The 115,343-nt window shown below is 45.0% G+C and carries 100 protein-coding genes (1 of these 100 running past the window's edge); 44 read left to right on the top strand and 56 right to left on the bottom strand.

Going from position 1 to position 115,343, the window contains the following annotated elements; translation table 11 throughout:
• Window positions 1–256: 256 nt before the first annotated feature.
• The 8 genes from DKT73_RS14515 to DKT73_RS14550 form a co-directional block, all read right to left on the bottom strand.
• Window positions 257–571, bottom strand: a complete 315-nt coding sequence (locus tag DKT73_RS14515) for an NIPSNAP family protein (protein WP_111639275.1) — start codon at window positions 569–571, stop codon at window positions 257–259.
• A gap of 117 nt (window positions 572–688) precedes the next feature.
• Window positions 689–1,378: a hypothetical protein gene (locus DKT73_RS14520; RefSeq protein ID WP_111639276.1), complete on the bottom strand. Its 690-nt coding sequence runs from the start codon at window positions 1,376–1,378 to the stop codon at window positions 689–691.
• Window positions 1,379–1,600: 222 nt separating this feature from the next.
• Entirely contained in the window at window positions 1,601–2,233 is a 633-nt protein-coding gene (gene catB / locus DKT73_RS14525) for a type B chloramphenicol O-acetyltransferase (protein WP_111639277.1), read from the bottom strand.
• A 418-nt stretch (window positions 2,234–2,651) separates the two neighbouring features.
• Window positions 2,652–3,032 (bottom strand): VOC family protein, encoded by a 381-nt coding sequence (locus DKT73_RS14530; protein ID WP_111639278.1) that lies wholly within the window; start codon window positions 3,030–3,032, stop codon window positions 2,652–2,654.
• Between the two features lie 139 nt (window positions 3,033–3,171).
• The gene (locus DKT73_RS14535; RefSeq protein WP_111639279.1) at window positions 3,172–3,909 is read right to left on the bottom strand and encodes an SDR family NAD(P)-dependent oxidoreductase; all 738 of its coding nucleotides are present in this window, start codon (window positions 3,907–3,909) and stop codon (window positions 3,172–3,174) included.
• Between the two features lie 100 nt (window positions 3,910–4,009).
• A complete protein-coding gene (locus tag DKT73_RS14540; protein WP_111639280.1) occupies window positions 4,010–4,612 on the bottom strand; it encodes a hypothetical protein in 603 nt (200 codons plus the stop codon).
• Between the two features lie 711 nt (window positions 4,613–5,323).
• Window positions 5,324–5,740 (bottom strand): hypothetical protein, encoded by a 417-nt coding sequence (locus tag DKT73_RS14545; protein WP_111639281.1) that lies wholly within the window; start codon window positions 5,738–5,740, stop codon window positions 5,324–5,326.
• A 393-nt stretch (window positions 5,741–6,133) separates the two neighbouring features.
• On the bottom strand, window positions 6,134–7,771 hold the full coding sequence (locus DKT73_RS14550; protein ID WP_111639282.1) for an NAD+ synthase: 1,638 nt from the start codon (window positions 7,769–7,771) through the stop codon (window positions 6,134–6,136).
• 73 nt (window positions 7,772–7,844) lie between these two features.
• Here DKT73_RS14550 and DKT73_RS14555 point away from each other — a divergent pair, with 73 nt between their 5' ends.
• Complete coding sequence (locus DKT73_RS14555) at window positions 7,845–8,105, top strand: PP0621 family protein (RefSeq protein ID WP_111639283.1); 261 nt, start codon at window positions 7,845–7,847, stop codon at window positions 8,103–8,105.
• Here DKT73_RS14555 and DKT73_RS14560 read toward each other — a convergent pair.
• The 5 genes from DKT73_RS14560 to DKT73_RS14580 form a co-directional block, all read right to left on the bottom strand.
• Window positions 8,089–8,541 (bottom strand): hypothetical protein, encoded by a 453-nt coding sequence (locus DKT73_RS14560; protein WP_111639284.1) that lies wholly within the window; start codon window positions 8,539–8,541, stop codon window positions 8,089–8,091. The genes DKT73_RS14555 and DKT73_RS14560 overlap by 17 nt on opposite strands.
• Window positions 8,542–8,546: 5 nt before the next feature.
• Window positions 8,547–9,449: a hypothetical protein gene (locus DKT73_RS14565; RefSeq protein WP_111639285.1), complete on the bottom strand. Its 903-nt coding sequence runs from the start codon at window positions 9,447–9,449 to the stop codon at window positions 8,547–8,549.
• Window positions 9,442–9,807, bottom strand: coding sequence for a hypothetical protein (locus DKT73_RS14570; protein WP_111639286.1), 366 nt, complete (start codon window positions 9,805–9,807; stop codon window positions 9,442–9,444). The genes DKT73_RS14565 and DKT73_RS14570 overlap by 8 nt, the downstream gene beginning before the upstream one ends.
• Window positions 9,804–10,316 (bottom strand): GspH/FimT family pseudopilin, encoded by a 513-nt coding sequence (locus DKT73_RS14575; protein ID WP_111639287.1) that lies wholly within the window; start codon window positions 10,314–10,316, stop codon window positions 9,804–9,806. The genes DKT73_RS14570 and DKT73_RS14575 overlap by 4 nt, the downstream gene beginning before the upstream one ends.
• Window positions 10,317–10,392: 76 nt before the next feature.
• Window positions 10,393–11,259, bottom strand: coding sequence for an alpha/beta fold hydrolase (locus DKT73_RS14580; RefSeq protein WP_111639288.1), 867 nt, complete (start codon window positions 11,257–11,259; stop codon window positions 10,393–10,395).
• A gap of 151 nt (window positions 11,260–11,410) precedes the next feature.
• Here DKT73_RS14580 and pabB point away from each other — a divergent pair, with 151 nt between their 5' ends.
• The 3 genes from pabB to DKT73_RS14595 all read left to right on the top strand — a co-directional run bounded on the left by pabB (window position 11,411) and on the right by DKT73_RS14595 (window position 14,355).
• Window positions 11,411–12,835 carry an aminodeoxychorismate synthase component I gene (pabB, locus tag DKT73_RS14585; RefSeq protein ID WP_111639289.1) on the top strand — a complete coding sequence of 475 codons (1,425 nt, stop codon included), beginning with the start codon at window positions 11,411–11,413 and terminating at the stop codon, window positions 12,833–12,835.
• Between the two features lie 8 nt (window positions 12,836–12,843).
• Window positions 12,844–13,494 (top strand): NUDIX hydrolase, encoded by a 651-nt coding sequence (locus DKT73_RS14590; RefSeq protein ID WP_111639290.1) that lies wholly within the window; start codon window positions 12,844–12,846, stop codon window positions 13,492–13,494.
• Window positions 13,495–13,620: 126 nt separating this feature from the next.
• Window positions 13,621–14,355, top strand: a complete 735-nt coding sequence (locus DKT73_RS14595) for a phosphoadenylyl-sulfate reductase (protein WP_111639291.1) — start codon at window positions 13,621–13,623, stop codon at window positions 14,353–14,355.
• A 32-nt stretch (window positions 14,356–14,387) separates the two neighbouring features.
• On the opposite strand, the gene DKT73_RS14600 is transcribed toward DKT73_RS14595, so the two are convergent.
• A complete protein-coding gene (locus tag DKT73_RS14600; protein WP_111639292.1) occupies window positions 14,388–14,693 on the bottom strand; it encodes a LysR family transcriptional regulator in 306 nt (101 codons plus the stop codon).
• Window positions 14,694–14,803: 110 nt separating this feature from the next.
• Here DKT73_RS14600 and DKT73_RS14605 point away from each other — a divergent pair, with 110 nt between their 5' ends.
• Window positions 14,804–16,150, top strand: a complete 1,347-nt coding sequence (locus tag DKT73_RS14605) for an anti-phage deoxyguanosine triphosphatase (RefSeq protein WP_111639293.1) — start codon at window positions 14,804–14,806, stop codon at window positions 16,148–16,150.
• Window positions 16,151–16,468: 318 nt separating this feature from the next.
• Here the strand turns inward: DKT73_RS14605 and DKT73_RS14610 are convergent, their stop codons facing one another.
• From DKT73_RS14610 to DKT73_RS14645, 7 genes are all read right to left on the bottom strand, one after another.
• Complete coding sequence (locus tag DKT73_RS14610) at window positions 16,469–16,843, bottom strand: VOC family protein (RefSeq protein ID WP_111639294.1); 375 nt, start codon at window positions 16,841–16,843, stop codon at window positions 16,469–16,471.
• Between the two features lie 59 nt (window positions 16,844–16,902).
• A complete protein-coding gene (locus DKT73_RS14615; protein ID WP_111639295.1) occupies window positions 16,903–17,379 on the bottom strand; it encodes a GNAT family N-acetyltransferase in 477 nt (158 codons plus the stop codon).
• Between the two features lie 346 nt (window positions 17,380–17,725).
• Window positions 17,726–17,947 carry a hypothetical protein gene (locus DKT73_RS14620; RefSeq protein WP_198666634.1) on the bottom strand — a complete coding sequence of 74 codons (222 nt, stop codon included), beginning with the start codon at window positions 17,945–17,947 and terminating at the stop codon, window positions 17,726–17,728.
• Between the two features lie 400 nt (window positions 17,948–18,347).
• The gene (locus DKT73_RS14630) at window positions 18,348–19,844 is read right to left on the bottom strand and encodes a TIR domain-containing protein (protein WP_111639296.1); all 1,497 of its coding nucleotides are present in this window, start codon (window positions 19,842–19,844) and stop codon (window positions 18,348–18,350) included.
• Between the two features lie 191 nt (window positions 19,845–20,035).
• The gene (locus DKT73_RS14635) at window positions 20,036–20,491 is read right to left on the bottom strand and encodes a hypothetical protein (protein WP_111639297.1); all 456 of its coding nucleotides are present in this window, start codon (window positions 20,489–20,491) and stop codon (window positions 20,036–20,038) included.
• Complete coding sequence (locus tag DKT73_RS14640) at window positions 20,484–21,161, bottom strand: S1 family peptidase (protein ID WP_111639298.1); 678 nt, start codon at window positions 21,159–21,161, stop codon at window positions 20,484–20,486. Before DKT73_RS14640 ends, DKT73_RS14635 begins: the two co-directional genes overlap by 8 nt.
• Before the next feature lie 489 nt (window positions 21,162–21,650).
• Window positions 21,651–23,030: an MATE family efflux transporter gene (locus DKT73_RS14645; RefSeq protein WP_111639299.1), complete on the bottom strand. Its 1,380-nt coding sequence runs from the start codon at window positions 23,028–23,030 to the stop codon at window positions 21,651–21,653.
• A gap of 134 nt (window positions 23,031–23,164) precedes the next feature.
• On the opposite strand from DKT73_RS14645, the gene DKT73_RS14650 reads away from it, so the two are divergent.
• A complete protein-coding gene (locus DKT73_RS14650; RefSeq protein ID WP_111639300.1) occupies window positions 23,165–24,049 on the top strand; it encodes a LysR family transcriptional regulator in 885 nt (294 codons plus the stop codon).
• 24 nt (window positions 24,050–24,073) lie between these two features.
• On the opposite strand, the gene DKT73_RS14655 is transcribed toward DKT73_RS14650, so the two are convergent.
• Genes DKT73_RS14655 through DKT73_RS14665 form a run of 3 tightly spaced genes read right to left on the bottom strand, consistent with a single transcriptional unit; the run spans window position 24,074 to window position 26,413 of the window.
• A complete protein-coding gene (locus DKT73_RS14655; protein WP_111639301.1) occupies window positions 24,074–24,577 on the bottom strand; it encodes a GNAT family N-acetyltransferase in 504 nt (167 codons plus the stop codon).
• A 9-nt stretch (window positions 24,578–24,586) separates the two neighbouring features.
• On the bottom strand, window positions 24,587–25,603 hold the full coding sequence (locus tag DKT73_RS14660) for a DUF2333 family protein (protein WP_111639367.1): 1,017 nt from the start codon (window positions 25,601–25,603) through the stop codon (window positions 24,587–24,589).
• A 12-nt stretch (window positions 25,604–25,615) separates the two neighbouring features.
• Window positions 25,616–26,413 carry an SPOR domain-containing protein gene (locus tag DKT73_RS14665; RefSeq protein WP_111639302.1) on the bottom strand — a complete coding sequence of 266 codons (798 nt, stop codon included), beginning with the start codon at window positions 26,411–26,413 and terminating at the stop codon, window positions 25,616–25,618.
• Window positions 26,414–26,523: 110 nt separating this feature from the next.
• Between DKT73_RS14665 and dsbD the strand changes: the two genes are divergently transcribed.
• From dsbD to purD, 9 genes are all read left to right on the top strand, one after another.
• The gene (gene dsbD, locus DKT73_RS14670; protein WP_111639303.1) at window positions 26,524–28,350 is read left to right on the top strand and encodes a protein-disulfide reductase DsbD; all 1,827 of its coding nucleotides are present in this window, start codon (window positions 26,524–26,526) and stop codon (window positions 28,348–28,350) included.
• A 393-nt stretch (window positions 28,351–28,743) separates the two neighbouring features.
• On the top strand, window positions 28,744–29,190 hold the full coding sequence (accB, locus tag DKT73_RS14675) for an acetyl-CoA carboxylase biotin carboxyl carrier protein (RefSeq protein WP_111639304.1): 447 nt from the start codon (window positions 28,744–28,746) through the stop codon (window positions 29,188–29,190).
• A gap of 19 nt (window positions 29,191–29,209) precedes the next feature.
• Window positions 29,210–30,550, top strand: coding sequence for an acetyl-CoA carboxylase biotin carboxylase subunit (gene accC, locus DKT73_RS14680; RefSeq protein ID WP_111639368.1), 1,341 nt, complete (start codon window positions 29,210–29,212; stop codon window positions 30,548–30,550).
• A gap of 119 nt (window positions 30,551–30,669) precedes the next feature.
• Window positions 30,670–31,560: a 50S ribosomal protein L11 methyltransferase gene (gene prmA / locus DKT73_RS14685; protein ID WP_111639305.1), complete on the top strand. Its 891-nt coding sequence runs from the start codon at window positions 30,670–30,672 to the stop codon at window positions 31,558–31,560.
• A 45-nt stretch (window positions 31,561–31,605) separates the two neighbouring features.
• On the top strand, window positions 31,606–32,943 hold the full coding sequence (locus DKT73_RS14690) for a zinc-ribbon and DUF3426 domain-containing protein (protein ID WP_111639306.1): 1,338 nt from the start codon (window positions 31,606–31,608) through the stop codon (window positions 32,941–32,943).
• Window positions 32,944–33,099: 156 nt separating this feature from the next.
• Window positions 33,100–34,068: a tRNA dihydrouridine synthase DusB gene (gene dusB / locus DKT73_RS14695; RefSeq protein ID WP_111639307.1), complete on the top strand. Its 969-nt coding sequence runs from the start codon at window positions 33,100–33,102 to the stop codon at window positions 34,066–34,068.
• A 118-nt stretch (window positions 34,069–34,186) separates the two neighbouring features.
• A complete protein-coding gene (gene fis, locus DKT73_RS14700; protein ID WP_012070668.1) occupies window positions 34,187–34,465 on the top strand; it encodes a DNA-binding transcriptional regulator Fis in 279 nt (92 codons plus the stop codon).
• A gap of 88 nt (window positions 34,466–34,553) precedes the next feature.
• Window positions 34,554–36,131, top strand: coding sequence for a bifunctional phosphoribosylaminoimidazolecarboxamide formyltransferase/IMP cyclohydrolase (gene purH / locus DKT73_RS14705; protein WP_111639369.1), 1,578 nt, complete (start codon window positions 34,554–34,556; stop codon window positions 36,129–36,131).
• Window positions 36,132–36,213: 82 nt separating this feature from the next.
• The gene (gene purD / locus DKT73_RS14710; RefSeq protein ID WP_111639308.1) at window positions 36,214–37,500 is read left to right on the top strand and encodes a phosphoribosylamine--glycine ligase; all 1,287 of its coding nucleotides are present in this window, start codon (window positions 36,214–36,216) and stop codon (window positions 37,498–37,500) included.
• A gap of 89 nt (window positions 37,501–37,589) precedes the next feature.
• Here the strand turns inward: purD and DKT73_RS14715 are convergent, their stop codons facing one another.
• Window positions 37,590–37,841 (bottom strand): hypothetical protein, encoded by a 252-nt coding sequence (locus tag DKT73_RS14715; protein WP_111639309.1) that lies wholly within the window; start codon window positions 37,839–37,841, stop codon window positions 37,590–37,592.
• A gap of 58 nt (window positions 37,842–37,899) precedes the next feature.
• Between DKT73_RS14715 and DKT73_RS14720 the strand changes: the two genes are divergently transcribed.
• Genes DKT73_RS14720 through pdxH form a run of 4 tightly spaced genes read left to right on the top strand, consistent with a single transcriptional unit; the run spans window position 37,900 to window position 41,875 of the window.
• The gene (locus DKT73_RS14720; RefSeq protein WP_111639370.1) at window positions 37,900–40,197 is read left to right on the top strand and encodes a 7TMR-DISM family protein; all 2,298 of its coding nucleotides are present in this window, start codon (window positions 37,900–37,902) and stop codon (window positions 40,195–40,197) included.
• A 44-nt stretch (window positions 40,198–40,241) separates the two neighbouring features.
• A complete protein-coding gene (locus DKT73_RS14725) occupies window positions 40,242–40,583 on the top strand; it encodes a histidine triad nucleotide-binding protein (protein ID WP_111639310.1) in 342 nt (113 codons plus the stop codon).
• A gap of 15 nt (window positions 40,584–40,598) precedes the next feature.
• Window positions 40,599–41,231, top strand: a complete 633-nt coding sequence (gene coq7 / locus DKT73_RS14730) for a 2-polyprenyl-3-methyl-6-methoxy-1,4-benzoquinone monooxygenase (RefSeq protein WP_111639311.1) — start codon at window positions 40,599–40,601, stop codon at window positions 41,229–41,231.
• Between the two features lie 2 nt (window positions 41,232–41,233).
• The gene (gene pdxH / locus DKT73_RS14735) at window positions 41,234–41,875 is read left to right on the top strand and encodes a pyridoxamine 5'-phosphate oxidase (protein ID WP_111639312.1); all 642 of its coding nucleotides are present in this window, start codon (window positions 41,234–41,236) and stop codon (window positions 41,873–41,875) included.
• 37 nt (window positions 41,876–41,912) lie between these two features.
• Here the strand turns inward: pdxH and DKT73_RS14740 are convergent, their stop codons facing one another.
• Window positions 41,913–42,470 (bottom strand): alpha-ketoglutarate-dependent dioxygenase AlkB family protein, encoded by a 558-nt coding sequence (locus tag DKT73_RS14740; RefSeq protein WP_111639313.1) that lies wholly within the window; start codon window positions 42,468–42,470, stop codon window positions 41,913–41,915.
• Between DKT73_RS14740 and DKT73_RS14745 the strand changes: the two genes are divergently transcribed.
• From DKT73_RS14745 to yfaE, 4 genes are all read left to right on the top strand, one after another.
• Window positions 42,452–43,219: a heparan-alpha-glucosaminide N-acetyltransferase gene (locus DKT73_RS14745; protein ID WP_232827892.1), complete on the top strand. Its 768-nt coding sequence runs from the start codon at window positions 42,452–42,454 to the stop codon at window positions 43,217–43,219. The two genes, DKT73_RS14740 and DKT73_RS14745, sit on opposite strands and share 19 nt — an antisense overlap.
• Before the next feature lie 301 nt (window positions 43,220–43,520).
• Window positions 43,521–45,785, top strand: coding sequence for a class 1a ribonucleoside-diphosphate reductase subunit alpha (gene nrdA, locus DKT73_RS14750; RefSeq protein WP_111639314.1), 2,265 nt, complete (start codon window positions 43,521–43,523; stop codon window positions 45,783–45,785).
• A 163-nt stretch (window positions 45,786–45,948) separates the two neighbouring features.
• On the top strand, window positions 45,949–47,082 hold the full coding sequence (gene nrdB / locus DKT73_RS14755; RefSeq protein ID WP_111639315.1) for a class Ia ribonucleoside-diphosphate reductase subunit beta: 1,134 nt from the start codon (window positions 45,949–45,951) through the stop codon (window positions 47,080–47,082).
• On the top strand, window positions 47,066–47,362 hold the full coding sequence (gene yfaE / locus DKT73_RS14760) for a class I ribonucleotide reductase maintenance protein YfaE (protein ID WP_111639316.1): 297 nt from the start codon (window positions 47,066–47,068) through the stop codon (window positions 47,360–47,362). Before nrdB ends, yfaE begins: the two co-directional genes overlap by 17 nt.
• 21 nt (window positions 47,363–47,383) lie before the next feature.
• Here yfaE and DKT73_RS14765 read toward each other — a convergent pair whose 3' ends face one another.
• A complete protein-coding gene (locus DKT73_RS14765) occupies window positions 47,384–47,989 on the bottom strand; it encodes a CDP-alcohol phosphatidyltransferase family protein (RefSeq protein WP_111639317.1) in 606 nt (201 codons plus the stop codon).
• A gap of 116 nt (window positions 47,990–48,105) precedes the next feature.
• Between DKT73_RS14765 and DKT73_RS14770 the strand changes: the two genes are divergently transcribed.
• On the top strand, window positions 48,106–48,867 hold the full coding sequence (locus tag DKT73_RS14770) for an alpha/beta fold hydrolase (protein WP_111639318.1): 762 nt from the start codon (window positions 48,106–48,108) through the stop codon (window positions 48,865–48,867).
• Here DKT73_RS14770 and DKT73_RS14775 read toward each other — a convergent pair whose 3' ends face one another.
• From DKT73_RS14775 to DKT73_RS14785, 3 genes are read right to left on the bottom strand one after another with little or no spacing between them, the layout of a single operon-like run.
• Window positions 48,868–49,773, bottom strand: a complete 906-nt coding sequence (locus tag DKT73_RS14775; protein WP_232827893.1) for a hypothetical protein — start codon at window positions 49,771–49,773, stop codon at window positions 48,868–48,870. It lies immediately after the preceding gene.
• A 17-nt stretch (window positions 49,774–49,790) separates the two neighbouring features.
• Window positions 49,791–51,803 carry a TonB-dependent receptor plug domain-containing protein gene (locus DKT73_RS14780; RefSeq protein ID WP_111639319.1) on the bottom strand — a complete coding sequence of 671 codons (2,013 nt, stop codon included), beginning with the start codon at window positions 51,801–51,803 and terminating at the stop codon, window positions 49,791–49,793.
• A 5-nt stretch (window positions 51,804–51,808) separates the two neighbouring features.
• On the bottom strand, window positions 51,809–52,675 hold the full coding sequence (locus DKT73_RS14785; RefSeq protein WP_111639320.1) for a prephenate dehydratase: 867 nt from the start codon (window positions 52,673–52,675) through the stop codon (window positions 51,809–51,811).
• Between the two features lie 119 nt (window positions 52,676–52,794).
• Here DKT73_RS14785 and yidD point away from each other — a divergent pair, with 119 nt between their 5' ends.
• Window positions 52,795–53,052 (top strand): membrane protein insertion efficiency factor YidD, encoded by a 258-nt coding sequence (gene yidD, locus DKT73_RS14790; protein WP_111639373.1) that lies wholly within the window; start codon window positions 52,795–52,797, stop codon window positions 53,050–53,052.
• On the opposite strand, the gene DKT73_RS14795 is transcribed toward yidD, so the two are convergent.
• From DKT73_RS14795 to DKT73_RS14810, 4 genes are all read right to left on the bottom strand, one after another.
• Window positions 53,049–53,702 carry a LuxR C-terminal-related transcriptional regulator gene (locus DKT73_RS14795; RefSeq protein ID WP_111639321.1) on the bottom strand — a complete coding sequence of 218 codons (654 nt, stop codon included), beginning with the start codon at window positions 53,700–53,702 and terminating at the stop codon, window positions 53,049–53,051. The genes yidD and DKT73_RS14795 overlap by 4 nt on opposite strands.
• A gap of 28 nt (window positions 53,703–53,730) precedes the next feature.
• Window positions 53,731–55,689, bottom strand: a complete 1,959-nt coding sequence (acs, locus tag DKT73_RS14800; RefSeq protein WP_111639322.1) for an acetate--CoA ligase — start codon at window positions 55,687–55,689, stop codon at window positions 53,731–53,733.
• A 99-nt stretch (window positions 55,690–55,788) separates the two neighbouring features.
• Window positions 55,789–56,553, bottom strand: coding sequence for a class I SAM-dependent methyltransferase (locus DKT73_RS14805; RefSeq protein WP_232827894.1), 765 nt, complete (start codon window positions 56,551–56,553; stop codon window positions 55,789–55,791).
• Between the two features lie 60 nt (window positions 56,554–56,613).
• Window positions 56,614–57,228, bottom strand: a complete 615-nt coding sequence (locus DKT73_RS14810; RefSeq protein WP_111639323.1) for an HAD family hydrolase — start codon at window positions 57,226–57,228, stop codon at window positions 56,614–56,616.
• Between the two features lie 280 nt (window positions 57,229–57,508).
• Between DKT73_RS14810 and DKT73_RS14815 the strand changes: the two genes are divergently transcribed.
• Window positions 57,509–58,537 carry a TAXI family TRAP transporter solute-binding subunit gene (locus DKT73_RS14815; RefSeq protein ID WP_111639324.1) on the top strand — a complete coding sequence of 343 codons (1,029 nt, stop codon included), beginning with the start codon at window positions 57,509–57,511 and terminating at the stop codon, window positions 58,535–58,537.
• A gap of 96 nt (window positions 58,538–58,633) precedes the next feature.
• A complete protein-coding gene (locus DKT73_RS14820) occupies window positions 58,634–60,757 on the top strand; it encodes a TRAP transporter permease (protein WP_111639325.1) in 2,124 nt (707 codons plus the stop codon).
• A gap of 89 nt (window positions 60,758–60,846) precedes the next feature.
• Here DKT73_RS14820 and DKT73_RS14825 read toward each other — a convergent pair whose 3' ends face one another.
• Window positions 60,847–62,226, bottom strand: a complete 1,380-nt coding sequence (locus tag DKT73_RS14825) for a peptidoglycan DD-metalloendopeptidase family protein (RefSeq protein ID WP_111639326.1) — start codon at window positions 62,224–62,226, stop codon at window positions 60,847–60,849.
• A 436-nt stretch (window positions 62,227–62,662) separates the two neighbouring features.
• Between DKT73_RS14825 and fdhD the strand changes: the two genes are divergently transcribed.
• Window positions 62,663–63,502, top strand: a complete 840-nt coding sequence (fdhD, locus tag DKT73_RS14830) for a formate dehydrogenase accessory sulfurtransferase FdhD (protein WP_111639327.1) — start codon at window positions 62,663–62,665, stop codon at window positions 63,500–63,502.
• Window positions 63,495–65,822, top strand: a complete 2,328-nt coding sequence (locus tag DKT73_RS14835; protein ID WP_111639328.1) for an FdhF/YdeP family oxidoreductase — start codon at window positions 63,495–63,497, stop codon at window positions 65,820–65,822. The genes fdhD and DKT73_RS14835 overlap by 8 nt, the downstream gene beginning before the upstream one ends.
• 228 nt (window positions 65,823–66,050) lie before the next feature.
• On the opposite strand, the gene DKT73_RS14840 is transcribed toward DKT73_RS14835, so the two are convergent.
• The gene (locus DKT73_RS14840; RefSeq protein WP_111639329.1) at window positions 66,051–67,505 is read right to left on the bottom strand and encodes a TrkH family potassium uptake protein; all 1,455 of its coding nucleotides are present in this window, start codon (window positions 67,503–67,505) and stop codon (window positions 66,051–66,053) included.
• Between the two features lie 251 nt (window positions 67,506–67,756).
• Between DKT73_RS14840 and DKT73_RS20415 the strand changes: the two genes are divergently transcribed.
• Window positions 67,757–67,879, top strand: coding sequence for a hypothetical protein (locus DKT73_RS20415; protein WP_269814506.1), 123 nt, complete (start codon window positions 67,757–67,759; stop codon window positions 67,877–67,879).
• Between the two features lie 91 nt (window positions 67,880–67,970).
• Here the strand turns inward: DKT73_RS20415 and DKT73_RS14845 are convergent, their stop codons facing one another.
• The 9 genes from DKT73_RS14845 to DKT73_RS14885 form a co-directional block, all read right to left on the bottom strand.
• Entirely contained in the window at window positions 67,971–68,903 is a 933-nt protein-coding gene (locus tag DKT73_RS14845; RefSeq protein ID WP_111639330.1) for an electron transfer flavoprotein subunit alpha/FixB family protein, read from the bottom strand.
• Complete coding sequence (locus DKT73_RS14850; RefSeq protein WP_111639331.1) at window positions 68,903–69,652, bottom strand: electron transfer flavoprotein subunit beta/FixA family protein; 750 nt, start codon at window positions 69,650–69,652, stop codon at window positions 68,903–68,905. The genes DKT73_RS14845 and DKT73_RS14850 overlap by 1 nt, the downstream gene beginning before the upstream one ends.
• A 35-nt stretch (window positions 69,653–69,687) precedes the next feature.
• Window positions 69,688–70,098: an acyl-CoA thioesterase gene (locus DKT73_RS14855; protein ID WP_111639332.1), complete on the bottom strand. Its 411-nt coding sequence runs from the start codon at window positions 70,096–70,098 to the stop codon at window positions 69,688–69,690.
• Window positions 70,099–70,109: 11 nt separating this feature from the next.
• Window positions 70,110–71,975 (bottom strand): feruloyl-CoA synthase, encoded by a 1,866-nt coding sequence (locus tag DKT73_RS14860; RefSeq protein ID WP_111639333.1) that lies wholly within the window; start codon window positions 71,973–71,975, stop codon window positions 70,110–70,112.
• Window positions 71,976–72,111: 136 nt separating this feature from the next.
• The gene (locus DKT73_RS14865; RefSeq protein WP_111639334.1) at window positions 72,112–73,875 is read right to left on the bottom strand and encodes an acyl-CoA dehydrogenase family protein; all 1,764 of its coding nucleotides are present in this window, start codon (window positions 73,873–73,875) and stop codon (window positions 72,112–72,114) included.
• A gap of 27 nt (window positions 73,876–73,902) precedes the next feature.
• On the bottom strand, window positions 73,903–74,670 hold the full coding sequence (locus tag DKT73_RS14870; protein ID WP_111639335.1) for a 3-hydroxyacyl-CoA dehydrogenase: 768 nt from the start codon (window positions 74,668–74,670) through the stop codon (window positions 73,903–73,905).
• A 49-nt stretch (window positions 74,671–74,719) separates the two neighbouring features.
• The gene (locus tag DKT73_RS14875; protein ID WP_111639336.1) at window positions 74,720–75,478 is read right to left on the bottom strand and encodes a crotonase/enoyl-CoA hydratase family protein; all 759 of its coding nucleotides are present in this window, start codon (window positions 75,476–75,478) and stop codon (window positions 74,720–74,722) included.
• Window positions 75,479–75,567: 89 nt separating this feature from the next.
• A complete protein-coding gene (locus tag DKT73_RS14880) occupies window positions 75,568–76,770 on the bottom strand; it encodes a thiolase family protein (protein ID WP_111639337.1) in 1,203 nt (400 codons plus the stop codon).
• A gap of 26 nt (window positions 76,771–76,796) precedes the next feature.
• Complete coding sequence (locus DKT73_RS14885; RefSeq protein WP_111639338.1) at window positions 76,797–78,368, bottom strand: acyl CoA:acetate/3-ketoacid CoA transferase; 1,572 nt, start codon at window positions 78,366–78,368, stop codon at window positions 76,797–76,799.
• Between the two features lie 286 nt (window positions 78,369–78,654).
• On the opposite strand from DKT73_RS14885, the gene DKT73_RS14890 reads away from it, so the two are divergent.
• The 8 genes from DKT73_RS14890 to DKT73_RS14925 all read left to right on the top strand — a co-directional run bounded on the left by DKT73_RS14890 (window position 78,655) and on the right by DKT73_RS14925 (window position 84,995).
• Complete coding sequence (locus DKT73_RS14890) at window positions 78,655–79,692, top strand: TRAP transporter substrate-binding protein (protein ID WP_111639339.1); 1,038 nt, start codon at window positions 78,655–78,657, stop codon at window positions 79,690–79,692.
• A 23-nt stretch (window positions 79,693–79,715) separates the two neighbouring features.
• A complete protein-coding gene (locus DKT73_RS14895) occupies window positions 79,716–80,219 on the top strand; it encodes a TRAP transporter small permease (protein ID WP_111639340.1) in 504 nt (167 codons plus the stop codon).
• A complete protein-coding gene (locus DKT73_RS14900) occupies window positions 80,212–81,531 on the top strand; it encodes a TRAP transporter large permease (RefSeq protein ID WP_111639341.1) in 1,320 nt (439 codons plus the stop codon). Before DKT73_RS14895 ends, DKT73_RS14900 begins: the two co-directional genes overlap by 8 nt.
• A 135-nt stretch (window positions 81,532–81,666) precedes the next feature.
• Window positions 81,667–82,122 carry a MarR family winged helix-turn-helix transcriptional regulator gene (locus DKT73_RS14905; protein ID WP_111639342.1) on the top strand — a complete coding sequence of 152 codons (456 nt, stop codon included), beginning with the start codon at window positions 81,667–81,669 and terminating at the stop codon, window positions 82,120–82,122.
• 198 nt (window positions 82,123–82,320) lie between these two features.
• Window positions 82,321–83,310 (top strand): 2-hydroxyacid dehydrogenase, encoded by a 990-nt coding sequence (locus DKT73_RS14910; RefSeq protein WP_111639343.1) that lies wholly within the window; start codon window positions 82,321–82,323, stop codon window positions 83,308–83,310.
• Between the two features lie 131 nt (window positions 83,311–83,441).
• Window positions 83,442–84,323, top strand: a complete 882-nt coding sequence (locus DKT73_RS14915) for an inositol monophosphatase family protein (protein WP_111639344.1) — start codon at window positions 83,442–83,444, stop codon at window positions 84,321–84,323.
• A 32-nt stretch (window positions 84,324–84,355) separates the two neighbouring features.
• Window positions 84,356–84,646, top strand: coding sequence for a nucleotidyltransferase family protein (locus DKT73_RS14920; protein ID WP_111639345.1), 291 nt, complete (start codon window positions 84,356–84,358; stop codon window positions 84,644–84,646).
• On the top strand, window positions 84,639–84,995 hold the full coding sequence (locus DKT73_RS14925) for a HepT-like ribonuclease domain-containing protein (protein WP_111639346.1): 357 nt from the start codon (window positions 84,639–84,641) through the stop codon (window positions 84,993–84,995). The genes DKT73_RS14920 and DKT73_RS14925 overlap by 8 nt, the downstream gene beginning before the upstream one ends.
• Before the next feature lie 266 nt (window positions 84,996–85,261).
• On the opposite strand, the gene DKT73_RS14930 is transcribed toward DKT73_RS14925, so the two are convergent.
• Window positions 85,262–86,161 (bottom strand): LysR family transcriptional regulator, encoded by a 900-nt coding sequence (locus tag DKT73_RS14930; RefSeq protein WP_111639347.1) that lies wholly within the window; start codon window positions 86,159–86,161, stop codon window positions 85,262–85,264.
• Window positions 86,162–86,281: 120 nt separating this feature from the next.
• Here DKT73_RS14930 and DKT73_RS14935 point away from each other — a divergent pair, with 120 nt between their 5' ends.
• Window positions 86,282–87,148 (top strand): MBL fold metallo-hydrolase, encoded by an 867-nt coding sequence (locus DKT73_RS14935; RefSeq protein ID WP_111639348.1) that lies wholly within the window; start codon window positions 86,282–86,284, stop codon window positions 87,146–87,148.
• Entirely contained in the window at window positions 87,142–87,762 is a 621-nt protein-coding gene (locus DKT73_RS14940) for a DsbA family protein (RefSeq protein WP_111639349.1), read from the top strand. The genes DKT73_RS14935 and DKT73_RS14940 overlap by 7 nt, the downstream gene beginning before the upstream one ends.
• A gap of 67 nt (window positions 87,763–87,829) precedes the next feature.
• Here DKT73_RS14940 and DKT73_RS14945 read toward each other — a convergent pair whose 3' ends face one another.
• The 5 genes from DKT73_RS14945 to DKT73_RS14965 all read right to left on the bottom strand — a co-directional run bounded on the left by DKT73_RS14945 (window position 87,830) and on the right by DKT73_RS14965 (window position 93,196).
• Window positions 87,830–88,858: a lipid A deacylase LpxR family protein gene (locus DKT73_RS14945; RefSeq protein ID WP_111639350.1), complete on the bottom strand. Its 1,029-nt coding sequence runs from the start codon at window positions 88,856–88,858 to the stop codon at window positions 87,830–87,832.
• 228 nt (window positions 88,859–89,086) lie between these two features.
• Window positions 89,087–90,463 carry a short-chain fatty acid transporter gene (locus tag DKT73_RS14950; RefSeq protein ID WP_111639351.1) on the bottom strand — a complete coding sequence of 459 codons (1,377 nt, stop codon included), beginning with the start codon at window positions 90,461–90,463 and terminating at the stop codon, window positions 89,087–89,089.
• A 131-nt stretch (window positions 90,464–90,594) separates the two neighbouring features.
• The gene (locus DKT73_RS14955) at window positions 90,595–91,770 is read right to left on the bottom strand and encodes an acetyl-CoA C-acetyltransferase (RefSeq protein ID WP_111639352.1); all 1,176 of its coding nucleotides are present in this window, start codon (window positions 91,768–91,770) and stop codon (window positions 90,595–90,597) included.
• A 20-nt stretch (window positions 91,771–91,790) separates the two neighbouring features.
• Entirely contained in the window at window positions 91,791–92,450 is a 660-nt protein-coding gene (locus tag DKT73_RS14960) for a CoA transferase subunit B (protein WP_111639353.1), read from the bottom strand.
• A 41-nt stretch (window positions 92,451–92,491) separates the two neighbouring features.
• Window positions 92,492–93,196 carry a CoA transferase subunit A gene (locus tag DKT73_RS14965; protein ID WP_111639354.1) on the bottom strand — a complete coding sequence of 235 codons (705 nt, stop codon included), beginning with the start codon at window positions 93,194–93,196 and terminating at the stop codon, window positions 92,492–92,494.
• 126 nt (window positions 93,197–93,322) lie between these two features.
• Between DKT73_RS14965 and DKT73_RS14970 the strand changes: the two genes are divergently transcribed.
• The gene (locus tag DKT73_RS14970) at window positions 93,323–94,204 is read left to right on the top strand and encodes a LysR family transcriptional regulator (RefSeq protein WP_111639355.1); all 882 of its coding nucleotides are present in this window, start codon (window positions 93,323–93,325) and stop codon (window positions 94,202–94,204) included.
• Between the two features lie 67 nt (window positions 94,205–94,271).
• Here the strand turns inward: DKT73_RS14970 and DKT73_RS14975 are convergent, their stop codons facing one another.
• On the bottom strand, window positions 94,272–94,535 hold the full coding sequence (locus DKT73_RS14975) for a type II toxin-antitoxin system RelE/ParE family toxin (protein ID WP_111639356.1): 264 nt from the start codon (window positions 94,533–94,535) through the stop codon (window positions 94,272–94,274).
• Window positions 94,532–94,795 carry a type II toxin-antitoxin system Phd/YefM family antitoxin gene (locus DKT73_RS14980; protein WP_198666635.1) on the bottom strand — a complete coding sequence of 88 codons (264 nt, stop codon included), beginning with the start codon at window positions 94,793–94,795 and terminating at the stop codon, window positions 94,532–94,534. The genes DKT73_RS14975 and DKT73_RS14980 overlap by 4 nt, the downstream gene beginning before the upstream one ends.
• 383 nt (window positions 94,796–95,178) lie before the next feature.
• Between DKT73_RS14980 and fdhA the strand changes: the two genes are divergently transcribed.
• Window positions 95,179–96,372 (top strand): formaldehyde dehydrogenase, glutathione-independent, encoded by a 1,194-nt coding sequence (fdhA, locus tag DKT73_RS14985; protein ID WP_111639357.1) that lies wholly within the window; start codon window positions 95,179–95,181, stop codon window positions 96,370–96,372.
• 82 nt (window positions 96,373–96,454) lie between these two features.
• Here the strand turns inward: fdhA and DKT73_RS14990 are convergent, their stop codons facing one another.
• The 3 genes from DKT73_RS14990 to DKT73_RS15000 all read right to left on the bottom strand — a co-directional run bounded on the left by DKT73_RS14990 (window position 96,455) and on the right by DKT73_RS15000 (window position 111,016).
• Window positions 96,455–98,191 (bottom strand): ShlB/FhaC/HecB family hemolysin secretion/activation protein, encoded by a 1,737-nt coding sequence (locus tag DKT73_RS14990; protein ID WP_111639358.1) that lies wholly within the window; start codon window positions 98,189–98,191, stop codon window positions 96,455–96,457.
• A gap of 35 nt (window positions 98,192–98,226) precedes the next feature.
• Entirely contained in the window at window positions 98,227–109,167 is a 10,941-nt protein-coding gene (locus tag DKT73_RS14995; RefSeq protein ID WP_111639359.1) for a two-partner secretion domain-containing protein, read from the bottom strand.
• 322 nt (window positions 109,168–109,489) lie between these two features.
• The gene (locus DKT73_RS15000; protein ID WP_111639360.1) at window positions 109,490–111,016 is read right to left on the bottom strand and encodes an NAD(P)H-hydrate dehydratase; all 1,527 of its coding nucleotides are present in this window, start codon (window positions 111,014–111,016) and stop codon (window positions 109,490–109,492) included.
• Window positions 111,017–111,349: 333 nt separating this feature from the next.
• Here DKT73_RS15000 and DKT73_RS15005 point away from each other — a divergent pair, with 333 nt between their 5' ends.
• Together DKT73_RS15005 and DKT73_RS15010 are read left to right on the top strand one after the other, a co-directional pair.
• Window positions 111,350–112,384, top strand: a complete 1,035-nt coding sequence (locus DKT73_RS15005) for an FHA domain-containing protein (RefSeq protein WP_157959193.1) — start codon at window positions 111,350–111,352, stop codon at window positions 112,382–112,384.
• Between the two features lie 2 nt (window positions 112,385–112,386).
• On the top strand, window positions 112,387–115,343 hold the 5' portion of the coding sequence (locus tag DKT73_RS15010; protein WP_111639362.1) for a protein kinase domain-containing protein. Its footprint extends 1,198 nt past the window's final position; the window shows 2,957 of its 4,155 coding nt (coding positions 1–2,957); the start codon lies at window positions 112,387–112,389; its stop codon lies beyond the right edge, outside the window.

Here is a 115,343-nt window from a genome sequence, read left to right on the forward strand (position 1 = left end):
TCTTGGGAACCCAAAAACGTAGGTCTGATGAGACAAGGAACGAGGCGTAATCTGACGCTGAAAGCAACGCTTTCATTTTGGACATCACATTATTTTGGCAACCCAAAAACGTAGGTCTGATAAGACGAGGAACGAGGCGTAATCTGACGCTGAAAGCAACGCTTTCATTTTGTACATTACATTATCTTGGGAACCCAAAAACGTAGGTCTGATGAACCGAGGAACGAGGCGTAATCTGACACTGAAAGCAACGCTTTCATTTCCTTTCAGCCAGTACAGGTCTAAAAAAACTACGCTCATAACTGATAATGCAATCCACTTTATCAGCAAATTCGAAAGCTTTAATACACTCCGCGTCATTTTGAGACTTAATACGATAATCCTCGTAAGCAGACAAACTTTCAAATGTAAAAAGAGCCAAAGCAATATTGTTTGCGCCTTCAGATGGCAGAAAATAGCCATTGTGTTGACCACCAAATTTCTCAACGAGCGGAATCCACATTTTCGCGTATTCTTCGAACTCCCTAACCTTCTTGGGATCTATCACATACCTGACATAGCAAGTAATCATAAACACTAATTCCTTCTAATTTCTTGAATTTGTGGGCTAGGCAACGCCGCATTCAGCGGCTTGTCCGCTGTAATGCTTTGTTAAAAGATATTTCACCCACTAGCTCTTCATATGCCACTAATTATTCATACCAGGTATTGATTTGCATTCTTTTGGTAACGAAAGGGCTTTGGCATCGAACGAGGTAGGCTGACCATTAAAAACCACTTCAAGAGCACTAAAACTAGACTTATTTGCAGACTTTCGCGCCTGATTTACTAAAGGAAGCAACATGTTACTCAAGGATACCTTGGAATCACTCCATAAATTCTCATCCGCTCTTAGGCGAAAATTCCCAGTGTACTCGACCCATTCTTTCGCAACCTTAAGTGCATCGTAATACATACGCTCCCAGCGATCACCACTGGCTTCATTGATCTCATCAAAATCTCTGAATTCAACTTTTGCTGGTCTTAATTGCTGTAAACTCGGCGCTAATACTTGACCAACACCATTACCAAGATCTTTTACTTCCCAATCATAATTGGGTGGCACAATAATTCCGTAGGCATACTCAAAATCCCAAAAATAGCGAATAATCCCTTTAAAACTAGGAAAACCACCATCTTGCAGTTTGCAACTAAATGGACTGCTTGCCTTTTCTAATTCTACTCTGTTGACTCTTGATAGAATTCCATAAGCAGGAACTTGTCCAGTGATAAGCGCATCAATTCTCTCTTCTAGCTGCTTAATTTTGCTATCTTGGAAAAAGTAAGCGCCACCAGCCCCAATTAAAAGTGCCACTACTCCGGAAATAATTTCTTTCATCTTAGATCTCTCCTTTATTATCCCTAACACCTATGTTGGTAGTTAGTTCAGAACGCAACGGAAAAACCATCCGACAACATGCATTTGTTATACGTTTATCCTAGTAGCTTGAAAAGAAACTTGCTCACTTTTCAAATAATCCTTCATTCGTGCCACTCTTATCTTCAGGCGTTTAAAAGAATCGTCAGTTAAGATGACATACGGCAAAATGCATCACCTAGCTTATATCTTTGAACGCTGCCATACACGATAGAGCTCCGCAATGTCGGACGAACACAAAAGAGGCATGGCTTCTTTAATCTGCTCCAATGGCCAATCCCACCACTGCATTTCTAGTAACATTGAAATTTGCTGCTCTGAGAACCGCTTTCTTATCTCTTTTGACGGATTGCCACCAACAATCGAATAAGGCTCTACATCTTTGGTCACCAAAGCCCTACTACCAATAACCGCGCCATGACCAACCTTTATACCCGGCATGATCATAGCTTCCGAACCGATCCATACATCGCTTCCTATAACGGTATCACCTGCACTCTGAAAAGCATCAATGGCCCCTGAAAACGCAGGCTCTTCATTCATGTAAAAAAAAGGAAATGACGTAGCCCAATCATATCGATGCCCTTGATTACCAGCCATGATAAAAGAAGCGCCCGAGCCTATGGAACAAAAGCTCCCTATAATCAGTTTATCAACGTCATCACGATCAGGCAGAAGGTAGCGAGCACAATCATCAAATGAATGCCCATGATAATAGCCTGAGTAATAGCTATAGCGCCCCACCTGAATATTCGGATTCTTAACCTGTTCAGTGAGAAGTTTTCCTTTAAACGGACTCTCGAAATAGTTATTCATATAATTTCACACCAAAAATTTGCAACAACATTTTTGCTTAAGCAACAATAAACCGCGCAAGCGAGCGTTGGACGACCGAAGGGAGCAAATTTAATTGCTTTGTTACGTAACATCACTTCAATCAGGAAAGGGGTGATTCTTAACCAATCCCCATTTTCCATCAGCATCCTTCTGCGTACATTACCGCACCTATTTGCGATGCATTTCGATCAAAAAATTCGCAAAATACTCTCATCCACTCGGTTAACATGTAGTCTCCTCAAAACTGGCCGTCATATATTTCAATCTTGTACACACTGACCCGAGACTCACCCGATCCCTTAACACTCACATAAAAGCGATAACACGTGGGCTCAAATTAGGAACGGGTAAACGCAGCTCATGTGTTAGCGCACCAGCGAGCGATTGAATACGTTTGTTATATGCGCTTCTCGACTTTCCAAGGAGGGTTTAAACGATTCTCACCTGCCCAGTAAAGTTTGATTTTATTACCAGACGGATCTTTAAGAATGGCCTCTTTCCACAGATATCTTTGTTCTGTCGGTAATTGTTCAAATTGAAAACCTCTTTGAGACAAATCAGCACACAGTTCATCAAGTTTCTCATGCTCGAAGTAGATTACAGAACTATTTTCGAACTCATCGGATTCGAGAGATAAGGAGAAAGTAGCGTTCCCTTCTGGGCAAGAAAATCTAGAGTAATGCGGCGTATCGACAATTTGAGTGAAACCAAGTTTTAGATAAAAGTTAACAGCATCATCCATATCTTTTACTGGCAAAGTAATCTGGTTCAATTCCATTTAAACTCCTAGCGTATAATGCCTAATTAAGAAGGGAACAACTCTACCATAACCCGAGATCAGCATCATAATCACAGAACTAAACCCAAGCCCAAAATGCCAAGCGTGCTGAATCACTCTTAAATGCTTTGTTAGCCGCTCATGCCAACGATAGCCCACCATCAACTACCAACGTGTGGCCGACGATATAGCTGGCTTTATCTGATAATAAAAATTCAATTGCATTGACGATTTCGTCGATTTCTCCAAAGCGATTGATTGGTACTACATCAGAAACATCAGCGCGGATATTAGAGTTTTCAAGTTGCCTTTCCTCCCACCGGGGAGTCCACGTTACACCGGGAGCAACCGCATTGATTCGAACGCCAGATTTGATGCTTTCTAGGGCAACAGATCTAGTCAGCCCCTCAAGGGCATGTTTAGCAGCACTATACATTGATGCATTAGGTGTTGGTCTAAGACCATTTACAGAGCTTACATTTACTATGGATGCGCCTGCTTCCATTAGTGTCAGTTCGGACCTTAAACACAAAGCTTGACACAAAAAATCCACATGAAGTGTTTCTTTGAGAAGTGATACATCAACTTGTGGCAGATAGCCTCTAGAAGCAAGAGCCGGAGAAGCGCTGTTGACCGCTACATCCAACTTCCCGTAGCGGTCTGCAATATGAGCAAATAAACCTTCTAGCTGTTGCTCGTCGGCTATATCAACCGACTGGTAATCGACAGGTTTTAATTCTGGATATTTTTGCATGGCATTTAGCCAAACCTCCTTCGAGCGAGAGCACGTAACAACTTGATACCCCTGCTTCACGAGCCGAAGAACTGAATACAAACCGATTCCTTTTGAACCACCAGTGACTAGTGCGATTTTCAATTTAAGACTCCTTTCCTATTCGTGTACTTTGACGGCTAACGCCGTGCTCTGCGGAAATTTAGGAGCGCCAGCGAGTAATTTATCCGTGTGTAGCGCTTTGTTATGCACCTAAAGGCTTCACTTTTTTGTCCTGAATATCTTTTTCACTCAATTCTGAAAGCTCTTTTTTAAGCTCTTGCTTTCTCTTCTCATCTGATATTTTTTCTAAACGCGGATACCAAATTAAGAACAGTGACATAATATGTTTACATTCATCTTTAAACATACTCATCATAAGCACAGGAATAAGTCTTTCAACCAGCTTACAATAGGTACTTCCCAAAGCGTAATAAGCAAATTCTTCATTTGCGATTCTACCAGTGAAGTACATTGAAAAAAGCTCAAGCCTATTAAAAAGCGCCACAAAACTATCAAGCTCATCAACTAACTTTTGTAGGGACTCTTCATTTTTATACGGCTTAAATTTTATTCTGTCTTTTTCTATGTGAACTTCACAATTCTCTAGAAAATCAATCTCTTTCTCTTTAAGGCAACCAAAAAACTTCTTTATTTCCGGCTCAACCTCCTTGTGGAAAAACTCGCACCGTTCAGCTGCCAATCTAATAGAATCCCTTTGGCTTTGAATTTTTGTTGCGTTTTTCCCTACTTTTATTTGTTCTAAAGCTTTAAAAGCAAAATAGGCAAGAAGTGGTGCACTAAGCAAGTACACAATTTCTATATATGGTTTAACCGCAGTGATAAATTCTTACATGTGTACTCCTGTAGTGCATAACAATTAAGGGTTATACGGCAGCGTAGCTGCGGCTACCCACTGTTGAACGGCTGCTTTGTCTATATAGGGAATTGGCTTTTTTCATGGTAGGACTTCCCTGTTAGATAACTCGCTAGATACCAAAATCTGTTTGGACGAAGCCGCTGCAGATCGTCTTTGATCGCCGCTATGTTGGTTCTTTGATTGCCCTCTTGTAGCGCGATTTGACCCGCAAGGCAAGTGATTACCTCAGGCCTTATGATCTAATAGTGTCTATCAGCTGATATAAACGGCTCAGCGTCCATTCCGCATTACAAAATACATTTTCATTATTAACTCAACAACAGTTGATTTTCGGCCTAGAGGCGACCTCCTGAACAATGAAAGCGTCGCTTTCAGCGTCAGATTACGCCTCGTACCTCGTCTCATCTGACCTACGTTCTTTGGTGCCTATTATTGAATTCGCTATCGATCCTTTTAAAAGAGATCCTTTTAAAAGACATCCACACTAAAAGTTCGTATAAAAAAATCGTCAAGTTATGATGGGTATCTTGTTAAGTTTTTTTATCATTAAGTTTCTATGGGTGTCTCATTAAGTCACAACCAGCGCAGCTTTGCTGCGTCCGACGCAGCAGGCGCGTAGTTGATTGACTTGTTAGCTTTTCACGTGATGGTAAACTCAAAAATGAAAGGCTTACCAGCAACACATGAATTTGATGAGCTAAGTGGTGGTAATGAGCCTAAGTTTAGGATTGTTTTAACTAAAAGTGAGTTTTTGTCTGTATTCTCAGCCACTTGGTAGCCTATGATATCTGAGTTTTCATCGATAACTAGTGCCAATTTATATTTGCCTGAATGTTCTTTTCTGAGCAGGCCTGCTTTGCCAAACTCTGCTGAGAAAAATACTGGAAGCTCTGAAAGAAGATAAACCTTGCCAGCGGCTTTTGCGCAGTTAAACCCTTCTTGGCTTGTAGCAGTTACTGAAGTACCTACAGTGCCAGAATGCTCATACGTAATATCATTCTCAGCCATTACATGGGTTGCAACCAGAATAAAAATACAAAAAATCGTGAATCTCAAATTACACTCCTGTGAAAGCTAAAGTCCATTGAAATGGGTGTCTTGTTAGTCCATTATAAACAGCTCAGAGTCCATTCCGCATTACAAAATACATTTTCATTATTAACTCAACAACAGCTGATTTTCGGCCTAGAGGCGACCTACATGTAAAAGCGTCGCTTTCAGCGTCAGATTACGCCTCGTGCCTCGTCTCATCTGACCTACGTTCTTTGGTGCCTATTGTTGAATTCACTATGAAGCCAGTTCGACGCGACGAAGTTGCGCGACCCTATGGCGTTTCAGGGAAGAATAAAGGTCGGGAATACAAGGCCTTTGAATGGAACCCAAAGAAAACGCCTTCCCTTTTTTCAAAGGGAAGGCGCAGAACAAGTTTTGAACGCTTTTTTAAAAGCCCTACTCGCCGATGTGCCAGCCATTGGTTATCGGGTAACGACGATCTCGTCCAAAGCCACGGGCGGTGATGCGAACGCCGGTTGGGGATTGGCGACGTTTATATTCGTTGACGTCGACAAGACGAAGCACACGGTAGACAGTTTCTCGGTCGAATTTCTGGGTCGCGAGTATGGCTTCGGCGCTTTGGTCTTCTTCGATGTACATGCGTAAGATTTCATCGAGGATGTCGTAGCTTGGCAAAGAATCTTCGTCTTTTTGGTCTGGCGCCAGTTCCGCAGAAGGTGGACGTGTGATGACACGTTCCGGAATAACGTAGCCTAAAGTATTGCGGTAGCGGCAAAGCTTGAAGACTAAGGTTTTGAAGACGTCTTTTAGGACGGAGTAACCACCCACCATATCGCCATAAAGCGTCGCATAACCAACAGCCATTTCGCTCTTGTTGCCTGTGGTTAGTACCATGTAGCCTTTTTTGTTGGAAATCGCCATTAGGGTGACGCCACGGGTACGGGCTTGTAGGTTTTCTTCTGTGGTGTCTTTGCCATAGCCTTCAAATTCTGGCGCGAGCACGTCGGTAAAGGCGGATACCATGGCTTCAATGGGTAAGACGCTGTATTTCACGCCCAGCAAGTTGGCTTCTTCTTCGGCGTCGTGCAAGCTGATGGAAGAAGTGTATGTGTACGGCATCATCACCGCTTGAACGCGATCTGCGCCGATGGCATCTACCGCGACCGCCAAAGACAAGGCCGAGTCAATACCGCCACTCAAGCCCAGCACAATGCCTTTAAAACGATTCTTGGTGATGTAGTCACGTAAGCCAAGCACCATAGCTTGATACACGCTGGCTTCGACGCCTAATGCTGGCGCAATGACTCCCGCCACCGGTTCCACCTTGTTGGGTTGGCTGTCGTCAACGATCATATCGATGCTGTACAAACCCGCTTCAAACCAAGGCGCTTGCATGATTTTCTCGCCTTTGGCGTTGACCACAAAAGAGCCACCTTCGTATACCAATTCATCCTGCGCGCCCATGTAGTTGACATAGACAATCGGCAAGGTGACTTCGGTGGCACGCTGGTGAAGCAGTGCTTCGCGCTCGCCCATTTTTTCGATGTGGTAAGGCGAGGCGTTTAGGTTAAGAATCAATTCTGCGCCTGCTGCTTTGGCTTGTGCGATAGGCTCTGGATGCCAAATGTCTTCGCAGATGCTTAAGCCAACTTTGACACCTTTAATATCAACCAGACCCGCCTCGCGGCCTTCACTGAAGTAACGCTTGTCGTCAAACACAAGGAAGTTTGGCAACTCCTGCTTGGCGTATTCCACCAACAGCTGTCCTTGGTAAATCACCCCAGCACAGTTAAACAGTTCGCCATCAATACGTCGTGGATAGCCGACCACTACATGGATATCGCGGATCTCGGCCAGTAACTTAGCCAGTGCAGATTCAATACGGGTATCTAAGCTAGAACGTAACAGTAGATCTTCTGGCGGATAGCCAGTTAAGGTTAATTCAGGAAACACCACCACGTCCGCGTGTTCTTCATCACGGGCTTTACATGCCGCATCAATCACGGATTGGGTGTTTTTTGTGATGTCGCCGACCAGCATATCCAGCTGGGCCATTGCAATTCGTAATGTCATACAGTTGCTATCTCGTGAACTCTGTTAGAATATGCCCGTTATTGTCTGGAATTACCCAAGCTAGGTAAAGTATATGATCGTACGTTTGATCGTTTTTGTTGCTATTTTCTTTATTGGTTGGTGGTTGTATCGCCAATTTGTCGCTTTTAAACGCAGTCAGTCGCCAGAAGAAGTGAAAAAGAAGGCGTCTGGCAAAAAAGAGGAAGCACAAGAAAGCATGGTTCGCTGTACCGAATGCAAAACCTTCACGCCGCGCTCCCATGCGATTCATGACCAAGAAGCCCGTCCATTTTGCAGCGCGGAACATTTAAAAATCTTCAACCAGAAGCACTGACCCAGCCGCTGGCAAGCAAGCGACTTTCTTGCCACCACCAGCAACGGTATTGTTGCTGGTTTTGTGTGGCACAAAGTCGATAGGATAAATGTGTGTTTTCCGATTCGTCAGGCACGGAGACATAACGTTCCCAACGGTAATACACCCATTGGTCATTACTTTGCCAAATACGCTCTAAGGCCGAGTCTTGTAAATCACAAAACCCCACGCAGGCACTCGCCTTCGCGCTAGAAAAATCGGCATCCACCACCCACGCTTGATAAAAATCCGTCCAGATTTGTTGCTCCTCTGTCACATCATTCAGCTGACCGCGCCACTTAAAACCCGCTTCTAGTCCTTGCTGATAATGCATGGATACACTGGACAAGGCGAATAACAAAGCAATGATTGGCAAGGACACCCAACCTCGTTGACCGCTGAGATCGATATGGGTCATCTTGACTACATTCCTTTCAAAACAATGATGTGATTCCCTACCCCCTGGCAAGGAGAAAAATAACGCCACGTTTCTCCGCGCATAGAGCGATAATCTTGGGCAAAAGGCGTCTCCCGTTCTGACTTACAGTCATGAAGTCGATATTGGTACTCCACCCAAAGGCCGCGAACGTTTGCGAGGGAAAATTGCCCATAACCCGTGTCCAAGACATCAACTTTTCCATCTAGGTTGCCATCTAATAGTGGAAACACAGACAAACGCTCAATGCCACTCCATAACTCCAATGAATTGCCACTTTCTTTGGGTGTACGCCAAAAAGCATTTTGTCCGCCCTTACCTTCGGAAATATACCAATAAAACTCATCTTGGCTTTCCACCACGCCAGATTGCCCAATGGCCTGCTCAGCGAATTCGCCGCCCTCCAGCTCAATACGGCTTTTGTGCGCAGAAACATTGAGTATTTGGCCTTGGTACTGAGAGTCACAAGAGGAAAATCGTACATGGTCGCCGGCTTTCCAGTGACAAGATAAAGAGGTTTCTAAAGGATTGCTGTGCACGGTCACCGTGCCACGACACAGACCATAATCCACCGCTCTTAACCAATCTGATTCTTTATCAATCGTTCTTGTTGCTAAACGAAGTGGTGGCGACATACCCGATTCAATGGTCAAGAACAACGACTCGTCCACCAGACAGCTTGTCGGAACCAGACGCGACCACTGTGCTTGAAAATGCGCCTCAATCGCCGCTTTAATGACCTGCTGGTCTTGATAGGTTTGAACCAATAAATGACGCTCCTGCAAGCGGACCAAAGCGACGACCAAAAAAGGCAAAAACAAAGCAACCAAGGTACAGACGAGCAATAATTCAATTAATAAACTGCCGCGTAGATGACGCCGTTTAATCATTATTCTGCTCCTCAAGCGGCGCACTAGCGCTTGACGATGGTAACGTCTGAAACCACTGTGCCAATTGATCTCCGGTGCATTTTTGACAATCAGGATAGCCTTGTTTTATAGACTCTTGCGGATGATTCAACCACGCTGCCGAACCGACCAGCTGGGTCATCGCGGCGCGTTTTTTCTCGTAATCGCCTTGTTGGCGATCTTGTTCAGTTTGCTGAAATAAATGCCACTGTGTCTCTGTCTGGCGCTGCACAACATGCAACACCACGGCAAACAAGCTCAAGCACAAAATAACCTCTAACAGGATCCAACCACGTTGTCGTGGCGCGGCTAAGCGATGGTGAATAGACGATTTTTTCATCCGCACACCCCATCATTAACACTTTGCGGATCTGTAAAGTAAAAACGCCCACTTTGGTTCAATACTATGTCGGCTTGCCATGCTCCCAAGCAAAATTCAAACGTCCCATTTTGATAGCTCGATAAACCATTGGATTGAAATTCGATTTGTTGCTTTTTGACCGGAAACCCCCGCCAAGAAACCTCTAATGAGCGATCAAAATGAATTTGCCGATAGGTTTTTTGCCCTCCGCTTGCCAATACCATTTGATAAAGCTTAAAGCCATCAGACCAGTGTCCGTCGCAGTCGACGCCACCGCACACATAACTGGTACGCCCACTCATCACAGCCAGTTGACGTGCTTGTGTCAGCGCCTGCGCTAAGCGCTTCATTTCATTTTTCAGGGTGTTTTTATCGTGGGAGTTTTGACTAACGCTAAGAAACTGCGCTGAACCGGCATGGGCTAAAATGCTGAGTATGGCGAGCACACACAGCAATTCTAATAATGAAAAACCACGTTGATGATGCATAAAAACCTCCTTGTTTTGCTCAATCAGTGACTAGACCTCCTGTCTAGCACCTTGTTGTCCTCGAATAGTCCTAAGACTAAACTGTCTTGAACCATTTGTTAATATGATTTGCAATTTGTCTTGGTTTTTGAAAAGGCAAAGAATGATCGCACGCGCTCAGGGTCTTATGATGCCACGCTGAATTTCGCTCACTTAATAAATCGTAATGCTGACGCAGAGCCTCATGACTTAATTCGCCTGAAAACAAAAATACATGTTCTGAGGCGTCTATCATCGCCTGACGCAAAGACGGTTCCTTTGCCATTAATGCCACATGATCCGTCACGGCATCCAGCGCATAAGCAAAGCCAAACGGCCGATGAGCAAGACGAGATTGCGTGGTAGCTTCTGCCACAGGATGCTTACGTCGATTCGGCGAAACGCCATCCATAAAACTCGCCACCCCAAGTTCGACATCGCCCGTATCACGAATCAGCTTCGAGGCATGGCGATATTTTTGACGAACATCCATCAAGGTTGATAAATCTTCACGGTCCAACGACGCGGGTTCCAACAACGCCATTTTTATTTTCTTTTTGCCTTGCAAGCTACGCTGATAATTGAGATTTAACGCCACCAAACCGCCCAAGGAATACGCCACCACATCAAAATCGTCCCATTGCACATGAGCCAATAAAGCCTCAACGTCGTCAGTTAACTCAGCAATCGACACTGCCGCCTCTTCACCATGATGATGAAAAGAGTCTCCCATGCCTTTTAAATCCGGCACCAACATCCAACGCCACTGAGTAAAATACGGCAACATGGGAGAATACGTAATCTCACCCGCCACCCCCGCACCGTGTAATAGCAAGCAAACACGATCACTTTCGGACTGTGGATTTTCGTAAAGACGGTACGCTATACGCGCATTGGGTAAAGAAAGAAAAAAAATGTCAGACACTTGTAATTAACCTGTGAGGACCCTTATTAAAAGCATACAATGTTTGCTCGTGGTGACAGCCACCAAACCAAGGTGCGTTTATCTTTTCCCTCTATTGGGTATAAACATGGCTTGGTGAGCGCAGACTTCATATTACTAGGTATTAAAATAAATGTCAGAAATCAAACACGTAAATCTCCCTTATCAGGCGTCATTACTGTCTTTCTTTTCTGCTGTACGAGACTTACCTTACCCTGCGTTACTCGACAGTAATCACCAACACTTTCCAGATACCAATTTTGATATTTTAGTCGCCAACCCACTGGCTCGCATTCACCCTGCTGACCATGGACAACCCATTAGTTGGTATACCAAACCGCTTTATCAACTGGATACAACGCTTAATCCAATGACGCTGATGAATGCATTAATGCATCTTATTTGCCAAGAACCTTGGGCGAAATCTGCCCCAAAAAACCTACCATTCGTTGGCGGTTTATTAGGCTATTATGGCTACGAAAGCGGCCATTTTGTTGAGCAATTACCCGATACAGTAGAGCATGACATTCAGTTGGACACGTTGAATGTTGGACTCTATGGCTGGGCCGTGATTACTTGTCATCAGAAAAAAACCACTCAATTGATTAGTTCGCCTTGGTGTTCTCACGAAGAAGTGGCTGATTTGATTAATCGCTTCACCAGCGCTTGTGATGATGTACTGGTAAAACATGACTTAAACGAAGCAAGACCTTTCCGCCTAGAAACGCCTTTTACGTCAAACATGACAGAAGCGGAATACGCGCAAAAGTTTTCAAAAGTGCAAGACTATATTCGGTCTGGGGATTGCTATCAGGTCAACTTAGCTCAGCGTTTTTCCACCCGTTATCAAGGCGATACCTTCACTGCCTATCACAGACTAAGAGACGCTTGCCCCACTCCGTTTTCAGCTTATATGGAGTTTTCTTCAGGGCAAAGTATATTAAGCCATTCACCAGAACGCTTTCTCTTATGTGATCAAGGTCGAGTGGAATCCAAACCCATAAAAGGCACAGTAGCGCGAGGCAACACACCGGAAGAAGACAAAGCCAATGCCGACTGGTTGCTGGCCTCCGAAAAAGACCGCGCGGAAAACCTCATGATTGTCGATCTGCTGCGCAATGATCTAGGACGCACTTGTTTGACCGGCAGCATCAAGGTGCCTAAGCTGTTTGCCTTAGAGACCTATGCCAACGTCCATCATTTGGTTTCCACCGTAGAGGGCCGAATTGATCGAGCCGATCAAGCCATTCAAGTGTTCCACCAAAGTTTCCCCGGTGGTTCCATTACAGGTGCGCCCAAAATTCGCGCCATGGAAATTATCGACGAATTAGAGCCTCATGAACGTTCAGCCTATTGCGGCTCTATTGTTTATTTCAGTGCAAACGGTCAGATGGATTCCAGCATCACGATTCGCACACTGGTTGCAGACCACGGCAACTTACATTGCTGGGCTGGCGGCGGTTTAGTGGCAGATTCAAAATGCCAGCAAGAATACCAAGAAACCTTTACCAAAGTGGGCAAACTGACCCATACTCTAGAACAAGACTTTTTGAAATAGGCCGTATCATGTCTGACATAGAGCAGTTTTTAAATGCTCCTCCGATTGAGCTAAGCTTGGATGATATTCGTGCAGCATTAGACAATGAACCCTATGCGCAACAAATCCATAACCCAGATGAGGAAATGTTTCCCAGTGGCTATGACTTGAATTACCGATCCGCTGCGGTGCTTATTCCTATCTGGAAAGAGCCAGAAAGTGGCGAATTGTTCGTTCTATTGACACAGCGCGCATTGCACATGCGCAATCATCCAGGACAAATTGCGTTTCCGGGCGGAAAACACGACCCAAACGACGCCAGTATCCAATACACCGCACTGCGCGAGACACTGGAAGAAGTTGGGCTTTCACCAGATTGCTTCGATCTCTTGGGCGAACTGGGGGAATATTGCACCATTTCAGGTTATTGCATTAAACCTATCGTGGCTGAAATGACGCGCCGAAGCGAGCTGAGCCTCTGCGAAGAAGAAGTAAAGTCGGTTCATTGGGTGCCATTGCGCTACCTTTTAACACCACAAAATTATCGCTTTAAAAAGAAAGCGCTCGACACCATTTCGCGGGGCTACTTCGAAATTGACTACGAAGACATTCGTATTTGGGGCGTTACGGCTGGTATTTTGTATGGCCTTTACCAAACCTTAGCTAGGCACATACGCTAAACGTTTTGTGCCTTGGTTGAGCGGTTTTCTTTCGTATTATAAGGTTAGTGTTCTTTCGTCTTTTCTTTCGGCGCCGCAAATTGTTATGGTACAGCTAACGTAACTTAGAACATGGTAGACCTTCCTATGTCAGCATTTGATTTAGCGTCTTTTATTGCCAATAACAAAGAAGACGAAGCACAAAAAATCATTCACAACGCGATGAAAGCATTCGACAACATCGCCATTTCTTTTAGCGGTGCAGAAGACGTTATACTCATCGACATGGCCGTCAAAGCCAAAAAAGACATTAAGGTGTTTTCCTTGGATACGGGCCGTCTGCACGCTGAAACCTATCGTTTTATCGAGCAGGTCCGTAAACACTACAAAATCAACATAGACATTCTCTCTCCAGACCGTGAGGCTCTGGAAACCTTCACGCGCGAAAAAGGTCTCTTTAGCTTTTTTGACGATGGTCACAAAGAATGCTGCGGCATTCGCAAAGTGCAGCCACTTAAACGCAAGCTGGCCACGCTGGATGCTTGGATCACCGGACAACGCAAAGACCAAAGTCCAGGCACGCGTAACGTTTTGGCGTTTGCGGAAAAAGACAGTGCATTTAGCACAGAGGAAAAAGATCTATTTAAATTCAACCCATTGGCAAATTGGTCTTCAGAAGACGTTTGGAACTACATCAAAATGTTTGACGTGCCTTACAATGAATTGCATTTGAAAGGATTTACCAGCATAGGTTGCGAGCCTTGCACACGTCCTATTTTACCCAATCAGCACGAACGTGAAGGTCGCTGGTGGTGGGAAGAATCGGAGCATAAAGAATGTGGTTTACACATCGGCAACCTCATCCCGACAGCGCAACAATAAGAACTCTACTCGCGACTAAGTGCCTGTGACAATCAGGCACTTTTTGTTGCGGTGACGACATCCTGTAATCGACTGTCGAGATGATGCTTCCAAGACGCCATAAAATGATCGTAACACGCTTCCAATTCATGTATGTGCTGCAACAACACCTCTCCAGCAGGCGTCATATTCGTTGTTCGACCATGCCTAATCAGCAAAGCTTCGCCCATTTCACGTTCTAGTTTTTGAATGTGCTGGCTGACCGCTGGCTGAGTCAAACCCAACTGCTTAGCGGTTTTCGTAAAACTCCCCGTTTCAACCAACGCCTTAAAAGTGATGAGATGTTGTGTATTCAGCATAAAGATTCCTTATAGTTACGCCCATTATGCCCAATGCCAATGTTATGAACATTGACCTATATCGTGTTTTCGTGAAAGACTGAGAATTATTGACCCTATGGATTCACAACATGATAAATGCACAAGATGCGATGTTACCTTGGCACGAAAGACAATCTGGTCATCAAGAATCACGCGATAACGACTATCGCACGCCTTACCAACGAGACCGAGCTAGAATCATCCACAGCGCGGCGTTTCGTCGCTTACAGTCCAAAACCCAAATCCTCGCCATTCGACAAAACGACTACAGCCGCACCCGCTTAACGCACTCTTTAGAAGTGGCCCAAATTGGCAATGGCATTGTGCATCAACTCAAATATAGCTCTCCTTCGGAAGCGGCTTTTCAGCCTTGGTTAGCCGATGACGCCTTGATAGAAACCGTTTGCCTAAGCCACGACATCGGCCACCCACCCTTTGGACACGGTGGCGAAGTCGCGCTGAATTACATGATGCAAACCTACGGCGGTTTTGAGGGCAACGCCCAGTCACTCAGAATCCTTGGAAAACGTGGCTCCTACTCACCGACCTTCGGTATGGACGTCACGCGTCGTACCTTATTAGGCATATTGAAGTACCCTGTTCTGCACGCCAGCGTAGTTGGCAAATACCCAGAAAAACCGGCTAACTTCCGTCAATTTAAAGCGTCTAATTGGGCACCACCAAAGTGCGTCTATCAAGAAGAACAAGACTTACTCGATTGGATCATTGAACCCTTTAGCCAAGCCGACAAAAGCTTATTACAAGAAGTCCACCAGGCCGATAATGACAACCACGCCAAAGCAAAACACGCCAGCTTCGACACCAGTATCATGGACCTCGCTGACGACATCGCCTACGGCGTTCACGACCTAGAAGACGCTATCGTGCTTGGTATGGTCACCAAAGACATGTGGTTGGAACACCTCGAACCCAAACTCGCCGCCTTGGCTTCTCCCTTTTTAGCGGAACACCTCAATGACATTCGCACGCAACTCTTCAGCCGCCAAAGCCACCTTCGCAAAGAAGCCATTGGCAGCCTAGTCAGCTGGTTTATTACCTCTTGTCGAGTCATCGAGAAAACACAATTTGAACACCCATTACTGCGCTTCCAAGTCGGCTTACCAGAAGGCCAGCGCCAAGCCTTAAATTTGTTAAAACAATTTGAAATGCAACACATCATCCAGCGACCAGAAGTGCAAATGCTCGTCTACAAAGGCCAGCAAATGTTATTGGAAATGTTCGAAGCCTACTCCGCCGACCCCGCCCGCTTGCTGCCCAGAGAAATCGCCAAAGAATGGCAAAAAAGCCAAGAACGCGGAGAAAACGGACTGCGCATCATCTGCGACTACATGGCCTCCATGACCGACGACTACGCCAGCCGCATGTACAATAAATTATTTGTTCCGAGCTTAGGCTCAGTGTTTGAACCAATGTAATTTGATCCCCTCCCCTTTTGTCTTCCAAGGGGAGGGTTAGGGAGGGGTTAACTTTGCCATAATCAGGCGTGTGGCGATTTTTAGACTGCAATTGCCTAATTGACAGGTTTTTGTAGGTCGGCCTTTAGGCCGTCAAAAGCCGAAGGAGGTACGACAATGATCAGGCATGTGACGATTTTTAGACTACAACTGTTTGATTGACAGGTTTTTGTAGGTCGGCCTTTAGGCCGTCAAAAGCCGGATCTCACCAACCCAAAAACCATGACGCACTAAACAAAACCAACGGAAATTGCTTAGCGCCCCCTCGAACACTACTTATCATCCGCCCCTAATCCCCACTCTCAGCTGAAAGATATTCCCTTCACAATCATGAGCATCGCAAACTTGGCGACCACCAAACGTCCAATTTTTAGGAGGGAATACAGCACCGCCTTTTTCTTTGATTCTTTCACTGATCACTTCGAATGGGACATCAACAAAAAATGTTGGCTTTAACGCGGTGTTCTCTCGCGCTTCAAACACATTCAACCCCTTTTTAGACACTTCTGTTTCAAGCAACACCAACTCAAAGTCACCACCGACCAATAGAGCATAAGAGTGGTCACCTTCTATCATCTGCAGGTCAAAAACATGAGCATAAAATATTGCCAACTTTTCAATCGATGATGCATAAATCACCAAACCTGTTTTCATGCATTCTCCCTCTTAAATTATTGAATAATAAACATTATTAAACCAATAACGAGCGCTATCTATTCATCAATGCTCTCTATTTTTTCCATGACAAAATTGGTTAGCGTCTGACCTCGAACCTCAACCTGCTGCGTGGTCACCACCTTAAAACCAAAACGTTCGAAAAAAGGACGAGCCGTAATACTGACATGGGAATAATAGCGCCTTACCCCTTGCGAACGCCCTACCGCAAAAATATGTGCCATCAAAGCACGCCCTATTCCTTGACCCTGGTACTGATGATGACAGAAGAAATGATCAATCAAACCGCTCAACTGCAAATCAGCGTAACCCACTATCTGATCGTCTATTTCAGCCACAAACGGCGATATTTCTGACATCTTCTGCCGCCAGACAGCAAGATCGAATGATTGTGGCGCCCATGCTTCTACCTGAGCCTGAGAATAATCACGGATATTAATATGACGAACGGTATGAAAATAAATAGCCCACAGCGCGCTGGCGTCAGATTCTTTATAAGGTCGAATAGTACACAAAGCTTGTTTCTCTTTATTCAATGGATAGAGAAAAATGGGTGCCCTGCCTAGCCTTGCTATGACTGGCTTCCGAGAGTGGGTGGCTTGCTTATTTCTATGTCTCTTTTTACGTCGACTTCGCGCCATTGGCAAGCCTGATCTTTAAGACTCTTGACCCTGATTCACCAATTGCCTATCAGCGGCATTATCCGCTCCCTTGAAAGCCAATCCCTTGATATGATTGGCTTTCAAGGGTGGGTGGCTTGTTAAATTCTCTCTGGGTTTTGTAGGTCGGCCTTTAGGCCGTCAAAAACTGGATCTCACCAAACTATTCAATGGATAGAGCGATTTAAAGCATTTTCTATACTTACCGCTTTGGACGACGCCCTCCGCTTTCTAAACACGCTTCCATGGTTTGATATGCAGTAAAGTTCTTAGTTTTAGAGTAATAGGTGCTTCCTTTCGCATGACAAATCCCACTCTTACTCTTCTTAACTGGCGGTTCATCAGCGAATGCAATTTGCGTAGAAAAACTAAAGCATAGAGCGAAGATCGCAAACCATAACTTTCTGTTAAAAGCGACTTTCATGAACGATATCTCCGTAGATATAAGACCTTTAGCAAATGAACATGTGCAGAACAGCAAAGCACAACGAAAAATAGAGTGCTACTAACAAGCAAAAAAGTCTTTGAAACAGTGTCGGATGGAATCATCACTAAGAGATTTCACTTTAAGTAGACGCAACTTTACTCGTAAGAAGATTGATTGCTCAGCAAATAATCGTTAATTGTGCAGAAACATGTTGTATATTGCCATTGATAGGTACTTTATCTCATTAGATATAACGCCCTGTTAAGGTGTGAGCAACGCGATATCGATGCTTCCGCAAACCACCTTAAACACTAAACGCAACGCATAGCAAAAAATGCCAAGCGTTGCGAATCACTCTTAAACAGATTGTTAGCTATCTCGGACGGTACAGGGATTTCTACTGAGTTTCTTCTAACCGAATCTGATGAATTTTATCAATCAGTAAATCAGCAAAATCATCAATACTTTTCAGAGCGGCGTCTTCGGATTCATAATTGACCATAAATCCACCCTTGCCATTTGATTCATCAAACATTCCTGGTGGGTTATCAGACATCCACAGTGGAATAACAGAGTTTTCTCCAAATCGTTGTTTAAAATGGTCTGCTTCAAACTTGCACCAAACACGAGTCGGATATTCTTTGCTAAGGAAAGGAACAACAAACCTAGATTCAGAGCGATAAATGGGAGCTAAATACTCCTCAACATCAGCTGACAAAATTCTAGACTGTTCATTATTATCATAAAAGACAGAAATTTCATTATCTGCCAGTATAGAGTAAAGACGCTCTGCTAAACATCTCTGCGCACCAGCAAACGATAATGCAAAATCATATTTTGACTTAAAATCAACCCCATAGAAACCTATTTTCCGAGCGACCGCTGACCATGGTAGGTTTTTGATGTAATAGAAATATTTAGGATCTTCAACAGATAACTCTGTTGTTTCATCGTTATAGTAAATCACATTTGAATATTCATCATTGCTATGATAGTGCTCTTTTAGGTGGCCTTTTAGTGTAATTTGACCAACACTGTTTTTATGATTTGGGTGATCTATAAGATGTGATGTTATGTTTATACTCATATTATCAGATTCTGCGAGCCAATACAGAACATGTAAATACGGAGCTCTGCTTCCTTTTTTCACCCTCTGGCCTTTGCAGAAATTGATAGTAATAGCATAAAAACTATACACTAAATCGTCTAGGATAATTTGTTTGACAGCCTCAAAGCTAACGGTTGTTTTTCGAAATTCACCTTCATCAAACAGTTTGCTTTTTAAACAGGCATGGTGTGCTAGCATCTGAGCTAAATGAAAGCTGCCATGAGAATCCTGAACTATAGATGACTTAATAGCTATTTCAACATTTAGTGCTTTTTCACCTTTCTCTAATAATTCTTGTATTTTTGTATCAGAGTTAGATTCAAATCGAATAATATCTATTCTATTTCTAAGATCTGATGCATAGTTAATTAAAGAGTTGCCTGTCTTGTTGATTCCGACAAGGATTAACTTTGACTCATCGCTACCTTCATCAGCAAGGATTTTTAATAGGTCCGAAAATTCTTTCTTTAAGGTGTCATCTAACTTGTGAAAGTCATCGATAACAACTGTTCCAAAAGCATCTTTGTTTAGAAGATCACGTATTGAAGAGATATCGTTCCTTCTTCTTGCAGATAAAACACGTACGCCCTCTCCCAAATTAAGGCTATTAAGCGCCTTGAGAACACTTGTGGTTTTTCCAATTCCAGAGGGTCCTTCAATTACTACTCCTCGCCCCGGAGTCCTCAATGCGATGTACAATCGATCATACTCTTCAGGCTCTACAAACGTATGATCTGGTACACCTGATAGCTTGAATACTTCTTCTAATCTTTTAGGTGTGTTCATTTATCAATCCCGAAATTCTTTGAATATCCTATCATCTTATTTATTATATTCATTAGCTTAACAAGTGTACTTGACTCTGATAGGTCACAAAATTTAGCTTACGCTGAACCTGTTTATAACTAACGCCGCGCTCACAAGTAAATTAGGAGCGCAGCGAGTAATTTATCCTTGTGCAGCGCTTTGTTAAGGCTTTACTTGCCATATGTTTCGCACCAAGCATTACGCCCAATTTTGCAAACACTTAAGACTGCCACTGATACTGCACCAGCAATCAAACCATACGCGATGCTGAATTGAGCTGCGATTGCAGTGGCAAGTATTGTCACTATCTCTTTGAACGTTATTTCCGCACGTTTTCTTTCTTGAGTGTACTTACGAGACTGTGTGCAGAAATAATCATGCACTTCCTTTTTGATATTATTCCAGAATCCACTTTGTGATTTAGTACTACTGGCACCAACAGGTGAAATAAACGACATCTGCCTACGCTCTCCTGTAAGTTGCATGCCTATATTATCGAAGTCAGCTTGTTCCGCCTTACTCAGAGCAAAGGCACCTAATACACTTTCCCGCTGATAGGATGGTATTTCTGTGCGGATAAACTCCTCTGCTCCGGATATATCAATGATAAGTTCGGCCTCAGACATTTAGCCCTTCCTCTTTCATCAGGTTTATCCCGTACTCAATAGAAGTGGCATATGAAATGCTGCTCTCTGAGCCTAGGGCATAATTACCGATCATTATTCCACCTGAATTTCCTGAAGGATTGAACTTACCGCTAATCATGCCAATTATCTGCCCTGTGTGGACATCTACTAGAGGACCGCCGCTATTGCCGTCATGCACCATGCTATCTAATTGGAAGTGCTTTGTTCTGTTACTATTTATGGCCTTGGAACTAATTATTGATGAAGATGCTTTTAACGTATGAAGCCCCTTATCACCAAATGGGTAGCCGAAGTACAAAACACTTGCGCCTACAGGTGATTTGTTAGGATCGCCAAACATATTTGGCATTACGTTTGCCGTAACATCTCCTTTTAGCTTCAGAAGCGCACAATCATGAACGGTATCAAATTGAGCAACCTCTACATCGATCGTGTTAACTCTTTCATGAGTCATATTATTCCATTCATTGATAGGCTGAGTTGGAACTATTGCCAGCTGCATATCAAGTTGAATGGTGTGGGCACAGGTAAGCAGATAACCTTTTCCATCTACTAGGAAAGCTGTACCAAGAAACTCGACGCCATCGCCATTCCTTCTTAATAACATACAGCAACCATTGGCATGAGCAGCAACTAATTTTCGATACACCTAAATTCTCCTTGGTTTGTAGCCTTAACATTTTAATAGTGCGCATGCGCATCTACACTGTTTTTAAATTCCATATAAATCCCTATAAAAAACTGATTCAATGGCACTTTTTAACTGTTCCAACAGGCTGGTTAGTTGAAAATCCGAGCATGCGGGTTTGCACATTTATTCACAGCCTGTTGTTTCGTCTACCAATATTCTTATCCATTGATACTAAAGGTCTTTCTTACTTTCTACCAGTACAAAATTCTCTATCATTTTTTTGTCGCCCTAAAGGACGACCTACATGTGAAAGCTTCGCTTTCAACGGCATTTTTTTGTGATTAAAGAGTCGCTTCATGATGCCCTACGTTTTGGTTTTATAAGCTAGCTACGCAAAAGTCTGTTCGACACAACGAAGTTGCGCGACTTTATGGCGTTTCAGGGTCATTAACAGAAAGATTTGAAGAACACTTTGAACAAAGTGTTCTTCATTGAGATGTTAAGACGTTACTGGCAAACAGCCACTCTCCCATCTGTATTGTTCTGTTGTCTGTGCATGTTCATCAATCCTTTTAGGTTGATCAAGAGCATCGGCAGTACGATCAATGTGAAGGCGATGTTGGATAAAGGAACAGCCAACCAAACCCCATCAATGCCTAGGTATTTTGGTAAGATGAGTAGAAATGGCAGCTGTATCAACATGTTTCCGACGGAGACAAACAGGGCTTGTCCGCTTTTACCAATGGCGACGAAGTAGATAGATGACATGAATAAGAAGCCATCTAAAAACAATGCCATTAGGTGTAAATGAACACCATTTTTGCTTGCTTCAAGCAGTGCGTCGTTACCTGAAGTAAAAATGCCAATAAAGATTTCTGGAAAAAGGTTAAGCAGTATCACCAAAGCGATACCAGACCCAACAGTGACAGAAAACGCCAATTTTACGGTTTCGGTGATGCGTTTGTATTGCTTAGCCCCTAAGTAATAACTCACCGGTGGCTGCAAGCCACTTACTAAACCTTCGGCGAAGAAGTAGTAACAACTTGCTAAGTAACCCACAATGGCGAAAGCGGCTAGCTGTGTGGTGTCTCCGTAGGCCATAAATTGCATGTTATGGAACGCCATGACGAAGCTGAAGTAGATAAACATCACTAAGTTTGACGATCCCAACTGCACGATACGGATGGCGATGGCTTTATCAAGTTGCTTGACGGCCAGCTTGGTTTTGGCTTTTGCCGACGTAAAGTAATGTAGACACAATACACAGGTCGTCAGTTGGGCAATTAGGGTGGCAATGGCTGCGCCTTTTAATCCCATGCCGAGGAGGCCTAAAAAAACATAGTCCAGAACGATGTTGGTTAAGGCACCAGCGATGATAAATACCGTCGCAAAGTTCGGGCTGTCGTCATTTCGGACCAGCATCGGCATGGCGCTCGCACCAATCGAAATAAGTGCACCGAACGACATTATTTGTACATAGCTCCAGCTCATTTCCAGAATGACGCCTGTTGCGCCTTGAATATTGAGCAGACTTTTGCCAAACGCAATAAACACGACAGACGCCAACAAGCCGATCAAAATGATCAAAAAAAGCGCTGTGACGAGTGTTGCTTGAGTAGCGGCAAGGTTTTTCTCGCCGCGATATTGGGACAATACGCTGCCACCGCCCATGCCCACCAGCAAACCAAAGCCCATTATTAAACCAAGCAGGGGAATAGCCATATTGATGCCTGCGAGCCCTTCTGCGCCAACAAAGTGGCCCACGAAAAAGCCATCAATAATCTGATACAGACCACTGACTAACATGGCGACGATGGAAGGAATCGCAAAACGCCAAAATGCGCCTGCAACAGATTGTGACGGTTGAACCGGTGTAGCGGCTTGCATAACTTAAATATCCAGAAGGTTAGATTGCAGGCATAATATATTTAATTGAGATATAAGAAAGTTAGTTACCATCCGATTAAAGGATGGGTTGGAAGGGTTAGCGAGCGGCGAAATACCCGTTTTAGGAGTTTGTTATGAATTGGACATTGGATCAGTTACTGGCGTTTGTTACCGCTGCGGAGCTGGGTTCTTTTTCGGCCGCAGCCAGACAATTGAAAAAGGCACAATCGCGCATCAGCAGCGCCATCGCTAATTTAGAATTGGATTTAGGGTTTGAGTTATTTGATCGCCGTTCTAAATTCCCCGTATTAACGCCTCTGGGTAAAGAAATGCTTCCCGAAGCGAGAGCGGTACTTAACCAGTGCTTACGCCTAGACTCACGTGCGTTATCAGCGGCAAACAAAGAACCTATTTCGTTACGCATCGCGCTAGATGAAGCCTTGCCACTGGAAACCATCCACTCTATTTTCTCTCACGTTGGCGATTTATTTCCCAACACACATTTGGTGATCACTAACGGATCACAAGACGATATTGCCATTGCCATTGCGAATCAAAAAGCGGACATTGGTTTTATGATCAGCAACAGTGCCTTGCCACCAAAATTAATCATGCAATCTTTGGGATATTTTAAAAAAATCCTGATTGTCGGTAAAAAACACCCTCTTGCTCAAGAAAATGTTTTAAGCCTTGCGCAACTACAACAACACCGTCAGTTCGTACTGTGCAACCGTTCAGGAGAGAATCGCGAAAATGCCTTAAGCCCAAATCATTGGGATTTAGACAGTTATTATTTGATTTGTGAATTGGTAACACAGAATCAAGGCTGGGCCATCGTGCCTGAGCATATAGCCAAAGCACATTGGTTTGTTGAGCAGATCAAAATTGCCAAAAGTGACTTCTTAACAGAACAGTTAATTGAAATAGGCATAGTAAAACGACTCGACAGCCCAAGCAGCAAACTGACAGATTGGATTACTGAGCAAATGCGCCATTTAATGGACAATCGCGCTATTTAGATAATAGCGTTTCAAATAAGAGGGTTAAAACTCTCTACCAAGAAGCAAGACGTCGTCTTTGATCTGTTCATTTTGGGCAATATTAGGCAGTAGTCCCCATTGCTCAAACCCTTGGCGTTTGAAGAAGTGCTGGCTTGTGAGGTTACTCGCGTAGATATAAGCGATAAGGTGAGTAAAACCTATGTAGTGACGTTCTTTTTCTAAGTAGTTAAACAATTGTGTGCCAATGCCTTTTCTATGCGAAGTGGGCAAAACATACAGGCTAATTTCGCTAGCAGAGTCGAAAGCAGGCAGTCCGTAGAAGGGTTCAATGGAGCACCACGCCATCACGTCACCCTGCTCTTCAAATACGAGCATAGGGTGTTTGTCTGTCGCATTTTCCAGCCAATCCATGACCTCGAGCAAACCGATGTTCAATTGTCGATGACCGATATGATCGAATAAATCACATTGCTGAAATATGCTCAAGATAGCAGGGGCATCGTCTAATATAGCGCGACGAATACCCTTGCTTACAGAAAACGACATACGTGACCACTACCCCTGTTGGAGCAAACGACGTAGGTCAATAACGGCGGTGTTGGCACGGGCAATATAAGAAGCCATCACCAAAGAGTGATTTGCCAAGACACCAAAACCACTGCCATTTAAGATAAACGGCGACCAGATGCTGGCTTGTGTTGCTTCTAGCTCACGGATGATTTGGCGCAAACTAACCAATGCGTTTTTGTCTTGCAAGGTGAACACAAAGTCCACTTCTACCGCACGTAACATGTGGATCAGCGCCCAGCTTGTGCCTCTTGCTTCGTAGAATACGTCATCGACTTTAGACCAAGGGGTCCTGACATAACGTGTATTTTCATCCGACTCTAATTGCGGTTTATCCTCTATAACACTGGCCGATAAACGCTGCGACAAGCTCCCGAGGCGAGTACTGACATCTGACAGCCAGTCCGCAAGGTTGTCAGCACGGGCATAAAACTGCGCTTTATTGTTGGACTCGCCTGATAAACGATCCAAGTATTCCATTAACTCTTTGTTACCACGGCGGTATTCACTTTCACTGGATGGCAAGGCCCAGCTTTTATTGTCAAAATTGAATTGTGGTTCAGCAATTTTTAAATTGACGTCTTCGGTAGACTGGGATTGCGAACGACTAAACTCTTTACGAAATGCCCTCGCTAAGTCACGAGACTGCACCAACACACCAAACTCCCAAGCAGGCATGTTATCCATGAAGACGCCAGGCGGCGTAATATCGTTAGAGATAAAACCACCCGGTTTTTCCAGTAACGTATCCACTATGGAATGCAATGTACTGGCCGTGGTGTAGCCAACAGCCAGTTTCTTACTGTTGTCTAAATAACCGCGCTGGGCCGCTTTTTCTTTTGCCACCGCCACAACATCAAATTGATCTGGTTCACGGCTCCAGTACATGCCTAAAAAGCTGAGTAACACAGCCATTATCAGTATGGCAAAAAAAGCCACTTTCCCCATACCTGACATATTAATGTTTGGCTTTAAACTCTGCATTTTACCCTTTAACCGTGACATCATTGACCTACCTTAATCTTGTTGTAATTCCACTATGTTATCAGCGCGATGATACGTCATCGCACGAACACGAAACTCTGTAACACGACTATTAATGATCTGATAAATCAAACGTGCTTCTTTGTCATTGGGCCAATAAATGATAATGGACTGCTGTGTCTTTGCCACTTCATCTATAATAGGCTGCATTCTGGCAATTATCTCGTTTTCACTCAAACTAAAAAGATTACTTGGCAACGCGTATTGCCCTTCTTTTAGGGTTCTTTTCACGTCTTTGATGTTACCACTTTTATGCGTTTGGCCACGCTGCGATTTTATACGAGAAGACATTTCTGCAATCACGGGATCACCAGGATTCACAGAACGCGCATGCTCTAAATACAGAGCGGATTTTGCATAGTCTTTACTCTGGGCCGCTTTCCAAGCCCACTGAGTATAAACGTCCACAATGGCACTTATGCCTTGACTAGCTCTAACGTTGCCAGGATCTCGACCCAATGCCGCCTGAAAATATAAATTGGCATTGTCATCTACCGGCGTCAGAAAACGCTCTTCAGCAAGCGCTTCTTCGCCCATTGCAATCAAGTTTAGCGTAACGCGTTCAAACGAGTTGGGCGTTTTCACCACTTTCGCTTGCTGCGCTGACGCTTTTACAGGCACAGGGGGCTTGCTCGCAGGGACTTGTTTTGGCGCTGCTTGCTGGGATTGTATTTTTGGTGCGGGCTGACTTTTCTGTGTTGGTTTTACATTTCCCTGACAACCTGTCAAGAAAACCCCAATAATTAGAAAAGAAACTAGGTTTTTACTCAATTTATCCCCTTGCGATTGGCAACTTAAAGATGGGTTGGTAGTCTACACCTTATACTCAGCGTGATGAAATATGGATTTACACAACTCGCTCAACTTGATTGAAGATATTTATGCGCCCACTCGCTTTACTGTTTCTACTCTTGTTCCACAGCTTTTGCCAAGCGTTCACTTTCGGCCCCACATCAAGCCTTTCAAAACCCGATTTTTTACCTGTTGATCAAGCTTTTCAGTTATCTGTTTCCGCCCCGAAAGACGGTAAATTCATCGCCACATGGCAGATTCACGACGGTTACTATTTATACCAAGAACAATTCAGCTTGTCTGGTGAACACGCGAATAAATTGCATTTTTCACCTTTTCCTGCCGGTGAAGCAAAACAAGACCCCTATTATGGTGACGTCATCGTCTATCGTGATCAATTATCTCTACCGATCTACTATGACATCAAATTGGCACCAGGCACTCAGATTAATGCCATGTTAACGTATCAAGGCTGTGCTGATAAGGGGTTGTGTTACGCGCCTCAAACCACGCCCATTCAATTTACCGTACCAACCTTGTCACCCGAAATAAGCGAAAATAACGTACAAAACACGCCCCAACGTCCCCTCTATTCTGAGGCTCAATATAAACCTATCGAGCTTTCAGAAGCGCAAGCGGTCAGCCAACTGATGAGCAGCAATGCACTGTGGACAACGCTGGCGATCGTATTTGGATTGGGATTACTACTCTCTTTAACGCCTTGCGTTCTTCCAATGATCCCTATTGTGAGCGCTATTGTGGTGGGTACTCGCCACTCAAGGCTTGGTGGCTTTTACTACAGCGCCGTTTATGTTTTTGCCATGGCGCTCACATACGCCATGATAGGTGGATTGGTTGGCATTTTTGGGACTCAGCTAAATTTGCAAGCGCAGCTTCAAAATCCGGTATTACTGGTGATCAGCGCCATTCTGTTTGTCTTTCTTGCGATGGCCATGTTTGGCGTTTATGAACTCAGATTACCCAGTGCTTGGCAGCAACGCTTCCAACTGTCAAACAAGGAGTCTGGCTCGACATGGCAATCAAGTTTGAGTGTGTTTGCTGCTGGCGTGCTATCCACCCTTATCGTCTCACCCTGCGTCTCAGCCCCGCTCGCTGGCATTTTGCTTTTCATTAGTAGCCAAGGTGATGCTTGGTATGGTGCCATGATGCTATTTGTCATGGCGCTTGGAATGGGGGTTCCTTTGCTGCTCGTTGGCGCATTTGGCCCGAAAATACTCCCGAAAAGCGGCGAATGGCTGCAAGATATAAAGGTGCTAATGGGATTTGGTTTATTCGCCATGGCAATCTGGTTACTCACTCGTTGGGTACCAGCAAACAGTCACCTGTATCTATGGGGCGCACTTGCGTTGGCAGCCAGTGGCTATTTTGTTCATCGGTCATGCCGCCACACAGGCTCACACCCCGTCCGATGGTTTTTCGCCTTGGTGCTCTTTGTGATGGGTAGTATGCAGTTTTTGGGGGGAGCAACAGGCAACACCACCCCTTTAACCCCCTTGAAAAATTTTTCATCGGCCTCAACAACATTAAAGCAAGACGTTGTTTTTGATGCCACTATTACTAATTTAGACGAACTTAACGACATTATTGCCAATCAAGATACTCGACCAATCGTCTTGGATCTTTATGCCGATTGGTGTGTCAGCTGTAAAGTGCTAGAAGCCATGTTTGTGGCTCCTGACGTCTCACCCTTACTTAATCAGGTGCAGTTAATTAGAGTCGATGTCACAAAAAATTCCGCACAAAATCAAGCTTTGATGCAGAAATTCCAACTATTTGGCCCGCCATCGCTGGTGTTTTTAGATCAGGATGGCAATGAACGCAAAACACTAACGCTGATGGGAGAACCAACAAAATCGACTCTTATTAATAGGCTAGAGGCGATTACTTTGCCGTAATTTCAAACAAGAACCCCTAGGTTTACTGCAGGCTAAAAATCAACCACAGTAAACATTTTTAGGTTTTTTTGCCGCATAACTGGACAATATCCTGCTTTTTATCGATAATTTCCAGTTACATGCTTTTACAATTCTTGTTTTTCATAAAAGCGCGATTTGCAGATTACAGCAAACTGTTACACAGAAATTTATACATAGAGAGTTTGAGCTAAGACAAAGACAGATAAGAACGTCAGTAGAAATAAACGAAAAAGCCGCTTTTGCAATCTTGCCGATAACGCTTTGAAAGGTATTTTGACCCCGTTTTAATCGTCGGTGGCACTGAGCAAAACCTCTAATAGTCGGTGACTTACGTATCACTGATATCATCCATACAGACAGAAGAGAGTAACCATGGACATTCGTAAAATCAAAAAACTGATCGAGCTTTTAGAAGAATCTAACGTCTACGAGATTGAAATCAAAGAAGGCGAAGAAGCGGTTCGTATCAGTCGTGGTGGTGCGCCAGTTCAAGCACCTGTGATGCATGCTCCAATGATGGCGGCGCCTGCTGCTGCACCTGTTGCTGCCTCTACTGCAGCGCCTGAAGCACCAGCGGCAGTTACTGGCCATACGGTGAATTCTCCAATGGTTGGCACTTACTACAAATCTTCTGCGCCAGGTGCTAAACCTTTCATCCAAGTCGGCCAAAAAGTTAACGTGGGCGACACTATCTGCATCGTTGAAGCCATGAAAATGATGAACCAAATTGAAGCTGATAAATCTGGTACCATTGGCGCGATTCTTGTAGAAGATGGCGAGCCAGTTGAGTTTGACCAGCCTCTTATTACTATCATTTAATCAACGCAAAGGTTTCATCATGCTCGATAAGGTATTGATTGCTAACCGAGGCGAAATCGCGCTGCGTATTTTACGCGCGTGTAAAGAGCTCGGTATCAAAACCGTTGCGGTTCATTCGAAAATTGACCGCGACTTATTACATGTGCGCCTTGCAGATGAATCTATCTGTATAGGACCCAATCCATCGTCTCAAAGTTACTTGAATATCCCTGCGATCATCAGTGCGGCTGAATTGACAGATACTTCTGCTATTCACCCAGGCTATGGTTTCCTTGCGGAAAACGCAGACTTTGCAGAACAAGTTGAAAACTCTGGCTTCGTTTTTATCGGCCCAAAAGCAGAAACTATCCGCCTAATGGGTGACAAAGTGTCGGCTATCAGAGCAATGAAAGAAGCTGGCGTTCCGACTGTTCCTGGTTCAAATGGCCCAGTACCTTCTGACCCAGAAGAATGCTTGCGCGTTGCGAGAGAAATCGGTTTCCCTGTGATTGTTAAAGCGGCAGCAGGTGGTGGTGGTCGTGGTATGCGCGTTGTTCACAACGAAGGCAGCCTACTAAAATCCATTAGCATCACGCAATCTGAAGCAGGCTCTTACTTCGGCGACAGCACGGTTTATATGGAGAAATTCCTACAAAACCCTCGTCACGTGGAAGTTCAAGTCTTGGCTGATGGTCAAGGCAACGCGATTCACCTATACGACCGTGATTGCTCTTTGCAACGTCGTCACCAAAAAGTATTGGAAGAAGCACCAGCACCAATGTTGAATGAAGAGTCTCGTCAAGCGTGTTTAAAAGCGTGTGTCGATGCTTGTATCAAGATCAACTACCGTGGCGCGGGTACGTTTGAGTTCCTTTACGAAGATGGCAACTTCTACTTCATCGAAATGAACACACGTGTTCAGGTAGAACATCCGGTTACCGAAATGGTGACGGGCGTAGACATTGTAAAAGAACAGCTTCGCATTGCGAGCGGCTTGCCTTTGTCTTTGAAACAAGAAGACATCAAACTCAATGGCCATGCGGTTGAATCTCGTATCAACGCAGAAGACGCAAGAACCTTCATGCCATGTCCAGGTAAAGTGGAATATTTCCATGCACCAGGCGGTATGGGCGTTCGTGTTGACTCTCATTTATACAGTGGCTACACAGTACCACCTACGTACGATTCAATGATTGCTAAAATCATTTGTCATGCGCCTGACCGTACTGCTGCACTAAAACGCCTTTCTGGCGCTCTAGATGAAACCTTCATCGATGGTATCAAAACCAATATAGAGCTACAAAAAGACCTAGTAAATGATGCAAACTTCATTGCTGGTGGCGTTAACATCCATTATTTGGAGAAAAAACTCGGTCTATAAGGACTGGAGTTTTGCCCCTAGTGATAAGATAAATCACTAGGGGCAATCATTTTCCTCTCGCCTCTCGCTCCAAGCTTCGCTATTCTATTCCTGTTTGTTTTATTGTTGGACTCCACTTTATGCCTTGGCTTCAAATACGTATTCATACCACGCCCGATCATGTCCCAGCTTTCGAAGACACCCTTCTTGATTGCGGTGCCTTGGTTGTCACTTTTGAAGACGTCCATGACGACCCTGTCTATGAACCAGATCTCAACACGACGCCCCTGTGGAAACACACCAAAGTCACGGGATTATTCGAAGCGGACGCAGACATTGAGCATATTCGCCCGGTTGTGGAACACAAAGCCGCATCGTTAGGCGAAACAAACATGGACATGAAAATAGAAATACTTGAAGACAAAGACTGGGAAAGAGAATGGATGGACAACTATCATCCTATTCAATTTGGCGAACGTCTTTGGGTATGCCCAAGCTGGCGCCAAGTTCCTGACCCAAACGCGGTCACGCTGATGCTTGACCCAGGTTTGGCATTCGGCACGGGCACACACCCTACAACAGCGCTGTGTCTCCAATGGCTAGACAGCATTGATTGCCAAGGCAAAACCATTATAGATTATGGCTGTGGTTCCGGCATACTCGGCATTGCAGGCTTATTGCTAGGCGCAAACAACATGGTGGGCATCGATATTGACCCGCAAGCGGTGCAAGCAACCGAAGCCAATGCAGAACGCAACAACATTGACCCAAGCCGCTTGGAAGTAAAGCTTCCACCATACGAATCAGACCTACAGGCTGACATTGTTGTGGCGAATATTCTTGCAGGTCCATTGGCCAACCTAGCACCTACTATTTCTGCTTTAGTCAAAACGAAAGGCCAACTCGCCCTTTCAGGGATACTGGCTAATCAAGCTCAAGAAGTGATAGACGCCTATCAAGAATGGTTTACCATTGACTCCATTACAGAAAAAGAAGAATGGGTTCGTATTGTCGGCACTAAGCACGCATAATCCCCCACTCACTCAGTATAGATTTAAACAGGAAGACAGTACCCCATGGCCACTAGCCTAATCACCCGTTGCCCAAAATGTTCAACCGCATTTAGAGTAAGCGATGAAGTATTAAGCATGGCCAAGGGCAAAGTCAGATGTGGCCAATGTTTTCATATCTTTAATGCCAGCGACAGCATCAACGACAAAACAAAAGCCGAGCCTTCAACACCATCAGACAAGGCAGCCATATCTCCCGCAAAACCCACTCCTGCGCTTTCAGAGACAGGCAATATAAGCGCATCGATAGAAAAACGACTGCCGCCAACAGAAGAAATCGTCAACCCTGATTGGCTAGACACGCTATTTGATGACAAAGACCTCACGCCTTTTGATGAAAAAGACACCCAGACATTCCTAGACACTCGTCAAAATGAAAGCACCACACCAACTAGAGCAGCGGATAAACAACCCGATCGCCCAAGAGAGACATTGAACGCCAAACGCTCAATGACGGCCACTCGATCTGAGGAACCAGCCCCTTGGGAAGTTGAGCTTGCCGAAGTGGAAGCGGCTCTTAAAGCGGCACCTGCGGTCAAAACCAACGCACAAAACAATACACCGCCAAACTCGAACGCAATGGCGAACAGTGAGCTTTCAGATGCGCTAAACGCAGTCAAGACAACCAATGCAACATGGCAGACCACAGCAAAGCCATTCAGCAACCAGCCACAACCAGCTACACAAAAAGAACCCGACTACATGGCGGCGCTCCATTCGCTTGCCCAAAGTGCAGCGGAACAAACTCGCCCGTCGGATATCAAGAACCAACACACCATTCTTGAACAACTGTCCGCTCAACAAAGCCTCGGCCCCTTACTGGGAGACAATGAACCCAGTTCACGCCATAAAAAAGGCCATCCGTGGTTGTGGTTTTTTGCCTCCGTGTTCGGCATAGTGTTACTCACTCTGCAAGTTGCGATGCATTTTTTTGAAGAAGGCAGCCGCTCTTCTAACTTTAGGTCTCTTTACCGAACCATTTGCTCTTACTCTGGCTGCGTTCTACCACGATTTGAAGACGTCAGTACAATAACTATTCAGCATGTGCGGATACAAAGTCACCCGACCTTGCCCAACACGCTGTTGGTGAACGCCATTATCACCAACGCCAGTCATTTTTCTCAGCCAATGCCCAAAATTGCCTTAGAATTCTTTGATTTGAATGGTCAGCCTGTTGCTGCTCGACTCTTTTCACCAACCGATTATCTGCAAAAAGACTTTCTTGATATCACTTATATGCCGCCCAATACGCCAATTCATCTTGTTATCCCCATACAAGATCCAGGAGCTCGCGCCGTGACTCACCAACTGAAAGCCTTTCCAGCAGACACTCGCTCCTACTAGTTTTCAGGTCTTTTCCTGCAAAGGGTTAAAAAAGGACAAAAAATAGTCAGTTTTTAGCCTGTCAAGACTTCAAAAACAGCGATTGCATAGGTATTATTCACGCCCGCTCGACGCTGTCGACGATCTTTAACATTCAATCCAGTATTCAGGAACATCATGGCATTTGCTATTGGCCCATATTGCGTTGACAAACCGGTTATTCTAGCTCCTATGGCTGGTGTAACAGATTTGCCTTTTCGCCGCCTTTGTCATGATCAAGGGGCAGGCTTAGTGGTATCAGAAATGGTTACCTCTGATGTTCGCCTGTGGAACTCGACAAAAAGCCGCCATCGTTTAATCCATGATGCGGAAGTCTCGCCGAGGTCCGTTCAGATTGCTGGCGGTGATCCCGAAATGATGGCAGAAGCCGCCCAACAAAATGTTGAGCTTGGCGCGCAAATCATTGATATCAATATGGGGTGTCCCGCCAAAAAAGTATGCAACAAAGCAGCAGGCTCCGCATTACTAAAAGATGAAGCACTCGTTCGTGAAATACTGGAATCGGTTGTAAATAGTGTGTCTGTTCCAGTCACTCTAAAAATCCGTACAGGATGGAGTCTAGATCAAAAAAACGGTCTTGCGATTGCAAAAATGGCAGAAGACATCGGCATTCAAGCCCTAGCAATCCATGGCAGAACGCGGGAATGCAAATTCCAAGGACAAGCTGAATACGACACGATTGCAGAGATTAAGCATCATTTGAGCATCCCTATTTTTGCTAATGGGGACATTAAAGACGCGCAATCAGCAAAATTTGTGAAAGATTACACCAAGGCTGATGGCATCATGATTGGTCGGGCTGCACAAGGAAGACCGTGGATTTTTCGCGAAATAAACCACTATTTAGAAACAAACGAATTGTTAACACCTCCCTCTTTATCTGAGGTGAGACAGCTTGTTATTAACCATGTGAACGCTCTACACCAATTTTATGGTGATTATTTGGGTGTGCGTATTGCGCGCAAGCATGTTGGTTGGTACCTGCAAACGTTAGCGGATAACACACAATTTCGCAGCCTGTTTAACCGTATTGATAATGCGCAAGAACAGCTTGATAGATTGGAAGAGTTCTTTGTTTGCCAGTAGGCAAACGAACCTTACAGTTAATGTAATGAACATCAAAAAGAAGGGGTAGATCCCTCTTCTCTATGATAGTCAGTACACATTAATACATGGTTAGCTTTAAAAAATAGAAGGTCATTCTGTGGTAGAACAAACTCATACTCATACGTTTCAAGCCGCTTCTTCAGAGCAGTCACAAACCCTACGTGACAATGTTGAAAAAGCCCTACAAAACTATTTCGCTCATCTTGATGGGCAGCCAATAACAGACTTATATCAGTTAGTCTTAGCCGAGGTTGAGGCGCCTTTGCTAGAGTCTGTCATGAGCTACACAAAGGATAACCAAACCAAAGCATCCACCATCCTTGGGTTAAACCGAGGAACACTTCGTAAGAAGTTAAAGCAATACGGCATGCTATAAGCACAAAGAAAAAAGGGCGAATTCGCCCTTTTTTTCGTCTTACCTTCCCCTTGTTTTATTTAGTGTTAAATTAATTGCGAGAACCATGATGGCAAATCAAAATACCGTAACTCCAATCAAGCGAGCGTTAATCAGTGTTTCCGACAAAACAGGCATTGTCGAATTCGCACGTGAACTGACCGCGCAAGGCGTTGAAATTCTTTCAACCGGTGGTACTTACCGTCTTTTATTGGACAGCAACGTTAAAGCAACGGAAGTTTCTGACTACACCGGCTTCCCAGAAATGATGGATGGCCGCGTTAAAACACTACACCCTAAAGTACACGGTGGCATTCTTGGTCGTCGCGACATCGACGGCGCCATCATGAAAGAGCACGGCATCGAAGAAATCGATATGGTAGTAGTGAACCTTTATCCCTTTGAAGCAACAATCGAACGTCCGGACTGTGATCTTCCTATGGCGATTGAAAACATCGACATCGGCGGCCCAACCATGGTTCGCTCTGCAGCAAAAAACCATAAAGACGTAGCGATTGTAGTGTCTCCTTCTAGCTACGAAGCAATCTTGGCTTCTCTTAAAGCCGACGGCGGTTTGACTTACGAGCAGCGTTTTGACCTTGCAGTGAAAGCCTTCGAACACACGTCACACTATGATGGCGCGATTGCGAACTTCTTAGGCAAAAAAGTAGAAGGCGGCAGCGAAGATTTCGCTCGCACCTTTAACCTACAATTCCACAAACAAGAAGAAATGCGCTACGGTGAGAACCCACACCAAAAAGCCGCTTTTTATGTGGAAGCAAACCCTAAAGAAGCGTCTATTAGCACAGCAAAACAGATTCAAGGTAAGGCTTTGTCTTACAACAACATCGCGGACACCGATGCGGCTCTTGAGTGCGTAAAAAGCTTCGATAAGCCTGCTTGCGTGATCGTAAAACACGCCAACCCTTGTGGCGTTGCAACCGCAGCAACGCAATTTGAAGCGTATGACCTTGCTTTCCAAACAGACCCAACGTCTGCCTTTGGCGGCATCATTGCGTTTAACCAAGAGCTGGATGCTAAAACCGCACAGGCCATTGTTGACCGTCAATTCGTTGAAGTCATCATTGCGCCAAGTGTCAGCCAAGAAGCGGCTGACATTGTTGCTGCGAAACAAAACGTTCGCTTACTAGAATGCGGCCAATGGTCAAAAGACAAGCCAGCTGCGCTGGATTATAAACGCGTTAACGGCGGTCTACTGGTTCAAGACCGTGACGACGGCGTGATTACTGTCGACGATCTTAAAATCGTTTCTAAACGTCAACCTAGCGAAGAAGAGCTAAAAGACTTATTGTTTGCTTGGAAAGTGGCAAAATTTGTAAAATCCAATGCGATTGTGTATGCGAAAGCAGAACAAACCATTGGCGTTGGCGCAGGCCAAATGAGCCGTGTTTACAGTGCTAAAATCGCAGGCATTAAAGCCGCTGACGAAAATCTAGAAGTAGCGGGCTCTGTTATGGCGTCTGATGCCTTCTTCCCATTCCGTGATGGCATCGATGCTGCAGCGCAAGCGGGCATTACGGCGGTTATTCAGCCTGGTGGCTCTATGCGTGATGAAGAAGTTATCGCTGCGGCTGATGAAGCAGGCATGGCCATGGTCTTCACTGGAATGCGCCACTTCCGTCATTAATAAGCCGTCTCTAAGAAGCCAAGACTTCTTAGTTCGTCACCAGAGGCTGCGGCCTCTGGTTTGCAATACAAAGGATTAGATAATGAAAGTTCTTATTATTGGTAACGGTGGTCGTGAACATGCACTCGCATGGAAAACCGCTGAATCTGACCAAGTTCAAAAGGTATTCGTCGCACCTGGTAACGCAGGCTCTGCAACAGAAAACAAAGTAGAGAACGTTAACATCGGCGTAACCGACATTGCCGATCTTGTCGCTTTTGCAAAACGCGAAAACATCGATTTGACCATTGTTGGCCCAGAAGCGCCATTGGTTATTGGTGTGGTAGACGCGTTTGAAAAAGAAGGCTTGGCTATTTTTGGCCCAACGGCGGCAGCAGCACAATTAGAAGGCTCTAAAGCCTTCACCAAAGATTTTCTTGCTCGTCACAATATCCCAACGGCGGCCTATGGCAACTTCACTGAGATTGAACCTGCTGTTGCCTACATCAAGCAACACGGCGCTCCAATTGTGGTTAAAGCGGATGGTTTAGCCGCTGGCAAAGGCGTTATCTTAGCGCAAACCGAAGCCGAAGCCATTGAAGCGGTTGAAGACATGCTTCAAGGCAATGCTTTTGGTGATGCGGGCAGCCGCGTTGTGATCGAAGAATTCTTGGTCGGCGAAGAAGCCAGCTTTATCTGTATGGTCGATGGCGAAACGGTGTTACCAATGGCCACTAGCCAAGATCACAAAGCACGTGATAATGGCGATAAAGGCCCGAACACGGGCGGCATGGGCGCTTATTCTCCCGCTCCGGTTGTAACGCCTGAAATCCATGATCGCATCATGAACGAAGTGATTATGCCAACCGTCAAAGGCATGAACGCAGAAGGCAACCGCTACCGTGGTTTCTTGTATGCTGGTGTGATGATCGCTCCCGATGGCACACCCAAAACATTGGAATACAACTGCCGTTTTGGTGACCCAGAAACCCAACCTATCATGATGCGTTTGCGCTCTGATTTGGCTCAAATGTGCTTGGCTGCAGTCAATGGTAAGCTAGACACGGTTGAAGCCGATTGGGATCCTCGCGCCAGTCTAGGCGTGGTTCTTGCTGCTGGCGGCTACCCTGCTGACTACGCAAAAGGTGACGTAATCTCTGGTTTGGACACTGAACTGCCTGAAGGTCAAAAGGTATTCCAAGCTGGCACTACGTTAAAAGAGGGTCAAATTGTCACCAATGGTGGTCGCGTGCTTTGTGCGGTTGCATTGGGTAACACCGTTGCAGAAGCGCAAGCGGCTGCTTACGATGTTGTTAAGACATTGTCTTGGGACAAAGTGTACTTCCGTACCGACATTGGTCATCGTGCCATTGCACGTGAACAGAAGTAGTCTTTCTATTACTTAAGACAAACCAATTCTTAGTAAAAAGGCCTCGCATGAGGCCTTTTTTATGCTCAGTGCTGCCGCACCATGAGATATTATTTTTTCAGCTGCGCTTGTTTTTTATCTAACCAAGCCTTAAACAAACGCCCTACCTCCAAAACCAACAAACCAAATATGATACCGGCGACCCAATCAAACCCCAGAACAAAGCCCAATGTCGCGATCATTCCATAGCCATACATTAGATTTGTCCGTGTAGCAGGCTTGGATTGTCTGGCAAACCAAGTTACGGCCAACAGCAGTAAACTAAACCAAACGTAATATTCCACCAAAATTGGATATAGCATTCCATCCCCTATCTAGTTAATAATGATAGCCTACATAAAAAGAGCCTGGGCTAATGTTTTGTTTTATCAATTAATTTTACTATTTTTACTCAGCATCTCCAACATCGCTTGGGGTTCAAATACGATTGCTATCATTGATGACACAAACAGTGTGTTCAATATTGGCAAGAGTGGCACGTATTTTATTGATACTGATAAAAGCCTTTCGTTCGATACCATTTCATCGGATTTATACGCGAATCGTTTTCGCCCACTTAACCGCAACTATCTGCAGTTTGGATTGGTCGATGGTAACGTTTGGATACGCACAGACATTGCCATTCGGACCACTACCAACATGCCAATTTTGCTGGAAATAAACACTCCCAGACTTCAATACCTTGATATTTATCTGCCTAATTTATATGAAAATCAGGTTCAAGCGGAACTCGGTGGTGCACGCCCTTACAACAACCGCCCCATTAAAGCACCGCATTATGTGTTCAACATCCCGGCGAACTCACCACCTGTTTTCACCTTGTACTTGAAGCTGTCCTCTGATTTGCCCATCAACGCTAAAATAGAACTCAAAACACTGTCACAAATGAGCCTAGACGCTCAAAAAAACCTAACTTTTACCGGTCTGTTAATCGGCATACTAATCACGCTATTTGTTTGCAATGTGTTCTTTTTTATCAAAACATCCCATGCCATGTATTTAATTTACAGCGGCCTACTCGTCGGTATTGCCGTTTTACATCTCTCTCTTCATGACCAGATATCGGCTTTTTTTCCAGAACAAATCAACATTCAAGAACGCGTCTATAATCTAGCGGCATTGTCGTGTTTGTGTGCGATTGTGTTTTTCTCTCGCCTATATATAGATACAAAGAACTATCTGCCCAAAATAGACAAGGCACTGCTTACGGTCGGTTCCATTAACGCCTTATTTGCGGTTATTTTCACGCTTTCACCAGAGCAAATAAACATCACGATATTGTCCTCTATGGTGGTGATTACGCTTATCCTACTGACCGTTCATGCTGTGGCAGCTTTTATCTATAAAGTGCCCTTTTCTGGGTATTACTTGATTGCCCGTTTAACATTACTCACAGGGCATTTTGCATGGATCCTGTCCGTTTATGGCATCCTCCCGAGCGCGCTCCTATTTGAGTGGGGGCTTACCATCACCATTATCATTGAGGCCATGATTCATTTTACGGGGATCATTGCGCAAACAACGCCTTTGCTGCAACGACATGCTCGTAAAAACAAGCACTCTCAGACCGAAATTGCGGACCTTTTATCGGATCTGTCCAGCCGTTTACGTCGCCAAGTCAATATCATTGGTGGAGGACTCACACATCTTGAACAAGCTGCCACCTCAAACGATACCAGACTGTTTTTATCTAGCAGCTTGACTGCCAATAATAATTTAAAAAATTTAATTGAGCGCATTGACCTCCTTAACGACGTCAAAGAAAACACACCGCCAGAACAGCCTTATCCGATTTCGCTCAACCAAGTAATCGATAATGCCTACAACAATGTTCAACGCCTAGATCAAGACAATGCCCTAATAGAAATCAACAGCAACAAAACAGAGCATGTTGAAATACTGCAACATGCCTCGATTTTGCAGCACCTTATTGAAAGCCTTGCCCAAGAGTTCAAACACTTTACCGATCAGGTGCTCACTCTCGATATCACCCGACACGAGATGAATCGAGAAGGCATCACATTATTGGAACTCAGTTGCTACCCTCTTCCTAAACGCGTTCACACCAGCACCGCAAGCTTTGACCTGGGCATGCATTACATCACCCTGCTTATTCAACATTTAGAAGGTGAAATGCAGATAACCGAATGCAACCACTATCGCCGTATTGATATTCAGCTGCCTATACGCGCCCATATTCGGCCAACAAACAGCGACATCGGCCAACAACATCACTTTGATATTATCCTTTTTGGACAAACAGACCATGACTTACAAAAAGCCCTCACACTGCTGCAAAGCCATATCAATAAAATAGAGCACTTCACTACTCTAGAGAGCTTATTAGATTATTTAGAGCTGCCAGACAAAAGAGAATCGGGGTCCATTATTCTAGTATTCGACAACGGGGGCCACATTCCCCATGTCACACAACAGAGACTCCTTCCTCTGATGCGCCATGAAGATCAGTGCTTGCTCATCAGCAACAATGTTAAAATGTCACTAGATTACGCGAAGAAGCTTGGTTTTGATGAATTAATAGCCTGCTCAGAATTAGAGCATCAATTAGAACAAAGAATATCCCGCCTGATACAAAAGGGCGACAGGCTAAGAAATACATCCTTGTCACGGATCAAGTCTTTGCGCAAAACACCTTGAAGCAATACCTCTAACCTTGAATAATATGAATGAAAGGAGATGATATGGACTGTTTATTTTGCAAAATAGTGAACCGAGAGATACCGGCAACCGTTTTATACGAGGACGATGATGTGGTGGCTTTTGAAGACATCATGCCTCAAGCGCCCACGCATTTCCTCGTCATCCCGAAACGTCACATAAGCACCCTAAATGATTTAACCGATGCCGATGCTGCGGTAGTAGGGAAACTGCCTGTCACAGCGGCCAAGATAGCAAAACAAAAAGGCATCCACGATGCTGGCTATCGTGTGGTAATGAACTGCAATGAGATGGGTGGACAAACCGTTTATCATATTCATATGCATGTACTGGGTGGCCGCGCCATGACTTGGCCTCCAGGTTAAGCAAGAGGAAATACAATGATCTCTTTTTTAGACAAAGCCGTATTACAGTTTGATCGTGCGCTACAAACACTTGTGCCTCATGCCGCCAGAGCATCACGCCCTTCTCCGGCAACGTCGTTCGAAGAAGGCCTACTAGACCAGTCTGAGCGCAAACATGCATCAGGGCTGATGCGCATTAACCACACGGGAGAAGTCTGTGCACAAGCGCTGTACGCAGGACAAGCCACAACGGCAAAGCTTGCGACTGTCCGAGAAGAAATGGAACATGCAGCAGACGAGGAGATCGACCACCTAGTCTGGTGTGAACAACGACTTTATGAGCTTGGTAGCAGGCCCAGCCTTTTAAACCCATTATTTTATGGCGCGTCCTTTTTTATTGGGGCGGGGGCGGGATTGATCAGTGATAAATTGAGCTTGGGCTTTGTTGCCGCAACAGAAGATCAAGTTTGCGTTCACCTTGAAAAACACATGGCAACTTTGCCCATACAAGATGAAAAGAGTAAAGCCGTGTTGGCACAAATGCACACGGATGAAGCCAAACACAAAGCAATGGCCCTTGCCGCAGGCGGATATGAGTTTCCTAAGCCTATTATGGCGATCATGACACAAGTATCCAAAGTCATGACCACAACAACTTATCGGATTTAATCATGAACAGAGATCTTCATTCTATTCGACGCGACTATCAGTTCGATGACCTTCTAGAAGAGCATGCCGGAAATGATCCACTTAGCTTGTTTGATAATTGGCTCGAAAAAGCCATAGAAGCCTGCCCTGATGACCCAACGGCTATGGTCTTGAGTACCGTGGATGGCGACGGTTGGCCACATTCACGTGTGGTATTGTTAAAACAACGCAATGATTTAGGTTTTTCTTTTTTCACCAATTACGACAGTGAAAAAGGCCAACAACTAGCCCATAACAACAAAGCCAGTATGACTTTTTTCTGGCCAGCATTATCGCGCCAAATTCGAATAGAAGGTCGTGTTGAAAAAGTCGCTCGTCATGTCTCAGAAAGCTATTTTGCCAGCCGTCCTCGAGGCAGCCAGCTCGCCGCCAGAACATCGAAGCAAAGCGCTGTTATTGCCAATCGCGACGCCTTGCAAGCCGCTTTTAACCAAGAAGAACAAGCCTTTGACGGTCAAGACGTGCCCTGCCCCGACAACTGGGGTGGCTATGTATTAACCCCTAATTTCATTGAATTTTGGCAAGGTAGACCGAGTCGTCTTCACGATCGAATCTGCTTCACGCAAAAAGACAATCGCTGGATCATTACGCGAAAAGCACCATAGCCATTCATGGCTTTTCGCTCATCAAAATAACGCGCATTCAAAGCAGGAGGCGGAAGGTTAGACTGATCCTCTCCTCTTTGATACGTTTTCTAATCGGCAAAGAGTGCTGCCACAGCACTTGCGTCGATGCCGACATCACCAACCAGCTTTTATCTTCTAATTCAACACTGTGCTTAATGTGATGATTGGCTTTCAAGCGAAATAGAAATGGCCGCTGAGCGCCTAGACTGAGCATGGCCACAACAGGTGCAGGACCCAATGACCTTTCATCATCGGCATGCCACCCCATGTATTCCTCGCCGTTTTGATACCAATTCAATAACACAGCATTAAAAGACTGCTGTGCAAGCGATTCAGCCTCTTCCTTGATCGGTAACAACCATTCAGGCCACCCCGTGCCCAGATGATCCTTTCCAGAATAGCGATAACACACGCCAGCGTTCGCAACGAAAGCGACCTGACGCGGCACTTGAATAGAGCGGCCAAACATAAGCAGACTCTCCCGCTCCCATGGCAAACCCACCTTAAGTTGCGACAATAAGTACTGTAAACTTGAGCTAGAAAATGAGTATCGGTATGATGGCTGAACTTCCATCCCATTATTTACCTTGGACCTCAATGCAAACCTCTCCTGTTTTTGAACCAACCAAACGCAGTGCATTTTTAGACGTTTATCGCGGCTCTGCTGTCTTGCTAATGATAATATTTCATTTCTGTTGGGATTTACGCAATTTTGGTTTCATCGAATTTTCCACCTATGACCCGTTTTGGGTATATTTTCGTAGCCTAATCCTCACCCTGTTTCTCACCGCCGTTGGCTGGTCTACCTACATAGGACTGAGTAAGTCTAATAAACCCTCCTTCTGGAAACGCGATATCAAGCTGTTTATTTCCGCAGGGGCCATTTCACTTGCAACTTACCTAGCGATGCCAAATCAATGGATTTATTTCGGTATTCTGCATTTTATTCTTGTCGCCTCTCTCCTCGTAAGACCTGTCGCAAAATGGCCAATTGCTTGCGCGGTTCTGGGCATACTCATCATAATGATCTACCACTTAACGCCATGGCTGCATTTCCCTAATGCGTTCTCTACCATCACGCACTATGTTCCACTACCTGATAGAACCCTAGACATTGTTTTTCCATTTCCGTGGATTGGCGTTGTCTTTATTGGCCCACTCTTAGGCTATTTACATTGGCAGCAATGCCCAACTCCCAACCATAGCGTCACTCGTGTACTCGCTTTTATGGGGCGTTACGCCCTCCCTATTTATCTCAGCCACCAGATTATTTTATTCGGTCTTGTGGCGGCGTTCAAAATGGTGCTTTTGCAGTTTTCTTGATCACTTTTCGCGCACGCTAAACCATCCAACTTCATACTGAAAAAATAGATGAAATTTGATTTTATGGCCTTGCCAATTGCTAACTTTACGCTTCTTCTGGCAAACAAAGTAAGTGACCACTTAGGCATTGTTTGTTTCTGATTTTAGAGTTTTTTTCAAGCCTTGATTTTCAACTCAATGCGCACTATTGTTCGTGGCAAATCATTAGCAAAAATACTACATATAGTGTGTCAGATAAAAATCACACACTATATAGAGTAGTTTACCTCTTTTTTACAATGCACTAATGGGAAGTTAAGGCATGAGCACTCTCACAGTTACTAAGCGTAACGGGTCGACCGAAAACATCAACCTAGAAAAGATCCATAAAGTCATCGCTTGGGCGGCCGAAGGTCTAGAAAATGTCTCTGTATCCCAAGTGGAATTAAAGGCACGAATCCAATTTTTTGAAGGCATTCGTACCACAGACATTCATGAAACCTTGATCAAGTCTGCTGCCGATTTAATTTCTGAGCATACACCAGACTACCAATACCTTGCTGCGCGTTTAGCTATTTTTCATTTGCGTAAAAAAGCCTTTGGCAATTTTGAACCGCCACATCTTTATGCACATGTAAAAAACCTAGTCCAACAAAAGCGCTACGACTCGCATCTGCTTGAAGATTACTCTGAAGACGACTTCAATCAAATGCATGACTTCATAGATCACTCTCGTGATATGAACTTTTCATACGCAGCGGTTAAACAGCTTGAAGGCAAATATTTAGTACAAAACCGAGTAACGGGCGCCATCTACGAAAGCCCTCAGTTCATTTACATACTGGTTGCCGCTTGTTTGTTCGCAGGCTATGACAAGCACGAACGCTTAAACTTGATCCGTCGTTTTTATGATGCTGTCTCTAAGTTCAAGATTTCATTGCCAACGCCTATCATGTCCGGCATTCGTACACCGACTCGTCAGTTCAGTAGTTGTGTATTGATTGAATGTGGTGATTCATTAGATTCTATCAACGCAACATCAAGTGCTATCGTAAAATACGTCAGTCAGCGCGCAGGTATTGGCGTGAACGCGGGTGCTATTCGTGCTCTAGGCAGCCCGATTCGCGGTGGTGAAGCGTTTCACACTGGCTGTATCCCATTCTACAAACACTTCCAAACAGCCGTGAAAAGCTGTTCACAGGGTGGTGTTCGTGGTGGCGCAGCCACTGTATTCTACCCAATTTGGCACCTTGAAGTTGAAAGCCTATTGGTTCTCAAAAATAACCGTGGTGTTGAAGAAAACCGTGTTCGTCACTTGGATTACGGTGTTCAATTTAACCGTTTGATGTACCAACGTTTGATCAAAGGCGGCAACATCACTTTGTTTAGCCCATCAGACGTACCAGGTTTATACGATGCATTCTTTGCTGACCAAGAAGAGTTTGATCGCCTATACACCCTGTATGAGCAAGATGCCTCTATCCGCAAGCAAACGATTAAAGCAACGGAGCTATTCACGCTGTTTGCTTCTGAGCGTGCCAGTACCGGCCGTATTTACCTACAGAACGTGGATCACTGTAATACGCACAGTCCGTTTGATCCTAAAGTTGCACCAGTTAAACAAAGTAACTTGTGTTTGGAAATCGCCCTTCCAACCAAGCCGTTAAACAGTATCGATGACAAAGAAGGCGAAATCGCCCTTTGTACTCTATCTGCATTTAACCTAGGTGCGCTTGAGAATCTAGATGAACTAGAAGAGCTTGCAGAACTTATTGTGCGTGCGCTAGACAGCTTGTTGGATTACCAAAACTACCCAATCCCAGCGGCACAACGTGCTACTGAATTGCGTCGTACCTTGGGTGTGGGCGTTATCAACTACGCCTACTACTTGGCGAAAAATGGCGTAAAATACTCTGACGGCAGCGCCAATGAGCTAACACACAAAACTTTTGAAGCGATTCAATATTTCTTATTGAAAGCATCTAATAAGTTAGCCAAAGAATTCGGCCCCTGCTTGGCATTCAACGAAACGACTTACTCTAAAGGCATTTTGCCAATCGATTCTTACAAAAAAGAAATCGACAATATCGTTTCCAACGAATTGTTCTACGATTGGGAAACCTTGCGCACTGAGATCGTGACTCATGGCCTACGTAACTCAACACTAACAGCATTGATGCCATCTGAAACCTCTTCTCAGATCAGCAACGCAACGAACGGCATCGAGCCACCACGTGGTTTTGTTTCTGTTAAAGCCAGTAAAGACGGTATTTTGAAACAAGTGGTACCTGAGTTTGAACGCTTGAAAGAAAATTATGAGTTATTGTGGACCATCCCATCAAACGATGGTTATTTACAATTAGTGGGTATCATGCAGAAGTTTGTTGACCAAGCAATCTCTGCAAATACAAACTATGACCCACAAAAATTCGAATCACAAAAAGTGCCTATGAAGGTGATTTTGAAAGACCTACTGACGGCCTACAAACTGGGCGTCAAAACCTTGTACTATCACAATACGCGTGATGGTGCCGACGACAAACAAGAAGACATGGACGATTGTGCTGGCGGTGCTTGCAAAATCTAACCCATTCGTCGTCGTACAAAACTTTTTTGCACGATAGACAGGCAAAGCCTCATCCAAATGAGGCTTTGCTACGTTTAACGCTTTAGTGGCGCATCCAAATCTATTAATAACTAAGGCATTTTTATTTTGAAAATGTCTGACGCTTTGAGGAATACCCTGAGACATGAGTTACTCGACTTTCAACCGTAAGCACTTCGATAGTATGAAAGAACCTATGTTCTTTGGCGAAAATGTTAACGTTGCTCGCTATGACCAACAAAAACATCCTATTTTTGAAAAGCTGATTGAAAAGCAGTTGTCTTTCTTTTGGCGTCCCGAAGAAGTGGATCTTTCAACCGATCGCAAAGATTTCCAACGACTTGAAGAACACGAGCAACACATTTTCTTGAGCAACCTGAAGTATCAAACTTTACTTGATAGCGTACAAGGTAGATCACCAAACGTAGCACTGCTGCCAATCGTTTCTTTGCCAGAATTAGAAACCTGGATCGAAACCTGGTCATTTAGTGAGACGATTCACAGCCGTTCATACACGCACATTATTCGAAATATTGTTAACGATCCCACCAAGATTTTTGACGACATTGTTACCAATGAAGAAATCACCAAACGCGCTGACAGTGTGTCCATTTATTATGACCGTCTTATTGAGATGGTGAACCTTTACAATACCATGGGCATGGGAACCTTTAACGTACCAGGCAAGGGTGACATTGAAATATCCATGCCTAAGCTTAAAAAGGCTCTGTATCTCACGATAGCGTCTGTCAACGTATTAGAAGCCATTCGCTTCTACGTGAGCTTTGCCTGTAGCTTCGCCTTTGCGGAACGTACGCTCATGGAAGGCAATGCGAAAATCATCAAGCTGATTGCCCGCGACGAAGCCCTACACTTAACCGGTACTCAACATATGTTGAACCTGATGGCTTCTGGCAAAGACGATCCAGAAATGGCTGAAATCGCGGCAGAATGCCAAAACGAAGTCCGTCAGATTTTTATTGAAGCCGCTGAGCAAGAGAAAGAATGGGCCACTTACCTATTCAAAGATGGTTCAATGATTGGTTTGAACGCACAAATATTGGGACAGTATGTTGAATACATTACCAACGTACGCATGCAAGCTGTGGGTCTAGAAACCTGCTTTGCGACCAAGCACAACCCTATTCCTTGGATCAATGCTTGGCTAGTCAGTGACAATGTGCAAGTTGCTCCACAAGAAGCAGAAATCAGTTCTTATCTGGTTGGTCAAACAGACAATAACTTAGACGATTCAGATTTCGATGACTTTGATCTCTAAATCAACAAATCCTACAAAAAACGATAAAGTTCATCGGGTCTTATTGGGAAAGAAGCAGATTCTGGTAACAGAAGATGAGCCTTTGCTGATACAGCTAGAACGTGCTGGTATTCATGTGGAATACCAGTGCCGTGAAGGCTATTGCTCTTCTTGCTCTATCAAACTCTTGTGGGGTCATGTTAGCTACCCTTTTGAACCTTTAGCTTGGGTACAAAGCGGCTATTTGTTGGCCTGCTGCGCGATAGTCAAAAGTGATATTGAAATCGCCTTTTTTGACTAACAAACTCCCCAAAGCCCATCACTAACGCAATGTTCGGTAACCTGCATAAATTCGGGTTGCCGTCGTTATCCAACATATCGCACCAAACCCATACGCCATGACGGCGAAATGACTAGGCAGCAAACAAATCAATACGAGAAACGCGATGGTTTCTGTGCCTTCCGCCAACCCACCCAAGAAATAAAGAGATTTACGTCCGTACTCTAAACGCTCTATTTTTCTCTTTTCCGCCATGATGGCAAATGCCAGAAAGCTGCTTCCTGTTCCCATAAACGAAAAAATCAAAAAGCTCGCTGCTAACGCATTGTCCACTGGATTCATCAAAGCAAAGCCAAAAATGACCGCCGAATAAAAAATAAAATCCAACGTGATGTCTAAGTAACCGCCCAAATCCGTTGGTCCCTGCACTCGAGCGACAGCACCATCCAACCCATCGAGTAACCGATTCACTACCACCAGCACCAAAGCTAAGGACGTATGGCCACAATATAAAGCGGGTAACGTCATCATACCGATGGCAAAGCCAAACACCGTGATCCAGTTGGCTTTTACCCCCAATTTATCAATCATTACAGCGGTTAAACGCAAAGGACGCTTCAAATTACGAATAAAAAATGTATCAAACATTTAAACAACTACCTTGATTCTTTAGGGACGAAACTTTCAAAGACTTGTTACAATACAAGCAAAGCGGCGTTTAGTCGCGCCTCTACTTTTTCACACTGCTGCATGATAAGGCTTCTATGATACACGCAAAACAATACGGCTCATCAGGCCCCAATCTTATTGTCATTCACGGCTTATTCGGCAACGCTGACAACTGGCACTCGATTGCACAAGCCTTAGCCGAGCAATTCACAGTGTACTGTATTGATCTGCCCAATCATGGCCAATCAGCCGCCATGACAAACGCCACTTACCCCAACATGGCCGAAGCTGTCCTGAACTGGGCATCACTTAATCACCTTGATACCTTTCATTTGCTTGGTCATTCAATGGGCGGAAAAGTCGCGATGCAAATGGCGTCCATGGCGCCCCCTGCTATGATCAGCAAACTGATTGTGGTGGACATTGCTCCGGTTGATTACCAACCAAGCCACACGCGTATTTTAGAAGGCTTAATGATGATTGATGCCACACAGCCCGCATCAAGAAAAGAAGCCGATACGATATTAAGTCAATATGAATCCAACTTAGCTGTCAGACAATTCTTATTAAAAAATCTGCAACGAAGTGAGCACGGCTTCAAACTCGCACTTTCGGTAAAAAACATAGCGGATAGCTATTCGACAATACTGCAAAAGCCAACCATTGAAAACGCAATAGACACGCCCACCTTGTTTATAAAAGGAGAGAACTCAGACTACATAATCGCAGACTATCAATCTGCTATTACGACCGTTTTTCCCCAGGCAAGTTTCAAAATACTCTCGGGCACTGGGCATTGGTTGCACGCTGAAAAACCGCTTCCGTTCACAGCGTTAGTAAAGCGTTTTTTAGCCTGATCAGTCGCATCTAGTCTCAGAGCAAAGACCATACCTATCGTGCAAAAATGAAGCGGATGGCGGCACCACGCCATGCGCTTTAATAAGATAAGGATTAAAACTCACTCTTAAAGTTTCGGGATATTGTGCTTCGAGCAGTACTCCTTTTGTCTGCCACATCACAATCCGCTCGGCTAACGCCTGCAACTTAGCCTCGGTGTTGGAATATATCGCAAATAAAGCCCCTGCACGAACAAAGGCAAAAGAAGGCCCTATCATGACTTGCTGCTTGTGAAAAAGTAATTTGAGAATATCTTGTGCGATACCATCTCGATACAGTTCTGTGTCCACTAATGAGAAGATCATCATTGATTCGTCCAGAACAAAATTCACCGACTTTAAAACAGAAAGACGATCTGTCTCTGTCTTTAAAAACTGAAACTCAAAACCATACTGCTCAGCCTGACGCGACATCGCCTGCTCATCGACTTGAAGATGTTGGCTGTATATCACTGCCAATGGCTTTTTATCAAACCAAATAGCCTCCAACAGCGCCAAGCGCTTTTCTATAGGCGCACCAGAAAATACGGCACTGCTGGGAATAGAACACTGTGGACGTATTTTTAAATACTCTTCCTTACCAATAAACACCGCCATTACCACGCCTTTTGAATCCGATTCACACACCTGACGAAAACTCTCCATTCCAACAGAAATCAAGATATCATCGTCTTTTATATAGGCGGCATTTTGTTCAAACAAAGAGCGGCGCACTGGCAGCAAAGTCATGTCAGGCGGCAAAAGTTTGCTTAATTGGAACGTCAAAGAACGTACCGAACTTTCTTCAATATCGTGTATTACATAAGCCGCTGCCCACCCATTAATGGAAGACAACAGCAAAAACACAATAAACAAAATCCTTTTCACGTTTTCACTAATCCAGCTCAAAAAGTAACATTGGTAAAGACATAAGCAAAAGCGTCTTCGGCCAAATTATTATGTCTTGAAACAAGCGCGTTATCATCAAGACGTGCTTCCATCCCAACGCCCATGGTGGCTTTAGAGTATCCACCCAAAGCAAACTTATACGATAACCATGAGTTTATAAATTCATAGTCTCTTCCCGCCAGCTCTTTGCCATACCAATAATAGCCGTTAATCGCCAGTCTATCCGTCAATGGCATACTGCCAAAAAAGGACATCATTACTGGCGTTGTAGACTCTTTAAGTTTTACATTATCCGTTTTAGTGTCTTGATAAGCGTAAGTGAAACGAGTGATGGCACCAGACTGAAAACGCCAATCCAATTCAAGTTCAGCACCATTAATAATCACATCTTCAACGACCCCCTCTTCAACTGGCTTATCGGCAGTGTAGGCCGTAAATCGTTTTTGACTTAACACCATATCGCGCACTTTATCGTGATATAACCTGATGTCCGTAGATACGCCTTGATTTGGCCAATAATGATAATAGCCTATTTCATAGGAAGTGATTTTCTCTTCTTTTTCCCCCTTCACGGCATAAGTTGTGGGCGATACTTCGCCACTGGATAAAACATAGTGCCATTTGAAATATTGGTCTGCTAAATCAGGGGTACGAACGGCCTTAGAAACATTAAAGCGCAGAGACTCTTGTTCCGATAGTTTATAGGTCGCACCGAATGTGGGAGATAAAAAACTCCCTCCCATTTGACTGCGTTCAAACATGGCACCTGTATTCACTATCCAGTGGTCACTGGCTCGATATTCCATATTACTGGAAAGCCGAAACACCTCGTCACTTGCTTCACCGGATAAATAATGCTCTGAATCGGCTTTGTCCCAGCGGTAACCAACGACCGAAATCAAGCGGAGACTTTGTGAGGCTTCCCACGTGCTTTGTAGTTCGAGATCGTGGCGAGTCTCCAATAAATCGATCTCAGAAGAAGCGTATACAGGTACGGTACTCGAACCGCCAAAGAGTAGGTTATAAAATGACGGGCTTAATAGCGCTTGATGGTCTTCCACCATGTCAGATTGATCATAATAATACTGTACCTTTATTTCATGATCAGCTGAGACTTGCTGGCGATAGCTGACTTTAATATGTTCACGATCCACCAAACGGGTTGGCTTATTAATATCATAAGAGCCTGTGGCGGAATCCGATTCGTACTCTGCTGGCTCCACCTTATCGTTTAAATGACTCGCCCCTATGTCTAAATCAAAAGAACGATTCGACATTTCTTTTTGTATGACCAGATTTCCCATGGAAGCATGATGACCATCGTGCCTATCATTACCCTCAAAATCTGTATCAAAACCATGAACCGCGTTGGTCGAAGCGGAAGCGCGATAACTCCAATCCCTATTTAAACCACTGTGTTGACCGTAGAGCCGATAATCCCCACGAGAACCAGAATACGCGGTAATACTGTTTCCTAAGGTCTCTAAAGGGGAGCGAGTGATGATGTTAACAACAGCAAAAAAGGAGTTAATGCCATAACTGGCCGCATTGGGGCCACGATTGATTTCTACCCGAGCCACATCTTCTATATTCAATGGCAAGGTCGCCCACTCCACACGGGCCAATCCAGTGCTGTAAACAGAACGACCATTGACTAACACCTGTATACGACGATATTGATCAAGTTGCGTGCCGTGATAAGACGCAATTTTTTGACTAGAACTTTTATAAGGCACCACAGAAAAACCAGGCACGAATTGCAGCAAATCTTCCACATATTGCATGTTTGTACGACGAATAAACTCGCCATCCAATACCGACAAAGAGGAAGAAACATCGACTCTAGGTTGAGGTATTTTCGATGGCGTTACCACCACAGGAATGGTGTTTAAAAAAGTATCGTATGTTGTAACATCAGCCAGTTCGGCCACCAAAAGAGAATCTTTCGCTTCGGCACTCACTGTCATATTGATACACAAAAAGAAAAAACCGCCGATCCATCGCTTCATAACGTCTATTTCAGCCTATAATCATCAGCAAGATAGGTTCCTAATACCCGTACCTCCTCAGAGAAGAAGCGTAATTCTTCAATGGCCGCCTGCATCGAGGAAGATTGAAAATGGGCTTCAACATCGACATAAAATTGGGTCGCAGTAAAATGTCCATTTACCATGTAACTTTCAAGTTTCAGCATATTAATCCCTTGCGTCGCAAAGCCGCCCATGGCCTTGTAAAGTGCGGCGGGAATATTACGAACACGAAACATAAAAGAGGTGATATAAGTCTGCCCTTCTTCGTAAACGGGCATTTTTTGCTGGCGTGAAAAGACTAAAAAACGCGTTGTATTACCAACTGAATCATTAAAATAGGTTTTCAGTACTTTCAAACCATATAGCTCAGCCGCCAACTCCGATGAAATCACCGCTAAACCAGGTTCTTCAAATTCTGCAATGTGCTTAGCCGCCCCCGCCGTATCGTACATAGCTTGGCTTTTTACCCCTAACGCCTTAATGTTACCGTCACATTGAGCCAAGGCTTGTGGGTGACTACCGATCCGCGTAATTTGCTCTATGGTCATCGAGTGTCGTGCTATTAGACAATGGTTTACGGGTTCAAAATGCTCTTTTACAACATAAAGCTGAGTCCGTTTTAGTTCTCGATATATTTCCTCAACCCGCCCTGCAGTAGAATTTTCCACTGGAATCATGGCGTAATACGCATCGCCTCGTTCGACCATTTGTAACGCGTCTACAAAGGTCGCGCAATTAACGCTGGTCCAATCGGGAAAGGTATGTTTGCACGCTAAATGGGAGTAGGCACCAGGCTCACCCTGATAAGCAACAATCTGTGTCGCATCCAGTGTTAAATGTTGGTCAGGCATAATAAAACAAGCTCTATCGTATATTTCTTTTAGATTAACAAATAGGCGCTACTATATACACAAAAATGACGCTAACCTATTCCTCTCTAACCCACTGAAAAATTATCTGATTAACCATGATGAGAAAAGCATTCGTTCTACTGGTAAAAGGCTATCAGTTTTTTATTAGTCCATTACTGGGAAATAACTGTCGTTTTTATCCGAGTTGCTCTCAATACATGATTCAAGCAATTGAAAAATTTGGCGTGATAAAAGGCGTGTATCTTGGTTTAAAAAGATTATCTAAATGTCATCCATGGCACGAAGGTGGTATTGATCCTGTTCCCTCATGCCAGTGCGATAAAGAAAAAACCAACAAAAAAGAAGAAAGAAATTAACTCTGTATCGACGTCATTTGCAATTTCAAGTCACTGGCAACCAGCACGGCTTGCGTTCTATTATTGATTTCCAGTTTACGAAAAATCGCCGTGATGTGGGCTTTGACGGTCGCTTCTGAAATCGATAACTCATAGGCTATTTGTTTGTTTAACAAGCCTTCATGTAAATAGCAAAGCACTTTATATTGCTGAGGCGTCAGTTCGGCGACTTTATTTTGCATCGACAAATCGGGCTTTGGTTGATCCAAAACCGCTTGCCTAAGATCGTCTGGTAACCAGATATCTCCCGCTAAAATAGCATGAATGGCACGCACATAGGTCGCCGGCTCACTGGTCTTGGGGATAAACCCAAGTGCGCCAGCATCAATGACTTTTGCCACCATGATACTGTCTTCGCTGCCGGAAATAACCGCCACAGGAACATCCGGAAAGTCTTTGCGGATACGAACCAAACCATATAAATCACCGCTACCGGGCATATTCAAATCCAGCAGCAACAAGTCAAGATCGTTTACATTCTGTAGACAGTGCAAAGTGGAATCCAAATCATGGGATTCCACGATAACAATTCCCTCCATTTCTGCCCGTAGCGCACCCGATAGCGCACTACGGAACAGAGGATGATCATCCGCGATAACAAGTGAAATCACTGTGTGTCCTTTTTAAATATGTAGACTGTCACACATTTAAACGGTTTTCGATTAAATCATCAACCACACTTGGATCAGCGAGTGTACTGGTATCGCCAAGTTGATCATGTTCATTGGCCGCAATTTTTCTTAAAATGCGTCGCATAATCTTACCAGAGCGCGTTTTTGGTAGTCCCTTGCTTGCCCATTGGATCAAATCTGGTGTTGCAATAGGACCAATCTCTTGACGCACAAACTGCTTCAAAGACTTCGTTAGTTCTTCGTCTGGTACGACCCCCGCAACGGCACTTACATACACATAAATACCCTGACCTTTAATGTCGTGAGGGTAGCCAACAATAGCCGCTTCAGCCACAGCAGGATGCGCCACCAAAGCACTTTCTATCTCAGCGGTTCCCAAGCGGTGGCCTGACACATTCAGCACGTCGTCCATACGTCCTGTGATCCAATAATGCCCATCCGCGTCCCTTGAGGCGCCGTCACCAGTAAAGTACATGCCTTCGAACGTACTAAAATATGTCTGCTCAAAACGATCATGGTCACCGTATACCGTCCGCGCTTGCCCCGGCCAAGAGTCCGTGATCACCAAGCCACCATCGACTTGAACGCCTTGTTCATTAAGCAAAACCCCTTGCGCATCGACCAAAGCGGGCAACACACCGTATAAAGGACCCGTACAAGATCCTGGCTTTATATCAGCCTGCACGATGCGAGGCGACATCATCATGCCACCTGTTTCGGTTTGCCACCAAGTATCGACTATTGGACAAGAGGATTTGCCAATTTCACTGTAGTACCAAGACCACGCTTCTGGGTTAATAGGCTCACCCACACTGCCCAGTACGCGCAATGAGTCACGATGACTTGAACGAGTCGCTTCATCCCCTTTTGCCATCAAAGCACGGATCGCCGTTGGAGCCGTATATAAAATGGTCACACCAAATTTGTCTACAACACGACCAATTCGTCCAGAGTCCGGATACGTTGGCACCCCTTCAAACAAAATACTGGTTGCGCCATTCGCCAATGGCCCGTAAACCATGTAGCTGTGTCCCGTAATCCAACCAACATCCGCCGCACACCAATAAATGTCATCCGGTTTGAGGTCAAATACCAACTCGTGAGTTAAAGACGCATAAACCAAGTAACCGCCCGTTGTGTGTACCACGCCTTTTGGCTTACCAGTTGAACCCGATGTGTAAAGGATAAAAAGCGGATCTTCCGCATTCATGGGTTCGGCTGGGCACTGAGTACTTTCATTTTCAACTTCTGCGGCCCAATCCAAATCTCTTCCTTCAAACCAAGGCACGTCTTTTTGGGTATAGCGATACACTACAACGGCTTCAACCGATGGACAGGCGTTATTACTCAGAGCCATATCAACATTGTGTTTAAGAGGAATCGTATTGCCGGCTCGTCGTCCTTCATCGGCGGTAATCACCAACTTCACTTCGCAATCGTTGAGCCGATCAGCAATAGCATGTGCTGAAAAACCACCAAAAATAACCGAATGGATTGCACCAATCCTAGCGCACGCTAACATAGCGTATACCGCCTGAGGAATCATCGGCATATAAATAGCCACGCGGTCGCCTTTATTGACGCCTTGACGCTTTAGAAGATTGGCTAAACGGCCGACTTCATCGTGCAATGTTTGATAAGTAATCGCTGTTTTAGCATCACTTTCTTTATCGCCTTCACAGTAATACGCGACTTTATCCGCTGAACTGGCTAAATGACGATCAATGCAATTGTAAGCCACATTGAGTTCACCACCCTCAAACCATTTAATGCTTACTTGGCCGCGTTTAAAGGAGGTATTTTTGACTTTAGTATAAGGTGAGAACCAATCCAAACGCTTGCCTTCTCGACCCCAAAACTGATCTGGGTTTTCAATCGACTCCTGATAGCGTTTTTCAAATTCTGCTTGACTCACATTGGCATTTTTTGCCGCCTCATTTGAGGTTGCGCTATATGATGACTTCATAACCCGCTCCATTGTTAAATTTGTTATTCGGATGCTGAACTACTATAACCTGCCAAGCATGGCAATCTATTCCACTTTAGTCTTATGGCAAAAAGAGCGTCAAGTGAACCGCCCAGCCTTCACAAAAAATGGCAAACGCACTTCTTGTTTTTTACTCGGCTCTGACCAGGCATCACGAATGATAGGCGATGCATTGACTAAAAATTCTTCACCTTGCTCTTGGATGCGCAATTGAGAAGCAGACCAAGTGCGAATAAAATCCAAGGTCTGAGTGACGGTCCAGTGACAACTTAACTCAAACTCAGGCACCTCTATCAGTGCAAAAGGAAATTGAATGTCCCGATACTGATTCCATAACAAACGGCTTTGAGGTGGCCAGTAAGCCGCCAAATGCGGCAACACAGACTCCGCAATGGCTTTGTCCTCGGCTTCCCCGACTTGTAACCAGTTATATCCCCAGCAAACGAACATGCCGCCAGGTTTTAAGACTCGTTTAAGCTCTGCCCAAAAAGCCTCTAGATTAAACCAATGCAGCGCATGAGCCACACACACCACATCAAAATAATGGTCTGGATAAGGGGTCTTTTCAGCCGGACAGACTTGATAATTCACTTTACGATGTGGGGTCGCTGCCGTGATTTGCGATTCGCTTATATCAGATGCTTCTACACGATCAAAGTACGCCGCCAGATCCACCGAGGCCTGTCCCGTACCACAAGCACAATCCCACACCACACTTGGCGCTGCCACTTGCTGAGATAACCAATAATACAACTCAGCCGGATACAAAGGCCGAGTTCGTGAATAATACGAAGAAGATTGCCCATCAAAAGTACGCATAGAAACCCCAGGACTAAATAGCATTCACACCCCAACAGCTTAATGAAGGTTCAAAGCAAGATGACTTTTGCTATTTAACTCTCACTAGATAACTCCATGTCGATGAAGCACATCACGCGCCGCATCAACCCCCTTAACTCGATAAGCCAGCATCCCCAACCTATTTGCAGTATCAATGTTCACTTGATTATCATCAATAAACAAAATGTGCTCAGGCAAAACCTGTAAATGCTCAATGACATGTAAATAAATCGCGTCATCTGGTTTTACAAAGCCCACTAAATGAGAAGCATAATAACTGTGAAACTTACCCGCGAGTGCCATTTCATCCATTAGCCTAGGCCAATGCGCTGCATTGGTGTTCGATAAAATCGCTCGATGGTATTCAGGCTTTACAGATTCAACCAGTTCAAGCGCCCCCGCAAACAAGCCTCTGGGCCATGCTCTAAAAGATGCCTTAAACGCTTCCCTGTCTATATTACTGTTGACTTCTTTCAATAGTCTATCGGCGAATTGATCAAAAGTAATTTTACCAGAGTCAAAAGCCGCCACGGTTGGCGAACGTAACCACTTCAGCCACACGTCGGACTCTTCTCCTTGAGTATTCAACATAGCATGCATTTCGGAAATGTCGCCTAAATCAACCAAAACATTGCCTAAATCAAACAACACAACACGAATATCATGATTTTGTTTCATCGCTCTCTCACCTTGATCCATCGGCAATATATTGCTCATCTAAAAAAGAATAAAGGATTCAATACCCTGCTATGGGTTGTCTTTACTCGCTTTCATCATAAGCAATATATTGCCGATATGGAAACCTCATCGATCAGCAATAAATAGCGCATATGTGCACAAAAAAAGAAAGAAAACTGACAGAATATAAATAAACCTATGAATATCAATAAGATATATATCTGGCATGGAAATCGCTATAGATTAGGTAACTAACCCCACTAACTAGGAGAAAAATAATATGAAATTGGGATTTGTTACAAAAACGCTTCTTTCTACGGCGACTGCAGCAGCGATTACCCTATCAGCAGGCAATGCATCTGCTGCAGATAACCGCAACTACATTTTAGCAACCGCCTCGACAGGGGGAACTTACTACCCTGTTGGTGTTGCTATTGCCACTCTAAGCAAGGTAAAACTCGAACCTAAATTTGGCCTTTCCGTATCAGCAATCAGCTCTGCCGGATCGGGAGAGAACATCAAATTATTGCGTGAAAATCAAGCCCAACTCGCCATATTACAAGGCCTATACGGCGCATGGGCATGGGACGGTGAAGGTCCGTTCGAAAGCTCAGGAAAACAAAGTGAATTACGCTCCATTTCTATGTTATGGCAAAACGTCGAACATTTTGTGCTCAGATCCGATCTCGCCAAAACAGGGACGGTAGCCGACTTAAAAGACCTTGAAGGGACAAATCATAAGTTCTCCATCGGGACCAAAAACTCGGGGACAGAAGGCTCTGGTCGCCAACAGCTCAACGGCTTAGGCATTGATCCAGACAAATTTGCCCTTGCTTATATGGGCTATGGCGCCAGCGCAGACGCAATGCAAAACGGCAACATAGATGGCATGAATACCCCTGCAGGTGTCCCCGTCAGCGCAGTGACACGTCTTTATGCGTCTATGGGTGACAAAGTTAAAGTACTGGACTTCACCGATGAGCAAATCAAACAAGCAAACGGCAATTATGAATTATGGACTCGCTACGTGATTCCTGCCAATACCTACCCAGGCCAAACCAAAGACATTAATACCGTTGCACAACCTAACTTCTTGGCAACGCGTGCGGATCTATCAGAAGAAGACGTTTATGAATTGACCAAGTCGCTTTATGAGAACCTTTCGTACTTAAGTGCCATTCATAAAGCCACCTCTGTGATGTCCTTGGAAAAAGCCATCGCCGGCCTTCCTGTGCCCTTGCACCCAGGCGCCGCGCGTTATTATCGTGAGCGCGGCATCAATATCCCAGCTCGCCTAATCGCAAAATAACAAGACACCTATGGTTATCGCGTCGCACTCCTGTGCGGCGCGACACTTTTCATCTTGCACAACCCGTTCTTTTGCTTATACAAAGGTAGCCTGTCTATGACTGCTTCATCGCAACCCAGCGCATCTAAAGACATCAATCTAGACGATTTCGAAACAAGATATCGCTCCGGACCTTGGTTAAACCGTTTTGTGTTTACCTTATCCGTTTTATTAGCCCTTGCTCATATCTACATTAATACCATTGCCACTTTACCCGAGCTTTGGGTTTCCGCTTTTCATTTTGCAGGGTTTGGGATGCTGTGTGCGCTGCTCATACCAGCGTCACCGCAATGGCGCGAGAGTAAAATCGCCCTATTTTGTGACGGCATCCTCGTCTTTGCCCTAATTGGCATGGTGTTATATATCGTCTTTTTTGAGGATGCACTTTATGCCAGAGGCGTTACGTTCAATAACGCTGACTGGATTGTTTCCAGTGTCGCTGTATTAATGTCTCTCGAACTGATTCGTCGTACCAGCGGATGGTTTATTCCCTTCCTTATTATTGTGGCACTGACTTATGTTGTGCTGTGGGGAAGCTGGTTGGGGGGCATGTTTAATTTCCCTGGATTGAGTCTTGAAACTCTGTTGTATCGAAGCTTTTTCAGTACCGACGGTATGTTTGGTTCCATCTCTAGGATTTCATGGAGCTTTGTCTTCATGTTTATTTTGTTCGGCGCTTTTTTGGTCAAATCTGGGGCGGGTGACTTTATCATTGATTTGTCTCGCTCACTGGCGAGCAAAATGATTGGCGGACCAGGTTTTGTTGCCGTACTTGGCTCTGGCTTGATGGGGTCTGTCTCTGGCTCATCGGTTGCCAATACCGTTTCTACTGGTGTTATCACGATTCCTTTAATGCGCAAAGCGGGGTTTCCGGCTCGTTTTGCAGCGGGGGTTGAAGCAGCCGCTTCCACAGGTGGACAGCTCATGCCTCCGGTCATGGGTGCAGGTGCTTTTATCATGGCGTCATACACACAAGTGTCCTATGTCACTATTATCAGTGTGGCAGCCATTCCTGCATTACTGTATTTTCTTTCCGTTGGTTTTTTTGTGCGCGTTGAGGCGAAACGCAGTAGGGTCATCGCGACAGAAAGTGACGATGCAGTCAATATGTCACAAGTGCTCAAAGAAGGCTGGCACCATATTGTGCCGCTTGGTGTGCTAGTCGCCCTATTGGTGCAAGGCTTTACTCCAACGTACGCAGCAGGAATCAGTATTCTTGCGGTCGTCGCGGCTTCTTTTTTATCTCCCAAGCATAGAATGGGGCCGATCGCGATATTGGATGCCATGGCTCAAGGGGCGAAAAATATGTCGACCACCGCGGTATTATTGGTGGGCATTGGTCTCGTCGTTAATGTCATTAGCACCACCGGGGTGGGCAATACCTTTTCTTTGCTGATTACCAACTGGGCCAGTGGCAGCTTACTTTTAACCATTATATTAGTGGCCATTGCATCGCTGATTTTAGGAATGGGCTTGCCAGTCACGGCGGCGTACATTGTATTAGGCACACTCTCCGCGCCTGCGCTCTTTAACTTAATCGCCGAAAGCCAACTTTTGGATATGATGTCGTCTGGTCATTTGCCAGAGGCTGCGAGCGCTGTTTTTATGCTGGTAGACCCCTCTGCCATGGCCGCGTTGGCCCAAGGTATGCCTATGGAACAAGCCCAAGCGTTACTGGCGCAAGTACCAAATGATTTCAAAAGTATGCTCATGGATCAAGCGTTAGGCGCTCAAAGTATCGCCATGATATTGGTAACAGCCCATATGATCATCTTTTGGCTATCACAAGACAGTAACGTCACCCCACCAGTTTGCTTAACCGCTTTTGCTGCTGCCGCTATTGCCAAAACCCCACCAATGTTAACTGGGATGACAGCGTGGAAACTGGCCAAAGGCTTATACATTGTGCCTCTTTTAATGGCGTATACACCACTGATTGGCGGCGATACAGAAACCTTACTACGCCTGTCATTCTTCGCTATTTTTGGCATGTACGCTTTAGTCGGTGCAATGGAGGGCTATTTAGAAGATAAATTAACCCTTTTACCTAGACTGGTAGCGCTGGTCGCTTCCGTTATGATGCTATGGCCAAACTTGGCCCTTTGGATTCAATTGATTGGCCTTGGGTTATTCTTGGCGATCTTTGTAATGGGCAATAAATCTTATAAAAAAACCGCATAAACGTTTTTTTGAAGTCAATAAAAAAGGCACCTCGATAAAGAGTGTGCCTTTTTTATTTTATTGAGAGCACCTATGTGACGACCTCAATACTATTTTAGGGTCTTACTTTCGCCTTGATCACCAGACATCAAGGCTAACCAACGTTTAACGTTCGCGTTGTATTCAACCCGCTCCTCTTTAGAGATAGATTGAGTGGTTGGTATTTCGGCGGTCATTGGATTAACAGGACGCCCTCTAATATGCAGTTCATAATGCAAATGGGCGCCGGTTGTACGTCCCGTATTGCCAGACAAAGCAATGACCTGACCGCGCTTCACCTTCTGACCTTGCTTCACTAGAATTTTACTTAGATGTAAAAAGCGCGAACTGTAGGGGCCTGCGTAATCCACCACAACGTATTTTCCTGCGTATTTATGAGTGGCAATACGTGTCACAATACCATCGCCGGTTGCTAACACTTCAGTGCCTGACGGCGTTCCAAGATCCACACCGTTATGGGGCGCTGGATGACCTGTGATAGGGTGTAAACGGTTAGCATTAAAGGGAGAAGTCACTCGATATTGCTTACGTGTAGGCCAACGTAACAAGGCGGGTGTTAAACTGTTACCATCTTGATCATAAAAACGACCATCTGAATGTAAAAAGGCGCGATAAGTTTGCCCTTTTACGGTAATTTCTAATGCCTCCAATTGGCTTTCACCAACTTTTACATTATTGATACTGCCGTTTTTAACCACGAAGTTAAACGCATCATTGGCTCGAACGTCTTTTCGAAAATCAACGCGACCTTTTAATACGTCATTAATAATAAGAATGTTTGCATCAGACAAACCGGCTTTTTTCGCCGAAAGATAGAAGTTACCAACGATTTTACTGTGAACCACTTTGTCTCTATAAGTGATGGGCTTAATATGTTCTTCGTAAACAAACCCACCGTTTTCATGCTGAACATAAGAGACACTTTTACTAATATCAATGCGTCGCGTAAGGGAGAGTAGCTCGCCGTTTTCATCCAGTTTAAAGGTAAATTTATCATTCGGCAGGAGAGGCTCTAGAACTAAATACTCTTGATCCGCCTCAAGCACTGCGTACATAGATTCTCTAGACAATCCAAGGCGCGCAAAAATACGCTCTAACGTATCGCCAGACTTAATAACATAGTCTATCGAAGGAAGCGGCGCAGTGACTTTTTCTACGTTTTTCAATGGGTCTGTTGTCACCAAAGAATCGTAGTCGTTGTCTTCGTCCGTATTGGCATTTTCCTTAATCGCTGGCTTTCTCGTCGTTGCTTCTTTTCTTGTTGTTAATTCTTTTTTACTGTTGGGCAACGTAAAATCTTGTGCATCGTCGGTTGGAGAGACAAGCGACTCATACACAAATAACAAAATAACAAAGACAACGAATATAATAGATAACCAAACTTTGGGACCAGACAAGGCCCAACGTGAAAGGCGTGTTATAAATTGCATAAATAAAAACTCATTAAACGAAGATGCGGTTCATTAAGAACCCAACTATGCACTAACCCATAGTTCGGACATACTCTCAAATATAGGACAAAAACAAAGCCATGCTTTGTAGCATATGCTTATTTTCTTGCCACTGGTGGAATGAAAATAATCACAATCCATGCCCTTTTAACGTATGGTTTTACACATCCCATACGGATAGAACATTTAGTGTGCAATTTTTCGGCGTAGGATACGGCATTTCCCTAGCTAAAGAAATACTTCGTCCGCTGAAAGCACCTTAGTGCTATTTTTCCGAGGCGATTTTTAGATAAGCCATTTTATTGACTAAATTTATGTCGTTTTCTTGCATATAACACACGCAAAACCATTGGACGCTTGTGATGACACTCCGTAGTATTAAACCATCCTTTTTGAGCTTTAAACCGATTCGATTATGCGTTACTCGTCTTTTTCTTTCACCAGTTCGCAACAATGTTCATTTAGACGTTGCGAAACATCACACCCATTAGAGTCAACTGAACTGGTAGAAGAAGTGCCACTGGCCATCAGCATTCATGATATTTCTTATGCTGTCATGATGGTCACACCCATAAACTTGGACGCTTTTGTCGTTGGTTTTGCCCGCAGCGAAGGCCTGATCAAACACATTAGCGATATCCGAGATTTGGATATTCAGCGCACGCAAACGCCACCTGGCATCGACAGCATTGCCATCAATTTAACGCTGAGTCCACGCCAGTTTGCTCAATTTAAGCAAAAACGACACACTCACCTCGGCGCCACAGGCTGCGGGTTATGCGGCATAGAATCATTAACTCAAGCCATCCCGACGCTAGCAACGCTTCCACCATGCCACGCCATAGAAGCAACAGCGCTCATAACATTAAGAACACGTTTGTCTGAGTTTCAAATATTAGGCAACAAAACCGGTGCGGTTCACGGCGCTTTGCTGCTATCACCGAATGGCGATCCTTTGGTTTGTATGGAAGACATAGGGCGACATAATGCCCTTGATAAGGTGATTGGCTATGCACAGCAACAGAATATAAACTTACAAGATCACAGTGTTTTAATGTCAAGTCGATGCAGCACAGAACTGGTACAAAAAGCCGTACGAGTGGGGCTATCAAGATTGATTCACCTAGCATCACCAAGCACATTGGCCGTCAAGCTTGCCCAGCATTACGGGCTAACACTGATTCATTTACCCAAGCAAGATGCGCCTCGAATATACGCGTCTTCAATCCCGTTAAAGGACTCAAACGATGAGTAAAAAAACCGATTTTTACACGCCATACAAAGGACCGGCTGGGGGCTGGGGCGCATTACAAAGCACCACAAAACACTGGCTAAAAAGTGAGAATGCGGTTCGCAACATTCACACTTTACTAAAAACCAACCAACCCCATGGCTTTGATTGCCCAGGCTGCGCTTGGGGCGAAAAACACGACCCAGCGAAAATCCGTTTTTGTGAAAATGGTGCCAAAGCGGTTAACTGGGAAGCCACCTCTCGCAAAGTCGATGCCGCCTTCATGGCTGAACACAGCGTTAGCTGGTTAAATACTCAAAGTGACTACTTTCTTGAGTATCAAGGTCGCCTAACGGAGCCAATGCGCTATAACCGAGAAACGGACCACTATGAAGCCATCTCTTGGGAAGACGCTTATCAGCAAATCGGCAACACGCTAAAAAGCCAATCGAATCCGAACAATGTGGCGTTTTATACTTCTGGCCGAGCCAGTAATGAAGCCGCTTTTTTGTATCAGTTGTTTGCTCGCGCCTATGGCACCAATAACTTTCCTGACTGTTCTAACATGTGCCACGAGGCCAGTGGTTATGCCCTCACCAGCAGCATTGGAATAGGCAAAGGCACAGTAGAAATTGACGACTTCGAACACGCAGATGCCGTATTCGTCTTTGGTCAAAATCCGGGCACGAATCATCCTCGTATGCTGGAAACCCTCAAAGAAGTGGTGCAACGCGGTGCTCAGCTTTTAAGCTTCAATACACTGCACGAGCGTGGTTTAGAACGTTTTCAAAACCCGCAAAACCCAATAGAAATGCTCACCAATGGTTCAAAACCAACGAATACGGGCTACTTCTGTCCTAAAATCGGCGGTGATATGGCCGTGGTTCGTGGCATGGTCAAAGTGCTTATTGACCTAGAAGCAGACGCTCAACAACAAGGCAAAGCCGTTTTTGATCATGACTTCATCCAAGAACACACTCAGGGTTTAGACGCCTACCTTGAGCAAGTCAAACAAACCAGTTGGCAAGACATCCTCAATCAATCCGGCCTAAGCAAAGAAGACATTACCCATGCGGCGAACGTCTATGCCAAAGCAGAAAGCGTTATTTTAACCTGGGCAATGGGCATTACTCAGCATCACCATTCGGTAGCGACCATTCATGAAATGGTCAACTTAATGGCATTACGTGGTAATTTAGGTCGACCTGGCGCAGGTGTTTGCCCAGTTCGCGGTCACAGCAATGTTCAAGGTGACAGAACCATGGGGATTAACGAACGCCCTTCTCAAGCGTTTCTTAATGCCCTGGAAAAACGCTTTGATTTTACACCACCGCAAGAACACGGTTTGGCCGTCGTAGACACCATTCGCGCCATGCGTGATGGTAAAGTCGGCGTTTTTATCGCTCTTGGCGGTAACTTCGCTGCAGCCACACCCGATACCCAAGCCACTGAACATGCCTTAAAGCAATGTCAGCTCACCGTACAAATCAGTACCAAACTCAACCGCTCTCACCTAATTACGGGCACTGAAGCCATTATACTGCCTTGTTTGGGACGAACAGACATAGACTATCAAGCGAAAGGCCAGCAAAAAGTCACCGTGGAAGACTCTTTCAGTATGATTCATGCTTCTGGCGGCGTATTAGAGCCATTGAGCAAAGAACAAAAATCTGAGCCCGCCATTGTCGCAGGCATCGCGGCCGCCACGCTGGGCAATTTCCCGATTGATTGGCATGAAGTGGTCAGTGACTATGATCTTATTCGTGAACACATTGCCGCTGTTGTGCCTGGATTCCATGACTTTAACCAACGCATTTTACAAGATGGTGGATTTTATCTAGGTAACAGCGCACGGGAAAGAAACTGGAAAACACCAGCAGGGAAAGCCATTTGTCATACTCATGTATTGCCTGAATCGATTCTACCCAAACGCGCGCAAGATTTGTTGTCAGACAAAACACTCATCATGCAAACGCTTCGCTCTCATGACCAATATAACACCACCATCTATGGCATGAACGATCGATACCGTGGCATAAAAGGCGAGCGTAAAGTGGTGTTTATTAACCCAGCAGACATACAGCGCCTAGGTTTTGAAGAAGGCCAAAGCGTAACGCTTCGTTCATTATGGGACGACGGTGTGGTCCGTAAAGTAAGTGGATTCAAACTGGTTCCTTACAGTATTCCGGCGGGTAATATTGCCGCTTACTACCCAGAAACCAACCCATTAGTACCGCTAGACAGTCATGGCGAGTTCAGTAATACCCCAACCTCAAAAAGCATTGCGATAGAACTAGAAGCCTATCAAGAGGAAAACAACGGTATTGCGGTGGCTGCACTTTAAGTAAGACTAACCTGTTTATACGTCACTTCCTCGGAAGAGGGAGTGTCGTTAAAGGTAATCACCTGTACCTGATAACACCAAACCAAAAACCTTGACGGCCTGAAGGTCGGGCCGACCGACAAGATCGACGGCATTCGTTTGGCAACAGCCTCCTTTGAGGGGAATAACAAGTCATTTACACGGTAAGCGGCAGAGAATTTACCCTAAAAGATGCAAATAAAACTCGGGTCAATGACGCCACAACACCGGAAAGAAAAGCACCAGTACCGTAAAGTATTCTAAACGTCCTAAAATCATCGCAAAACTCATTAACCAGGTTCCTGTGTCACTAAGTGGAGCAAAGTTGCTGCCAAGCTCAGCAAAACCTGGACCTAATACATTTAAACAAGCCGCGGTTGCACTCAACGATGCCATAAAACTCATCCCAGTAGCCATCAATAAAAGCGTAAACACGACCGTTACTATGGCTGCCAAACACATAAAACCCATTACGGAATGGCGGACATCAGTACTGATCGTTCGTCCCTGAAACTTCATGGCAAACACCCCATTCGGATGCACTAAGCGCTTTAATTCCAACGAAATAGATTTCAAAGAAATAATATTACGAATAACCTTGTTGCCACCCGCCGTTGACCCAGCACACCCGCCGATGTAACCGACAAAAATCAATACGATTGATGTGACAGCAGGCCAAGCACCGAAGTCCGTTGCGGCGTACCCTGTGCTCGTGATGAAAGAGATCACATGAAAAAAGGCTTGTGTGACAGACACCCAGAAACCGTCTTCCGAACCCGTCTGAAAAAGAAACAAAGCCAACAGCAAGGCCACCACCCCGATAATCCATAAAAAGCCATGGGTTTCTTCGTCCTGCCAATAAAGCTTAATACTGCGTGCAATATACACCCGATAATGCAACGCAAAGTTAACGGCTCCGAGCACCATAAAGAGGTTACAGATCCACAAAATAAGCGAGCTGTTAAAATATCCCATACTCGCATCATGAGTCGAAAAACCACCAGTGGACACCGTGGTAAAACTGTGGCCGATCGCGTCAAACGCGGACATGCCAGCAACGTAATAACTTAAAGCGCACAAAACCGTAATGGCCAAATACACCATCCATAGGTAGTGCGTTGTACTCGATACTCGTGGGGAAAGTTTGTCGTCTTTGATCGGCCCAGGGGTTTCGGCTTTTAATAAGCGCATACCGCCTATGTTCAACATAGGCAATATCGCCACCACAAAGATCACCACACCAAGCCCACCCATCCATTGTAGAAACTGGCGATACATTAAAAAAGTGGGCGGCATATTATCTAATCCAGACAACACAGTGGCCCCCGTGGTCGTCAGTGCACTGATGGATTCGAATACCCCATCGGTAAAAGAAATATGCGTTATGGCAATAATAGGAATGGCGCCGAGGACACCGACCGCAAGCCAAGTCAAACTCGCGAATAGCATGGCTTCACGAATATTTACCGAAGGCAGAGGGATATTTTTAAATCCAACCAGCAACACTAAAGAGATCACAAAAGTAATTAATGCAGGCTCTACAAAGGCACGCCCAACGTTATCTTTAAAAAACATAAAGGACAACTCGCCAAAAACAAATTGCACCACACTCATCCAGATACAAGGCATGGTTAGCAAACGCATAATCAACAATGGACGAATCATGAGTCGCAACGACTCCTATAAACAATCTGCACGGTATAAAAATATCTTTGATGGAAGAATGATTTCAACAAAACAATAGGGTCAAACCATAGGATGAATCCCGATGCACACTATAAGTCAACAACGCCCAATTCAAAAACGTTTCGTCGCATAAATAAACTTTTAAAACTAACTGAGTAAATAGTGTGGACGAATTATGAAAGCTGTGCTTTTATTAAACAAAATAACAAGATTCAGAAAAGGAACACACAATGGAAAACATACTACTCGTTGACTTTTTTCACCTTACTGCCCTCGCCATTACTGTATGCTGTTTCTTGGTGATTAGTGGCAAACGTGTCATTGAACTGAGTTCGCAGAAAGCGTCAAAATAAAAAAAACCGAGCCAAGGCTCGGTTAACGTCACCAAATTCATGTTTGACGGCCCAACACTCAGGCCGTCGTGCCCATATTGACGCTAGGCGATCAGAGTTTGCTCGTCATTTCTGGTAATACTGTAAACAAGTCCCCTACCAAACCATAGTCAGCCACTTGAAAGATAGGCGCATCTTCGTCTTTGTTAACTGCAACAATCACTTTCGAATCTTTCATTCCTGCCAAATGCTGAATAGCGCCAGAAATTCCAAACGCCATATACAAATCGGGGGCGACAATTTTACCGGTCTGCCCAACTTGCAAATCATTCGACACAAAACCCGCATCCACTGCAGCACGAGACGCACCAACGGCCGCCCCTAACCTATCGGCTAAGGCTTCCACTAAAGCAAAACTTTCTCCGCTGCCCACGCCACGCCCGCCAGACACAATACGGCTAGCGCCCGCAAGGTCGGGTCGCACCGATTCAGTAATGTCGTCTGATTGCCAATGAGATACGGTGTTATCCGCCACATAATCAACCCTCTCAATCACACAAGCTTGATCATTTTGTTGACTGGCTTTATCAAAAGAAGACGCACGTACCGTAATGACTTTTTTATCGTCCAATACCGTCACCGTGGCAATGGCATTACCAGCGTAAATCGGACGTTTAAATTGATCGGCGCTGAGTACTGCGCAAATATCGGAGACCTGACCCACATCCAACAAAGCCGCTACTCTGGGCATAAAATCTTTCGAGTCAGAGTTAGACGGAGCGATAATGTGTGAATAATGCTCGCTCAGCTGAACAATGAGATCCCCCATTGATTCGGCCAAAGTATGTTCGTAACAATCTGCGTCCGCGCAGACAACCTTACTGACACCAGATAAACCTGCCGCCGCGTCAGCAACCGAAGCGATATTTTTACCAGCAACCAAGACGTGCACGTCATGACCAATCTGATGAGCTGCCATCAACGCGGACAAGGTTGAAGGCGCCAAAGCGATTACATTATGTTCTGCCACTAATAAAGTTGTCATTAGATCACCTTCGCTTCGTCTTTCAATTTACGGATCAACTCGTCCACTGACGACACTTTCACACCTGCCGTTCGGGTGGCAGGCGCTTCCACTTTGTCCAAACGGTGATGCGTTTTTAGAGTCACACCTAAGTCTGCTAACGACAAAGTTTCTAAAGGCTTGCGTTTGGCTTTCATGATATCTGGCAATTTGGCATAACGGGGTTCATTAAGGCGCAAATCCGTCGTCACAATCGACGGCAGTGTCAGTGCAATTGTGCGTAAACCGCCATCAATTTCACGAGTGACCAGCGCCTTGTCACCGTCAACAACTAGCTTAGAGGCAAAGGTTCCTTGTGGGCGTTTGGTCAACGCCGCCAACATTTGTCCCATTTGATTGTTATCAGAATCAATAGACTGTTTTCCCAGAATCACCAACTCTGGCTGTTCTTTTTGGATCACAGCGGCAAAGGCTTTAGCCACATTTAAAGGGGCCATTTCACCTTCGACCTCAACAAGAATGCCACGGTCCGCACCTAATGCCATGGCATTACGAAGTTGCTCTTGGCTTTGTGTTGAACCCACACTCATGACAATCACTTCCGATGCAAGGCCCGCTTCTTTGAGACGCACAGCCTCTTCAACCGCAATTTCACAAAATGGATTCATCGACATTTTGACATTGGTTAAATCCACATTGCTTTGATCAGCTTTCACGCGCACCTTGACGTTGTAATCAATCACGCGCTTAACGCCCACTAGTATTTTCATCTTTTTCTTGCCTTATCCATACTGCCTAACCATGTTTAACTCAGCATTCGCGCTTTCACCGCTTCGGGAATGGCTTTGGCTTTTAATACTCCCGATGCATCGTGACACGCCCACACCCGTTTTTCGAGGCACTCAACCGCCAGATCTTCACCATTAAATAGCTGGTGACGAATGCCAAAACTGGCACGGCCGACCTGAGTAAACTCACTTTTAATCGTGACCTGATCACCGTATTTAGACGGTTTAAAAAATTGTGATCGAGTATCCACCATAGGAAAACCTACGTCTTTTAACTCATCCCGAATATAGCGCAAGGTATAACCCATCGCCTCAAATAACGCCCCTGTTGAGGCATCAAAAAAAGCAAAGTACCTTGGATAAAACACAATATCGGCGGGGTCACAATCGCCCCACTCAATGTGCAATTGGCGCTCATTTTTAAACATGACGTGCTCCTTTATAAACTGATAACCAAATCCGATAGAGGCTCTTGATATAAAAGCGCAATTTGATCTTCTCGATGCGCTTGCACCGCACGCTGATTCAGCGAGCCTTTATCCGTTATTTCATGGGCATCAATACTGGGTGGTATAGCTTGAAGCAAGATGCGCTCAACCACGGTAGAACTGCCTGTACTCTGCTTTGCAAACTCAGCTAATTTCTGTTTAAAGGCATCGCGTACCGCACTATGGGCAATGATCTCTTCATGGGTTTCCACCAGATCATGTGGCAGGATCGCCTGACAATGCGCCCAATCTGGGAAAATTAACGCCGTGATGTAACCACGATTGGTGCCGCACAACACAACGTCTTGCACAAACGGCGCAAAGGCACTGATAAATTTTGCCCGTAAGGTGCCCGCACTGACCCAAGTGCCACTGTCGAGTTTAAAATCTTCGGACACTCGACCATCAAAACGAAAACCACGCTGTGGTGCATTTTCATCCAAATAAGCAATAGCATCACCTAGGCAATAATAGCCTTCTTCATCAAAGGCTTTTGCCGTCATCTCAGGCTGACGCCAGTAACCCGGCATCACCGTTTCGGCTTTCACACGCGCTTCTAACTTGCCTTCATTAGGCACTAATTTTATAGAGACGCCTGGTGCTGGCACACCAATCACACCCGATGTTGACTCTTCAACCGATGCAAAGGTCGCTGATGGCGCGGTTTCCGTACAACCTAATCCGGTTACCATGGGGATTTTTTTGCCAGTGTATTGAATGGCTAACGCATCCAAATCGTCCCAAATATGCTGCGCCAAACCCGCTGCGGCAAAAAAGGTGAACTGCAAACGAGCAAAAAACTTCTCAGCAAGTTCACTGTCCGCTTTTAAATTTTTCACTAACAACTCAAAACCTTTTGGCACGTTGAAATACACAGTAGGCGACACTTCAGCCAAATTGCGTAGAGTCTTGGCAAAGAGTTTTTCGGTTGGCTTACCATCATCCAAGTACAGACTGCCGCCATTGTACAAGGCAATACCGATATTATGGTTACCACCAAAGGTATGGTTCCAAGGCAACCAATCCACCATAATAGGTGGCTGATCCTTCAAAAACTGCATGACCTGATGAATCATCACTTGGTTAGCACAAATCATACGCTGGGTATTGATCACGCCTTTTGGCATGCCTGTCGTACCAGACGTAAACAAAATCTTCGCAATGGTATCGCCGTTTACCTTAGCGTTCTCAACATCGACAGCGGCGGATTCTGGATAATCCCAAGCAGACTGAAAGGAAATAACAGGATTCGTAATCTGTGTAGCGCCGCCGTTGGCAAGCCCATTGCCTTTCAATACCATCACGGGAATGTGATCATCATGACACACGGCCTGAATGGCTTTTTCATAAGGTGCCAATTCATCAACCACTATCATACCAGGAGTCAAAATATCAAAAATCCCCTGCAACTTGGTATAATCTGTCGCAATAAGCGAATAAGCAGGAGACAGCGGCGAATGCGCAATACCAACATACATGCCGGCTAACGCCAGCATTAAATGCTCTAAGCTATTACCACACAAAAACACGATAGGACGCTCAACAGAAACAGGCTGAGTCAATATCCAAGCGGCGATCTTACGCACTCGGCTGACCGCTTGCGCATAGGTGACTTTCTGCCATTCACCTTGTGCGTCACGTTCAGCGACAAACAATTGATCAGGTGTCTTGTCGGCCCAATATTCAAGCTGGTCCGTCCAGCAGCGTGCATAGTCGTCTAACGCCTTTTGGCTGTTAATGATTTGCACACCATCTTCTCGTTTTTCAACGCTAATTGGATGGGCAACGACCTTAATAGGATGAAATTCACCGTTCATTTTTTGCTCCCACTCTCATCTTCTGCCCTTAACAAGGCGCTTTGATTATTTTTATGGCTAGAGTTTTAGGGAAGTGGTTTATTCAACCACTGCCGAATTGTTATTGTTTTCTCGACTTTAGACCTGACGGCCCATTTCAAAATTCATACTGGCTAAGACCTAAGCCAGCGTTTTCAACGACCTTTAAAGCCGCCATGGCAAAAGGCAAACGGTAAGCACCATAGAAAGTCACCATGGCCTTAATATTTTGCTCATAGGACGCATCGTCGTTTTCATGTGCTTGTAAATACGCCAAGACACTCAACAACTGCCAAGTGCAGCATAAGATGCCCATCGCCTCTAAAAAAGGCACAGACACCGCCTGTAAAGACGTCGTATCAACTTCATGATTTAATAAATATGCGTTCAGTAAAGACGTCACTTTTTCCACCGTCTGCTGTGTCTCTTTCGCTATTGGGGCAAATACAACATCGGATTCAAACGCACGGGCTAACTGAGTAATGTCTGCCAACAACTCGGTCAACGCTTTCCCCTCGTCGCCACGAACTTTTCTAAACACCAAGTCACGGGCTTGAATGCCGGTCGTACCTTCATAAATCGTCGTCACCCGTGCATCACGCATTATTTGCGCGACACCGGTTTCTTCCACAAACCCCATACCGCCAAACACTTGCACTACTTGCCCCGCCATCACATTGGCACGCTCCGTCGCAAAGGCTTTAAAGATCGGCGTCAACAAAGCGACTCGGTCTTTTTTCGATTGATTGTGGTTTGAGGAATCATCAGCCACTTCGGTCGCATCAATTTGCGCGGCAATCAGATAGCCCAAGGCACGCAATGCAAAGGTTTCCGAACGCATTTCTAGCAACATGCGCTTTACATCAGCGTGTTCGACAATAGCAACTTTTTCACCTTGGTTATTCGTGCCTTGGGTACGTTCTTTAGCGTATTCCAATGCGCGTTGATACCCCAACTCTCCCAAAGCCACACCTTGTAAACCACAACTTAAACGGGCTTCGTTCATCAACACAAACATCGCCATTAGACCTTGGTTCAGTTCGCCCACTAATTCGCCAATACAGTTATCTTGATCACCGTAACTCATGGAACACGTTGGGCTACCATGAAGCCCCATTTTGTGTTCAATGCCCGTACAACGCACATCGTTAAACTCACCTAGCGCACCGTCTTCTGCAACGCGATATTTGGGCACAATAAATAACGAAATGCCGCGACTGCCTGCCGGCGCATCTGGTGTTCTCGCCAACACCAAATGAACAATGTTGTCCGTTAGGTCATGCTCACCGTAGGTGATGTAGATCTTCTGACCCTTGATTTTATACGTGCCGTCAGATTGGGGAATCGCCTTCGTATTCAACGCCCCTAAATCCGAACCCGCATTAGGCTCAGTCAACGCCATTGCCACGGTCCATTCACCACTCACAATGTTGGGCAAATAACGTTTTTGAATCGCTTCGTTGGCGAAGTTCAATAAAATCTCTGAGCCGCCTTGTGCTAAAGCTTGAAACATCACAAAGGCCAAATTGGCAGATAGCCACATCTCATTCACTGGCTGAGCGATGTATTTGGGCAGACCTTGACCACCAAATGCTTCGGGCAACGCCAAACCAATCCAACCTGATTCGGCGAATTGCTGATACGCTTCTCGCCAGCCGTCCGCTGTTGTTACCTTGCCATCTTGAAAGCGACACCCTTGCACATCCCCCACCGCATTCAACGGCGCAAGCACACCAGAAGCAAACTTCGCGGCTTCTTCCATCACTGCATTGGCCAACTCGGGATCAAAACCATCCAGCGACTCAAACGTCGCTAGATCTTGTTGAAGATAAGCTTGTGCCACCAGCAGTTGCATGTCTTTATAAGGCGCTTGATAGGTCATTATCGTCTCCCGAATACACTCATCTGACTATTTCGCCGCCATACGAATCGCACCATCAAGACGAATCACTTCGCCATTCAGCATGCCATTTTCAATGATGTGTTGCGCCAATGCTGCGTATTCATCTGGCTCACCAAGACGCGGTGGAAATGGCACAGATTCACCCAAAGATTTTTGCACTTCTTCTGGGAGAACATCCATCATAGGCGTTTTGAAAAGGCCCGGGGCAATGGTCATTACGCGAATACCAAAGCGCGCTAATTCGCGGGCAATCGGCAAGGTCATGGCACAAACCCCTCCTTTAGAAGCCGCATAACCAGCCTGACCGATTTGACCATCAAAGGCCGCCACAGACGCCGTATTAATAATCACACCTCGCTCTAAATTCGCTTCAGGTTCATTGTGCTGCATTTTGTCAGCCACCAAACGAATCATATTAAAGGTGCCGATTAGGTTTACTGATACCGCACGCTGAAACGACGCCAAACGATGCGGGCCTTCACGACCAACAATACGTTCTGCGCCTGGAATGCCCGCACAGTTGATCAAACCACTGATTGGACCAAACGCTTCAACCGCTTTGTCCACTGCATTTTGTACAGACTCTTCGTTAACGATGTCTGTCACGCAACCTTGCACACGCTCGCCTAAAGAAGCTTTCACACGGGCCAAACCCGCTTCATTCACATCGGCTAAAGTGACTTTCGCCCCCAAACCATGAAGACGACGCGCCACCGCCTCGCCAATACCGGAAGCCGAACCGGTCACCACAAAATGCTTGTCTTGAATTTGCATCTAAATACTCCTGATCTTGCTGTTATTTTTATTACCAAGGGCAAAACTCTTAGCTTTTTTTACGATTCAAAAATGCGTCAATACGCGCTTTTACTTCATCACTGGTTTGCGTAATGCCACAAATCAATGATTCAGTGTACAAACCTTCTTGCGCCGACATATTACTGATACGGCTCAGACCTGTGGTCATGGCCCAGTTGGAGTATTTCGAGTTTTTGCCAATACCTTCGGCGATTTCAAAGGCTTTCGCCAAGGCTTCACCGTTACCAACAACATAATGCGCCAAGCCAATGCGAAGACCCTCTTCGGCTCTGACATCACGACCGGTCAACATCATTTCCGTCATGCGACTCGCACCGATCACATTCGCCACATTGACGGACGCACCACCACCGACAAAAATGCCATGCTTGCCTTCAGGTAAACGATAGAAAGTATTTTCTTCACTGACGCGCACATGGGCACAAATCGCCAATTCCAAACCGCCACCAATCACCGCACCGTGCATAGCAGCAACCACCGGAATACCAGAATCGCTAATATGACCAAACACGCGATGCCACATATTGGAGTGCTTAACGACTTCAAACGGCTCACGGGCTTTGTGTTCTTGTAGATCCAAACCGGAGCAAAATTCAGGGCCATTTCCAGAAAACACAATGACATTGACATCATCGGTTAAATTCAAAAACACCTGTTCGATTTCAAGACACAAACGGTCATTGATGGCATTCTTCTTCTCAGGGCGATTCAGCTGCAAATGCGCGATGCCATTTTCTACGGAGTAATTAATAAATTGATACGTCATCTTGGATTACCTTTAAAATTTTATTGGGCCTTTGCACGATATGATGTGCAAATGAGCGACCGTATAATCGAGCACAGTAGTCGTGCCGTTTAGCGATCTGAAACCTTGATCACCACAGCCATGCCGGTATCACCCGCCGCGCAGCCTGTAAACAAACCATAGCCACCGCCAATCAGTACTAACTCTTCAATCAGCTCAATAATGGCGCGCATACCGGTTGGCCCTTGAGGATGCCCCCAAATCAATGAACAGCCATAGTTGTTCATGGTCATCACATCGATGTCCATGGCTTTCGCAAAAGCCACATCGTTAACCGCAAAGGGGTTGTGTGTTTTGATCGCTTTGACTTGTTTAATGTCCACTCCCGCCACCGCAAGGGCGCGTTTCGCCGCCTCAATGGGAGCGGCTGGCATATAAGCCAAATCATCGCGTGCTTGCCCAAAACCTAGCACTTCAATTCTGATTTCAGGACGAGCCGTAAGGGATGCCACGTCTTCTGAGCGACAAAGAATCGCCGACGCATTACCGTCAGCGGGATGCGTTTGGTTACCGTAGGTAATTACCCCACCCTCTTGAATCGGTTTCAGCTTTTGCAAGCCTTCTAGAGTCGTTGGGAACACCCCTTCGTCACCTGTGATCACGGTTTCTTCTTTTTTGAAGTTGGCCGTTGGCACAGACAAAGGCAGCGTCATATAACGCTTTTGAAAGGCTTGATCGTCTTTTAATGCGTCTTGGTATTGTTCAAAACGACGAAAAGTGACCAGATCCAATTCTTCACGAGTAATGTCAAACCGCTTGGCCACGTTTTCACCGGTTTGCATCATGGAATGACCGCCCACACAATCGTTCATCATGTTGTAAGTTACTTGATCTTCTGATGCACCGGCTGGGCCTTTCGCATTTGGGTAGTAAAGATGCGGGCCATTTGAGCAACGATCTGCGGTGATCAACAAAGACACCTTCGCCATGCCACAGACAATTTCTGACGCTGCAGCAAACAAACCACGCGCACTGGTAGCACAGACCTGATTGACCGCATGACCGGCGGTATTCACCGCACCAATGTCATACAAAGGCCAAGGCGCACCGTTAAAAGATTGGTACTGGTTCACCGTCATACCCAATACGCCAGAATCAAAAATCAACGGATCAATATTGCGTTTTGCCAATTCTGCTTTTGCCACATGGGCCGCAAACTTCATTGAGTGCAAATGCTGCAATGAACCTTGCCACTTGGTAAACGGCGTACTCCAGTAAGCGCCGTAGGGAATTTCTACATTCTTAATAGACATAAGGTTTCCTCGCTTATTTATTCTTGTTATTTTTGCTGATCAGCTGCTGCCATGATGTCGCCTAAACCGCCCCACTGTTCGGCAAAGATAGCGGCTGGCATGGTTTTCAGGTCATCGGCGATAATAGGACGAAATGCCATTGCACTGAGTACGTCTTTTTCCAAATCCAATCCGGGCGCAATTTCCGTTAACACCATGCCTTCTTGACGTAACTCCAATACACAACGCTCCGTCACAAACACCACAGACTGATGGTTAGCACGCGCAACCGCACCGCTGAAAGTAATGTGATCAACGGTCTCGACAAACTTCTGCACCTTGCCTTCTTCCAATACGGTCATCTGGCCGTTTTCAAAACCAAGTTTCGCGCCGTTCACCAAGGTACCGCAGAACACCACTTTCTTGGCGCTCTGGGAAATGTTGATAAAACCACCCGGTCCAACCACTTTAGGGCCAAATTTACTGACGTTTAAATTGCCGTCTTTGTCGGCTTGTGCCAGTCCCAAGAAGGCAATGTCCAAACCGCCGCCGTCATAAAAATCGAACTGCGCTTCGTGTTCAATAATGGCATCCGCATTCCACGCCGCCCCAAAATCCCCGCCAGAAGCAGGAATACCACCGTATGTGCCAAGCTCTGTGGTTAAGGTAAACAAATGGGAGACTTTTTCTTCTGCCGCAATCGCCGCAACGCCGTCTGGCATACCAATACCAAGATTCACCATGACATTGGCTTTCAGTTCCATCGCAGCACGACGCGCAATCACTTTACGGTCACTAAATGGCATAGGTGGCAAAGCGTTTAACGGTACACGTGAGTTACCGGCTAAACCTGGATTGTAGGTTGTGGTGATGGTTTGTTTATGATCTTCTGCAGGTGCGACGGTAATGTAATCCACCAACACACCGGGCACTTTCACTTCTTTTGGATTAATAGAATGGCGTTCGGCAATGTATTTCACTTGCGCAATAACAATACCACCACTGTTTTTAGCGGCTTGAGCCATCGGCAGAATTTCCGCCAACATAGCCTCTTCTTCTACAGACAAATTGCCATTTTCATCCGCTGTTGTGGCACGAATGATCACCACATCTAAGGGAAATTTTTTATACAGCAACCATTCTTCGTCTTCAATATTGATGCGTTTAACCAAATCTTCCGTGGTTAAAGACGTGACTTTACCGCCACTAATCAAAGGATCAACATAGGTTCCCATGCCCACTTTGGTAATGACCCCTGGTTTATTACCAGCAATTTGACGCCACATAGTGGTCAACACACCTTGTGGCAATAGATAGGCTTCAATCGCATTATCTGTGATCATTTGCGCCATCTTGGGCGCTTGACCGGTATGACCAGAAATCAAGCGTTTCACCAAATTTGGGTGCGCCATGTGCGACATACCAGCGTCTTTACCGTCACCGCAACCGCAATCATGAATGAGGGTTAACTGTTGTGGATGGCCTGTTTCTTTAAAACGTTGTTCCACGGCCTTAGCAACGGCTTCAGCAAAATACGACATACCCACCGTTGACCAAGCCACATTGGCACCATCAGGGATCAAATCAGCGGCTTGCGCTAGAGAAATAACCTTACTCATTTTTAACCCTCACATTTCTTTTATATTTGTTTAATTAGTCGGGGATTTTTTTAATGTTGTACATTACAACTATTTTTTTTACAAACTTTTTTTAGAGGCGTTACTTTTTTTGAATACCTTGAGTGAAAATTCTATAAAGGCGATTGTTGAAAAGCACAACAATTTGTGTCAAAAAGGTATTATTCTTAGGAAGGAATAACAAAGAGGAAGGTTAGTCAATGTATCTATCCTTCCTCTAGAAAGCATAAAAAAGCACTTACATAACAAAAACAATCAGGTGATTAAAATGAATAAAATAAAACTAAAAAGCTTGGCGCTTCTTGCAGGCTCAATCCTGTCAATCAATGCCATCGCGGCGAACCCTGAATATACATTCAAGCTGCATCACATGCTGCCACCAGCGTCTAATGCGCACGCTAACTTCTTGCAGCCTTGGGCTGAACAAGTTGAAAAAGATTCCAACGGTCGTATTCACATTGAGCTTTACCCTTCTATGCAATTAGGCGGTAGCCCTCCACAGTTATTCGACCAAGTCCGCAAAGGTATTATTGACGTCACTTGGACCGTGGGTGGTTATACGCCTGGACGTTTCCCTAAAGCCACCGTATTTGAATTGCCTTTTGTGCCTGTTAATGCTCGCGTTACCAGTATGGCATTACAAGAATACGCCGAAACAGAAATGCAAGATGAACTAAAAGACGTTCACTTACTTGCAATGCACACGCATTTCCCAGGCTCACTTCACTCTCGTGAAAAAGACATTAAAACATTAGAAGATCTTAAAGGTCTTAAAGTTCGAGCCCCTAACAAAATGCTTGCTGACGCCTTAAACATCATTGGTGCCAACACGGTATTTATGCCTGTACCAACCATGCCAAGCGCCCTTTCCAAAGGGGTTATTGATGTCACTGCGCTGCCATTTGAAGTCGTTAAACCACTTAAAATTCAAGAGTTGGCGACACACCAAACCGAGTTTAAAGGCGACCGAGGCTTCTATACTCAATTCTTCATTTTCGCGATGAACAAAGACAGCTACGCCAAGTTGCCTGACGATCTTAAAAAGGTCATTGATCAAAACTCTGGTGTTCCTTTAGCAGGCTTTATCGGCGACGCCTTTGATGCTTATGAAGTTGGGGCTCGTAAAGAAGCGGTTGATCGTGGCAATACTTTCAACACCATCGAGGGTGCTGAATACGAACATTGGAAGACAACACTGGCGCCGGTTACGACACAATGGATAGAAGATATGAACAAGGAAGGCTACGAGGCTCAACGTCTTTTGGATAAAGCAAACTCGCTTATTCAAAAATACCAAAACTTTTAAGCCATCGAGTTGGATGAGTTAGCATGATCAAATTAACTGTAGACATACACAGATCTGTTCTAGGTCGTTTGTCGAATCTATTTGCGCTAACGGGTGGTTTTATCATGTTAATGCTGGCGGTGATCACCGTCGCCAGCATTATCGGTAGAACAACCATTGGTCAATCGATTGAAGGCGATTATGAAATCACTGAAATGGGTCTTGCCATGGCAATATTTCTCTTTCTGCCTGAATGTTACATCAGAAAAGGCCATGTTGTGGTTGATCTATTTACAGCACATTGCAAACCAAGCACGCTGTTTAAATTAGATACGCTGAGCGATTTGATTTTTACCGTAGTAGCGTTTCTCTTTGCCTATCGAATGAGCTTAAGCGGACTCGAAGCCAAGGAGTACATGGAGCAATCTATGTTACTCGCCTTACCGACTTGGTGGATATACGTTGTTGGCGTTGTCACCATGGCACTTTGTGGCATGTGTGGTCTGTATAATCTGTTCCACGCGTTCGTTGGAGGCAAACATGAGTAATATTGAGCTGGCCTTTTTCATGATGGCAGCCCTGCTCGTTCTAATGAGCATCCGAATTCCAATTGCGTTAACCATGCTCGTCTGTGGCGCGGTAGGTTATTCGCTGATTGGCGGCTTTCCAGCTTTGTTGGAATATCTTGGTACGGCGCCTATTTCTAAATTTTCCACTTACGACTTGTCGGTTGTCCCCTTATTTTTGTTGATGGGTGAGCTGGCAACCCGTTCAGGTATTACTGCTGAACTGTTTCGTACTTGCAACACTTGGATTGGTCGTCAACGGGGTGGCATCGCCATGGCTGCTATTGCAGGGTGTGCTGCTTTTGGCGCCATTTGTGGCTCGTCTTTGGCAACCGCATCGACCATGGGAAAAGTGGCACTACCTGAAATGAAGCGCCTTAATTACTCTGGCAGCTTAGCCGCTGGTGCACTCGCGGCAGGCGGTACTTTAGGTATCCTAATTCCGCCGTCCATGGTGTTGATCATTTTCGCGGTACTGACCGAGCAAAACATTTCAAAAATGTTTATTGCAGCTTTTATACCGGGCTTTTTAGCCGCGGGTGGCTACATTCTCGCCATTGCTATTTATGTGCGAATTTATCCAAATTCTGGTCCTCGTGGCGAGAAAACCACTTGGGCTCAGAAAATCAAATCCACAAAAGACGTGTGGCACATTACGGGCATTTTCTTAACCGTATTGGGTGGTATTTATATGGGGATTTTCACCCCCACTGAAGCCGCTTCCGTCGGGGTGATTTTAACGGCCATTCTTGCACTTACTCATGGCAAGATGCGTTTAGATGGGCTACTGGTCTGCTTAATGCGCACCGCTGTTTCTTCTGCAATGATCTTCTTCATCGTATTAGGAGCCGATCTTTTTAGTGTCTTTATTGCCCTATCACGATTACCAGATCTAGGAGTTGAACTGATACAGAATTCTGGTTTATCGCCTTATACCATACTCGTCTGTATGCTATTGACTTACTTGGTAATGGGGTGTTTCTTAGACAGTCTCGCCATGATCTTACTGACGATCCCTATCTATTTCCCTATTATCATGGTGATGGATTTCGGCATACCGCAAGCGGACTTGGGAATTTGGTTTGGGATACTCGCGTTAATCGTCGTAGAAGTAGGATTGATTACGCCTCCAGTCGGTATGAACGTGTTCATTATCAAATCCTTTGATGATGCGCTAAAACTAAAAGACTGCTTTAAAGGCGTGATTCCCTTCTTAATCTCTGACTTCGTCAGGGTCGCCTTACTGATCCTCTTCCCAAGCATCAGCTTAGGATTGGTTCATCTGATTGGCTAATCTAGCATAGGGTTAAAAAAGCTGGCGGTTTGCCAGCTTTTTACTATTTATATAAAGCTCAACAATTTGGCATTACACCAATATTGATTTTTATATTACAATGCCCGTTTACCCAATAAAAAGAATGAGATTCAAATGGCTGACGACACAAACAAAACAGACCAATCCGTAGATTTTGGCATACTCAATACCCTCGTTGGCTATCGCCTTCGTCGTGCTCAAATGAACTTTTTTAGTAAATTTGCTGAAGTTTGTTCAGATTTAGGCATTAGCCCGGGTTTATTTGCCATTATTGCTATTGTGGAACGCAACCCAGGTTTGACGCAAACCGCTGTCGCTCAAGCGCTTGGTAATGACAGATCGGCCATGGTTGCCGCGGTTGATAAACTTGAAAAAATGGACATTTTAGAACGCCGCCCAGCGATAAATGATCGCCGTTCGTATGCTCTGTTTATGACCAAAAAAGGCGAAAAATTCTTCGCTACTCTCAGTGGTCGCGTTATGGAACACGAAAAAGTCATGGCATCACGCTTAGAAAGTGAACAAGAACTAGAATGGCTACTGAAAACATTAGACATATTGTCTCAATGAACAAACACTTCTTTGATCAGAATGCTTAAAACGCCCTATCCAGTAGGCACTTACTTTCTTATAGTTTTAAGGATTCTGAGACCTTTCCTTTTGTCTATTGCCCTACGTCAAGGTTTACCACTTAAAAACAAGCGCCATTGATATTTTTACGCTATAAATAAGCAAACCTTTTCGAACAAAACGACAGGATCACGTTTTATGAAAGTTGCTGTTTTCTCCTGCAAACCCTACGACAAAAGAACCCTTGCCAGTTTTACAAACGAAGCCGACTTATCCATGACCTATTTTGAAAGTCGCCTCAGCATGGAGACCATCAGCTTAGTACAGGGCTTCGATGCGGTGTCTTGTTTTGTCAACGACGACGTCAATGCCGAAGTCATCCGTCTGTTAAAACAACAAGGGGTTAACACCATTGCATTACGCTGCGCTGGATTTAATAACGTCGACCTAGAAGCGGCCAAAACCCAAGGCATCAAGGTATTCCACGTGCCCGATTACAGCCCAACGTCCGTCGCCGAACACGCTGTTGCTCTGATCATGACACTGAATCGCAAAACCCATCGTGCCTATCACCGAGTCAAAGAAGGCAACTTTGCCCTTGAAGGACTAATGGGTTTTAACTTAGAAGGAAAAACCGTTGGCTGTATTGGCACAGGACGCATTGGCGCCGCATTTTGCCGCATCATGAAAGGCTTTGGCTGCCGAGTTTTATGCTATGATCTATCCCCTTCACAAGCGCTGATTGATCATGGCTGCGAATACATCACATTGGAAGAAATCTACCAACACAGTGACATCATCAGCCTGCATTGCCCTTTAAACGCCTCCACCCATCACCTCATCAACAAACACAGCCTAGACAAAATGAAAGACGGCGTGATGATCATCAATACCAGTCGAGGCGCATTGGTTCACGCACAAGAAGCCATCGATGCACTGTACAGTGGAAAAATCGGCTATTTAGGCTTAGATGTCTACGAACAAGAAAACAAAATCTTCTTTGAAGACATGTCTTCCCACATCATCCAAGACAGCGTCTTCCAGCTCATGCTTACCTTTCCAAACGTCGTCGTGACAGGCCATCAAGGCTACTTCACCATTGAAGCACTGAACCACATCGCCCAAACCACCGTCAACAACTTACTGCACCACCAAAGTGACAGCAGCGGCGCAAGGCAATTGGCGTAAGCCTGTTCTTCTGACTCTTCAGAAATGAGGTAACAAAAACATCACAGAATAATCGAGATTCAATAAACCATTCGTCTTGCTCATCACGTATAATTTGTGAACCTTGGAGAATGGAAAAGGAGTGACGAAAGATGAATCTCGATAAAGCAACGCAAGAAAGACTGATCGCCATCGTCCGTCGCGCGGGTCAAGAGATTGTCATGCCCAACTTTCGCCAACTCAGCGCGGCCGATGTAGACACCAAAAGCAGCCTCACCGATCTAGTCACAGTGGCTGACAAAGCCAGCGAAGCCTTTATTACCAAAGAAATCCAACAGGCCTTTCCCGATTGGGACATCGTCGGCGAAGAAGCCGTCGCCGACGATCCATCCACCACAGATAAAATTGCCACCGCTGACACCTGTGTCATCATCGACCCCATCGACGGCACATGGAATTACGCTCATGGTTCGCCTGAGTTCGGCCTAATACTCGCCGTAGTGGTAAAAGGCGTCACACGTTTCGGCTTACTTTATGACCCAGTCAACGACGACTGGATTTACGCCAACCTAGGCGAAGGGGCGTTTTTCCAACGTACCGCTATGAGTGAAAAAGGCAAGCATCAAACGCCCGCACAAGCGCCTTTGGCCTTGCAAATACACTCAGACGCAGAGCTTAACCTCGACAAACTTTTCGGCATCATGTCGGTCAACTCTTATACTGGTCAGAAAAAACAAGACTTCGCCCTAAAAGCTTCTCGCTTTGTGCGCATCAATAACTTGCCCTCTTGCCCAGCGTATCGACAAATTGCCCAAGGTCACTTTCACTTCAGCCTCACCTACAAAATGCTACCATGGGATCACGCGGCTGGCGTACTGATTCACACCGAAGTGGGTGGCATCTGCCGAACACTCGACGGCCAAGAATACAGCCCAACCATGCTCGATGGAGAAATGCTCGCCGCTCAATCAGAACAACAATGGCAAGCGTTGGCAGAGTGGTTTTTGTCGCTGAATACTAAATTCACGCTATAATTACTTTCAACACAACAACATGGGCGTTAAGTATGGATAAGCATCGTGCTTTACAAATACTAGCAGAGAGTAAAAAAGAATTAGCAAGGCGCTATGGTGTTATCGACCTAGCCTTGTTTGGTTCTACTGCACGCAACACTGCATCGCCACAGAGTGATATTGATGTGTTAGTCACCTTTGATGGCTGCGCCACGGCAAAACGCTATTTTGGCGTTCAATTTTATTTAGAAGACTTACTTGGTTGCCCAGTTGATTTAGTGACGGATAAAGCATTAAGACCAGAACTTCGACCTTATGTAGAGAGAGATAAAGTCAATGTTTGAAGCAGGACAAAGAGAGTGGCGACTCTATATTGACGATATGATCGGCTTCGCCGAGAAAGTACTTTCCTATACAGAAGGTATGAATCAAGCAAGTTTTATCAGCAATAACCTCACATACGATGCAACGCTTAGAAATATTGAATTAATAGGCGAAGCTGCTACGCACATACCTGACACTATTCGCTCTGAAAACAGTGACATCCCTTGGAGAATGATAGTGGCAACACGCAACCGTCTGATTCACGGCTATTTAGGCGTAGATGATGATATTCTCTGGAGCATTATTGTCGATGAAATCCCTGCTCTGTTATCAGCTCTGCGTATTATATCTGCGAACACAATGAGATAAGCAGCGCTCACTAGCTGTCATCATCCCCACGCTTCGTCTTGAACTCGACGATTTGAACAGCCCATACATGATCGACTTAGTTGATGAAAACAACCTCACCAACCAAGCCTTGTTAAAACAGATTCGAGAAACTGGGGTGGTTATTTACGAAACACGTACTTAGTCAGGGTAATGACTCGTTCTAAGCTGCTTTTACCAACTTTCCCCCTCCCTAACCCTTCAAAAATTCAAATTGCGGAATCCTTTCATGGTTATTGGGTAAGTTATTACCAAGGATGCTTAGCAAAGTAGCTTTCTAGATGATCAATTAAAGCGCGTACGTTGGGCGATAGGTGTTTTCGTGAGGAATACAGCGCGTAGATGGTGAGGTCTTTAGGTTTCCAATCCGGCAAAACATGGCTTAAGCGGCCGTTTTGAATATAACGATTAGCCAAATACGTCGGCTGTAAACACACTCCCATGCCATTCAATGTGGCATGCAAAAGCGCTGTGGCTTCATTGATACTTAAACGACAATCCAAAGAGACCGATTCAAAGTGGTCATGCTGAGATAGGTGCCAGATGTGACGTGCTAAATTTTTGTAGCCCAAGCATTGATGGTGTATTAGGTCTTGTGGATGGGTAATGTCGCCTATTGTTTGTTGCACTTTTTCAAGATACGCGGGAGACGCCACCAACACGGATTCACACACAGCAATGGGTTTGCCGATTAATGAAGGATCTGGATTCGAGGCAATGCGTATCGCAAGGTCAATGCTTTTTTCGGTTAAATCGGCCGTGCTGTCTTCTAAATCGATATCAATATGAACTTTAGGATGTTGCTCCATAAAGTCTTGAATGGCTCGCATGAGTTGGGAAAAACCAAACGACATACTGGAGGTGATTCGCACCACGCCAGACAACTCATCACTGGTATTCACCAAAGCGATAATATTATCCGCTTGCTCCAACCACTGTTCCACGTCTTTTAAGCAAGCTTCGCCCGCGCTGGTGAGGGATATTTTTCGTGTCGTGCGATGCAATAAACGAATCTTCAGCCAGTCTTCCATGGCTTCGATATAGCGTGTGACCATTGGGCGCGACATATTTAATCGATCGGCCGTACGGGAAAAACTCCGCGATTGGGCAACATCGATAAAGACTTTGGCAGCGATTACTCTGTCCATTTTTATACACCTATTTGCACGATATAAGAAACAATCATGCTCATGATTGTGTATTTTTCCGAACACGTCAATTCTCTATGATGGTCACATGAATTACACAATCACTCTTTGGAGAGAAAGATGAAAAAATTGATGACATTAGCCGCTTCTGCCCTTATCGCTCATTCTGCTGTTGCCGCAGACACTCAGCCATTAACACTGGATGTCTATAACGCCAATGCAGGTAGCTTTGGCGTCACTTCTACCTTGGTTTATGGCGATACCGAAGCCATGGTGATTGATGCAGGTTTTACTAAAGCCGACGCCTTGCGCATTGCCGCTAAAGTATTGGATTCGAAAAAAGAACTAAAAACAATTTTCATCAGCCAAGCCGATCCAGATTACTACTTTGGTGCAGAAACACTGCATGATATTTTCCCTAAAGCGGACATCATCACGACACCCGCGGTGAAAAAAGTCATTGAAGAAAAACTGGCAGGGAAATTGGCTTTCTGGGGACCCAAAATGGGCGCGAACGCACCTGTCGCACCTATCGTTCCTACGGCTTACACTCAATCTACTTTGACTGTTGATGGTCAGACTATTGAGATTCGTGGTACTGAAGGTGTATTGGCTCACCGCCCTTACCTTTGGATTCCGGCAAACAAAACGATCTTAGGAAACGTAGCGGTCTTCGGCAATATTCATTTATGGATGGCCGATGCTCAGTCTGATGAATCTCAAGCCGCTTGGAAGGCACAACTACAAGAAATGCTGGCACTGCAGCCTAGCATGGTGATTCCTGGTCATATGACTCAAGGCACTGAGCTGACGGCAGACAACATCACTTTCTCGCTTAACTACATAACGGCTTTTCAAAAAGCGAAAAAAGACAGCAAAGACAGCGCTGAATTGATTAACACGATGACAACGAAATACCCAGATGCGCAAGGTGCGTTGAACCTAGACATCGCAGCAAAAGTGCATAAAGGCGAAATGAAATGGTAAGGGTTCACTACTTCTTTGACCCTATGTGTGGCTGGTGCTATGGCGCATCTGCTCTGATTGAGGTGCTCGCCAATCATCCTGAGTTCGAGATTATCTATCACCCCGGTGGGATGATTCCAAAGCGCGCGATTGAGCCTTCTTTTAGACAGCATATTTTGCAGGCTGATAGCCAAATTGCCACCATGACAAAAACACACTTTGGTGATGCTTATAAAGCGAGAGTGGCAGGCGCTGGTGATTTTATCGTGGATTCGTATGCCACAACTCGCGCCTTTCTTGTTGGTCAAGACATGGGTATCGAAGCCCACAAGATGCTAGCAGCGATTCAAAAAGCACATTACCAAGATGGCCAACATCTGGATGACTTGAATGCTTTAGCGGATCTAGCGGTTTCTATGGGGTTGGATAAAACGATTTGGGAAGAAAAAATGGCAGGCTCTGAAGCGAACATGCTAGAGCAGGTAAAACAAAGCCATCAATTAATGGCAACAATGGGAGTCAGTGGTTACCCAACCTTAGTGATTGAAAAAGACGGAAAGCTACAACGCCTCTCTCATAGTTATTATTATGGCAAAACACGGGAATGGACAAACTATTTGACTGACTTTATCTGAGTGTTTAACACCCCAAAACCTTCTTTGCATGAGTAAAGAAGGTTTTCTTATGCTTAGCAATAAACCGTTAAATCTGCCAAGCAAACGTTAAAGTACCATAACGCGTATACTTATCCATTTCTCGATCATGCTCGTCGCTACTAAAGCTAAAGGGAGAATTAATAGCAAAAGACAATGCAGCGTCTCCCCAAGAATACGTCACCCCAGACGTGAACATATTATTGTTATGATCGTAATCTATCGAGCGGCTGTCACGAAAGGTATTCCCGTCGGTGAATATTTGGTTAAAAGTATAACCGACTTCAACACCCGCAAAAACAAACCAGCCTTTGCTGACGGCAATGGGATTAGACGTTCTAGAGTCAACAAGTAATACGGTAGAAAAAGAGTCATCAAGACTTCGACCATAACGCAACATGAAGCCGCTGCTGACAGAACTTCTTAACGTACCAACACTCATTGCTGCGCCCGTTAATAAGTCTGTATGACCACTATCGGACACCCAAGACCGCCAAGTTCGACCACGCGATAACTCAAATACCAGTTCATTTTCTAATTGTGTATCCCAACCCTTTGGATTTTTGGCGCTGATCACCCGATGCACCGCTTTTTGAGTTTGCTCTCCCATTGCGAGAGGCCCAACCAGTCCAACGGTGGTGGCAACTCTGTCAGCATAATCCGGCATAACAGCAATATAAGTATTGGTAAAACTCAATAGCGCAGAATAAGGAAAGGTCCCTTCGGCAGGCACCTCTACTTCGATATCGTAGGGCGTTGTCAGTGTTTGACCACCACTATAGATGTTAATGGAGGTATTCGGGCGTTGACTGGGCATACTCCACATCAACGGCCTCACCATAAAACCAGGTTGTGGCGCTTTATCAGGGGTATCATTAACGTCAAAATAAGAGACATAGATTCCGTTGGTGTAACCATTGTCTTCATTGACAAAAAAATCATTGTCTAATGTCGCTGACAGCCAATGCGTATCAGCGTGAACTGGCAATCCCAACAGTAAGGAGACACCTAAAAAACAGTGTTTAAACAATGATATCGTGTTTTTAAATTGATGCCTTCCCGTTCGTGCCGCTTCCATTTCTCACCCATTTCATTACTGTCAATGCGGCCTATTATAAGACGATTTAATGCAACAGGAGGGGGCAAATATCATTTATAACAATAAAACCATAAAAGGATAATATTTCAGAATACCCACAAAAACATACTTATTTTGTGCACCTTGTTCACAAGCTAAAAAGCCACTATTCAGATGTTGCGAATAGTGGCTTTTGAATACGCTATAAAATGCGATAACTCACTTTTTTTAGAAGATTAGGAACCCAAGTGAAATAATAACGCCAGACCCTATTAACGCCATCAAGCAATAACCCATGACATCTTTCGCACCCAGCCCAGCAATGGCTAACGCAGGCAACGCCCAGAATGGTTGAATCATGTTTGTCCATGCATCGCCCCAAGCAATCGCCATGGCGGTTTTCGCGGCATCCACACCCAATGCAGCCCCTGCTGGCATCATGATTGGCGCTTGTACCGCCCACTGACCACCACCGGAAGGAACAAAGAAGTTAACGATGCCGGCACTCAAGAAAGTAAATAAAGGAAAGGTCGTTTCATTCGAAATGGACACAAAGGCCTGAGAAATCACCCCAGCCAATGACGCACCTGAATCTCCCGTTGCAGTCATCATCCCCATGATCCCTGCGTAAAACGGAAACTGCAATAAAATCCCTGAACAATTACGGGCACCTTGAGAAATCGAAATCAACAAGCTTTTTGGTGTGCCGTGTAACAAAATGGCAGAAAACAAAAAGATAAAGTTGACCAAATTCAAATTCAATGCAAAACCATTGTCGATAAAATAATAAATAATGTAAGCAAAGCCCATTACCCCAAGTGATAACGACAAAACACGGCTGTTTTCTAAACGCTCAGCTGGCGTCATATCCGCTTTATTCGGCGTTTCAACGGCTTGTTCTTTCAACAATTCGGTATCAATCGTGATGGTGTCTTGCGGTGCTGGGTGCATCAAACGATTCAATAAGGGAATAGTGACAAACATCACCGCCAAGATGGTGAGGTTCATGGTGGAGAAAATAGTTTCAGAGGTTGGAATCGCCGCCGTCACCGCGCCATTGGTGACTTTTTCTATGTTCGCACCGCCCGCAATAGACAGTGGAATCGAGCCAGACAAACCACCATGCCAGAACAAAAAGCCACTGTAAGCTGAGGCGATCAACAAACGATAATCCACGCCCTTTACACGAGCGGCGATTTCTTTGGCAAAAATAGCGCCGACGACTAAGCCAAACCCCCAGTTCACCCAGCACGCCATCGCACTGATCACCGTGACTAAAATTATGGCTTGGCCTGGCGTCGTTGCCACACCCGCCAACATAGCCAATTTACGTTTAAACGCGGGTGCGCTCGCCATGGCATGACCCGTAACAACCACCATCGCCATCTGCATTGAGAAGCTCAGTAAACTCCAAAAGCCCCCCGCCCACGCATTCACTACCTGCATCGGCCCTTGTCCAGTGCTTGGCATCACAAAAAGAAAGACCACAAAGGTCAATACAATGGCAAAAATGAAAGGATCGGGTAGATAGCGCTGTAAAAGCGCGACAAAAAATTGACTCACTTTTTGTAAGCCGGTTTGTTTTTGTTCAAGAGTATTATTCATCGGTTTATCCTATTTTTTTATATTTTTTATTGGACGAAAAAGCAAAAGCAGCAAAGCCAGACAGACGAACAGTCGTTACTTCTCTGCCTCACCTTGTTGCCTTTATTGATTTCCATTTTCTGACAAACGTTCTAACGAGACACCAGCATCGCTACACCCATACCGCCGCCAATACACAAAGTCGCCAGTCCTTTTTTAAGATCTTGACGCTGCATTTCATGGAGCAATGTAACTAGAATTCGGCAGCCAGACGCCCCAATCGGATGTCCTAGCGCCACGGCGCCACCGTTGACGTTGACCTTGTTGGGATCCAGACCCAGTTCTTTATTGACACAAAGGGCTTGCACGGCAAAAGCTTCGTTGGCTTCAATTAGATCCAAATCCGCCACTTGCCAATTGGCTTTGCTGAGTACTTTTTGCGTGGCAGCGATCGGGCCAGTCCCCATAATCTCAGGATCCACTCCCGCACTGCTTGCCGCTTCAATCACAGCAAGAATCGGCAAGCCCAAACGTTTCGCCTCTTCATCGGATGTCACAATCACCATGGCCGCGCCATCGTTCAACGTAGACGCATTCCCTGCCGTCACCGTGCCCTCTTTGGTAAACGCTGCACGCAGCTTGCCAAGAGATTCCGCTGTTGTATCGGGACGAATCTGCTCGTCTGCGTCGACAATAACGGGATCGCCTTTACGCTGAGGAACTGAAATAGCAAGTATCTCTTCAACAAAGCGTCCAGCAGTCTGTGCTTGGGCGGCTTTTTGTTGGGAGTTGGCAGCGAAGACATCTTGTTCTTGACGACTAATCTCCCAACGATTGGCGATATTTTCCGCTGTTTGGCCCATGTGATAATCGTTAAAGGCATCCCACAAACCGTCAGTTACCATGGAATCCAACAATTCCCAGTTGCCCATTTTTTTGCCTGAGCGACTGTTTGGTAACACATGGGCGGCTTGGCTCATGCTTTCCTGTCCACCCGCCACGACCATTTTAGCGTCGCCATTCAGCACAGCTTGTGCCGCCAATTGCACGGCTTTTAAGCCAGAGCCGCAGACTTTATTAATCGTCATGGCAGAGACATGCTTAGGTAATCCTGCATGTATGGCGGTTTGACGAGCTGGGTTTTGACCACAACCCGCCGCCAGTACTTGTCCCAAAATCACGTCTTCAATGTGATCTTTCAAAATAGGCTGTTTGGCTAACATGCCAGACAAAAGTTGAGTGCCTAATTGCACCGCGCTCAACGAAGATAACGCGCCATTAAAGGCACCAATCGGGGTTCGTGCTGCAGCAACGATAACGGCTTTCATAAAAAACTCCTTTCATTTTATTAGGCAAAAACCATTTCTGGCACATGATCCGGCACAATAAGCTTGCCTTGAGTCTTTTCAATAATCTCTTCCACTGACACGCCTGGCGCTCTTTCTTTCAGGACAAATGCGCCCTCTTCAATCTCCAGCCAAGCCAAATCCGTGAGCACTTTTTTAATACAGCCCTTGCCAGTCAGTGGCAAGGAACAATTCGACAATAATTTGGACTCACCATCTTTAGACGCATGAGTCATGGTAACAATAATATTCTCCGCACCCGCCACTAAATCCATCGCGCCGCCCATGCCCTTGATCAATTTGTTGGGTATCATCCATGACGCAATATTGCCGTGCACATCCACTTCGAATGCCCCCAATACGGTTAAATCCACATGGCCACCACGTATCATGGCAAAGGATTCAGCAGAGGAGAAAATCGACGCACCTTTCACTGTGGTCACGGTTTGTTTGCCGGCATTGATCATATCCGCGTCAATGGTGTCTTCGGTGGGAAACTCGCCCATGCCAAGCAAACCATTTTCCGATTGCAACATAACCGCCATATCTTTTGGGACATAATTAGCGACTAAGGTAGGAATACCAATACCAAGATTCACGTAAAAACCGTCTTGTAATTCTTGGGCGACACGTTGCGCCATTTGCTCTCTTGTCAGTGACATAAGAAACCTCTATTTTTATTCTGTTGTTTTGCTCTTTTATTTTAGTCAGCGGCTTTAACGGTTCTTTTTTCGATGCGTTTTTCAAAGGTGCCAAGCACCACACGATCGACATAAATGCCCGGGGTATGGATTTGAGCAGGATCGAGTTCACCCACTTCGACAATTTCTTCCACTTCTACAACAGTGATTTTGCCAGCGGTTGCGGCTAAGGGATTGAAGTTCTGTGCGGTATGGCGATAAATGACATTGCCGTAACGGTCGGCTTTCCAGCCTTTAACAATGGCGAAGTCACCGACGATGGCTTCTTCCAACAGGTATTCACGGCCATTAAATTCTTTGGTTTCTTTGCCTTCTGCGACCGGTGTACCGACGCCAGTGGCGGTATAAAAAGCGGGAATGCCAGCACCACCAGCGCGCATTTTTTCCGCCAGCGTACCTTGAGGCGTGAGTTCGACTTCCAACTCACCATTCAGTAATTGCTTTTCGAATAAGGCGTTTTCGCCCACATAAGACGACACCATTTTGCGAATTTGCTTATCTTCGAGCAGAATCCCCAAACCAAACCCATCGACACCGCAGTTATTCGATACAACCGTTAAGCCTTTGGTGCCTTTGCGTTTGATCTCAGCAATCAGATTTTCTGGAATACCGCACAAGCCAAAACCGCCTGCCAGCACCGTCATATCATCTTCTAGCCCGATCATGGCTTCTTCATAGGAAGCAACGACTTTGTCAAAACCGGCCATTTTATTCTCCTGTTTTTTTATTCTTAATGTCCTCCAGTTTGACCTAAGGCGATAAATAAATTAAATTTGTTTTTTCTATTTATTAATAAGTTTATCAAAACAATAATCACAAAGAAGACTTCCAGCATGAACGTCAAACAAATTCGAGCTTTCTTGGCAGTTGCCCAGTCTATGAGCTTTGCCAGTGCGGCCACGCAACTGCATTTGTCCCAACCGGCGTTGAGCCTATCCATTAAAAGCCTAGAAGATAATTTAGGCGGGAAGCTACTGACTCGAACCACGCGCCATATTGCGTTAACGCCTGAGGGGGAAGCCTTGGTCCCCATTGCTAGGCGATTACTCGCCCAATGGGAAAATGCCGAAGACGAAATGAAGCAACGCTTTGCATTGCAGTTAGGAAAAATCACCATTGCTTCCATGCCGTCGTTTGCCGCGTCATTGCTGCCAAAAGCGATTCGTAATTACCATGCTTCATACCCAAATATTCAGGTTGCCATCGACGATGTGTTATCGGATGTGGTAGTAGAAATGGTGCGCAATAACCAAGTGGAGCTGGGGATTTCCTTCGAACCAAGCAATCTTGTAGACCTGTCTTTCCATCCGCTTTATGAAGACAGATTTATTGCTATTTTGCCTAAAAACCACCCGTTAGAAACGCTAGATACCATTGCTTGGCAGGCCTTATTAGAATACGACTTCATCACCTTACAACGCCCTTCCAGTGTTCGCACCATGATAGAAAACACACTGCAAGACGCAGGTATCGAACTCAATGTGGCTTTTGATGCTCACCAACTTGCTACCGTAGGACGCATGGTCAGCGAAGGCATGGGGGTTGCGGTTGTCCCTGCTCTATGTCGACAACAAGCCATAGAACAAGGTGCCATCTGCCGCCCTGTGATAGCACCCGAAATTCGTCGCCGTGTTGGTGTCATCTGCCAACCCAGATCCAACCTCTCTATCGCCGCAGCAGCCATGCTGGATGTATTGATGGATACTTATGCTTGATCGCATCTAGCTTGAGACACAATAACCTTGGATAAACTATTAGACTGCCTCACCATTACCAGCAAAATCATGCACCATAATGCGTTTTTGCTCGAACAATCAACACAACACAACGATCATTTTCAATTCGGTAAACAATACGATCTTGGAAACTAAGACCAACAGAATAATAGCCCTTTAAATCTCCCACCAGTGCCTTTCCGGTCTCCGGTGAGACCGCAATTTTATGCCGCAAAATATCTTTGAGTTTGCTCTTTAACTTTGGTGAAAGCTTGGCAACATCTTTTTGTGCCTGCTTAGTGAACTCAATCTGATAGCGTTCACCACTCACAAAGGCTCTCCAAACACCTCTTCAAAGCTCACTACCTCACCCGCATTTGCTTCAAGAACAGATTGATTAAACGTCTGCTTAAAATCTGGTTGCGACAAAAGGTACAGTGTTTCCTGCAAACCTTCATAGTCCTCAGCTGACATAATGACGGCATTGCCTGATTTATGCTGCACTTCAATAATGTCATGTTGCTGATTCGTTTGCTTAATGAGCTCAAAAAACGTTTTTCTTGCTTCTGTCGCCGTTATTGTAATCATCATTCACCCTCCAAAAACGTACCGAATAATGTACCACCTGTTCTTGTTGGAGTAAATAACAAACCGTAGGGCTGCATTAGGGAGGCACGACCGTAATTTGCCAAAGCAGCATTTACGATCCCAACAAAATTTCCTGTTTGACTGTGAAACCCATCTTTTGTTGGTCACCACCCAGAAGTTTTCCTAAGCCACGTATTCGACTGTATTGATTAATGCATACAGCCAACGCCAATATTACGAACAAAATAAGGAACGATGATAATCTTTTGCATTTAAGTCGCTTTCAGCCCTTATTTCTGTCGCTCAAAGAACTATCCTTTCTGTCACTGGTGACAAAATGACCAGTCACGCACACAACAAAAACAACAGCAAAAAAGGATGTCGTTATGAGTACTCATGCAAATCGCGGTGTTATTTATCAGGGTAATGGCACGGTTAAAGTCGACGTTATTCCCTTTCCTGAGCTCGCTATTGGCAAACGCCGATGCGATCACGGTGTTATTCTTAAAGTCGTTACCACCAATATTTGTGGCAGTGATCAACACATGGTCAGAGGCCGTACCACGGCGCCAACGGGGTTGGTATTGGGCCATGAGATCACGGGCGAAGTGATTGAATGTGGCCGAGATGTAGAGTTCATTAAGGTGGGGGATTTGGTGTCTGTCCCTTTCAACATCGCTTGTGGTCGTTGCCGCAACTGTAAAGAAGGCAAAACAGGTATTTGTCTAAACGTTAACCCAGCTCGTCCCGGTGCCGCTTATGGCTATGTTGACATGGGCGGTTGGGTGGGTGGACAAGCGGATTATGTGATGGTGCCTTACGCGGATTTTAACTTGCTGAAATTCCCCGATGCCGATCAAGCTCGTGAGAAAATCCAAAGTCTCACCTTGCTCTCTGATATTTTCCCAACGGGTTTCCATGGTTGCGTCACCGCAGGTGTGGGTCCGGGCTCTACCGTGTATATCGCAGGCGCAGGCCCAGTTGGTCTTGCGGCGGCGGCTTCCGCTCATTTACTTGGTGCAGCGTGTGTGATTGTTGGCGATATGATTGAAGATCGACTCAATCAAGCACGTTCTTTTGGTTGTGAGACAATAGACCTTAAACAAGAGGGTGATATTCAAGATAAGATCGAAGCCATTCTTGGGGATCGTGAAGTGGATGCTTTTGTTGATTGCGTAGGGTTTGAGGCTCATGCTTGTGGCTGTAATCACCATCAGGAATCCCCTGCGGTGGTATTGAACTCTGCGATGCAAATGACTCGCGCAGGCGGCCAAATTGGTATTCCTGGTTTGTACGTCACAGAAGACCCAGGTGCGAGCGATGATGCAGCCAAACAAGGCAGCTTGAGCATGCGTTTTGGTCTAGGATGGGCAAAATCGCATTCTCTTCATACTGGCCAATGTCCAGTAATGAAGTACCATCGCCAGCTAATGCAAGCCATCTTGTTTGATAAGATAGACATTGCAAAAGCGGTCAATGTGCAAATGATTTCACTGGATCAAGCACCACAAGGCTATGCCGATTTTGATGGCGGCGCCGCGAAGAAATTTGTTATCGACCCGCATAAAATGGTGAGTTAATCCTGCTCTTACTTTTCTTGTAAAAAAAACTCGTCAACGTAATGTGGACGAGTTTTTTTATATACAAACAAATAACGCGTTTTTACGGATTTAAACCGTTTGTCAATGTAGAGCCATCAATCGGTGCTGGCGTACCGCCACCAAAGCGATAGGTTAAAGAACCTAAAATTCGTGGTGATGAGGTATCATAGATATCCGACACAGACTCTCCACCGACTTTTTTCCATGCAGCAAAAACATCAGCACTCCAATTAGCATGCTCATATTTCAATCCAAAACCTGCACCCGCTAGATTTCGGGTTTCACTTAACAAAGAAGCGGTTGGTTTTGCATAGGTATTGATTCTACCTGCATCATAAAATACATAGGGGGTGAAGTCGTTAATGTTATAACGCAGCTCTAACTGTGTGTAGTACCCTTCATCACCACCGCCGTTCTCGCCAGCCTCTCCTGAAGGATAAGCCCGCACTGCGTTCGTTCCCCCCAAATACAGGTCTTCTGAAGCGTCTAGGTTTTTGTTAGTGTGTTGAGCACTGCCTTTAACAAACAAACTGAACCCAGAAGGCAATGACTGAATACGCGCCACTTCTAATGTGGTTTTTACAAAATCACCATCACTATTCACTGTGTCATCGTTATTAGAAAGATTCCCTAAGCCTACCGTCAGAGCACCATAGGTAATACCTCCGCCTAGATACTGATCTCGAGTATCAAATGCAAGAGCTAGCGGGACGCTGTTCACAAATTTTGTTAACTTGCTGTCCGCTGAGCGATAAAAGTCCATCAAGTCTTTACGCTCTATGTTGGCCTTTGCGTTCACGTTCGTCAGCTGTGAACGAATCAACGGATAACTTAAACCTATACTATAAATATTTGAGCTACCAATGGCATCCAACGACTCATACTCTCTTCCCAAGGTATATTCCGTTCGGCTAAAAGAGGCGTTGAATCTTAAACCATTTGGCATGACTGGTAAGCTGTATCCCAAATGACCAAACAACATATTTTCATCGGTATACATCGCACGCACATTTAACTCATCACCGAAGTTAAACATATGGGCTTTTTTAATACCTGCCTGAACTCGGTTATAGCCAGTATAACGGCTGCCTTGATTATCAATCGTGACATCCCCGAACATTTGCTGTTCAGGGATTAAAAGCACATTGAGGTCTGCTGTTCCAGTACTATTGCCGGGACTAACAGAAGGCAGCGCTTTGTAACCTGGAATATCGTTCATGATCAATGAGATACGCTCTAGTTTACTGGATTCAATTACCTCATTAGGCTCAATAGTGGATAAATACGCTTGCGCTTTGGCTTGTATATCTTGAGTCGCTTTTACCGTGGCACGACCGTACTTGCCTTCCAAGACATCGATTCGCAACTCTCCATTTTTCATGCTCTGAGCTGGTATATAAGCTCTCGCAAAGGGATAACCGCGATCTCGGTAAAAAAGACTGATCTTATTTGCTAAACTACGGTAACCGGCCAAGTCATAAGACTTATCCAAAATATCACCTAAACTGGCCAATATTTCCTCTTCTGTAAAGACCGACAAACCTGTAATTTGCAGTTTGTTCAACACAGCTTGCGGACCACCGGAAGCGGCTTCAGTTAATGCATTACCATCAAATTGAATGGTAAAATCCGACGGTTCAGGTGCCACTAACCTTGGCTGGGTTTGCTGAATCAATGTTCCCGAGTTAGTGGGTGGCAGTGACTCCGCATTAGAGACCACAGAGACACTTGCCACCAACACTGCCACAGATAAATTCAAAGGTTTTGTGATGCTTTTTTTCGGTAATACTCTTTTCATAAAATCTAACCTTAATCCTAATTTTCGGAAATTTATTATCTGACAGTCTCTTCTGTATTCACCGCTTGATCAGGATTAACTGTATTTATACCGCCATCCACTATAAACACTTGGTTATTAAAACTAGCGCCATTATTAACCTGTGATAATAAAATAGTGTCTATTGAGACGTCACCTTGCCCCCCTGAACTCACCGAAGTGGTTGAACCTGTAGACGATATTGAAACCACTTGCATGCCCCCAACAGCGACGACTGGAGCATTGCCCAAATTTGGTCGAGGAATGACCACAGGTGCTGGTGGAGGTGCAGGAATGAACACCACAGGAGGATTGTTAGGGTTGATGTCAGCAGTTGTTGTCATGGTGCTTGCTGGTGCGGTTAAACCGCCCAAAGCATCTTTTACCATGACAATGTAGTTAGCCGCATCAACACCAGCGACACGCAGACCGTTAATAGTCACTGTTTTGTCCATTCCTACTATTTCATCTGAGAAACTAGCATCAGTAAAAGTCAAAAAGACTCTTTCATTGCCAACCACACCGTTAACGACCAATGGGTTATTAATGTCATTAAGCTGTCTTAGATTTATATTTTCTGGCGCGATCGTTAATGTCGTCGTTGTGCCGGTTGTTGCATCAAATATTTTATCTCTTGTGCTTGCAACCGCCACTAAAGAACGAGCAGTAATGGCTGCGTCACCTGTTGCCGTGATAGGCAGGTTGTAATTTGATTTTAAAGTGGAACCTACCACATCAAAGTCATTTGCAACCAAGCTGGTTATCACATTGTTGGCGTCAGCAACGTCTTTATCGTTATAAGACCCTGTTGCTTTATTAACAGTGAAGCTTTCTCCCTCAACCAAGTTCGCTATGCTGTAATTGTCATTGGTCAGCGTAGCATTCGTATTGCCGTCATACACTTTTGTGGGCGTATTGATAATAGAAGCCGTCAGCGTTCTCGCGGTAATACTGCCTGCACCTGTCGCAGTCACTGGCATGATGTAGTTGCTGGCGAGAGTTTCATTACCTTGCGTAAAATCTTCCTCAGCTAAACTGGTCGTGACAGTGCTAGCGTCAACAACGTCTTTATCGTTGTAATCCCCAGTTGTTTTCGTAACAGTGAAGCTTTCGCCATCAACCAAGTTAGCAATGCTGAAATTGCCATTGGTCAATGTTGCATCGGTATTACCATCGTACACTTTTGTTGGCGTATCAATAATGGAAGCGGTTAGCGTTCTGGCAGTAATACTACCCTCACCTGTCGCAGTAACTGGCATGATGTAATTACTCGCTAGCGTATCACTTCCTTCAGTGAAGTCTCCTTCAGCTAAGCTGGTAGTAACATTGCTGGCGTCAAGCACGTCTTTATCGTCATAAGTCCCTGTTGCTTTGGTAACGATAAAGCTTTCTCCTTCAACCACATTCGCTATATTAAAATTAGCATTAGTCAATGTCGCATCCGTATTGCCGTCATAAACTTTTGTCGGTGTGTCCGTAATCGAAGCGGTTAACGTGCGCTGAGTAATACTCGCAGAGCCCGTTGCCGTAGTCGGTAATGCATAGTTTGAGGCTAACGTTTCACCTACTGCTGTGAAGTCCTCTGAGATTAAACTCGTTGTGACGCTATCAGCATTGGCTACGTTTTTAGAATTATACGTTCCCGTTTCTTTGGTAACCGTCAGCATTTCACTGCCAATAAAACCACTTAAATCAAAATTACCATTGGTCAAGGTTGCCGTTGTGTTACCGTCATATACCTTAGTAACGTCAATTAAACTCACCGTTAAGGCTTTAGGTGTAACGATGTAAGTATAGGTGTCATTAGGACCTGATACGTTGTAGCCCAATTCTTCTGCGCCTGTCACAGCACCCGTATGAGTGATTGTATAAGTATCCGCATTTTTAATCGTTTTGTTATCAGCAACTTGCCAAACTAACGCATCGGTAAACTGTGTTTTATCGTTATTTACATCTCCTGAAATTCCACCAGTAGAAGGCACTAAGGTAATACCGTCATACTCTTTTCCAGAAGCAAACCCTATGGTCAATGTTGGTTGTTCACGATAAATAGCGTAATTACCCGTGCCTAAAGCGGCCGTGTAATGGGTATTTGTTTCGTCACTATTGTAGCGATAACGACCATTACCGAAATTATACGAACCACTGTCTTCAATGCTGCCTGTATAAACGATGGCTTGACCGCCCGATCCTGTTGTTAAATTAGCATTTAACAGTACATTGCCACCTACCGCAGTGCCTACATCAGTATCTGAGCCGGCATTAAGCGTTATCGCACCATTTGCCGCTGAGGTGGTCGTAATGTTGTTATTGACCGTTAGATCGTCGGCTTTAGTAGCAATACTGACCGTTCCTGTTGCTGATACACCACTGACAGAAGACAAACTACCGATAGTCAAGGCCTTGTCGGTCATGACATTTAGGTTAGCGACGTCTGTTGCGGCGAGAATACCAGCCTCAAAGTTATCGCCTGTTCCAGTCCCTATGTTGCCAGTTATGGTGTAGTTGGCAGGCCCTTTCAACAATAAGTTACCCGCACTTAGATCACTCCAAGTAAACGAACCACCGTCCAGTTGGGCAACGGTGAGCAGACTAGTCACAGAATACATACTGGTATCAAAGCCAGTATTTAAGTTACCTCCACCTGTAACGCTGAAATTATTAAAGGTTGTTTCTGTAGAATCTCTCAAAGTGATCGTGCCATTGTTGGCTGCATAGGTCGCTGCTCCCTTATTACCACTGGTATCTATCGTAAAAGAGTTAGCTGGATCACTATTAGTAAGTTTAGCACCTTCGCTACCAACAGTTACTGATCCTGCAGAAACGCCCGATGTCGTCGATGTTTGACCAGATACAGGTCCAGTATAGGTGTCAATTGAGACATCATTGGCTAAGACTACTTCAGAGCCGAGTACGTCAATATTGGCCTGATTAGATTGCAAATCACCATTAAGGGTAACAGTGGCCCCTGTATAGCTTTGCGCGCTGGTTGTAGTATAAGAACCGGTATTTTTAGTCGTGGTCACCGCTGGCAATACGATTATGCCAGAGGATGTTGACCCCGAAGCATTAACCGTCATCGAACCTGCGCTAAATGTGCCTGTAGTCGATGCTGGGTACAAATTGACGTTGCCACCCATACCACCGGTAGCACTGGTATTGAAGACATAGTTACGAACTGAGCTGCCTGATAAGCTGTAACCAGAGAAGGTGATATCACCGCTGTCAACGATCGACTGATTCGTGTCAATAGTCACTCCCGGTATATTGGTTGAGGATGAAGTGGACTCTCCCCCATTTAAGCCAACGTTACCCGTTGCTGTAAAATCACCATTAAGCGCAAAACTTGCGCCGGTTAATGAAATCGAACCATCTTGTTCCGTCGTTACTCCAGAGCCTATGAAGGATAGTCCCGTTAAGTATGAACCTGCACTATTGGTAGCATTCATGTCTGTGGTGATACTTCCACCAAATCCATCACTGGAGCTTGAATCAAGGGTTAGCGCAGCCGTTACACCCGTATTGGCTGAAATATCAACGCCTCTACTGCCTGAACTGTTATTCAGTTGGATGCTACCTGACGTTCCTAATGATGTTGTATTGCTGGCATTATCGGCATTGCTATCAATGCGTGAAGTACTGGCAAGTTTAAAGGTATTACTGGTTAGCGCTATGTTTCCGCCATTGGTATTCACATCGCCATTTAAAGTAATACTCTTAGTAATTGAAGATAAGTTGAAATAACCTGAACCACCATAAATATTGTTCACCTGAATGTCTTTATTGTAGGCATACAGGTCAAAATTACGGTTGAACCCAGATAAATCGACACTGCTACTCGCCGCATCTAAAGTAATCAGACCATTGCCCGTATCTGAGTAATTAAGGTTTTCAATGACAGAGTCATTATCGAACAAATCAATCGCGACAGTATGCGCTCTTGCCGTGCTATCAGTGCTTGAATAATTGACTTTAATGGTTTTAAAGTGCTCCGCAGACAGTTCATTAATCGCAATATCGCCGCTTTCATTATTAACGGTCAGTACGTTATTGCCCACATTGGCTTCGCCTACTTCTCCGCCTTTGGCGACTTTAAGGGTATAGCCACCGCCACCAATTGAAGCGGTACTTGTCGTATTATTCGCAGTAGTTAAATTTAAGTTGCCAACGGTCACAGTAGCAGTATTTGGATTAGCCAGTGTTGTAGGCGTTATTGAACCATTACCCTGAACGTGATTAGTAGAGTAGGCCGAAATACTTTTACCATAATATGACGTTAATGACAGTGTAGCCGCACCAATATCAATGGCATTATCTGCCATGATAATATCTCTTGATTGAGAAATAGATAAGCCCGTTTTCAAGCTAACGTTTTTATTGTCTGTTTTGATACCTGATAATTTATTCGTATTATCAATGGTATGAACAATCGTTTTCGCATCCGTGGTGGTTTCTATATTAAAGAAGTCACCATTGGTAGACAAAATATGATGATGACCAGCGATATTCGCATTGCTATCGACAGCCGAGAAGGTAATGCTATTAAAGTCACTGTTCCGAAGCCAAGTTGAACCACCAGAGTTATTCACATTTAATGTGTTTGCTGTTACTTCTAGAGCATTACTCCAGTCGTCACCACTTGTTTTAACACCAAAATTACTGGCATTTAAGTTTAACGTACCACTTTGTATATAAATTTCTTTATTACTAAAATCACTTGGTGGAGTGCTAGAACTGTAATCCTCTGCGGCATTGTCTGCTTTTATCTCGCCGTAGGTCGATCCCGATAATGCCGTTAACGTTAAATTCAATCCCGTTCCATCTAAAACAGAATTATCAGAGGAATTGACGGCTGTGTCGCCACCAGTAGCGACAATAGCGCCATTTTCCAAGGTGATATTCGGTGCTTGAATCGTTATATTCTTATAAGAAGTTGCATCAACTAACCCACCTGTTGCAATGGTTAGAAGACCATTTTCATCTGTTGTCGCTAGCAGTCTATGCGAACCATCGTCGTTAAACTCTATATGTTGAGTTGTGTCTGCAGTGGTGGTATCTGTTGTTAAATTTAGAGTCGAAAAGTTAGCGTCATCGTACCCATTAGCAAACTTAATATATGAGTTACCACCTGTATTGGTAATATTAATTGTCCCTTGACTACTAGAGAATAATACTGGAGAACCTTCAGAACCAATATTCTCAGCACTCGTCACATTTACCATTGCAGACGAAGAGTTCGTGCTAATTTTGGTAGAGTCTGTACTTGCACCAATAATTGAACCGCCGGCTTCTAGAGTTAAAGACGTCGGAACAGTGCCTACCTGTTCATAATTAGGCGTACCAGAACGATTGGCGTTGGTTTCTGTTTCATTATTATAGCCAGAAGAGCTGGCTGTAGAATTTATCGAGTAAGATTTACCAGTGGCATCTCCGGTCGGCAAATTAATATCATCAGTCACCTTTAATACTAAAGAGCCACTGCCCACATCTATTTGACTCCCCGTATTCATGGTGAAGTTTTCTGCAGAGGCGGTAACAATGTCATGATAAGTCTGGTTATTGTAAGCAAACACAACGCCATTAGTCGCTTGCCCTAATGTCACAGAGCCAACATAAAAATTGCCATTATTCGTTGTTACACTGCCGTTAGAACCAAAAATAACATCACCGCCACCAGTCGCATCGCTATTAGCGGTGAGAATCAGGTTAAGACGTTGCTGTTCTGAACTGATTGCGCCATTCACTGTAATATTGCTAGTTGACGTAACGGTCAATGTTGTGTCTGTTGTAATATCATAAACTGGTTGCGGTGCGGTACCACTGGTGCCGGCGGATACTTTGGTGATGCTGTCGTTAATCGTAATACCACCAAAATCGGCACTGGTAATGGCGGCATCTGTATTGACATCTATGAGATTATTTTGTCCTGCTAAGGTTTCACTTAACGTCACTTTGGCACTACTGGCTGTCAGCGTATAATTGGCTGTTTTTAACGCATCAGATATGGTTTGCCCAGTAATATCACCACCGGTTGCCGCTACGACGGTATCAAACGTCGAAACGGGCGTTTTCCAGGTTCCGTTTGCTGTATTACCCGCTGTTGTGACGTTAGCACTGGTATTTAAAAACACGGATTGACCATTGGTGATAATTGTACCGCCAGTGCCATTGGTCGTGCTGGCATCTAACACGCCTTCAAGACTGATAAAGTCTGCCGCTGTGGAAGCATTTTTTGCTAAAGTAATGTTACCACCATTAGTAGTTGTACTACTGGCATCCAAAGTGCCCTTCTGAGTGATGTTTGCACCATACAAGGCAATACTTGCTGGAGACGTTAGGGTTTTACCACTCTCTACGGTGATGTCCTTCGCAGACGTTAGCGTTAAAGCACCACCCGCAGTTAGGTTTTCAGATACGGTAATGTCACCGTCAACTGTCGAAACACTTAATGCCCCAGACGTGATCATAGAGCCTAACTGAGAGGTTTCTGTCGTAACATCAGCTGCGCCTACTAGTTCTTTTGCACTGACAAACTCTACACTTCCTGTATTGGCAGTTAGTGTTCCAATAGAGTTACCTTCATCTGTTAGAGTATGCGTGCCACCCGCACCAAGTAGATTCAAGTCTTGTCCACCGGTAATGGCTCCGGTTTGGGTCACAGTGCCCGTTGACTGTAAAGTCAATGCGTCGTTAAACGCAGTGGCACCAATCGTAATATCACCTGATTGACTGGAATCACCAATCACAATACCTGAGAAACCATCCGCAATTTTTGAGACAAAATCAGCAGAAAGTAGTTGAAGTGTGTCCACTGCATTATCGTCAATCGTATTCACAATACTAATCGCGTCGCTGGCAGTATCGCTCGTAATGTTCAATACACCCGAGCCAGAAATAGCTTTGCCATCGGTTACCGAAAGTTCACCCACTTTTAACGTCAGATTATTCGCACCAGCGGCTAGATTATTACTGACTGACAAAGCACCACTGGTTTGCAGTGTTGTTGCGTCTTTAAAGGTTGTGTCTGCACCAATTTCAATACCGCCAGTATGATCGGCGCTACCTATGGTTATATTTGCAAACCCGTCGGCAAAATCCGTACTAATGTTTGTGGTCGTTAATTGCAAAGCATCGGCTGTTGTACCACCCACATCAATCAGTTTATCTGCTGTTTTAGTGGTAATTTGCAAGTTGCCTGAGCCAGCCAGTGTTTTTCCATCCGCTATCGTTAAAGCGTCAGTATTGAATGTGATATTTCCAGCACCAGTGGCGATATTTTCGTTGATGGTTAACGCATCAGACGTCAGGCTCAAAGCTCCTGATGTGGTAATAGCACCAGTGGTTTGGTCTGAACTGTTCACTAACGCCACACTACCTGTATTGGCGGTTAGATTACCAATGGCATTACCTATATTAGTCAGGGTATGCGTGCCACCTGCGCCCAATAAATTTAAATCCTGATCACCTGTAATGGCACCCGTTTGGGTGACTGCGCCAGAAGTTTGTAATGTCAATGCCTTATCAAAAGCAACTTCTGCAATCGTAATATTGCCTGATTGACTCGCACTACCTATTACAACCTCAGAGAAACCATCGGCAAAATCCGTATTCAAATTGTCAGCTGTCAGTTGCAAATCACCTGCTGCTCCACCGATACCAATGGTTTTGCTGTCAGTATTAGAAGTAACAGTCAGTACACCGCTACCAGAAATGGTTTGATCAGCAGCGACTGAAAGAGTACCCACTTTTAACGTCAGATTGTTCGCACCAGCCGCTAGATTGTGGTCAACAGATAAGTCTCCACTGGTTTGCATTGTAACAGCGGCGGCCAAGGTAGAATCTTCTACAATATTAATGTCACCTGTTTGATCTGCTCCACCAATGACAATGTCAGAAAAACCATTTGCAATTTTGCTACCAAAATCCGATGCATTTAATTGCTGGCTTGTCCCACCAATGTCAATCGCTTCGTTGTCTGTTTCAGAAGCAACCGTCAACACACCTGTACCAGAAATGGTTTTATCATCTGCTATAGTGAGCTGGCCTACTTTTAGCGTCAGGTTGTTTGCGAGGGCATCTAGATCATTGTTAACCGCTAAAGTACCGCCCGTTTGCAATGTTGTCGCATCATTAAGCGTGGTGTCGGCACCAATTTCAATGCCGCCAGTATGATCGGCACTACCGATAGTGATACCAGAGAAGCCATCGGTGAAATCAGCCGTAGAGATTTGTAAAGCCCCAGAACCGCCATTAATACCCATCGTTGTGGTGGCTGTTTTGGCGGCTATCTGTAAAGCCCCCGACCCAGTAACCATCTTGCCACTCGCAACCGTTAGAGCGTCGGTGTTGAATGTGACATTACCCGCACCAGTGGCAATGTTTTCATTGATGGTTAAGGAACCAGAAGTCAGATTAAGTGCACCGGTTGTGGTAATCGCGCCAGTGGTTTGGGCTGAACTATTTACCAACTCCACACTGCCCGTGTCTGCAGTAAGAGTGCCAATCTCATTGTTCTCGTTGGTTAAAGTGTATGTGCCTGTCCCCAATAAGTTTAGCGCCTGATCACCAGTAATGGCACCTGTTTGCGTAACCGAACCAGTAGAAGACAGCTCAACTGCACCTGTCGTGGCAATTGTCCCAAGAGAAAAATCATGGTTGTTGGTAACACTTAAGGTGCCAGTATTGGCGGCCAACGAAGCAATCTCATTGCCAGCGTTGGTTAGAGTATAGGTACCTGAACCGTGTAAGTTTAGAGCTTGCCCTCCGGTAATGGCGCCAGTTTGCGTAACTGCACCAGTGGAAGACAGTTCAACATCGCCTGTGGTGACGATAGACCCGAGGGAAAAATCTTGGTTGTTGGTAACATTCAAGCTACCTGTATCTGCGGCAAGGGAGCCAATCTCGTTAGATGTATTAGTTAGGGTGTATGTTCCCCCTGCGCCAAGTAGATTTACATTTTGACCGCCGGCAATAGCATCGGTTTGAGTTACTGTACCAGTGGAAGACAGTTCAACATCGCCTGTGGTGACGATAGACCCGAGGGAAAAATCTTGGTTGTTGGTAACATTCAAGCTACCTGTATTTGCAGTAAGCGTGCCAATCGCATTAGATGTATTCGTTAGGGTGTATGTTCCCCCTGTGCCAAGTAGATTTACATTTTGCCCGCCAGTAATAGCACCCGTTTGAGTTACCGTGCCAGAAGAAGACAGCTCAACGGTACCGGTTGACGTAATGCTCCCTAAACTAACATCCCCCGTGGATAAAATTTTAACGCTACCCGCTGCAGTAGAGATAGCTTGTGTTGTCACACTTGCCGCAGGACTCGTGTCTGTTTCACCACCAATCCAAACATCACCGCCATTGGTGTCAATCGAAGACCCAGCTCCCATACTGACACTACCTGAACTACTACTGTCATTGTCTGCACGAAGCACGGTATTAAGTGCTCCAGTTGTCGAAGTAATAGACACGTTTTCATTAATAACAATATTATTTGCAGCGGTTAAGGTGAGTGTTGCATCCGCCCCCGATGATTTCAAAATATTCGCAGCAACGGTGATATCCCCCTCACCAGCCACTTCCGAATCTGTCTGAACCGTAACATTGGTACCTGCATTTAACGCTGTCTCGATTGTTTCGGCCCCAATGTCGCTTTGGGTTTCGCCACTCGTCAAACTACCGTCACTGCCTGCGCTAATAGTAATGTTCGTTGGATCAAGTAACCATTCTGAGGCTTTTACTGTGGTGCCTTTTGCAACATTTAGCACACTGCCTGAGGTTTCGATCTTGCCACCATTTGCATTTTCACCTAGACCTTGCGCACGGATGTTACCAGCTACTTTCGTCACACTGTCAGCGTTTTTTATGTCTGACCAAACCACCACTTTACCGCCGTCGCCCTGTGTCGTAGCGCTGGCTGAAATTTGGCTGGTTTCAGTCAAAGTCACTTTAGTCGCATGTGGATACTGTTCAGCATTTTTACCCTGCCAATCCCCACCGATTAAGATTTCGCCACCACCTGTTGCACCATCAGCAACTATTGTCCCGCTGTTGGTAATGTCATCGCCCATAAAGACGATTTCGCCGCCTTGAGATACCAAGCTTGTAGCTTCGACAATACCAGTATTATTAACAACGCTCGCAGCAAGGTCGCCAGCCGCTTTTGCGGTAAACAAAATATGACCGCCGTCGGCTTTTATGGCACCACCATTTAGAATCAATGCATCAATGGCACCTTGCTTAACTTCAATACTTACCGTACCACCTAAGTTGACCAATACAGAATCACCCGCGGCAAGCTGCACGCTGCCTTGATTAGCAACGATATCCCCCATATTTTGAACTTTTGCCGCAATCATCACGATGTAACCACCGTCGGTTGCGACTAGACTGCCGCGGTTAATAACCGCATTGCCGTTGCTGCCCTCAAAAATAAAATTGTCAGCACTGAAATTTTCATTCGTTAGGTCTCTTGTGGAAGCAATCAAACCGCCGACGTTAACCTGTGCTGTCGTACCAAATAAGATACCATTAGGGTTTATAAGGAAGACTTGACCATTTGCGTTAATGGCACCTTGTATACTCGAAACATCAGATCCAGTAACACGGTTTAGCGCAACAGATGAGGATGAAGGTTGAATAAAGTTGACAACACTGTCTTTACCTACACTAAATGACTGCCAATCAATGGCCATTTTGTTGGTATTTTGAGTGATATTAAGCGTTTTTCCATTTGGTTGAGAAATACTACCTGAGCCTAAACTTACCGTACCATTAGTAGGCAATGCATCAGCATAAGCTTGGGCACTGACTATAAATACGCTACCTGCTATCAAGCTTAATCGAGTTCGATGACGGCGACCGTGATTTTTCTTTTTCCCAGCACTTTTGCCAATTTCACTCACAGCTTGCCAAACACCTATCGACGAATTCCAGATAACGCGGTAAATTCGATTCATATACCAACCTATGTAAAATATTTGAGATTTACATAGCTTAGCTCATGCCGCCAACCTACTTCCTTATTTTTTCAATATTTTTTACCACTTTATTGTCACTTCTTGTTAATTATTGTAAATCTTTCGATGAACATTTTTTACTAAGCAAACACTCATTTTTATGCTTAGCTTTTTTATGCTGGGAGGGACACGGAGATGACTTCAATGAAATTAAAACCATTTCATCGTATTTAAACACTATAAAAAAATAACAAGATGCTTGAGATTAGATGAACAAGCTTGAAGCCTGTTGAGAGTGCTCTTAACTTATGATGGCCTATCGTCAGCTGACAAAATAACGTTTTTTAAAGGCCGATAACACCTTGGGAAGATGATCGGGTAAATCGTCGGCAATTAAACCAATCCCTACTTCATTGCCCACTTCACTATGCAACCAAACCGCTGCGGCTGCGGCATCAAAGGGTGACATGCCTTGAGCCAGTAGACCGACAACAAAGCCTGCCAATACATCCCCTGAACCACCCGTAGCAAGATACGCAGGCGCGTTTGAGTTGATAACTGCTCGACCATCAGGCGAGGCAATCACCGTATCGGCTCCTTTTAAGACTACCACGGCGCGGCTTAATTTGGCGGCCAGTCGAGCGCGGGTTAATTTATCACCCGCATGATGTTCATTGATGCCAGAAAAGATACGCGCAAATTCGCCTTCGTGGGGTGTCATCACACAAGGTCCAACAATGGCATCAAACAGCGTTTGTGGGTCATCCGAAAAAGCACTGAGTGCATCGGCATCCAACACTGTGGCGCGACCAGTCGCCAACGCTGTAAGAACGATTTTTCGCGTGCGTATTCTCTCGAATCCTGCTAACCCTGCTCCCGGCCCAACCACTATCGCGTTGTGTCGCGGATCGAATAACAGCTCTTCAAAATCTTCTGCTTCTTGTGTCTGTTCTAGCTTCGCCACCATCACGCTCGTCATCGCCGTGGCATATATTGCCCATGCTTTCATTGGCACAGCCAGCGTAACCAAGCCCGCACCGATTCGCATGGCACCTCGAGCGGTTAAGCGACTCGCCCCAGTTAGGTTTTCTCCACCAAATACCACAGCGTGACCACGATGAAATTTGTGTCCCTCTAAACGAGGCCAAGGGTAATTCTCAGACCAAAGCTCTGGGCTATTTTCCCACGCTTGAAGGTTTAACTCATTCAACACCATCTCAGGAATACCGATGTCCGCAACCACAAGCTCGCCACATAAGCCTCGACCGGGAAGCAGCAAATGTCCGGGCTTTTTGCGAAAAAACGTCACCGTTATTTTTGCAGAGGCCACCAACCCAAATGCCGCACCTGTTGTGCCATCCACGCCACTGGGCACATCAATGGCACAAACGGGAACATTGCTCGCTATTATCGCATCGACCATATCGCGAGCTTTGCCTTCTAAAGGACGAGTAAGACCCGCACCAAACATGGCATCAATAACCAGATCGGTTTGCTCTAATAAATCAACAGAATAGGCTTCAACCTCACCTTGCCAAGCCTGATAGAAATACTTGGCTTCAGGCGATAATTTTTCAACAGCCCCCATAAAAGCCAACCGCACAGGCCAGCCAACGGATCCTAGTAACTGAGCGACAACAAAACCATCGCCGCCATTATTACCCGGCCCACACAGCACCAAGACAGAACATCGAGACCAACGCTCAAGCACAGCGTCAACAACTGCCTTTCCTGCCGCCGCCATCAGGTCAACCGCAGGCACACCCGCCACCACAGCAGCTCTGTCTGCCTCAGTCATTTCGCTTGAGGTTAGAAGTAATTGAGTGTTTGGGTTTAACGCATTAATCATGATGTAGTAGTCAACTTATTCCGAATCATAAATGAGATTACTCTTCTAGTTTAGCGAGCGCCATTCCATATTAAAATGATACGGCCGGCTCCAAGTAACTTACAGATCTAAGTATAGCGTTAACATTTGCTCAGTACTAAAAAACCAGACACTGTGTTTAAGATCCGCCGAAATTGGACCCATATATTATTAAAACACTTTCTTTTTTGCAGCAATGTTACCACTTGAAACTGTTTCTTTTTTCATCCAACTACAGATACAACTTAAAGTTGTATTGAGAAAAAAAATAATTAATACTAACTCCTAGCTATCGCATTTAACGGATTAATGACCATGTCTAATATCAATAAAGTTTTTAGCGCTTCTTGTTCCGTAACCAACCTACCACAAGGTATCTCAATTTCCTCCATTAGAAGCGGCGCTCTGCTTTCCTCCGCTGGCCAATGCATTCATTTACGCCCCTATCATACCTTTGGTCGTTCAACTGAATGCCACACTAATCTGGCTGGCGCTGATATTTCGCGTATTCATGCCATTATTTATTGGCAAGACGACAACTGGTACATAGAGGACAGAAGCAAGAATGGCGTCTGGCTCAACGACAACAAAATCCTCAAAGAGCAACCACATCTACTACGCGAATCAGACAAAATCATTCTATCTTCTAAAACGGGTGATGCTTTCACCATGGTAAATGACCTTAAACCCTGTGATGTATTAGTCAGCATGGAACGAAATAAAGCAGCAATCTACCTTGAAAGACCTGTCACATCGGTAGAAAAAACGCTTAATCTTTTTTATGAAAATGAAGGTTGGTACATTATTTATGATGATGAAAGAGAAGAAAGCAAAGCCATCCAGGATGGCCACTGTATTTGTATCAACGACTCACTTTATCGCCTACAAAGCAATCGAATCGAATACCAAACCTTTGAAAATAAGCCAACAGCAAAATCGCTTGATGACCTAGAGTTAAGGTTACATGTTTCTGATAACGAAGAAGAAATCCAACTTTATATAAAAGATAACAAGAGTTCTTCTGTGATTGAGGGACATCGTATTCAGAGTCAATTATATTTATTACTGTGTTTGGCTCGCAAATCCATCGCTGATAAGAATCAAGGTTTCTCTGAATGCCACTGTGGCTGGATTAATTTAGACGACCTCTCTAAAGCACTTGGCATCGAACCCGACAACACCCGCATTCGACTACACCGCCTGCGTACAAGAATCCGTGATACCGTCAATTTTAGCGGTGTGGATGCTTGTCAGTTATTACAACTTCAAGATGGGGAAGTAAGGCTTAATACATCAAAAGTAGAAGTAATCAAAGGAACTCTTTCAGAAACAGTGTTAGGAGCGCACTAACTATGTCGGCGGTTGCCACGCATCATTTCGACTCTGAAGAGTACGACCTACAACATAAAATAGGTCAAGGCGGCTTTGGCTCGGTATTTAAAGCGGTTCATAAAAAAACCAAGCAAACCGTTGCCATAAAATTCCTCCAATTCGCGACACAATCCACTCAAAAACACAGGCAGCAACAACTGGCTCGCTTTGAACGAGAAAGTAACTTTGTTTGTCGGCTGTCCCATCCACATATCGTTCGTTTACTAGACAAAGGCAGTATTGACGACAACACTCTTTATAGTGTTTTTGAGTACGTGGATGGTATTTCACTCAGTGATTACCTAAAACGGCATGGCGCCTTGAGCGTGGCAGAAACACACGCCATTATGTTGCAAATTCTAGATGCTCTAGTACACGCCCATAAGCAAGGCATCATTCATCGCGACATCAAACCGTCCAACATCATGATCTCGCAGACTGGGGCAAAGCATCACGTAAAACTATTGGATTTTGGCATTAGTACGCTCACTCTAGGGCAAAGGGCGGAAGACTATAAGGTTCTCACCATCACCCAAGAATCCATCGGTACACCGACTTATTGCGCCCCAGAACAGCTACGTGGCGAGCTTACCACGTTCAGCGCTGACCTCTACATGTGGGGACTCGTCTTTATTGAGTGTTTAACGGGTGCCCCAGCTATTCATGGTGCCAGCGTCGCAGAAATTTACCATAAACACCTCAACGACATTCCAGTCCCCATACCAGCCGCCCTTCACTCTCACCCACTGGGTCAACTACTGCAAAGAAGCCTACGTAAAAATGCCAGTGAGCGTATTAACAGTGCTCAAGCCCTTTACAAAGAACTAAATGAACTGATTACTCACAATCTAGAAGGTCGCTTTCTGCCCGTCACACCACAAACCCAAGACCTCGAGGACACCCTAGTACGACGTCAAGACGACCCTAATCATTTAGCCGTCAACGCCACTCAAGCCACAGAACGTAAGCAAATTACCACGCTCGCCTTGCGTATTCGCGTCAAAAACCTTGAAGAAGATATCGCCAACACAGACGCCGCCGACACAGATGTGGTTGAAACCCTATTTCAAGCCACTCGTAGCCAATGCATCGATGTCGCCCAACGCTATGGTGGCTTTCATGTGGGCAATTTAACGGGATTTTCTGTATTTTACTTTGGTTACCCCGTTGCCAGTGATCACGATGCACGTTTAGCAGCACGAACCGCACTGGAAATCATCAGCTTAACCAAAAAACAACAGTCTTATATGAGCGCCCGCCATGGCTGCGAATTTGAAATCAATATCGGTATCCACACTGGCATCTTGTTAAAACGCGGCAACACCGTGCCCGATGGTTTTGCCAGCCATCGCGCCTGTGATCTCGCATTGCTGGCACAAGGACAAAGCATTCTGTGCTCCCTTGACACCAAAACCATACTGGACAACTACTATCAGTTTTCCGAGCGTCAATTTTCCGAACACAAAAGCGCACAGCAAGACTACACTCAACTCATCGCCGAACGCGTCATAGAAGCATTTGGCTTTATGCGTGGCGTGCGCAACAACCACCCACTGATCGGACGCGCCACAGAACTAGACATTTTACGCAGCGCCCTAGAAAACACCACGAACCACAGCAGAATCATTCATTTACACGGTGAAGCGGGAATCGGCAAATCACGTCTCATCCATGAGTTCCGGCAGCTAGAATCCAAGCGAACGCATCATATTTTCCAAGCGCTACCAGAACACCAAAACAACGCTCTTTTTCCTATTCTATCCGTTATAAAACGCCTACTAACGTCGCTCTTCACCAAGGAAAAAATAGCCCAGAAACAAATAGCCCAGAAAAAAACAGACCAGCAACAAACAGACCAGCAACAAACAGAGCAGCCACAAAGCCAAGGCAAGCAACTCACTCAGTTGATAGAAAAGGGCAATTTATCTGGGCCAACAGCGGAAATCATCACTCTTTTAGCTGCATGGTTAAACATTAATGACATTGAAAACCGTCAGTTATCCAGTCTTGAACCCACTGTACAAAAATCCCTCTTATTTGAAGGATTGACTTATATTCTTACCTGCTATCAGCATCAAACGGCTCAATCCAGCAAGTCCGCAGAACATGTTTATATTTTTGAAGACATTCACTGGGCAGACGCTACCACAGTAGAATTCATTGCTTATTTAGCAAAGCAAGACAAGATAAAAGGCGTTATAACCACCTCGCGCCAGTCGGCCCCTGCCGTCTTTGCAAATAATCCGTTGACCCATATTCCACTCGAACAATTAACAGAGACCGCCACAGAAGAATTCATTCATACTCTGTTTGAAGGGGCCAATATTGCCAGCCGAGTAATGACGCTACTGGTAGCCCGCACTGATGGCATTCCGCTTTTCATTGAAGAACTGGTCTCCATGCTAAAGCGTCGTCAATTGGTTCAGCTAACAAAGGGTACTATCGACTTTGTTGACCCACAAAAAATCGATGACATACCCGGCAGCTTACGCGAATCTATACAAAATAAAATCGACGGTCTTATCTATGCCAAAGACACGTTACAGCTGGCGGCCGCTATTGGTCGCCAATTTGATTACAACCTTTTGGTCGCCGCGTCTCACTTTAGTGAATTACAAGTTCAAAACGATGTCTCTGAGCTGATCGACAACCAACTTATTATCCAACAACGTCACGTGGATGGTGACCGCTACCTGTTCAAACACGCCTTAGTACGAGACGCAGGCTATGACAGTATTGAACGGAAGACACGACTAGAACTGCATGAACGCATTGCTGAATCCATCCTCAGTACGACAAAAGAAATAGATCGTTTTATTGCTTCAGACCTCGCACAGCACTATGAAAAAGCCCAGCAATACCACAAAGCCAGCACATACTATTACCAAGCCGCCAGCGAAGCCGAAACCACCTTTGCCGTCGACGACGCCATACACCT

It is taken from the genome of Marinomonas shanghaiensis (genome assembly GCF_003259175.1).
Lineage (GTDB): Bacteria > Pseudomonadota > Gammaproteobacteria > Pseudomonadales > Marinomonadaceae > Marinomonas > Marinomonas shanghaiensis.

Coding starts and splice junctions, on each gene's coding strand:
- DKT73_RS15005 (WP_157959193.1), top strand. CDS start 111,350: ATGTCTAATATCAATAAAGTTTTTAGCGCTTCTTGTTCCGTAACCAAC.
- DKT73_RS14835 (WP_111639328.1), top strand. CDS start 63,495: ATGAGTAAAAAAACCGATTTTTACACGCCATACAAAGGACCGGCTGGG.
- DKT73_RS14740 (WP_111639313.1), bottom strand. CDS start 42,470: ATGGAAGTTCAGCCATCATACCGATACTCATTTTCTAGCTCAAGTTTA.
- DKT73_RS14620 (WP_198666634.1), bottom strand. CDS start 17,947: ATGAAAGTCGCTTTTAACAGAAAGTTATGGTTTGCGATCTTCGCTCTA.
- DKT73_RS14575 (WP_111639287.1), bottom strand. CDS start 10,316: ATGCATCATCAACGTGGTTTTTCATTATTAGAATTGCTGTGTGTGCTC.
- pabB (WP_111639289.1), top strand. CDS start 11,411: ATGTCAGAAATCAAACACGTAAATCTCCCTTATCAGGCGTCATTACTG.
- DKT73_RS14915 (WP_111639344.1), top strand. CDS start 83,442: ATGAATCTCGATAAAGCAACGCAAGAAAGACTGATCGCCATCGTCCGT.
- DKT73_RS14940 (WP_111639349.1), top strand. CDS start 87,142: ATGGTAAGGGTTCACTACTTCTTTGACCCTATGTGTGGCTGGTGCTAT.
- DKT73_RS14960 (WP_111639353.1), bottom strand. CDS start 92,450: ATGTCACTGACAAGAGAGCAAATGGCGCAACGTGTCGCCCAAGAATTA.
- catB (WP_111639277.1), bottom strand. CDS start 2,233: ATGAATAACTATTTCGAGAGTCCGTTTAAAGGAAAACTTCTCACTGAA.
- pdxH (WP_111639312.1), top strand. CDS start 41,234: ATGAACAGAGATCTTCATTCTATTCGACGCGACTATCAGTTCGATGAC.
- DKT73_RS14645 (WP_111639299.1), bottom strand. CDS start 23,030: ATGCAAGCCGCTACACCGGTTCAACCGTCACAATCTGTTGCAGGCGCA.
- DKT73_RS14805 (WP_232827894.1), bottom strand. CDS start 56,553: ATGCTATTTAGTCCTGGGGTTTCTATGCGTACTTTTGATGGGCAATCT.
- DKT73_RS14590 (WP_111639290.1), top strand. CDS start 12,844: ATGTCTGACATAGAGCAGTTTTTAAATGCTCCTCCGATTGAGCTAAGC.
- DKT73_RS14635 (WP_111639297.1), bottom strand. CDS start 20,491: ATGTCTGAGGCCGAACTTATCATTGATATATCCGGAGCAGAGGAGTTT.
- DKT73_RS14995 (WP_111639359.1), bottom strand. CDS start 109,167: ATGAATCGAATTTACCGCGTTATCTGGAATTCGTCGATAGGTGTTTGG.
- DKT73_RS14885 (WP_111639338.1), bottom strand. CDS start 78,368: ATGAGTAAGGTTATTTCTCTAGCGCAAGCCGCTGATTTGATCCCTGAT.
- DKT73_RS14910 (WP_111639343.1), top strand. CDS start 82,321: ATGAAAGTTGCTGTTTTCTCCTGCAAACCCTACGACAAAAGAACCCTT.
- DKT73_RS14550 (WP_111639282.1), bottom strand. CDS start 7,771: ATGACATTACGAATTGCAATGGCCCAGCTGGATATGCTGGTCGGCGAC.
- DKT73_RS14725 (WP_111639310.1), top strand. CDS start 40,242: ATGGACTGTTTATTTTGCAAAATAGTGAACCGAGAGATACCGGCAACC.
- yidD (WP_111639373.1), top strand. CDS start 52,795: ATGAGAAAAGCATTCGTTCTACTGGTAAAAGGCTATCAGTTTTTTATT.
- DKT73_RS14650 (WP_111639300.1), top strand. CDS start 23,165: ATGAATTGGACATTGGATCAGTTACTGGCGTTTGTTACCGCTGCGGAG.
- DKT73_RS14630 (WP_111639296.1), bottom strand. CDS start 19,844: ATGAACACACCTAAAAGATTAGAAGAAGTATTCAAGCTATCAGGTGTA.
- DKT73_RS14810 (WP_111639323.1), bottom strand. CDS start 57,228: ATGAAACAAAATCATGATATTCGTGTTGTGTTGTTTGATTTAGGCAAT.
- DKT73_RS14845 (WP_111639330.1), bottom strand. CDS start 68,903: ATGACAACTTTATTAGTGGCAGAACATAATGTAATCGCTTTGGCGCCT.
- DKT73_RS14900 (WP_111639341.1), top strand. CDS start 80,212: ATGAGTAATATTGAGCTGGCCTTTTTCATGATGGCAGCCCTGCTCGTT.
- DKT73_RS15000 (WP_111639360.1), bottom strand. CDS start 111,016: ATGATTAATGCGTTAAACCCAAACACTCAATTACTTCTAACCTCAAGC.
- DKT73_RS14865 (WP_111639334.1), bottom strand. CDS start 73,875: ATGACCTATCAAGCGCCTTATAAAGACATGCAACTGCTGGTGGCACAA.
- DKT73_RS14895 (WP_111639340.1), top strand. CDS start 79,716: ATGATCAAATTAACTGTAGACATACACAGATCTGTTCTAGGTCGTTTG.
- DKT73_RS14875 (WP_111639336.1), bottom strand. CDS start 75,478: ATGACGTATCAATTTATTAATTACTCCGTAGAAAATGGCATCGCGCAT.
- DKT73_RS14595 (WP_111639291.1), top strand. CDS start 13,621: ATGTCAGCATTTGATTTAGCGTCTTTTATTGCCAATAACAAAGAAGAC.
- DKT73_RS14850 (WP_111639331.1), bottom strand. CDS start 69,652: ATGAAAATACTAGTGGGCGTTAAGCGCGTGATTGATTACAACGTCAAG.
- DKT73_RS14785 (WP_111639320.1), bottom strand. CDS start 52,675: ATGCCTGACCAACATTTAACACTGGATGCGACACAGATTGTTGCTTAT.
- DKT73_RS14905 (WP_111639342.1), top strand. CDS start 81,667: ATGGCTGACGACACAAACAAAACAGACCAATCCGTAGATTTTGGCATA.
- purH (WP_111639369.1), top strand. CDS start 34,554: ATGGCAAATCAAAATACCGTAACTCCAATCAAGCGAGCGTTAATCAGT.
- DKT73_RS14930 (WP_111639347.1), bottom strand. CDS start 86,161: ATGGACAGAGTAATCGCTGCCAAAGTCTTTATCGATGTTGCCCAATCG.
- DKT73_RS14560 (WP_111639284.1), bottom strand. CDS start 8,541: ATGACCCATATCGATCTCAGCGGTCAACGAGGTTGGGTGTCCTTGCCA.
- fdhD (WP_111639327.1), top strand. CDS start 62,663: ATGCGTTACTCGTCTTTTTCTTTCACCAGTTCGCAACAATGTTCATTT.
- DKT73_RS14515 (WP_111639275.1), bottom strand. CDS start 571: ATGATTACTTGCTATGTCAGGTATGTGATAGATCCCAAGAAGGTTAGG.
- coq7 (WP_111639311.1), top strand. CDS start 40,599: ATGATCTCTTTTTTAGACAAAGCCGTATTACAGTTTGATCGTGCGCTA.
- DKT73_RS14990 (WP_111639358.1), bottom strand. CDS start 98,191: ATGAAAAGAGTATTACCGAAAAAAAGCATCACAAAACCTTTGAATTTA.
- DKT73_RS14925 (WP_111639346.1), top strand. CDS start 84,639: ATGTTTGAAGCAGGACAAAGAGAGTGGCGACTCTATATTGACGATATG.
- DKT73_RS14955 (WP_111639352.1), bottom strand. CDS start 91,770: ATGAAAGCCGTTATCGTTGCTGCAGCACGAACCCCGATTGGTGCCTTT.
- DKT73_RS14890 (WP_111639339.1), top strand. CDS start 78,655: ATGAATAAAATAAAACTAAAAAGCTTGGCGCTTCTTGCAGGCTCAATC.
- DKT73_RS14715 (WP_111639309.1), bottom strand. CDS start 37,841: ATGCTATATCCAATTTTGGTGGAATATTACGTTTGGTTTAGTTTACTG.
- DKT73_RS14945 (WP_111639350.1), bottom strand. CDS start 88,858: ATGGAAGCGGCACGAACGGGAAGGCATCAATTTAAAAACACGATATCA.
- DKT73_RS14980 (WP_198666635.1), bottom strand. CDS start 94,795: ATGATGATTACAATAACGGCGACAGAAGCAAGAAAAACGTTTTTTGAG.
- DKT73_RS14870 (WP_111639335.1), bottom strand. CDS start 74,670: ATGCAAATTCAAGACAAGCATTTTGTGGTGACCGGTTCGGCTTCCGGT.
- DKT73_RS14950 (WP_111639351.1), bottom strand. CDS start 90,463: ATGAATAATACTCTTGAACAAAAACAAACCGGCTTACAAAAAGTGAGT.
- DKT73_RS14605 (WP_111639293.1), top strand. CDS start 14,804: ATGATAAATGCACAAGATGCGATGTTACCTTGGCACGAAAGACAATCT.
- DKT73_RS14770 (WP_111639318.1), top strand. CDS start 48,106: ATGATACACGCAAAACAATACGGCTCATCAGGCCCCAATCTTATTGTC.
- purD (WP_111639308.1), top strand. CDS start 36,214: ATGAAAGTTCTTATTATTGGTAACGGTGGTCGTGAACATGCACTCGCA.
- accB (WP_111639304.1), top strand. CDS start 28,744: ATGGACATTCGTAAAATCAAAAAACTGATCGAGCTTTTAGAAGAATCT.
- DKT73_RS14530 (WP_111639278.1), bottom strand. CDS start 3,032: ATGGAATTGAACCAGATTACTTTGCCAGTAAAAGATATGGATGATGCT.
- DKT73_RS14840 (WP_111639329.1), bottom strand. CDS start 67,505: ATGATTCGTCCATTGTTGATTATGCGTTTGCTAACCATGCCTTGTATC.
- DKT73_RS14655 (WP_111639301.1), bottom strand. CDS start 24,577: ATGTCGTTTTCTGTAAGCAAGGGTATTCGTCGCGCTATATTAGACGAT.
- DKT73_RS14860 (WP_111639333.1), bottom strand. CDS start 71,975: ATGAACGGTGAATTTCATCCTATTAAGGTCGTTGCCCATCCAATTAGC.
- DKT73_RS14555 (WP_111639283.1), top strand. CDS start 7,845: ATGATCGTACGTTTGATCGTTTTTGTTGCTATTTTCTTTATTGGTTGG.
- acs (WP_111639322.1), bottom strand. CDS start 55,689: ATGAAGTCATCATATAGCGCAACCTCAAATGAGGCGGCAAAAAATGCC.
- DKT73_RS14660 (WP_111639367.1), bottom strand. CDS start 25,603: ATGTCACGGTTAAAGGGTAAAATGCAGAGTTTAAAGCCAAACATTAAT.
- DKT73_RS14880 (WP_111639337.1), bottom strand. CDS start 76,770: ATGTCTATTAAGAATGTAGAAATTCCCTACGGCGCTTACTGGAGTACG.
- DKT73_RS14825 (WP_111639326.1), bottom strand. CDS start 62,226: ATGCAATTTATAACACGCCTTTCACGTTGGGCCTTGTCTGGTCCCAAA.
- DKT73_RS14600 (WP_111639292.1), bottom strand. CDS start 14,693: ATGCTGAATACACAACATCTCATCACTTTTAAGGCGTTGGTTGAAACG.
- accC (WP_111639368.1), top strand. CDS start 29,210: ATGCTCGATAAGGTATTGATTGCTAACCGAGGCGAAATCGCGCTGCGT.
- DKT73_RS14780 (WP_111639319.1), bottom strand. CDS start 51,803: ATGAAGCGATGGATCGGCGGTTTTTTCTTTTTGTGTATCAATATGACA.
- DKT73_RS14920 (WP_111639345.1), top strand. CDS start 84,356: ATGGATAAGCATCGTGCTTTACAAATACTAGCAGAGAGTAAAAAAGAA.
- DKT73_RS14970 (WP_111639355.1), top strand. CDS start 93,323: ATGAACGTCAAACAAATTCGAGCTTTCTTGGCAGTTGCCCAGTCTATG.
- DKT73_RS14520 (WP_111639276.1), bottom strand. CDS start 1,378: ATGAAAGAAATTATTTCCGGAGTAGTGGCACTTTTAATTGGGGCTGGT.
- nrdA (WP_111639314.1), top strand. CDS start 43,521: ATGAGCACTCTCACAGTTACTAAGCGTAACGGGTCGACCGAAAACATC.
- DKT73_RS14815 (WP_111639324.1), top strand. CDS start 57,509: ATGAAATTGGGATTTGTTACAAAAACGCTTCTTTCTACGGCGACTGCA.
- nrdB (WP_111639315.1), top strand. CDS start 45,949: ATGAGTTACTCGACTTTCAACCGTAAGCACTTCGATAGTATGAAAGAA.
- DKT73_RS14610 (WP_111639294.1), bottom strand. CDS start 16,843: ATGAAAACAGGTTTGGTGATTTATGCATCATCGATTGAAAAGTTGGCA.
- DKT73_RS14745 (WP_232827892.1), top strand. CDS start 42,452: ATGATGGCTGAACTTCCATCCCATTATTTACCTTGGACCTCAATGCAA.
- yfaE (WP_111639316.1), top strand. CDS start 47,066: ATGACTTTGATCTCTAAATCAACAAATCCTACAAAAAACGATAAAGTT.
- fdhA (WP_111639357.1), top strand. CDS start 95,179: ATGAGTACTCATGCAAATCGCGGTGTTATTTATCAGGGTAATGGCACG.
- DKT73_RS14570 (WP_111639286.1), bottom strand. CDS start 9,807: ATGAAAAAATCGTCTATTCACCATCGCTTAGCCGCGCCACGACAACGT.
- dusB (WP_111639307.1), top strand. CDS start 33,100: ATGGCATTTGCTATTGGCCCATATTGCGTTGACAAACCGGTTATTCTA.
- DKT73_RS14690 (WP_111639306.1), top strand. CDS start 31,606: ATGGCCACTAGCCTAATCACCCGTTGCCCAAAATGTTCAACCGCATTT.
- DKT73_RS14855 (WP_111639332.1), bottom strand. CDS start 70,098: ATGTTTAAAAATGAGCGCCAATTGCACATTGAGTGGGGCGATTGTGAC.
- DKT73_RS14565 (WP_111639285.1), bottom strand. CDS start 9,449: ATGATTAAACGGCGTCATCTACGCGGCAGTTTATTAATTGAATTATTG.
- DKT73_RS14935 (WP_111639348.1), top strand. CDS start 86,282: ATGAAAAAATTGATGACATTAGCCGCTTCTGCCCTTATCGCTCATTCT.
- DKT73_RS14765 (WP_111639317.1), bottom strand. CDS start 47,989: ATGTTTGATACATTTTTTATTCGTAATTTGAAGCGTCCTTTGCGTTTA.
- prmA (WP_111639305.1), top strand. CDS start 30,670: ATGCCTTGGCTTCAAATACGTATTCATACCACGCCCGATCATGTCCCA.
- DKT73_RS14820 (WP_111639325.1), top strand. CDS start 58,634: ATGACTGCTTCATCGCAACCCAGCGCATCTAAAGACATCAATCTAGAC.
- DKT73_RS20415 (WP_269814506.1), top strand. CDS start 67,757: ATGGAAAACATACTACTCGTTGACTTTTTTCACCTTACTGCCCTCGCC.
- dsbD (WP_111639303.1), top strand. CDS start 26,524: ATGCGCCCACTCGCTTTACTGTTTCTACTCTTGTTCCACAGCTTTTGC.
- DKT73_RS14965 (WP_111639354.1), bottom strand. CDS start 93,196: ATGGCCGGTTTTGACAAAGTCGTTGCTTCCTATGAAGAAGCCATGATC.